We start from the raw sequence: 115343 nt of genomic DNA on the forward strand, positions 1-115343 counted from the left end.
CTTCCGCTACATATTGCGTCCGATGGCCTGATATACATAAATAAAGAAAGGACGGGGAAACCGATGAACGAAAAAGTGGCTTTTTTGCCGGCGTTTATTCAAAGCTATTTTATCGCGGTCGGCGTGCTGCTCGGCGGCGCCATGATCGGCGCGCTCGGCGCTTTTTTGAGCGGCGGCCAACCGCTGACCGCCATGTATCGGTTCGCCGGCGATTTGCGCATTTGGGCGGTGGTGGCCGCCATCGGCGGGACGTTTGATACGTTTTATGTCGTCGAACGGGGGCTGTTTCTTGGCGAAACGAAAGATATTGTGCGCCAATTTTTGCTCATTTTGTCTGCCATGGGCGGCGCGCAAACAGGGGTAGCCATCGTTACGTGGCTGACGCAGGAGCACATTTCGCCATGAGAATTCCTCCGTATTATCAATCCCCATCATGGCAACGCTTTTTTGCCGGCGTCGCGATCGGAGCGCTGATCAGTTGGTTCGTCTTTTTATACATTTTCGGCGTTCTGCAAGAAAAACAAGTGCGGCATGTCAATGAGCTGAACGAGCAAATCGCCGATCTGCAAAAAGAGATTCGCATCTGGCAGGAAGATTATATTCATTACAACAAAGAAATGAAAAAAAAGCTGACCGTCCAAGACATCACTGTTCATCTCGCCAACGCTGAGCAGTATAAATTTGATTCGTACACGACATTCCGCATCGAAGACAGCGTCAAAGAAGACTTGTCCCATTTAATTACAAAGGACATTGAAACAGTGTACAACAGCCGTGAATTGATCAAGCGGGCCGTCGAGAACAAAACGTTCTCAATCCATGAAAAACAATACCGGCTGCAACTTCACACCCTCACCATTTTCACCGTTTTAGCCGTTGAAGTAAAAGTAACGCCGCTCCCGTAATCCGCCACGCCTTCGCGCGCCGGCGGCAAAAGAAGCGGCCCGAAGCGGGCGGAGCCCTTTTCCCGGCGCCGCCGCACGCGCAACATCCCGGCGCCGGGTAACCGCAATTCTCAAGCACAATCCCTGCTCAGCGTCGCCACCGCAAGCGCGACGCCCCGCCGCCGGGTGACAGCACTCCAAACGGAATGCAGCGGCAGGCGCTAGAATAATAGCGTTGAGGCTACCGCTCAGCGCGGCAGATGGCCTTCACGTCCTCAATAACGCGATCCGCTTCTTCCCATGACGCGATGGACGCGCCGGCCGCAAGCGGGTGTCCGCCGCCGCCGTAGCGTTTGGCGACTGTGTTGATGATCGGTCCTTTCGAGCGGAAGCGGACGCGGATGTCCTTCTCCTCCTCAATAAAAAACACCCAAGCGATGATGCCGTCGATATTGCCGAGCAAGCTGACAAGCTGCGACGCCTCGAGCGGGGTGACCCCATATTCCTCAAGCAGCGCCCGCGGCATTTTGACGGCCGCCACTCCTTCTTCGATCGTAAAGTTCGACAGCACATAGCCGCTTAAGCGGGCAAGCGGCAAGCTCGTTCGATACAATCCGTCGTACAATTCCGCCAGCGAAAAACCGTACGAAATGAGCTCCCCGGCGTAGCGGAACGTTTTTTCGCTCGTGCGCGGAAACAAAAAGCGGCCCGTATCGCCGACAATGCCGGCGTAAATGAGGCGCGCCGCCTCAGCGGTCATCGTCAGCCCTTCGTCTTTCCCAGACAAATACAACTCATAAATCATCTCGCTTGTTGAACTGGCGGCGGTGTCGACCCACATGATGTCGCCATACGGCGTGTCGTTCGGATGATGATCGATTTTAATGAGCTTTCGCCCAAGCCGGTAGCGGCTGTCGCAAATCCGTTCCTCGTTGGCTGTGTCACAGACGATGACGAGCGCCTGCTCATAGACCGCATCGTCAATGACATCCATTTGGCGTAAAAAGGACAACGACGGGTCGTCTGTCCCCACGGCATACACCCGCTTGTTTGGAAACGACGCCCGCAGCAGCGCCGCCAACCCGCCTTGCGATCCGTACGCGTCCGGATCCGGGCGCACGTGGCGATGGATGATGATCGTGTCAAACTCGCGAATCGCATCAACAATTTGTTGCTGAACCGGTTTCATTCGTTTTTCCCCTTTTTCGTCACCTGTCATAGTCAACCGCTGGCCTTTTTCCCTGCTTCTATGTACAATGGAAAACGAAATGGACAACGGAGGGATCCACCATGCCAGCTTTGGTTATTTTCATTATATTTTCCTTTTCGTTTTACGTCTATTATAAAATCCGCTACGTCCGTTCGGAACGTCCGATCGAGCGCCGCTTTCTCTCGGCGAAAGCGAGCGTGGCGCTCGGGCTGTTCGTCGCCTTGTTCGGAATCAACCAATTGTTTTTGTATCAGACAACGGTGACGTATATCATCGCCACCATTTTTATCATCTTAGGCTTTGCCAGCGCTTGGGCCGGCTACCGCGCCTACCGCTACTACTTGCCCCAAGCGGTCGAGGAAGCGGAGGCGGCCAAACAAAAGTAAGGCCGTTTGGCGCTGACAACGGGCGGCACAAGGAAAAGGATGTCCCGGACAGAAAGCGGGCATCCTTTTCGTTTGCCTTGCCGTTCCCTTGCTGTTTGGGCTCGTTGCGATCAAAAACGGGGCATGGATTGCTGTTGGCTGCCTTGCCCGTTCATCGATCGATCAGCTGGCACATCATCATCGCCTTGCCGACAAGATCGCCTTCATTGTACACTTCGACATCCACTTTCCCAAACTTGCGCCCGAGCTCTAAAAGCTTCGCTCGCACGTCGACCGTGCTATCAATCTGCACCGGTTTGATGAAGTAGACGGTAAGATTTTCCATTACCAAATCGCCGCGCTTGTACGCCCGCAGCATGCGCGCCGCCGCTTCGGTGACGATCGTCGTAAACACGCCGTACGAGAGCGTGCCTAAATAGTTCGTCATCTGCGGCGTGATCGTGCAGCGGAACAGCGTTTCTTTGTCGCCGGACTCGCGAAACTGGGCGGTGATGAGGTCATCGATCGTCTCCCCAACTTGCGGCTGGCGCTGCGCCATTTGCAGCGCTTTTAACACATCTTGGCGGCTGATGATCCCTTGCAACCGATGGTGGTCGTCGACCACTGGAAGCAGCTCAATCCCTTCCCATACCATAATGTGAGACGCAAAGGCGACCGATGTTTTTCCACTGACAGTGATCGGCTGCTTCGTCATCACTTTTTCAATCGGCAGCTGTCGATCCATATCGAGCACATCTTTCGCCGTCACGATCCCCTGCACCTTCCAATCTTCATCGACGACCGGGAAACGGCTATGGCGTGTTTCTTTGTTTAATGCGTACCAGCGCTCAACCGGATCGTCGACGCGCAAGTACGCGGTTTTTTCCACTGGAATAATAATATCTTCAACGAGCACGATTTCTTTTTTAATGAGCTGATCGTAAATGGCGCGGTTGATCATCGTCGCGACCGTAAACGTGTCATAGCTCGTCGAAATGATCGGCAGCTGCCGCTCATCGGCGAGCTTTTTGACATGGTCGGCCGTGTCAAACCCGCCTGTGATGAGCACGGCGGCTCCGGCTTGCAGCGCCAGCTCGTGCGCCTTCGTCCGGTTGCCGACGATGAGCAGATCGCCCGCCCCGGTATAACGCATCATCGCTTCGAGCTGCATGGCGCCGATGACAAAGCGGTTGAGCGTCTTATGAAGCCCTTCACGTCCGCCAAGCACTTGCCCGTCAACGATGTTGACCACCTCAGCGTAAGTGAGCTTCTCGATGTTCTCCTTGCGCTTTTTCTCAATCCGGATCGTGCCGACACGTTCAATCGTGCTCACATACCCTTTGTTTTCGGCATCTTTGATCGCCCGGTACGCCGTTCCTTCGCTCACACCCATTTCTTTGGCGATCTGGCGCACGGAAATTTTCTCGCCAATCGGCAGCCGATGGATGTATTCCAAAATTTGTTCGTGTTTTGTCGCCAACGGTTCTTCACCCTTTGCCTGTTGTTACTTTCATTATAACGGCCGCAACGGCCGCGATTCAACGGGAGGAAACCCGGCGAACCGCACCGCGGTGGCGGAAGCTGGTCGTTTTGCGCCACAAAGTCGCCTCTTCGTCCATCGGTCCGACGGAAACGGGAAGATTCACAGGACAAAAAGAGAGGAAAGGCGAATTCCTTTCCTCTCTTCCACCCCTTTTCGCGCCACCGTCCCCATCAAACCGCTCCGCTCACCAGCGACGCGCTACAGCTCGATGCTTTCGCCCGGCTTCAGGGCGCGGCCAACCCCCGGCGGGAGGAGCGAAACGAACCGTTCCGGGTCTTGGGCGATCGGCGGGAACGTATTGTAATGAATCGGCACGACGAGCTTGGCTCCGAGCCACTCGGCGGCCACGGCCGCATCTTCCGGCCCCATCGTGAAGCTGTCCCCGATCGGCAGGAAGGCGACATCGATGGAATGGCGTTCGCCGATCAGTTTCATGTCGGAAAACAGCCCGGTGTCGCCGGCATGGTAAATCGTTTTGCCTTCGGCGGTGAACAAGCCTAAATAAATGATCTGCTTGTCATTCGTCACAAATCCGGAGCTGTGGAACGCCTGCGTCAACTTGACGGTGCCAAAGTCAAATTCGCGCGCCCCGCCGATGTTCATGCCAAACGTCTCAACGCCTTGCCAACTTAAATACGTCGCCAGCTCAAACGTCGCAACGACCAAGGCGTTGTTCCGCTTGGCGATCTCCACCGTGTCACCGACATGATCCCCATGTCCGTGCGTCAACAAAATGACATCCGCTTTGACGTCGGCCGCGTTCAAGTCGGTCGTCGCGTTGCCGGTGATGAACGGATCAATCAAAATCGTTTTTCCGTTCGTCTCAATGCGGACGACCGAATGGCCATGGTAGCTGACTTTCATCCCCACATCTCTCCTTTCCACTCCACATGGTTCGCCGCCGCCCGCTCATTTCCTTCTTTTCCTGCCTGCCCATTTACAAGCGGCCCGTTTCTTGGTACGCTCAAACTGAACGATCGCAAGAAAGAGAGGCAGGAAACGATGAACGAACGGCTACAAGCATTTTCCTCTTGGCTTCAACAACAACATAGTTCATTCGCCTTGATCACGTCAAGCGCCAACGTCTTTTATTTGAGCGGATTTTGGTGCGACCCGCACGAGCGGTTGCTGGCGCTTTTGGTGTTCCCCGACGGCGAACCGGCGCTCGTCTGCCCGCACATGGAAGTCCGACGCGCCCGCCGAAGCGCTTTGGAATGCACAGTGATCGGCTATGATGACAGCGCCGACCCGTGGAAAGAAATTGACCGCCACTTGCGACAACGCAACATTCAGGCAACTAGCATCGCCGTCGAAAAGCACCATTTGTCGCTCGCTCGCTTCGAACGGCTCGCGGCGTTGTTTCCAAACGCCCACTGGCACGACAGCGAGGAAAAGCTGCGCCAGCTCCGAATGATCAAAGACGAGCGGGAAATGAAAGCGTTGCGCCAGGCAGCGAAGTTGGCCGACAAGGCGATCGAAATCGGCGTATCGGCCATCCGCCCCGGCGTGACGGAGCTCGAACTTGTCGCCGTCATTGAATATGAACTGAAAAAGCTCGGCGTTGAACGGATGTCGTTCCCGACGACCGTGCTCACGGGCGCGAAAACGGCCGATCCGCACGGCACGCCGGGAACCGCAGCGGTCGCCCCGGGCGATTTCGTCTTGTTCGACTTAGGCGTCGTCGTCGACGGGTATTGCTCAGACATTACCCGCACCGTCGCCTGCCGGACGCTCGACGACGAACAACGGTTCATTTACGAAACCGTCCGGCGCGCCCAGCAGGCGGCGATCGATGCTTGCCGCCCGCAAATCGCCATGGGGGAGATCGACCGCGCCGCCCGCCGCGTCATCGAACAAGCCGGCTACGGTCCGTACTTCACTCACCGCGTCGGCCATGGTTTAGGGATTGACATTCACGAATACCCGTCGCTGCACAGCGCCAACCACGCGCCGCTCGCCGCCGGCATGGTGTTTACGATCGAGCCGGGCATTTACGTTCCGCCGGCCGGCGGCGTGCGCATCGAAGACGATGTCGCCGTCACCGCCAACGGGATCGAAGTGCTGACCTCCTTCAGCAAAGAACTGATCATCGTGTAGCCGGCACCGCTGCGGCTGCCAAGGAAAAAACAAGCTGTCCGCCGGTGGACTGTTGCTCCGCTCGGACAGCTTGTGTTTCTTTCCCATTCCCCCTGCGACAGCGCCAATCGCGTTTTTGAAGCAAACAAATCTGGAATCGCGTTCGCTTAGTTTCTTTTGGCTGCGCGCCAAGCAAACGAACGAGCCGCGTTTGACCGACCGTTTGGGCCAAGCGGACCCACGGCCCGCGGGGCTAGCAGCGTCAACCTCGCAGCAGCGAATGAACGTCCGTATACGGCATGTTGTGCGCCGCCGCCACCGCTTCATACACGATGTGCCCGTCAAGCGTGTTGATCCCTTTTACCAGCGCCGGATTGTCGAGGCAAGCGGCGCGGTAGCCTTTGTTGGCGATTTGCAAAGCGTAAGGAATCGTGACGTTCGTGAGCGCGAACGTCGACGTGCGCGGGACGGCGCCCGGCATGTTCGCCACCGCGTAATGAACGACGCCGTGCTTGACATAGGTCGGATCGTCGTGCGTCGTGACGCGGTCGGTCGTTTCAAAAATGCCGCCTTGGTCAATGGCGACATCGACCAACACCGAGCCTGGCGTCATCGAGCGCACCATTTCTTCTGTGACGAGCTTCGGCGCTTTCGCCCCTGGGATGAGAACAGCGCCGACGACCAAATCCGACTCGCGCACACATTCAGCGATATGGTACGGGTTGGACATGAGCGTCGTCACTTGATCGCCGAACAAATCGTCGAGCTCGCGCAGCCGCTCGGCGTTAATGTCCAAGATCGTCACGTCCGCGCCAAGGCCGACCGCGATTTTTGCCGCGTTCGTCCCCGCCGTTCCGCCGCCGATGATCGTCACTTTGCCGCGCCGTACTCCAGGCACTCCGCCAAGCAAAACGCCTTTCCCGCCGTGCGGCTTTTCGAGAAACTGGGCCCCGACTTGCACCGACATGCGGCCCGCCACCTCGCTCATCGGCGTCAACAGCGGCAGCGAGCCGTTGGCAAGCTGCACCGTCTCATAGGCGATGCCGACCACCTTTTGCTCGACGAGCGCTTTCGTCAGCGCTTCGGCCGCCGCCAAATGCAAGTACGTAAACAAAATGAGCCCCGGCCGGAAATAACGAAACTCTTCGGCAAGCGGCTCCTTCACCTTCAACACCATCTCCGCCGCCCAGGCGTCCTCGGCGTTTGGCACAATCACCGCCCCGGCTTTTTCATACTCGGAATCGGAAAATCCCGACCCTGTGCCGGCTTCTGTCTCCACATACACGTCATGCCCGGCTTTAACGAGCGTCATCACGCCAGCTGGAGTGATGGCGACGCGGTTTTCATTGTTTTTGATTTCTTTTGGAATGCCGATCTTCATCGTTTTTTCCTCCTTTTTCCTTCCCGCTTCTCCTTTTATTGTGCCCTGTTTCGCGCGAAAGCAAACGAAAAAGGAGGCGCTGTTCTCACCGGAAAAAATGGCGGTAAATGACGTTCGCCCCGCCGGTGATGTCAATGACGGCGCCGGTGATGAAATCAGAATCGTCCTCGCACAAAAAGGCGATGACGCGGGCGATGTCTTCGCCGGTGCCCGGGCGCCCAATAGGCGTTTCGGCATCGGGCTTGTTACGGGCAGCGGCGATCCCGGCTTCTTTCATCTCACCGACGATGTTGCCTGGACAGACCATATTGGCGGTGATGCCGTATTCCGCCTCTTCGAGAGCGATCGTTTTCGTCAGCGACACCAATCCAACTTTCGCCGCGCCGAACGCCGAGCGGTGCACCCACCCCGGCGCATCCGCCGCTCCTTGAAACCCATAGGTGATGATGCGGCCAAACCGCTGCTGGCGCATGATTGGAATCGTCCGTCTTACCAAGTGGAAGACCGCGCTCAAATTGCCTTCTATCATTTCATACCATTCGTCTTCTGTATAATCGGCCAATTTTTTTCGTTCGAAAATGTACGGTCCCGCGTTGTTAATCAAACAGTCAATGCGGCCGAACCGCTCCATGGCGGCGTCAACGAGCGCTGCCAAATCGTCTTTGTTTGTCACATCGCCGCGCACAAACTGGAGGCGGTCAGCGGCGCTGCGGTACTTCTCGGCCAGCGAGCGCACCGCCTGTTCATCGCTCCGGTAGTTCACCGTCACCGAATACCCTTTATCAAGGAGCAGCTCCGTCACTTTTCTCCCCAGCCCTTTCGCTCCGGCCGTAATCAAGGCGTGCCGCACCGTTTCTCCTCCTTTTCGCCATTCTCTTTCCTCCATTTTACTTTATAAACAGGAGCGAATACAAAAAAAGAGCCATAGCTCGCTAGCGCTATGGCTATTCACCGACCTCCCGGCGCGGATCGTAATACGATTCGTTATCGTCAATCATGCCGCTCTCATATGATTCCGTGATTTGTTCGGTGATCGTCCGCACTTCTTCCTCATCATACAGCCAATCGTTATTCCGCTTTTCCATGTCGTTTTCCTCCCTTGTTCATCAATCGTTCTATATGGCCTAGTTTATCGCCGGCATCGAGCGGGTATACGATTTATAGAAATAACATTTTTATCCAAAGGGAGGGAAGAACCGTGACGATGACGTATCGCACGATTGTCGTCGCCGTTGACGGCTCAAAAGAAGCGGAGTGGGCGTTAAAAAAAGCGATTCAAATCGCCAAGCGCAATGGGGCGAAGCTCATTTTGTCCCATGTGATCGATGTGCGAGATTTCAACGCCATGGGCGCTCCCGATTACACCCTCGCCGAGCGGTCAGAACAATACGCGGTCGAGCTGCTTGAACGATACAAACAAGAAGCCGTCGCCGCGGGGCTCAACGATGTCGAAACGGACATCGAGTTCGGTTCACCGAAGGTAAAAATCGCCAAGGACGTCGCCCCGAAACACAAAGCCGACCTCATCATTTGCGGAGCGACCGGGTTGAACGCGGTCGAGCGGTTCTTAATCGGCAGCGTGTCGGAAAACATCGTCCGTCATGCCAAATGCGATGTGCTGGTCGTCAGAACCCCGAAAGAGTGACGTTCGCTAGAAGGATGGAAAAAATGGTTGTTTCTCTTGAAATGGGGGCGTACGAAAGGCGATCTTGGTGCGGCAGAGCTTTTCGATTTGAGAAACGAGGTCGGGAAGCGGCCTGCTCCCTTAAATCACTAGCCTTCGAGAAGGGTGGGAAAAACAGCGGTTTCCTTTGATCGATGAATAAATGTGGGCAATGTGGGAACATTTTTCTATTTGAGAAACGATGCCGGGAAGCGGTATGCACGATGTAACAGGGGGTGTCCCGAACGGACCGGGACACCCTCTCTCATCGCTATGATAAACAACAGCCGCTTCCCTGCCACACGATAGGTTGTATCTTTCTTGAAGGGAGAGCACCTTTTCGGTCAGCCCCCTTGCCTCATCGCTATATAAGTACCCAGCTGTTTCTCTGTCACACGATAATTGTGTCTTTCTTAAGGGGAGAGTACCTTTTCGGTCAGCCTCCCAATCGTTCTTTCGCTTTTTCAAGCGCGGCAAGCACTTCCGCGAACCCGGTGCCGCCGGCGCTGTTGCGGCGGTTGACGGCCGTGCGCGGATTGAGGGCGTCATAAATGTCTTCCTCAAACAGCGGCGATGCTTCTTGATACACCTCAAGCGGCAAATCGGCCAAAAAGACGCCTTGTTCAATGCAGCGCAAGACGAGCTTGCCGACGACCTCATGCGCTTCACGGAACGGCACGCCTTTGGCGGCCAAGTAGTCGGCGAGCTCGGTCGCGTTCGAAAAGTCTTGTTTCGTCGCCCGCTCCATCACATCCGCGCGCACGTTCATCGTTTCAATCATGCCGGTGAAAATTTTCAGCGACCCGATGACCGTCTTCACCGTATCAAACATGCCTTCTTTATCCTCTTGCATATCTTTGTTGTAAGCAAGCGGCAGCCCTTTCATCACCGTCAACAAGGCCATTAAGTGGCCGTACACGCGGCCCGTTTTGCCGCGGATGAGCTCGGCCATGTCCGGGTTTTTCTTTTGCGGCATGATGCTGCTGCCGGTCGCGAACGCGTCATCAAGCTCAATGAATTGAAATTCCTGGCTTGACCAAAGGATAAGCTCCTCAGCGAGCCGCGACAAGTGCATCATAAGCATCGAGCTGTTGCTTAGAAATTCGATGATGAAATCGCGGTCGCTCACGGCGTCCAAGCTGTTTTCGTAACTATCGGCAAAGCCCAAAAGCTCGGCCGTCCGCTGCCGGTCGATCGGGAACGTCGTGCCGGCGAGCGCCCCGGCGCCAAGCGGCGACTTGTTGATGCGCTTTTGCGACTCGGAAAACCGCTCATGGTCGCGTTCCAACATCCAAACATACGCGAGCAGATGATGGGCGAACGAAATCGGCTGCGCCCGCTGCAAATGCGTATACCCCGGCATGATCGTTTCGACATGCTTCTCGGCTTGAGACACAAGCGCCCGCTGCAGCCCGCGGATGAGGCCGAGAATCTCTTCGACGCGCTTGCGCAAATATAGATGCATATCGGTCGCCACTTGGTCGTTCCGGCTCCGTCCGGTGTGCAGCTTGCCGCCGACCGGACCGATGTCGTCAATCAACATTTTTTCAATGTTTAAATGAATGTCTTCATACGCGACGGAAAACTCGAGCTCCCCCCGCTTCGCTTTTTCGAGCAGGCGCAAAAGCCCGCCTTTAATTTTTTCGACGTCGTCCGCCGGCAGAATGCCGCACTCGCCGAGCATCGTCACATGGGCGAGGCTGCCTTCAATATCTTCTTCGACGAGCTCTTGGTCGAACGGGATCGACGCACCAAACTCGTCGACCCATTCTTCCGCTGTTTTCGTAAACCGTCCACCCCAAAGCTTTTTCACGCCTCACGCCGCAGAGGAATGCGACTTCCTCCTTCCTATTCCCGATGGTTTATTGGCCGGTCGACACCGACGCTTTGTTTTGTTTGTTCACGATGCTGTTGACTTTGGTCGGCAAGCCGTACAGCGAAATGAAGCCGACCGCCGCTTGATGGTCAAATTCATCTTCCGACGTGTACGTCGCCAGTTTTTCATCATAGAGCGAGAACGGCGATTTGCGCCCTTCAACGATCGCATGGCCTTTAAACAGCTTCACGCGCACGACGCCGGTGACGTTTTTCTGCGTTTCTTTCAAAAACGCAACCAACGCGTCTTTGAGCGGCGAGAACCAAAGGCCGTTGTAAATGACTTCAGCGATTTTTTGCTCGATGAGCGGTTTGAAATGGGCAACTTCCCGCACAAGCGTCAAATCTTCCAGCTCTTTATGCGCTTTAATGAGCGTGATCGCCCCCGGGCATTCGTACACTTCGCGCGACTTAATGCCGACGAGGCGATTCTCAACATGGTCGATGCGGCCGACGCCGTGCTTGCCGGCGAGCGCATTCAGTTCCAAAATCAATTGGGCAAGCGGGTACGGTTTCCCGTTTAACGTCACCGGCACGCCTTGTTCAAAGCCGATCTCGATGACATCCGGCACATCCGGCGCGTCCTCAAGCGAAGCCGTCAGCTCGTACGCCTCTTCCGGCGGCGCGGCCCACGGATCTTCCAAAATGCCGCATTCGTTGCTGCGGCCCCATAAGTTTTGATCGATCGAAAACGGGCTGTCCAGATCAACCGGGATCGGAATGCCGTGTTTTTTCGCGTATTCGATTTCTTCCTCGCGCGACCAGCTCCATTCGCGCACGGGGGCGATGACGTCCAAATCCGGATTGAGCGCTTTGATCGACACTTCAAAGCGCACTTGGTCGTTCCCTTTCCCCGTGCAGCCGTGGGCGACCGCCACGGCGCCTTCCAGCTCGGCGATTTCAACGAGTTTTTTCGCGATGAGCGGACGCGACAGCGCCGAGACGAGCGGATATTTCCCTTCATACAGCGCATTCGCCTGCAAAGCGATGAGCGCATAGTCGTTCGCAAACTCGTCTTTGACATCGATGACGTACGATTTGATCGCGCCGACTTTGAGCGCTTTTTCTTTCACGAAATCAAGATCTTTTCCTTCCCCAAGGTCCAGGCAGCACGCGATCACATCATACCCGCGCTCCTGCAGCCATTTAATCGCTACCGATGTATCTAAACCGCCGGAATAGGCCAGCACCAATTTTGGATTTGCCATGGTCGTTCTCCTCTCCTGTCACATAAATATACTTAAATATAAATAAATATTCAAACCGGATACATTAATCACTTTATCAGCTTTCCGATGATTTTTCAATACTTATTCAACGAAAAGCATAAAAATTCCACTCCTAGTTCTGTCACATTTTAGTATAATGGAGAAAAGGGAGGGGATCAGATGAACCATCGATTTGTCGATGACGCGCGACTCGGCATCCGCGTGCCGCAGTTGGATAAACATTGGGACGACTACAGCGCCGAGGAACAGGAGGCGATTTTGCTCGAGTGGGAAGCGATCCGCGGCTTGATCCCCGACCGCATCGCGACGCTGGAGCGGGAAATCAATGAAAAGCAAGACGCGCTCGGCCGCGAAGCCGATTTTGCGCGGTCGTGCCAGCTCAACGCCGACATCGCCGAACTCGCTTCGATGGTCAACGATTTGTGGATTTGGTACCGCACCGTGCCATCCGTTTCATCGCTCACCGAGAAAAAACAGGGCAAAAACCCATGACACACCATCACGAATGAGTGCTAATGCCGTTCGATGTTCTTTTAGCGACGGCAGACAAGCTGCTTTTCACGATGCGAGCGGAACTGGAAGAGAAGGAAACAGATGTGGCGGATTCCGCTGCGATGACATTCCCTTGATGACTCCCTCTACGCCGCTCCGCGGCAAAATCCAACGCTTCATCCTTCGCAATCAAGAAAGGGAAAAGTCCATCAAGGCCTAACCGACCAAGAGGATGCCCCGGCAACGGAGCATCCTCTTGGCCGTTATGTCTCATCGTTTTCGATGCCCAAAATTTTCTTTACAGCGGAGCAATAGCTCCTCACTTCCTTTTCGTTGATCTCATAGAGGTGATAACCGTTTTCTTTTCGCTCTATGATCAGATTGGATTGTTTCAGGATGTTTAAATGTCGTGAAACAGTAGGAACGGTAATATTTAACTGATTGGCCATCTCTTGTGACCTTATTTTTTCTTCATTCGCAATCAATGACAATATTTTCACCCGAACAATTTCAGACAATGATTTCGCAATATCAGCAACATACTGCAGCTGTCTCTCATCGTATCGGATCTCCAGCCGCTGTTCGTTGAAAGAAATCTCTTTCCCGTCTAGATAATGCTTGATATCATAAACAATATGAAGTTCACCAAGTCCCCAAACGATAATAAATTTCGGTGACACAAAATAGGATGGATACAATTTGATCAACTTTGTTTCTTTTGTTGGAAACTGTTCCGGGATTGGATAATCGTACAATAATTTTCGAACTATTTTATCAATCCCAGACTGCCTGAGTTCCGCTCTCAATCGTTCATTCGCTTGATCCCAGAGAGGGGACAGGATCGATTCAATATGAGCGTAACATTGCTGATAAAAACGTTCCCAAAGAGAAGTTAACTCCTGCAAATATTGCTCATAGTTCTGTGCAAATTCCAACTGTTCATCATTCACAACCCCGCCCAACGACGTGATTTTTGAGCGAATGTCATCGAACGGAGAAGCCAATTGCGTCAGATACATCTCGATCTCTTTTTCAGACAAGTATCGACCAAATAAATAATACAAAAACTCATATCGAGACACGCGATCGATATACGCCATGAGTTGAGAAAAGGTATGAGGAACAGGCAAATCAACCAAAAATTCGGCGAGCTGTGCTCCGTACTCATACCGACCGTAAAACTTCTGCAGCAACGATGCATTTTCGCGAAAAAACTCCTCAAAACGAGCAACAGGAAAAGGAGGGGCACCATCCATTTTTCCCGATGAAATGTAGCACTTTCTTAAACACGCCATCATTTCAAATAAGGACGAGATCGAGAGTTCAACTTTACAACGATGGTTGACTTCCTCTATTGTGTATACAGCCATTCGACATCCCATGCCTTCTGTTTTTTATTCATGAACAATTTCACACTTCAACTGATCAACAAAATTGTCGCATAACCGTTGGCATTCTTCAACTGTTGATGAGCAAACAATAACATGGCCCGAGCGAGTATACGAGTCCACCGTTTTCCTTATCCGATCCCCGACTCGATAATAGATGGCCCAATCTTGAATATATTCTCGATTGACCTCTGTACCAAGAGAAAGTTGTCGCAACACCCCTTCTGGAAACATCAAAAACTTAACAAGGCTTGCCTTTTGATAAATCGGTTTTTCAACAGGTGGCATCTCGTTCATATAGGATAAAATACCTAGCTCATACTGGTTGAAACCAGAGGTTAATTGATGTAAATAAGGGATAAAATCACCTCCTGGTCTCGTGTGCATTTCAATTACCACGGGCCTGTCCTCTTCCACATCCCATTTCATCTCAATATGCCCCGGTCCATACTGAACATTCAACAAATGTAACGCTTTCATCACTACTTGTTCAATCCGCTCGACTTCCTGTTGTCCCAGTCTCGCTGGCACCATATGCCCAGTCTCAATAAAGTGAGGTTTCCCAGTCGTTTGTTTTTCGGTGATTCCTAAAATAAAGTGCGTTCCTCTCCAAGATACCGTCTCCACACTATATTCCGGACCGTCAATATAAGGCTCCAAAATCCACTCGTGAGAATGGTCTTGATTTCTCTTTAACCATTTTTCCCACTCCTGTTGATTGGAAATATAATCGACCGCTTTACTTCCAAATCCGTCAAGCGGTTTGATGATGGCTGGCCTTGAATACGGAAACTGTTTAGGAAGAGCAGATCCCTTACCACTTACAACGTCTAATCGCAATTCTGGATCTTTCGACAAAATCCGACGCATCCTTCCTTTATCCCTCGTATTTACCACCGTTTCAAGCGAATTGGTTGGTAATTTCATCCTTTCACTAATATAAGCAGCTGTCTCTAACCCTAATTCTGTAAAACTTACGACAAGCTCTACGGTCTGATAGAAACTCATGATTTTCTCTACAGCGTAAAACACCTCTGTTTTCTCCGCAATATCACGAACATAAAATACGGCCTCAGTCAGCTGCGCTATTTCCTTATCAATGCTTGAGTGCCGATCTGTCACAATAATAGGTTTGAGTCCACATTGAAACGCTGCTTCTGCTCCATAACGGCTTGCCCCTAAAATGATGATATATTTATCCATATACAATCCCCCATTCCGTTGTATTTGTCTCAACAAATAACAAATCCATTATCTCCAGTCCTTTCTCCCTACTTGATTTTTACTTGTGAAGAAAGACATGTTTCTATATAGCAGGCGAAACAAATAACCGCCCAAAATCACAATGCCTATTATGGCTAAGTAAAAAAAGGTTTGCTGTCCGACGTACTGATACAAATTCAAACCAACGAATCCACCGATCGATTCCCATACTCCCCAAAGTACACCGGATATTCCGAAGGCCCATGAAGAACTTAACATTCCCTTTTTTTCTATGAGCTGATGATCAATCATAGGAACCCAAATGATTTCAGCCATGCTGAACAAAACCACGCTAACAAAGATGATCCAAAAATGATGGGAAATCCACAACAAGAAATAAGAAGCAACGATGAGCACCAAGGCCAGCGCGTACCAATACTCCATTTTCCATTTTGGCTGTATTTTTGGATAGAAACCTTGAAAAACAATAATCGTCATCGCGTTCACGGTAAAAAACAACCCAATCGTTTTTCCTGAAAAATGTTGAGAAACGACAACAGGGAAAGTTGTAAATAGTTGTGTGTACAAAAACCAAAATAACCCTGAAAAAGCAATAAATCTTATAAAGATAAAGAAATGGGGGTCCGATCTGCTGTTTTTAACGAATTGTACGATATTGATTCCCTTCTCCGCATCCTCGCTGGTGATGCGGGGCAACAACAACGAAATCCCCCCAGCCAAAACATAACAAACGATTGCCGCCATGATCGTACTAGAAGAATTCCAATCCAATAACCACCCGCCTAGAAAAGGACCAATGGAAGCGCCAACGTTAACAGCGATGTTTAATAAGGCAAACGCTCGCAGTCTCTCATTTTCCTGTAATAAGGAAATATGTGTTTTCAAACTTACATTGTAAAGCGAAGTCGAGATGCCCAATACCAATGCGATCAAGAATAGCAATGGATAAGAATTAACGATTGTTAACATCGTTAACAACAGGGCGGCTCCCCAGAGTCCAATGATCAGACTGTTCTTAATCCCAAACTTGTCGACAATTCCCCCAACCAACATATTCCCTGCCTTCGATACAAATGTAAACGCCGCCATGATGAAACTGGTTTCAGTAATATCCAGGTCTTTCATTTTCACTAGCCATAATGAAAGCAGCGGAACATACACAAAAAAGCCAATGGAATTGAACACCCTGATGCCAAACGTTAAAATTCCCTCATTCACCTTAGGAAACATATGTACCCCTCTCTTACTTAATTTTATAATTGTGTAATTGCGCAATTGTGTAATTTCATGAAAAATAGTACTACCAATCGATTTTTTTGTCAACTGACGAAAATAAGATGTATGTGAGATTCACTCTATAAGGCCAGTGAAAGACAGATGTTATCTTTGATCGATGAGTAAACATTTGAAAAAAGGTCGATGTGAACAGGTGGTTCTATTTGGGAAATGATGCCTGAAAGCGGCAGGATGCATTACGTCACCGCCTCCTTAGGGTGCACAGGATCATAGGGAGGCTCACTCTTCATGTTGACTGGATAAGGAATACAATCCGAACATAGGGAGGGGACCATCTTACACTACGAAAATGGAAATGTCACATAGCGATATACATGAAAAAGGTGTCCCGTTGCTACGGAGACACCTTCATTTCCCTCACCGGTCTTTCCGAATCTCTCTTATAACATGCCCGAGTTCCGGCAAAATGAGTTTCGTCATCGCCAGGCGTACCGCTCCGGTGGAGCCGGGGGTGCAAAAGATGGCGGTGTCTATCGCCACGCCGGCGACGGCGCGCGACAGCATGGCGGCGGCGCCGATGTCTTCGGTGTAGCTGAGGAAGCGGAACAGCTCGCCAAAGCCGACGAGTTCTTTCTCCAGCAGCGCGCTCACCGTTTCGATCGTCACATCGCGCTTGGCGATGCCGGTGCCGCCGTTGGTGAGCACCGCGTCGACATCAAGGCGGCGGCAGCCGTCGAGCACCGCCGCGCGAATGGCCGCTTCCTCGTCTTTTACAATTTCATAGCCAACAACGTCATGACCGGCCTCAGTCAGCAGCTCGATCATCAGCCGGCCGCTCCGGTCGGTTTCCTCAGTTCGCGTGTCGCTGACGGTGATGACTTTGCAGCGGACGGTTTTCGGGGCTTCTCGTTTATGTTCGGTCGTGCTCATCCGTTCGCAATCCCCTTTCCTTTCTTTGCCTCTATCGTACACAACAGAGATACGATTGACAAACCATTTGTATTATAATAGACAGAATTGTTATAATATTATTAATAAAGAACGTTTTAATAAAAGGGGCACTCCACAACCATTTCTCTTATCGCCAAAATGATTGAACCCGTTTTTCTCTCCAGACACAGACCTATTCGACCAACAAGCCCGGTTTTGTCCGAAACGATGGATAGACAAGAAAGAGCGATTTCATCTTTCAAACCAAAAACAAGGCAAAACCTATCCGAAACCAGTTAAGGAGGGGAACCGAATGAACTTGCGCCTTTCAAACCGATTGGATGCCATTTTGAAAGAAGGGTGGAATACGCTCGAACATCACCGCGAGAACATTCTTTCAGCCTGGCTAGACAAATGCGAGGAACTGGAGGACAAGCAGCACGCCGCCGCCCACCCCTTGCGACTTGCCATTGAGGCGTTCTCTTCACAATGGGACCATCCGATAAGTGATATCGCCGAATGGCTAGCGACGTTTCGCCGCGAATGGGAAAAACGAAACGGGAAGCTGTCGCCCAACCAGTCGACCGTCATTTTATCGATGATGGAAAACGCGGCTCACGAAGTCATTCAGTCGGGGGACGTTATGGACTTTCGCGTTCATCAAGCCATTCAGTACGTTTTTTTGAAACTTCATGAGTCCGTTACCGCTCCTGATTGTGCGGAGTTCGATTTAGAGCAGTTTCTTGAGCAAACCGTTTCATCCAAGCAGCTGCCGATCACATGGATTGCCCAACTGGCCAGAACAGCCGACGGCGGCTTCATCGTCGCCAAATGGTATGGAAGCGTGGCTGATGCCCTTATCGACAACACGGTGTGCGGAGAGACGATTTTCGCCTTATGTGAACGCATTCTTTGCCACATGGATGTCAGCGAAACGCGATTGATCCCACTCCCATGGGGGGACGATCTTTTGCTTGTTTGTACCGAAGGGGAAGATCGGTTCGTCATTCCATTTCTGCTTCACGCTCTCGAACAGTTTCATGCTGCTCAAAAGGTTTCCATCCGTACGAAAGAGCAACAGCTTTGGAAAGACGCGGTGTTGTTGTTTGACCAATGGATCATGCGAGCCAAAACGCTGCATCAAGCCATTGAATACATTTCAACCGGGTTTGTCGCCTACTTGCCATTTGAACGATGTGCGCTGTTCGCCTATTCCAGCATTCATGAAAGCGGATTCGGACTGTACGGCTATCAGCTTGATAATCATGAAATCAAAAGCATTCATGAACACATTGATCATCTTCCTTTCATTAAACAATACATTCAACGACTACAGCTGCTCGGTCGCCAAATGACAAACGTACCACCGATTTACGTCCGCCATGCGGAACAAGGATTGCCGATGAAATACGTTCAGCAGTTTCAACTTGAGTCAATCGTCATTGCCCCGATGTATGCCCCCTCGGAAAATCGGCTCATCGGTGCTGCCATTTTGGATTGTGGTCCGAAGACCGCTTTTGAATTGTCCAATGGCCTCTACACAGCGGTAATGAAATTCGGCCAAAGCGCGGGGGAAATTTTAGCTAAATGCAGCGGCGGCCGCCCAGAGCTTGTGCAACCGACCCCGCACTTATCGCCGCGAGAAATCGAAGTATTGAAACTGGTCGCCGAAGGGGCGTCGACCTATGAAGCGGCGAAACGTCTTCATTTGAGCGAGTATACGGTGCGCGACTACGTGTCGGCGATTTTGCAAAAAATGAACGCCAAAAACCGGACGGAAGCCATCGTCAAGGCCATCCGCGACGGAATCATTTAAGGCAACGGCGGCACCTTAGACGCGTGACGAACTCCCTACGGCCCCGTTTCGATCCGTCTTCAAGACAGGGGCAATCCCCATCGTACATTCAAACGGATATGGCCTATATTGATGAAACAAGGTGTCCCGCTCCTTCCGGGACACCTTCTTCTTCTATGGAGTCACTTCACCATCTGTTTTCGGCGAAGAAAGCGGTACGTCGGAACGCCCAGCTGCGCGCTCCTCCCGGGTGGCCGGTTTCCGTTTCACCCATTCCTCAACCGCATTGAGTCGCTTCTCGAACTCGGTCACCGTTTGGCTCCAAGCGGCTAGGGCTTTTCTCTCTTTGTCGAGCTGCTGTTTCATGTCGTCGAGCGATGAGCGCAAAGCCGAAAGAATGTTCATCGCGTTCGATTGTTCCCCAAGCCGCAGTCGCTTTGCGACGTATGAAGCGGCTTTTTCCCATAACCCATCTTGTTCATTCCATTTTCCTACGTCTTCACTAAGAGCAGCGCTTTGCTGTTCGAGCATTTGTTTCCACTCTTGAAAGCGCATCACCACCGCTTCATATTGTCTTTGTTCTTCACTCCCGGCTCTCTGCTCTCCCGCCATAGCTTGTTCAAGCGATTGGAGGGAAGCGGAAACGGCGGTTTGTTTTTCTTCCATCGCCGTCCATTCGTCCGTCCTCGACTCAACCCGCTTCCTAAGCGTAGGGATATCCGTCTGCAGCGTCTTTACCATGTAGGCAGCGCTGTCGGTTCCTTGCTTTTGCTCATCAAGCTGCCAAACGAGCCGTTCGGCTTCTTGGGCGAGATCCGTTTGTTCGAGTGCGCTTCGCTCCGCTTGCATCATCGAGGCGCCGGAAAACGAGGCTGACAGCGACATATCAGGAAGGGCGAGGCGCGAAGCCGTCATTTTCGTCGCCACCAATGTGACGTCTTTCAAACATTGCTTAATCGGGAAGCCGTCGAAGCAAAGACCGCCAAACTTTAATTTCGTTACATCCAGTTTCATCCAATTGGCTTGCGCCGTTCCTTTCGACTGAATGGACAATCGAATCGTTCCTTGCGGCGTGTCGATGGCCCGTTCCATAGATAATCCGCTGATGTCGGTTTGGATGAAAGCAATGGGAAGTTTGCCGACGATCACTTTCGGCGACCCAAGAACAATGCCACCTAAGTCCAAGAGGCCCACCACTTTATCGGCATGAATGACAAATCCCTGTTCTTCACTCACAGCGAGCGAACGCGCCCCGCCAAGCGGTAGGCAGAGAAAAAGCGCCAAAGCGAGAAGCGCGGTTTTCCACCATTTGCTTGCCTTCATTTGCATCCCCCCTTTTATCCTGTCATTGTTGATGAGCGATTGGAAAGAGGGGAAACGGGAGGAGGATAGTCGCTGTCCATCTCCCCCGCTTGCCGTCCGTTCCATGCCACCACCAATGCACCGCCCACCAGACCGATGACACCTCCGATGATCAGGCCGCCGGCCGCACCGACAAACGACAGAATGGAAGCAAGGATGAGAAAACTGCCGAATACTACATGGCTTTGCGGCTTGATGATGCTTAAAATCGCCAAAACCACCATTACTAAGCCTGTGACCAATCCGGCCCACATCAGCCCACTTCCAGGAAGCAGAAGCATGGGGAATACACTGATGCCTACCATCAAGACAAACCCTGCCCCTATCATCGCCAACACCGATCCTAAAACAGGGCGACGGCGGTTGACAGCAAGCAAATACCCGACAGCACACGGCAATATCCAACCGAAGGCATAGGATAACAGAGGACCGACGAAGCGGGCGGCGGTGCGGACAGACAAAAAGCCGTAATGGACAAAGGAAGCGACGATGATAGCCACGATTCCACCGACCACGACTCCCCGTACCGGGCGGCGGACAGACGTCCATGCTTGCCGCCAAGTTTCAGCGTTTCTCTTTTTCCAAGCAACGCCAATGACAACCCCAAGCAGCACAAAGGCGAGAATGACCGTCGTCTGCACCACCATTGGAATGGAGCGCACCCATGTTTGCCACGGTACCGCCCGCTCGGCGGCAAAAAAGGCGTTCAACGCGCAAAATGTGGCTAGGGATCCTCCAAAAAACAACCACACGTAATGAAACCGTGTACGAATGTATCGTCCTTGCCTTTCTTGTTTCTCGATGATGTCTTGGGCAAAAAAAGCGGCAAGCACACTGCTAGCTATCCCTCCCGCCGCAGCGCCGACCGTTCCAAGCGACACCCATTGGCTCCCACCTACAAGCATCCCCGGCAACAAAGCGGCCGCTCCGTATTTCACGCGGACGATCGCCGTTGGGCGGTTCGAAAAAAACGGGATAAGCAAGGAGAGAGCGACTGCTAGCAGCAGTCCCCCCAACAGCGCTCCGTTTCCTCCACCGCCAACGACGATTCCGCCGATAAACGCGCCCGTCAGTGCTCCGATGGTCGTCATTTGCCCGATTTCAACTAGCTTCCTCATCATCCCATCTTGCCTCCTTTACCTCTTTTTCGTTCTTTTTGGCTCATCATTAGCCTAAAAGGCTGGCAATTGAAGAGTCCGATTACCTCGCGCCACCGCTTCTCGGGATCGTTTCTCAAGTAGAAAAAACTGGCTGCATTATCCTTTATGTTCAGGCGCCGATCAAGGCAACCAGCGGTTTTTCACCAACCTTTTCAGGAGCAAGCCGCTTCCCCCCTCGTTTCTCAAATAGAAAAGCTCTAAGGCATCGCCTTTCACACCCTTCCCATTTCTCGAGTGAAACAACCGGTTTTCACCAGTCTTCTACACGCGCCGCCGTTTGTTTCTTGACCAAGAACGATCGTTCTGTTTTACACCAACTGATCATCTATAAACGCGCCACCGTTCGTCGCTTGGCTCCCTCTTCCTCTCCCCTTTATTTGCCAAAAGCGATGAAGAGAAGAAAATTTTCCAGCATGAAAAAACCGGCGCACAGTCGTTAAGCATAAATGCGTGATCACACAGGAAACAAGATGACAACTCGAACTTCTTATTTATTTTGGGAGGAATAGGGGATGGACAACTCGCGTCCCAATGATGATCAGACCGAATTAAAAGTCGCCGATCCGGCTCCCATCTTTCATGTTAGCGATCACTTTCAGCTTCATGTTCGGGATGGTGATCGAACCTGCCGACATGTAATGCGTATTCAAGCTCGGTTTATCAAGCGTTAAGTTCGGCGCGCTTAAGTCGATGACGTTGAGCGGGTTGTCGGTTTTATGCTCTTGCGTCTCCAAACCGGCAAATGACGTGCTATCCGCTTGAATGCCAGTGACGCGCAGTTTCAAATTTTGTCCGCTTACATTGCCGCCGGTGACAACGACATCGATGCTTTTAATGCCGTAAGCGCCGAGAGCTGACTCGGTGTTAATGTTTTTCGCCAGCACCAAATTGGTGATATTCGCTGACGCCAAGTCAATGGCTGCTTGCCCCCAAGCCCCTCTTTGTTCCGTTTCACCGATGGAAGGATACAGTTTAAATCCGGTTCCTGTAATTTTATCGGCGCTGATCGTAAATCCCCCAACACCTGACAGCGGAAACGCGGCAAACGCCGTGCCTGACAAAAGCAACATAGCCACTAGAGCGATGACCGCGAGAAATCCCGCTCCGCCCGCAATCGCAAATCGTTTTGGATTGACCGCAAACAAGTTCCCCATTTTTCATGCCCCCCTCGTTTTCTCCCATGAAATGATCATTTTCCCCCTATTCCCCCCAAAATAAATACCTTGTTTCCTAACAAAACCAACTATGTTTGATCACAAAAGCCTTTCTCTCCCCCTGCTGTCGGTTCCCATTATTGAATGTGGCGTTCTCACGCCCGTTCCATTCCTTGCTCTCTTGTTGCTTTCTGGCTTCCTCCAAAAGGAAGCGGGCGAAAGCGATTTTTTCTTCTGCCAAGACGCGGGCGGGCGAAACCCGCCCGTCTGCTCGGAATTAAGCATATTCGCTCTCGATCTCGAATCGAAAAAAGCGCTTCTGATAAAGAGAAACCGCTCTTTTCCACGAGCCTTTTAAAATTCGGCCGCTGTTTTTTCTAGCTCCTCGACGCTGTCATACCGCTTCGTGCGGCTGATTTGTTTTTTGCGGATGTGAAACTGTTTGACCACATAGTTGGTTAGCATGTCATAGTCAATTTCCAGACTCCGTGCGCGGGCGAGGTGCTGCTGGCGTTTGCCAAGCTCGGTCAAATAGGCGACATATCCGGAGACGTGCGGCCATAATTCGTCCATATAGCGGATGAACAACTCATAATATCGTTCGTTTTCATTGACAAGCCGCTGGATCGTATAAATGCCGAACTGAATGTGCCGGCCTTCGTCCATGTTCAAATAATCGATGCCTTGGAGCAGCCCTGGGAACAGCCCGGCTTTTTTGTAAATTTGCCGGAACGTGTAATATCCCGATTCGGCCAGTGTTCCTTCGACAATCATGTTGTACACCGTGGCGGCGCGGATGATCGCTTCCGGCGAGTCGTCGCTATACAGGCGGTCCATCGCTTCCGGCAGCGCTTCGTAAAAGATGCGTTTGTAATGGTCGTTATGAAAGACGGACAAGTCCATCTGCCCGATGCCGACGGCTTGCTGCCAGCGGGAAAACATCTCGACATGCTTCGCTTCGTCGTGCATAAACGTCGTCAAAAACAGGACGTCCTCGAGCCGCCCTTGGCGCGCGAGGGCGTTTGTCATCGGCAAGATGTCGAGCGTCACCGCCTCTTCGCCGGCGGAAAACCCGGCGACAAGCGGCAAAGCCGATATTTTTTCTTCGCTCGTCAAGCTGGCAAAATCGGTTTGGTCTTGGCTGAAATCGATGTCGGCCGGATTCCATTTCCCGTTGCGCTTCGCTTTTTCATACAATTTGTACATCGGATGCTCCCAATCGATCGTGCCTTTCACCGTTTGAAACCCATCGTGGCGAGTCATCGCGTTTCTCCTCCTTTGAAGGTTGTTAATGTAAGGAAACAAGGCGCTCCCAACCGCGCTGTTCAAGCGAAAACATGTCGCGGCACCATCACGCGTTCTTTTCAGCTTCTCACAAACCGACCGGTTGTCACCGGTTTTTTCCGACGCTGGTGATGGCATCGCACCTCCCGTTTTCCGGCCTTGGTTTTCCCATCGAAACGCTTTGTCACATTTACACGCGTTTCCCCATCCATGGAAGGGAAACGGCTGTTTTTCGCCAGCCTTTTCCCTCTCTTAAAACAACGTCAGCGGCCGGTCGTTTACGTCGCAAATGACGGTTTTCGTCTCCAAATACGGTTCAAGCGCCTGCATCCCGAGCTCGCGGCCGAGGCCGCTCTGCTTATAGCCGCCAAACGGGGCGGTCGGCGACAGCACTTGATACGTGTTGATCCATACCGTTCCGCTTTTCACCCGGCGCGCCAAGCGGAGCGCCCGCTTGATATCGTTCGTCCAAACAGCGGCAGCGAGGCCGTAGATCGTATCGTTGGCAAGGCGAACCGCTTCTTCCTCATCGGCGAACGGAATCACGGCCGCCACCGGACCGAAAATTTCTTCACGGGCGATGCGCATCGACGGTTTGACATCGGCAAAAATCGTCGGCTCGATAAAGTAGCCGCCGAGCTCCGGCCGCGCGTTTCCTCCAGCGACCAGTTTCGCTCCCTCCTGCCGGCCAATGTCAATGTAGCGCAGCACTTTGTCGTACTGCTCGCGGCTGACGACCGGGCCAATGTCGGTGCGGGCGCTCATTCCGGGGCCCATTCGCAATGTGTTGGCCCGGTCGGCCAACAGCTGAACGAACGTTTCATACACCGACCGTTCGACTAAAATGCGGCTTCCCGCTTGGCATACTTGCCCGGAGTTGTAGAACACGCCAAACAGCGCGCTTTTGGCCGCCTGTTCAAGATCGGCATCGGCAAAGATGATGTTCGGCGACTTGCCGCCGAGCTCAAGCGTCACCCGCTTAATGTGGGGAGCGGCCGCCTGTAAGATGTGGCGCCCCGTTGCCGTCTCGCCGGTAAACGCGATTTTCGGCACGCGCGGATGGCGGACGAGCGCTTTGCCCGCTTCATCCCGCCCCGGCAGGACGTTGACAACGCCGTCCGGCACGCCGGCTTCTTGGCAAAGTTCGGCGAGTTTAAGCGCCGTCAGCGGCGTCTCCGGGGCCGGTTTTACCACCATCGTACAGCCCGCCGCCAGCGCCGGAGCGATTTTCCATGTCGGCATCAAAAGCGGGAAGTTCCATGGCGTAATCAGTCCCGCCACCCCGATCGGCTCCTTGACCGTCCACGCCATATAGTCAGGGGCGGTGCCGGCGACGGAAAACGGTAGCACCTCTCCTTGCGGCTTGACGACAAGCGAGGCGAAAAAGTCGAAACAGTCGGCGGCGAGCGGAATTTCGATAAACCGCGCCATGTTGATCGGCATGCCGTTTTCCCTTGTCATCAGCCAGGCCAGTTCATCGTGATGCTGGCGGATCAGTTCAGCGATGCGGCGCAAGATGCGTCCGCGCTCAAGCGGGGAAATGGCCAGCCAGCGCCGATCCGAAAACGCCTCTTCGGCGACGGTGACCGCCGCGTCGATATCGTCCTCGCCAGCGTCGGCGACGCGGGCCGTCACTTCGCCCGTCGCCGGGTCGATGACGTCAAACCGTTCGCCGCTGGCGGCCGGCCGCCATTCTCCATCAATCCATAAATCGGCTTCCGTCGTTTGCATCGAAATCATTGCCGTCTCCTCCTTTCCATCGCTTCATGTTCTCGATTGATCGGATTTTGAACCAAGCTATCGCAATAAATCGCTGCGGCCGATTTCTTGCAAATAGTCGCGGTACGCCGGATAGATGGCGTCAAGCTGCGGCAGCACTTTCAATGCGTTCACGAGCGGTCCTTGCACTTTGATTTGTTGGCGGGCAAGCGCCTGCTGCAAATCGAGCCGCCCGAGCCAAAATTTATGTCCGACATCGGCGCTCTGCTCAAAGATGAGCTCCGGCCGCAAGTCCGTCTCACCGCAGACGATTTTCAGTCTCCCGTTTTCATGCGTCCACGTAATTTTCGCTTCCGGTTTATGAAAAATATATTGGACATACGCGTCATAGCCGGGGGTTAACTCTGTCGAGGCGATCAATTCCTTCGACTCGTCCGTCTCGGCCACTTTTTCAAAAAAGCGGCCGAGAACGTCATACAGCTCCTGCTCACTTTGAAACACCGGCATCTCGTTTTCCCCTTTCCCAGTCGGTGATGATCGTCAAGACGATCGCCTTGTTCCTTCTAAATCGCGATGACCACCAAGACGATCCCTTGCTCTTTCTAAGCCACGGTCACCAGCAAGACGATTGCCTTGTTCCTTCTAAGCTGCGGTCACCGGCAAGATCCTCTCCTGTTCCTCCTAAGTTGGCGGTGATCGCCAAGACGATCTCTTTGTTCTTTCTAAGTCGGCGATATCGCCTCAAGACGTTCTCCCTATACCTTGCACATCGGTGATGGCGCCGAATGAGCGACCGCCTTCCGAAATCCGGCTTCCGGCCGCATTCCCAAGCTCAGCGGTCCAAGCTCGCCGTGAGAGGCATCGCCTCCTTGTTGGTGCGTGTTTATTCATCAAAGCGGATCAGGCCGCGGATGTTTTGTCCGCTCTTTAAGGCGGCGAAGCCGTCGTTGATTTGTTCGAGCGCATAGACGGCGCTGATGAGCGGTTCTAGCTTCAGCTTGCCCGCCGCGTACAAGTCGAGCAGCTTCGGATAGTCGACCGGGGGATTGCCTTGGCCGAGCCACACCCCTGTCAACGTCTTTGCCTGCGACGGCAAGGAGAAGGCGTTAATTTCCACCGTTTCATGCGGCGCGGCGATGCCGACGATGACCGTCATCCCCGCCTTTCTCGTCATGTTGTACGCGTCCGCCATCGTTTCCGGGCGGCCGATCGCTTCAAACGCGTAGTCGACGCCGAGGCCGTCCGTCAAGTCGAGAACCGCGCTGACGGCATCTTCGTCGCCGGCGTTGACCGTATGCGTCGCCCCGAACGTTTTCGTCATCGTCAATTTTTCCTCGACAATGTCGATGGCGATAATTTGTTTGGCCCCGGCGAGCGCCGCTCCTTGGATGATGTTGAAGCCGACGCCGCCGGCGCCGATGACGGCCACCGTGCTGCCGGGGCGCACCCGCGCGGCATGGATGACCGCCCCCACCCCGGTCATGACGCTGCAGCTGATCAAGGCCGCCAATTCAAACGGCACATCGCGGCGAATCGGAATCGCCGCCTGTTCCGGCACGATCGTGCGCTCGCTGAACGCCCCGGCGGTGAGAAATTGATAGACTGGCTTTCCGCCAAGGGAAAAACGCGTCGTCCCGTCCGGCAGCATGCCGGTCGCCGTCAGCCGGGCCGCCGCTTCGCATAAGTCGGGCCGGCCAAGGCGGCAATAAGGACAGCGGCCGCACGATGGCACCCAATTGAGCACAACGTGGTCGCCGGCTTGAACGCCCGTCACTCCCTCGCCCACCTCCTCAACGATGCCTGCCCCTTCATGGCCGAGCACCAGCGGCAAAGGAAGCGGCAGCTGGCCTTGCACGACATGCCAATCGCTATGGCAGAGGCCGGCCGCTTTCATTTTCACTTTTACTTCCCCAAACCGGGGGGCGGCTAAATCCAGCTCCTCGATCGCCAGCGGCTCCCCGTAATGGTGCAACACCGCCGCTTTCACCATCGTTGTTCTCCCCTTTCACCGCCTTATCGCTCCCGCCTGTCAGCGAAATCCGCGTTTGCTTCACGGGCGCCGCCTTGACCTCGCAGCGCCTCCAAGTAGGTGTTCCATTCCTCTTGCAAGGCGGTTTTTAGCTTGAACAGGCCAAGAACGAGCGAGCGGGTGGAATGGTCGTGCAAAAACACTTCGCGAAACGCGTCCGCGAATTCTTCCCGTTTTCCGGGGATGCCATGGTCTTTTCCATACAGCAAATGCCTCTCCAACAGGCGCCGAATTACCGGGCTTCCCGGTCCGCCACTTTGGCGGTAAAACGCTTCGATACGCTGGGACATCGTCCATTCCTGATGCTCGTCGCGCACATCGTTCCCTCCTTTAGCGACAATGTGGCACGATGCGCTCGTGCCCGGGACTAGCACTCTTCGTTGCGGATCGATTCGATCGCGGCCATTATCGGACGGCGTTCCTGCCCAGCGAACATGGCTAGCACTCTTCGTTGCGAGTCGATCCGATCGCAGCCATTATCGGATGGCGTTCCTATCCAGCGAACATGGCTAGCACTCTTCATCGCGGATCGATCCGATCGCGGCCATTATCGGATGGCGTTCCTATCCAGCGAACATGGCTAGCACTCTTCATCGCGGATCGATTCGATTGCCGTAGCGGAAGCTTTCCCTTTCAGAACCGCGCCGACCGCCTGATGCCGATTTTTTCAACAAGCTAGGTTAAAACCGCGGCCGTTGCTTGCGCGTGCGGAACAGCCGCCAACCAAGAAACACCACCAAGAGGAATGAAACAGCCAATCCGATGTTGGCGATCGTCGTTTTGTCCATCCCCCAAAACGTTCCGCCCGGGATGCTGGCGACAATCAATCCGGTGGCGACGATAATGGCAAACGCGAGGAGGGAAAGCGCCAGCCGGTTGGCAATTTGGTTGAGCGTATTGCGCGTCACCGGGTCGGTTTGCAGCTGCACGGTCAGGCGCCATTTATTTTCCGCCACCGTCTCGAGCACTTTGTTGAACCGGCGCGGCAAGGTGGCGACCAATTCGGCCGTTTCAGCGACGAAGCTGGCGTTGGCGCGGAAATTAAAACGCTTTCCGAGAATGCTTTTTAAAATCGGGATTTCATACGCCTCGATGACTTCGCCGTACGAGATTTCCGGACAAATCCAGCGCGCCGTCCCTTCGGTCGCGGAAAACCCTTTCGCCCAAAGCGCCAAGCCGTTTGGAACTTTGCAATAATTGCGAAGCCCGATCGCCGTCGCTTCAAGGACGAGGCGGCCGTAATTGTAGCGGCTGCTTCCCTGGTGGGCGGACACATAGTTTAACGTCAGCGTCCGCAGTTCATCTTTCAATTTGACGACATCGGTGTAGATGGTCGGCGACATGAGCTCCATAAACACTTCGGCGGCGTCTTCTGCTTGGTTGAGCTGGATGTGCAAAATGACGCGCATCAAAATTTGCGCCATCACGCTGTCCATCCGTCCGGTCATTCCCCAGTCGATGATGACCGCTTTTTTCGTCCGCTTGTCGATCATGATGTTGGAACCGTGGGCGTCGGCATGATAATGGCCATCGAGCATCGTCTGCACATAATGGTGAACGAGGTCGATCATGATGTTGACCCGCTCTTCAAAGGTGAGAAAATCAACGGGGAAATCTTTTATGAGCCAGCCGTCGATGTATTCCATGATTAAGACGCTTTTCGTCGCTTCGTACACGTGCGGAACCGTGACATGTTCGGCCCTCCTTTCGTATTTTTGCTTCATCTCTTGCATTTTTCGCGCTTCTTCCGTCATATCCAGCTCATCCATGGCGCTGCTGTAGTAATCTTGCACGAGCCCCCCAAGATCGAGGGCGGCCTGCAGTTCAGGGGGCAGCCGCTTCTGCAGGCGGGCGGCCATTTTTTTGATAACAGCGATGTCGGTTTGAAACAGCTTTTCGACCGTCGGGCGCACGACTTTGACCGCGACGACCGGCCCGTCTTTCAGCTTGGCTTTGTATACTTGGGCAAGCGACGCCGAACCGAGCGGCGTTTCTTCGATCCATTCAAACGTCTCAAGACCGTCCGGAAGCTCACGTTCGAGAATGTACTCGATTTTCGCAAACTCGATCGGCGGCACTCGGTCAAGCAATCGTTCGAGCTCGAGCGTGATCGGCTCCGGCAGCAAATCTTGCCTGGTGACGAGCACCTGCCCAAGCTTGATGAACGTTGGGCCGAGCTCCTCAAACGCTAGGCGGAGCCGGCGGCCGATTTGGCGCAACGAAGTACTATCTCCTTCTTTCCCTCGCAGTTTATGGGCGATGATGTCGCTAAACACTACGCCAAGTCCGTTTTTGACAAACGTTGTCATGATTTTTCGCCGTCGCCTTCCCGCCGTGATGGCGGCCAGCTCGGCTTCAATGGCGGCGCTGACCGCCGTAAAATCGCGCTTTTGTTTCGGTTTGGCTGTTTCGATCGATGCGTGCAAACCGCTCCCCTCCTCTCCGCTTTACAAGCGTTCAATCATGGTGGCGGTCGCCATGCCAAAGCCGATGCACATCACTTGCAAACCGTAAGTCCCGTTCATGTCTTCGAGTTCATGCAACAACGTCGTCAGCAGCCGCGCCCCGCTCGCGCCAAGCGGGTGTCCGAGGGCGATCGCTCCGCCGCGCGGATTCACTTTCGCCATATCCGGCTCAAGCTCCCGCTCCCATGCTTTGACGACCGAAGCGAACGCTTCATTGATTTCGATGACATCGATTTGGTCCAGGCGCAGCCCCGCTTTTTCGAGCACGCGGCGCGTGGCCGGGATGACGCCGGTAAGCATCAGAATCGGGTCTTCGCCGACGACCGCGCGGGCGATGATGCGGGCTCTCGGCCGCAACCCGAGCTGCCGGGCTTTTTCCGCCGACATGAGCAGCACGCCGGCCGCTCCGTCGCTCACTTGGCTTGAGTTGCCGGCCGTGATGACACCGCCTTTGGGCTGAAATGATGGCGTTAACGCTGCCAACTTTTCCCTCGATGTATCGCGGCGGATTCCTTCATCATGGGCAACTGTCATCGTTCCGTTTTCGCCCTGCACTTCAAGTGGGATGATTTCCCGCGCAAACATTCCACCATCGGTGGCTGCCGCCGCTTTTTGATGGCTGGTGAGCGCAAACGCGTCCAACTCGTCGCGCGACAACCCCCATTTTTTCGCGATCATCTCGGCGGAAATCCCTTGCGGCACGATGTTGTACCGACTTGTCAGCTGGCGGCTGAATCGCCCCATATCGCTTCCCATCGGAACGCGGGTCATGCTTTCTACGCCGGCAGCGATGACGATGTCCATGTCGCCGGCCAAAATCGCTTGCGCCGCGTTATGGATGGCCTGCTGACTCGAGCCGCACATCCGGTTTAACGAAAACGCCGGCACTTCGACCGGAAAGCCGGCAGCGAGCGCGGCTTGACGGGCGATGTTGCCGCCTTGCTCCCCGGTCATCGTCACGCAGCCGACAACGATATCTTCCACCAAGCCGGCGTCCAATCCGTTTCGTTCGACAAGCGCCCGCAGCACCGGAACAAGCAAGTCAACCGGATGGACGTTGGCGAACGCTCCTTTTTTCTTGCCGATCGCCGTGCGCACGGCATCGACAATGACCACTTCCCTCATGCCGCTCCTCCTGTTCTGTCTGAAAATCGGTCTGCTCGAAATCGTTTAGCGATTTGGCGAGTGCCTCTCACGCTCGGATCATCATCGATCCGCTCTCCCCTTAGCGAGCTGCTGTGGGCCGCCGAAGCCGCGCCGCTTCCGATCCGAGCCCACCTTCACTTGCTGGCCTTAGCCAACAACATTTCCCCCGCGGTGCCCGCTTCGGGTGTAGGCTCACAGTCCGATAGCCGGTTGGCCAAACGTTTCTGACGCGGTGAGAATGCGAGGCTGCGCCACAGCCCAAAGGTCAGCTGGCGCTCGGCCACCACCGCGCTTTTGGCTCAAAACGTAAACAGTTCTATGCCTCCCGATACGTTCAACCCGATGCCGGTAATATATTTCGCCTTATCGGAGCAAAGAAAGACGATGGCGTTGGCGACGTCTTCGGGCTCACCCGGGCGGCGGAACGCCGTGCGCTGGATCATCCGTTCGTTCATTTTCGGGTTGCCCATGCGGAACGCTTCCGTATTGATAATGCCCGGCACGATGGCGTTCACCGTAATGCCGTAGCGCGCTCCTTCCAGCGCCATGCTTTTCGTAAAGCTCAACACCGCTCCTTTCGTCGCCGAGTAGCTCGCCTGCCCGAAGCCACCGAGCGTGCCGGCGACGGACGACATGTTGATGATCCGCCCCCATCCTTGCTCTTTCATGTACGGCCACACGGCTTTCGTGCAGTTGTACGTGCCGGTCAAATTCACCCGCAAATCGCGCTCCCACAACGCATCGTTTTGCTTTTCGATTTGTGAAACGTGGTCAAGCGTGCCGGCGTTATTGACCAAAATGTCGATCGATCCGAACTCCTCTTTGACGCGGGCGAACACGTCCTTCACTTGCTCGCGGTCGGTGACGTCCATTTTGATCGCCATTGCCCGCCGCCCCATGGCGCGAATTTCTTCCGCTGTTTTTTCCGCGTACACGACGTTCGTGCTTTGCATCACTTGGGAGAGCGGTCCGTATTTTTGCGCTGTTTGCCTGCTTTCCTCATCCGATTCAAGCAAAATATCGGTGATGACGACATCAGCCCCCGCTTCCGCCAGCGCGAGCGCGTCCGCACGCCCGAGGCCGCGCGAAGCACCGGTGACGACCGCCACCTTTCCTTTCAACAATTCCGCCCACGATGACATCGCTGATCCCTCCGTTTATCGTAAAAATTGCGGTTGTTTCTTTTGGAAAAACGCCGCTAGCCCGATGGCCGGCTCCCCTGTTTGAAACGTGGCCGCAAAGGACGCCGCTTCAACAGCGAACCCATCCTCAGCGCACTCCTCGGCGGCATCGATCGCCCGCTTGGCTAGCCCCATCGCCCGCACCGCGCCTTCGGACAACTGTTCGGCAAACGATGCTACGTCTTCGTTCAGCCGTTCCGGAGCGGTCACGCGGTGAACGAGGCCGAGCGCGAGCGCTTCTTGCGGATCGAGCCGGCGGGCGAGAAAAATAAGCTCCGTCGCTTTCGCCCGTCCGACAAGGCGCGTCAGCCGCTGCGTCCCGCCTGCTCCTGGAATCAAGCCGAGGGAAACTTCCGTTAAGCCGATTTTGCCTCCGCCCATGATGCGGAAGTCGCAAGCGAGCGCCAATTCGCAGCCACCGCCGAGCGCATAGCCGTTGATGGCCGCGATCACCGGTTTCGGCATTTTGGCGAAGCGGTCGAAGCAGCGCTGCATGCGGGCGCTCTGTTCGGCGATGCCGGCCTTATTGCCGGCCAACTGGCTTCCCCGCCGAATCATGTCCTTTAAGTCGGCGCCGGCGAGAAACGTTTTCGGATGGGCCGACGCAATGACGATCACGCGCACCTTGCTGTCGGCTTCCAGCTCATCGGCCGCTTGTTCCAATTCGTTCATCAACGTTTCACTAATGGCGTTGGCCGGCGGATGGTCGATGATCAGCCAAGCGACTCCTTTGTCCCGCCGTTCGATGCGAATCGTTTCGTAAGGCAAGTCACACTCTCTCCTTTCGTTCGCTGCGATGCCCCCGCCAACGGCGCTGGCCGCTCCGATGACGACCGAATCGACCGGGAACCGATGCCGATCGGGCGGGGATATCCTTGGCGACTGCGAGTCAGAGCGCCCAAGCTCGTTCCGCCCGAAACGAGTTGGGCATAGGAGACGTTATACATGGACGCCGTATGGCGCATACAACCGTCGGGCGGTGACAAGGCGCTGAATTTGCTGTGTGCCTTCAAAAATATCAAACACTTTCACGTCGCGATACAGTTTCTCCACCAAATGCCCATCAAGACCGACCGGGCCGAGCAGCTCAAGGCACATCGCGCATACGCGCAGCGCCATTTTGCCAGCCACCGCTTTGCAAATCGCCGCTTCCATCGCGTTCGCTTCGCCGATGTCCGCTTTCCACGCCGCTTCCCACGTGAGCAGCCGCGCCGCATCGATCTCTTGTTCCGCCTCGGCGAGCAGCTCAGCCGCTTCATAGTACAGCCGCCCTTGCTTCGGATAATCGCGGCGAACGATCTCGAGCGTATATTCGTAAGCCGCACGGGCGATGCCGACCGCCATGGCGGCAACGATCGGTCTCGTGCTATCGAACGTTTTCATCGCCACTTGAAATCCGGATGGTTGATGGGCCGCGGCGCTGTACAACTCCTCTCCACCGAGCAAGTTTTCCGCCGGGACGAAGCAGTCTTCAAACACGAGCTCCGCTGTCTCGTTGGCGCGCAGCCCCATCTTATGAACGGTGCGGGTGGCTGTAAATCCCGGCGTCCCTTTTTCGACGACAAACGCCCGGTGTCCGGCGCGGCCGAGCTTCGGATCGACCGTGGCGAACACGACGACCCATGAAGCGCGAGCACCGTTGGTAATGAAAATTTTTTGCCCGTTCAACACATAGCCGCCGTCAACTTTTCTCGCTGTCGTCCGAATGCCGGACGCATCCGAACCGGCCTCCGGTTCGGTCAGCGCGTACGCCCCCCAGCGCGGTTCGTCTTTCGTAAATATCGATAAAAAGCGCTGCTTCTGTTCCGGAGTGCCGCTTGACTGGATCGGCGGCCCGCCAAGGCCGGGACCGGGAAGGGATAAGGCAATGGCCGGGCAGCCCCACGCGAGCTCCTCGGCGGCAATCACCGCCACGCGGTTGCCTTCGCGTTCTTTTTTGTCCGGTTTCTGCCCCGCCGCTGGCGCCGACCGTCCGCCGCCGAATGACGATGTGTTCAGCTGGATGCCCATTTTGTTCACTTTTTGCAGCCACTCCTCCGGGACCCGTCCGAGCCGGTCGGCCTCGAGGGCAAGCGGGCGCACTTCGTGTTGGGCGAACCAATGAACGAGCTCTTTGATTTGTTTTTGCTGCGGTGACAACGCAAATGAAATCACGGTGCAACCCTCTCTTTCTGTTCGTCCAGCAGCTGTTCGCCGCGGCGGATGAACCAGTCCGTTTCCCGGGCATACAGCAGCACTTGCGCTTGGGCGTCGCGCATCCATTTTTCGGCCGGATATTCTTGCACATAGCCGTGCCCGCCCAGCATTTGCACGGCTTGATCGGTGACGTAGCGCACCGACCGATGGGCGCGGGCGAGCGCCCGCCAAGCGAAGCCTTCCGCCGCCCTTCCTTGCTCGTCAACGCGGCAAGCGGCGGCCCAAGCGATGTTCCGGGCCCCGCGGCATTCAAACGCCATTTCCGCAACCGTAAACGATACGCCTTGGAATTTGGCGATTTCCTGTCCGAACGCCTTGCGGCCAGCCGTGTATTCGATAGTGTAATCGAGCGCCGCTTCCATCAACCCGACTTCCTTCGCCGCTTCAAGCACGCACTGGCGGGCGCGGGCGTGCCCAAGCAAGGCCGACGCCTCCTCTCCGCGGGCAAGCACGCGGTCGTTGCCCGCGAACACATCGGAAAAGCGAATGCGCCCAAGCCCCGCGGCCAGCAGCCCGAGGCGGAAATCGCCTTCGATTGTCTCCCATGTGCGCTCATCGAAAACGACAATGACCGGTTCCCCCTCGTTATCCTTGCCGGCTGCAACCACCCAATCGGCAAAAGCGGCGCGCCGGACTGGCGCGGATGTCCCGTTGAGCCGATAACCGTCGCGGCTGCGGCGGACCTCGATCGTTTCTTCACCGTCGATGAAGGCCACCGTCGGCCATATTCCCGTTTGACCCGCGTCCCGATACGGTCGCCAAACGGGATGCTCAGGCGTCTGACGCATGAGCGAGGCGGCTTCCCCGGGTCCGGGAAGCCCTTGAACAATCCCTAAATCCCCATAGCTGAGCACTTGCCAAATTTGCGCTTGGGATATGAGCGGAAGTTCCAGCCCACCCCAGCTTTCGGGAAGTTCAAGCCCTAAAAATCCCAACTCGTGAAGGCGTTTGGCGATGGATGCGCTTACAGAACGGCGCTGTTCACAGTCGCGGGCGCTCGGCCGCATCTCTTCAACGGCGATCGTTTTCGCCACTTCGCAAAACGCCCGCTCCTCTTCGGTCGGCCGAAATGAGATCATCGTTTCTCCCTCCTTTTATGCCAATCACAACGGGGCGCGTTCCGCTTATTCATTCCCGTCCACAGCGGCGGGAACGAACTCGTTCGCCCACTCGCGCAACGTTTTCTTGTCCGTTTTCCCGAGCAAATTTTTTGGCAAATAACCGACGATCTTCAAAAAGCGCGGGCTTTTGTATTTCGCCACTTTCTCTTGGCAAAAGCGAATGAGTTCCTCTTCCGTCACGCTCGCCCCGCGGCGGATGACGACGTAAGCGGCGACTTCTTCTCCCATCCTCGGCGACGGAACGCCGACAACGCCCGCTTCCAGCACATCAGGATGCGACATGAGCAGCTCTTCAAGATCGCGCGGATAAATGTTGAATCCGCCGCGGATGATGACATCTTTTTTCCGGTCGACGATAAACACGTACCCGTCTTCATCGATGCGCGCCATGTCCCCGGTATACAGCCAACCGTCGCGCAGCGCTCGACGCGTTTCTTCGTCTTTTCCATAGTAGCCGCAAAACACGTTCGGCCCAGAAACAATCAGCTCCCCCACCTCATTGGGCGGCAGAGGATTTCCTTGTTCATCGACAACGGCGACCTTCACCCCCGGCAGCGGCAGCCCGACCGATCCGGGCTTGATCGGTTTCGTCGGATCGGTTGCTGTAACGATGGGCGCCGCTTCTGACAGGCCGTAGCCTTCCAAAATCAAGCAGCCAAACTGGCGCTGAAACCGTTCGGCAAGCGCCGGCGGCAGCGAGGCGGAGCCGGACACGCAGGCCACTAGGCTGGAGGTGTCATACCGATCGGCCTCAGGAACATGACATAAGGCGTGAAACATGGCCGGCACCATCGCGGTGTGCGTGACCCGGTACATTTCGATGGCTGCAAGCACTTTTTTCGGCTCGAAATACGGCAGAAGAACGACACGGTCACCAAGCAGCAGCGCCACATTCATCATCGTAAAACCGAACGCATGAGAAATCGGCAACACCCCGAGGCCGACACGATCGCTCTTCATTTGCAGCAGCTTGGCCATTTCGGCCGCCGCTTCGGCATTGGCGTACAAGTTGCGGTGCGTCAGCACGACCCCCTTCGGCTGGCCGGTTGTTCCTGATGTATAAAGCAAGGCGGCCGCGTCGTTGTCCGTGATTTCCACCTCCGGCAGAGTGGCCGGGGCCTGCTTGATCCTCTCCCACAGCGAGTGAGGCGAGTTAGAAGGCTCGAGCGTCAACACGGACGGTGAGCGCAGCAAATCGCGCGCCGCTTCTCTCACTTTCCCGAGCAACATTTCCGCTGTCAGCACGACTTTCGGTTCGCAATCTTGAAAAATGTAATGGAGTTCCTGCGCCTGCAATAGCGGCAACACCGGCACAACGACTGCACCGGCCTTCACGACACCGCTGAAGGCGATCACGACTTCCGGGCTGTTCGGCATCGTCACGACAACGCGGTCGCCCGGCCTGACCCCTAGCTCGATCAACGTGTGAGCCAATTGGGACGAACGGGCGTCGCACTCGACGTTCGTGTACTCTTTTCCTTCAAATATCAACGCCGCGTAAGGACCGAACTGCTCGATGTTTTTTGTCCAAATCGTGCGCAAATCCATGCCCTCGTCTCCTTTTAGCCAAAATGGGCGGGCTGATGGAAAAGGGCAAGCCCGCCGTCTTTGTTTGCCTGTTGCTCCATGCTGTCACCGCTCTCGGAACATCCCGCTTTGCTCATTGGTTGGCGCTGTTGTAGGCAGCCAACACTTCCTGCAGCCGCAGCGCCAACCCCATATCCCCATCGATGAGAAGCCGCCCGCTCATGAACGCTTCCGTTCCGTTGAGCTCGCCGTCGACCATTTTTTTGAAATCGTCGCTATCCATGCTGAGCGTGCAATCGGGCGTCTCCTGTTCTCCTTCAACGACAAATCCGGCATCCGGGCGCAGGACGACTTGATACACCCCCGGATCGGCTCCGCTCAAATTGAATTGGTACACGGCGACAATCCCATCAGCGCGGGACGGGTCTTCCTTCAACTGCGAGTCGATCAGCTGAAAAATGTCTTTTACGGCTGTCATCTTCATATCCTCCCTAAAATTTTGAACTATCTGAAATTTATTTCCGCACTTTTACTATATCGCCTTTCCCACCGCCGTCCTATCCCGAACTTTGTCGGGACTTTCCCTTCTCGCCCTTGGCGTTTCCCGATGTTTTTACGTCTGCAGCGCCCGCAGAAGCGCTGGCTCATCGATGAGCTCCAAGTAGCGCCGGTAAAGCGGAAACGCTGGCGCGATGCGCGGCAGCAGCTGGAGCGCCTTCGCTTTCGATCCTTTGGCTCTCATTTTTCCCGTTATGAGAGCTAACGGGACGCTAATATTGCCACCCCAAAATTGATGGGCGACGTCCCCGGTTGTTACAATGGCGACGTCAGGCTGATCGAGCCCCCGTCCGAACAGCACTTCGTAATGTTCGCCGGGCGTTGGCCACCTCGCATCGATGCTGATGACCGCTTCCGGATCGGTCAAGTAAAAGACGAACGCGGCGCGGGAACGGCGGATTTGCTCGCCGATCCGGTTGATTTGCTCCAATTCGTTCCCTTGTTCATAATAGGCGGGATGATGGCCCCACCACCGCCGCAGCTCTTCGATCGTCCGCGGCCGCGATGGAATTTGCATGAACTCGCCGATCACCCGATACAAATGAGCATGATCACGAAACAAGGCCATATCTGTTCACCCCCTTTACACCGGGTATGCACCCTCATTTTGGCGCGAAATAACAACGCGGGCAATTCCGACGATTGCCGGGGGCCGAGAGTGAGACGCGAACGAAGAGGCGCCAAAACGCCATAAAAAACGGCCGCCCCGTCTGTTCGGGACAGCCGTTTTCGTTGACATGGCGGCGACCGTTTTTTCTCGTCAAAATGCCATCCGGTGATTTTCGGCAGCCTTTTAATGAATGGACAAATTCGCCAACCGCATCACATCGCGGGCGATCATCACCTCTTCGTTCGTCGGGATGACGAGCACTTTGACCGGCGAGTGCGGATAGCTGATGAACGCTTCCTTGCCGCGCACTTTGTTTAGGATCGGATCCCAGTACACTCCCATGAACTCGAGGCCGCGCAAGACTTTCGCCCGCACGACGTCGCTGTTTTCGCCGATGCCGGCGGTGAAGATGATGGCATCGACCCCGCACATGCGGGCCGCATACGAGCCGATGTATTTATGAATCCGGTTCGCGAACACTTCAAGCGCGAGTTCCGCGCGCTCATTGCCTTCGGCGGCCGCTTTTTCCAAGTCGCGCAAATCGCTCGAGATGCCGGATATACCGAGCATGCCGCTCTTTTTGTTCAGCACGTCAATCACTTCATCGGCGGTCATTCCCGTTTTTTCCATAATGTACGGGATGAGCGCCGGGTCGATGTTGCCGGAGCGCGTCCCCATCGCCACGCCGGCTAACGGGGTGAAGCCCATGGACGTGTCGATCGACTTGCCTCCCTCCACCGCCGCGATGCTCGCTCCGTTGCCTAAATGGCACGAGATGAGGCGCAGCTGTTCGATCGGTCGGCCGAGAAGCTCCGCCGCCCGCTGGGTGACGTATTTGTGCGACGTACCGTGGAAGCCGTATTTGCGAATGCCATATTTCGTGTAATACTCGTACGGCAAGCTGTATAAAAACGATTGTTCCGGCATCGTTTGGTGAAACGCCGTATCAAACACCGCCACCGCCGGCACGTCCGGCAGCACTTCCTGAAACGCCCGAATGCCGACGAGGTTGGCCGGATTATGAAGGGGAGCGAGCTCGGACACCTCTTCGATTTGCTGGATCACTTCATCGGTAATCAGCACCGAATCGCTGAACTTTTCGCCGCCGTGGACGACGCGGTGCCCGATGCCATCGATCTCGGCAAACGAACGGATGATGCCGTAGCGAATGAGTTTATCCAGCAGCATTTTCACCGCCGCGGCATGATCCGGGATCGCCGTCACTTCTTGATGCTTTTCGCCGTTTACGACGATGGTAAAAATCGCGTCGTCAAAACCGATCCGTTCGACCACCCCTTTGGTCAGCACCGTTTCCGCCGGCATCTCAAACAGCTGAAACTTCAACGAGGAACTTCCTGCATTAATGGCTAGCACTTTCGCCATAGACGTATCCCGCTCCTTTTTGACAAAAATCCGCTCGCGCTTGCCATTAGTGTGCGCGATGCGCGTCCGTTTCACTATGCCTTTTTCATTGTATGCACCCCGTTTCCCCGTTTCAAGCGCGGCTTTGGTTCGCAACCGGTTGCAAGAAAAAGTTTTTATGTTGCGAAAAATGAAAACGATGCTGATTGCAAAGGGAGGGGCAAGAGCAGCCTTGATCATCGAGAAGCCACTCCTCTAGAAGGCTGGTGAAAAACGGTTGTTTCTTTTGAGCAATGGGGGGATCGTTTGAAAGGTGATCCTGATGCGATGAGGCTTTTCTATTTGAAAAACAGGCTTGATAAGCGGCTTGCCCGCTTAAATCACCGGTCTCCTAGGCGTGAGCGCAAGAGGGAGGAAGAGGCAACTTCCCGTTTGGTGGAGAGGCTTGGCGGGCCGGTGATCAAAAAAGGTGTCCCACCACCATTGGGGACACCCTCTTGTCACTGTCCTTTTTCCGCAGTGATCCAAGCGTCGATTTTGGCCATCATCGCCTGCATCGCCGATTTGTTGGAAAATATAGGCAAATCAACAAGCAGCACGTGTTTGGGCTTTTTGACGTTCGGCCCTTTCTTTTGCAAAATCAACACGCTTTTGGCCGCCTGATCGTTTTTAAACATCGACAGCGGCAGCTGCAGGACGCCTTGGACGATGGCCGCCTCTTTTAAAAATTCGTTCAGCTGCCCCGCCTGCGGGCTTGAGAACAACGTATTCGGGATGAGGAAAAACAAGTAGCCCCCCTCTTTCGTATAGCGCAAGCTTTGCTCGATGAACAAATGGTGGGCGTACGACTTTCCTTCGGTTGCTTTTAAGGCGAAGCGGGCGGCATTGTCGTCATCCGGGTAATAGCCGACCGGCAGATCGCAGACGACAACATCGACCGGCTCGACAAACAGCGGCCTGAGACTGTCTTGGTTAAACAGTTGCACCGCATGCTTTTGCAAGTTCGCGTTGACATAGGCCAATTTGATGAGCAGGTCGTCGACATCGCTGCCGTAGCTGGCCGCCTGTTTGCCCCGCAGGCCGTTTAACACCGCCGTTAATAAATTCGCCGTGCCGACGGCCGGGTCGAGAATCGTCACCGCCAAATGCGAGCGCGTAAACTCGCGGACTAAATAGGCCAAAAACAAGCTGACCGCATCCGGGGTCATTTGATGATGCGGCTGGACATGCGTTCGCATCCCTTTTAGCACCGCGAGCTGGAACGCTTTGCGGATGTCTTCGTTTTGAAACCGTTCCAGCAGCAGTTCGCGATACTGCTTTTTCAACCGTTTCGCGTTCAGCTCGCTCACTTCGTCTTGCAACACGTCGCCATGAAACAAATTTTCCCCCGTCTCGGCAACAGCTTCCAAATACGTGCATTGCAATTCTTCTTGCAAAATCCGGGCCGTCTCGTCAACGACCGTGAACAACCGTTCAACTGGCGTCATCATCTATCCGTCCCCACCTTTCTACCAACGTCCCTTCTGTATATTGTACGCCCGTCCGCCTCACACCGCAAGAAAGGGGCCGATCGAAAACATGAAAAGGCCCCGAACGAGTCGGGGCCGCTATGGTCGGGCATCCTATGCGGGCGGATGTCCGCCGCTCATCGTTATTTCGCCGCTTTTGCCGCTTCTATCGCCGCTTCGTAGTTCGGATGGTTCGTCACTTCCGGCACGTATTCGACATACGTCACCGTGTCGTTGCTGTCGATGACAAACACGGCGCGGGCAAGCAGGCGCAGCTCCTTGATCAAGACGCCGTAGGCCTGTCCGAACGAGACATCGCGATGGTCGGACAACACTTGCACGTTCTCAATGCCGGCGGCGCCGCACCACCGTTTTTGCGCAAACGGCAAATCGACGCTGATCGTCAACACTTTCACATTGTCCAGCTTCGCCGCTTCCTCATTGAATCGGCGCGTCTGCGCGTCGCAAACCCCGGTATCGAGCGACGGAACGACGCTGATCAGCCGGACGTGCCCTTTCGTGTCGGCGAGCGTCACTTCCTGCAAGTTTTGATCAAGCACGGTGAAATCCGGCGCTTTGTCGCCGACTTTCACTTCGTTGCCGACAAGCGTCACCGGCTGCCCTTTAAACGTCACCTGAGCCATGGGTTCTCTCCCCCTTTAGAAAAAATATGTACTACTTCCATACTAAAGCGCAAAACGGAATTTTTCAACGATTTTGTCCGATACGGTTGCCAAACAAAAAACGCCGGACGCCAGCGGTCCGGCTAAATGTCAAAGTCGTTCGTCTGTTCGCGGGCGCCGCCGTCTTTCTTGTTTTTCTTCAGCATCGCCTGAATTTTTTCAAGCGCCTGCGGAGCGACATCGAGAATTTTTTCATATAAGTGCGTGCTTTCGTCCAGATGAAGCAGCTTCACCCCGGACGAGTTGACGACGAGAAACGCAATCGGCGTAATCGACACGCCCCCGCCGCTGCCGCCGCCAAACGGATGTCCGTTCCCTTGTGCCTGTCCGTTTCCGCCCGCTTGTGTTCCTTGCTGGCCATGTTGTTGGCCGTCAACCATAAACTCGCTGCCGCCCGCGGCAAAGCCAAACCCGACTTTCGACACGGTCAAAATCACGCTGCCGTCCGGCGTTTCGACCGGGTCGCCGATAATCGTGTTGACGTCGATCATTTGTTTTAAATTTTCCATCGCCGTCGTCATCAGCCCTTGAATCGGATGGTTCGTCATGCTCATTCCTCCTAGTAGCCTTCGTTTGCCTGCCGTGCGGTCGACCATTTCGCCGGCCGCCGCCCGCGCCAATGCTTAATCACTCGCCATCCTGCTACCATAGCATGCCCGATTCGAAAATGAATCATACATGCAAACGCCGTTTCTGACACGGCTTGGTCATACGCCGGCACAACGGCAACAACCGGGACGGTTTTCATGTTCATGTAGCGGCTCACCGCGCCGATGATCATGTATTTCAATGACCAGCCAAGCCCCACAAGCAAGCCGGTTGACGCCGCATCGCCCGTGCCGATTCTCGTTTTCCACTCCCATTGCGTCACCGTTACATGGCGATAAAATTGTTTCATAATCTCGTGCAAATCGACAACTTGCCGCAAAAACCGTTTTACTTGCCGGATGAAGCGGGCCACTTTCGCCGGGGTCAACTTCCCTTTTTTTTCCTCCTTGTCCCTCGTTCCGCCGACACCTTGCTTTTTGACAAACGCCACCTGCGGCGTTTTTCCGTCCCATTCCGGTTTGAGGAGCGGAATGCGGATCGTATAACGGAAAAGGCCAAACAGCGTGCGCACTACGATTTTGCATTCTTCATCATTCCGTACGTGGCGGAAAGCGATGGCCACCGACACTTTCATCGAGGCGAGCAGCAACAGAAAAAAACCAACGATGATGATCACTACCATTCCTGTTTTCAACGGTCCGCACTTCCTTTCTCCATACATTGTCACCATATGGCAAAAAAATAAACCTGCCGTTTCGGCAGGTCGATGATGATGGTGAAGTGACCGGCGCCCTTTGCCGGGGACTACTCGCGGATGACGATCGTATCGGCGAATTGATCGTGCATGCCTTTTTTCTTTTCGGAAAACGCCACGAACAGAAAACCGACAAACAACAGCGTTTTGGAAATAAACTTGCCGACGACTTCGCGGAACAGCACCGTCAGCCACGTGAGCCGCCCGCCCCGTTCGTCAACCACTTTTAAGCCGAACACCATTTTGCCAAGCGTTTGGCCGAACGCTTTCGTCATGAGCACAAAATACGCATAAAACAAAATCGCCGCCGCGATGGCCGCCGGCGCGAACAAGCCGTCCTGCTCCAGCGGCCAGTCAAACAAGCGAAAAAGCGGGCGAACGATCAGCCGGTTCAAGCTTGAGACGACAAGAAGGTCAAGGCCATACGCCCAAAAGCGAAGCCAAAATCCGCCATAGCAGCGGGGGCGCTCCGCGGGCAGACTCGTTGCCGCCGGAACCGACGCTTCCATCTCTGTCATCGGTTGTTCCCTCCTTTACTCGGCATACAAGTACATGAGCCGCGGAGATGACGGCCGCGACAGCAAGCGGGCAATTTCCAGCGTTCCGCTGTCTGGCTTGATGCGGGCTGAAGCAAGCCCAAAAAGCGAACTCCACGGCGTGTCGGTCGCGTATTTCACCACTTGCGCCCCCTTGAGGTGATGCTCTCTTTTGAGCGCCGCGATCACATCGTCGAAGTAACCAAACTCATCAATCAAATGAAGCGATTTTGCCTGGCGACCGTCGTAAATGCGGCCGTCGGCCAGCTTGCGCACCACATTTTCCGGCAGTTTTCTCCCATTGGCGACCACATCGACAAACGCCTCATAGGAGTTGTTGATGAGCCGCTGCAGTATGTCGCGTTCCGCTTCCGTCATCGAGCGCGCGGGGTTCATGAGGTCTTTGTACGGCCCGCTTTTGATCGTCACGAGCTCCACGCCGTACTTTTTCGCCAGCTTCTCATAATTGACGCTCTGCATAATCACCCCGATGGAGCCGGTGATCGTCTCCGGGCTGGCGAAAATTTTATCGCCGGCGGTCGCAATGTAATAGCCGCCGGAAGCGGCCATCGCCCCCATCGACACGTAAATCGGCTTGTTCGTTTTCTTTTTCAGCTTCAAGAGCTGATCATGAATTTCCGCGCTCTCCGCCACTCCGCCGCCCGGCGAATTGATGCGCAGCACAATCGCCTTGACATCCTCGTCCTCCTGCGCCTGTTCGATCATCCGCAAAAACGTTTGGTGATGGTAAAGCGGCGATGACAAAAATCCCTCGGCTTCACCCGCGTCTTCGATCACGCCGTTCACTTCCAAGACCGCAATTTTTTTCAGCGGATCGCCGTCTTGAACAACTTCTTCGCTAAACGGCGCCTCCATCATCGCCAGCCAGCTGTCCGACCAGCGCCCAGCCTCGTCGGATACTAGCGCGCCAATCACCTCGACGAGCACCGAGATAATGAGCAAGACGGCGGCAATCGCCAACGCCACCCATCGCTTTCGATTCATCTTCTTCCCCCCTATGTTGCTGGTTCCCTCTCCTGACAGAACAAGAGCCCCAGGACGCTTCCTGCGTCTGCATGAGCCTTCCCGCGTCCTTGTGGGGCCTTCGGGCTTCCGCCAGCCTCCTATATTTTTAGAATCATGGAAAACGTGGTACAATATTCATTGTACATGGAACAGCTAGATCATGCCAATAGGAGGGCGCTAAAAATGACGATGGAACGCAATCGGCTTTATTTTTTTTATAAGCGCGATGACGATCTCGTCGAACGGGTGAAGCCGCTGATCGAGCGAGCAGAGCGCGGGCCGTTCGTCGTGGTCGATGACTTTCGCGAGGCGAATATCATCGTCAGCATCGGCGACGATGGGGCATTTTTACAAGCGGTCCGACAAACCGGGTTCCGTCCCGACAGTCTGTATGTCGGTGTGTCCGTGCTGCCGACGCGCGGATTTTACTGCGATTTCCATATCAACGATATCGATCATATGGTGGAAGCGGCCAAAAATTGGCGACTTGAAGTGCGGCGCTATCCGATCATTGAAGTGACGATCGATGGCACGACCTCGTTCTTTTGTTTAAACGAATGCTCGATTCGCTCGCAAATCATAAAAACGATGGCGGTCGATGTCTTTATTGACGACCTTCATTTTGAAACGTTCCGCGGCGACGGCTTGATCGTCTCCACGCCGACCGGCAGCACCGGCTACAATAAATCGGTGCACGGGGCGGTCGTCGATCCGCTTTTGCCGTGCTTCCAAGTGAGCGAGCTCGCTTCCCTTAACAGCAACCGCTACCGAACGCTCGGCTCACCGTTCATTTTAAGCGGAGCGCGGAAGCTGACGCTAAAAATGTCGGAAGAAGCAAGCCATTTTCCGATCATCGGCCTCGACAACGAGGCACTCAGCATCCAGCATATCGAACGAATCGACATCCGCCTGAGCGATCGCGTCGTCAAAACGGTGCGGCTGAAAGACAATTCGTTCTGGGATAAGGTGAAACGCGTCTTTTTATAAACGGCGCGCAAGGCCGCCGTTCTTCGCGAGACGACAAGGTGTGCGGGAGTATTGGGTGCGTATGGATGGAAGAAGGGCTGACCCAAAAGGCGGGCTGCCTTCAAGATCGGCACAACCGATCGTGCGGCAGAAGCAGTCAGCACGTATAGATAGCAATGAAAGAGGGGATCCCGATCCTTTCGGGACACCCTCTTTCGTTTTATGAACGGCTCGCCCCCTCCCGAAACGGGTGGCCTTCAGGCGGGTTCACGTTAAGGAGGCGGGCTGTTTTGCGGCCTTTCATTGCCCTCGCGTTTCCATATCCCTGCGCTTACGACGACCGGCCGGCCAAGCGCGCTTCCCGCTCGCGCAGCTCGACGCGGCGAATTTTCCCGGACGCCGTTTTCGGCAAGTCATCGACGAACTCGATTTTGCGCGGGTATTTGTACGGAGCGGTCAATTGTTTGACATGCTCCTGCAATGCCGGAATGAGCGATGGATCGTTTTTGTCGACCCCGTCGCGGAGAACGACGAACGCTTTGACGACATGGCCGCGCACTTCATCCGGGCTGGCGACGACGGCGCATTCTTTCACCGCCGGATGCTTGACGAGCGCGTCTTCAACCTCAAACGGGCCGATCGTATAGCCGGAGCTGATGATGATGTCATCGCCGCGGCCTTCAAACCAGAAGTAGCCATCCTCGTCTTTGCGCGCTTTGTCGCCGGTGATGTAATAGTCGCCGCGGAACTGCATGGCCGTCCGCTCCGGGTCTTTGTAGTAATACTTAAACAGCGCCGGCGTGTCGACATGGACGGCGATATCCCCGACGACGCCCACAGGACACGGTTCGCCGTTTTCGTCAATGATCTCGACAAGATTGCCCGGCGTTGGTTTCCCCATTGATCCCGGTTTAATTTCCATCCCCTTCATGACGCCAACAAGCAGCGTGTTTTCCGTCTGCCCATAGCCGTCGCGCACGTGGACGCCAAAATGCTTGGCGAACGTATCGATTACTTCGCGATTGAGCGGCTCGCCGGCCGATACGGCGCTGTGCAGATGCGGCAAACGGTAGCGGCCGATATCCGGCACTTTCGCCATCAAGCGATACTCCGTCGGCGTGCAGCACAGCACATTGATGTTGTATTTTTCTAGTAGCTGCAAATATTTTTCCGGCTCAAAACGGCCGTAATAGACGAACCCGGTCGCTCCCGAGCCGAGCACCGATAAAAACGGGCTCCAAATCCATTTTTGCCACCCCGGCCCGGCCGTCGCCCAAACAAGGTCGCCTTCCTCAATGCAGAGCCAATTTTTGGCCGCTGTCCGCAAGTGAGCGTACGCCCAGCCATGGCAATGGACAACCCCTTTCGGATTGCCGGTCGTGCCAGAGGTGTAGGACAAAAACGCCATGTCATCGCGCGCGGTGTCCGCCGCCTCAAGCGTCTCGCTCTCGTTCGCCATGGCGGTTTCCAGCGGGATCCATCCGTCTTGTCCCTCGTTTCCGATGACGAACTTGGTGAGGCGGTCAATGCCTGCGATCGGCGCAAACTCGTCAAGATACGGTGCGTAGGCGACGACCGCTTTGGCCTCGCTATGGGTGAGTCGGTATTCCAGATCTTTCGTCCGCAGCATCTCCGAGCTCGGGATGACGACAAGTCCCGCTTTCAGCGCCCCTAAGTACACTTCATAGGCTTCAATGAGACGGGGCACCATGATGAGCACTTTGTCTCCTTTTTGCAGCCCACGCGATAAGAAAACGTTTCCAATTTGGTTGGCGCGCGCCATCAGGCGGCCGTATGTAATCTCTTTTGTCTCGCCTTGTTCGCTCTCCCATTTTAGCGCGATGCGGGTTGGATGAAAAGCCGCGTGCCGCTCGACTTCCGACGTCAAGTTGTAGCGCTCGGGGGCGATCAATTCTTCCCTCTTCATTCGTCCCTCTCCCCTTTCTCCGATTTCATTTCTATGGATGGCACTTTTTATTATACAAAATAGTCGGTCTATTTTGAATCATTTTTTGACAAAAGAAACGGCGGGGGAAGCTCCCCGCCGCCCAAGCCATGGTGATGAAATTAGAATTGGCGTGCACCGCCCAATTGTTGTTGCGCCATCGCGACGAGACGTTTCGTAATCTCGCCACCGACCGAACCGTTCGCGCGCGATGTCGTGTCAGCGCCTAAGTTGACGCCAAATTCTTGGGCGATTTCATATTTCATTTGCTCAAGCGCTTGCTGCGCGCCTGGAACAAGCAATTGATTCGTGTTGTTGCGTGCCATCTGTTTTCACCTCCTTGCACCTATAGAGTGTGTGAAAACAGATGGATGTATGCAACGTTGATTTTGGTAAATTTTGAGATTCAAAAGAGGTCGGCAAACTCGTCAGCTTGCCCGTCCTGTTCGTCGAGGACGATCGTTTCCGTGTCGTTGACCGCTTTTTCGAGCAGCGGCGCAAGATCGAGCTGGCTCTCGTAATGAAGCACTTTCTTTTTCTTCGGCTTTGTTTTTGGCGCCCGTGGCGTGAAAATGGTGCAGCAGTCCTCATAAGGAAGAATCGAGATGTCATGCGTGCCGATTTGCTTAGCCATTTCAATGATTTCCATTTTATCCATTGAAACGAGCGGCCGCAACACCGGCGTATTCGTGACGTCGTTAATGACATACATGCTTTCCAGCGTCTGGCTGGCGACTTGGCCAAGGCTTTCGCCCGTGACGATCGCCAACGCCCGATGGCGGCGGCGGAGCGCGTCTGTAATCTTCAGCATCGCCCTTCGGGTGGAGATCAGTGAATACTCATTCGGCATTCCTTGATAGATGGCTTGTTGCACTTCGGTGAACGGAACGATGTGAAGCTTGATTCTTCCCCCGTAAACGGTCAGCTGCTTCACTAAGTCGATGACTTTTTGCTTGGCCCGCTCGCTTGTAAACGGGGGGCTGAAAAAGTGAACAGCTTCGATCTCCAGCCCACGCTTCATCGCCAAATAGCCAGCGACCGGGCTGTCAATGCCGCCCGAGAGCATGAGCATCGCCTTGCCGCTCGTTCCGACCGGCAGGCCGCCAGCCCCGAAAATGTCGTGACAGGTCACATACGTGCCGTCCTGGCGCACTTCGATGCGTACATCGATATCCGGTTCGCGCACGTTGACCGTCAGCCCGTCCGTCTGCCGCAAAATATGGGCGCCCACCTCATGGTTGAGCTCTTCGCTCCGATAGGGAAACTGTTTGTTGACGCGGCGGGCGCTTACTTTAAACGTTTTCCCTTGATACGGAAGCTGCCGGATGGCGGCGAGCGCCGTTTCTTTCACGGCTTCAAGCTCGTTTTCGCACTTCATGGCTAAGCTGAATGAATGGATGCCAAATACCGTTTTCAGCTTGGCGATGATCGGTTCGTGCGGCTCACCGTTTAATAAGATGTACATTCGGTCGCGCATGTATTCAATGTCGATGCGCGGAAATGCCCGCAGCTTGCGGGCGATGTTTTGTCTAAGCCGCCGCACGAAAAGGTTGCGGTTTTTTCCTTTTGTCGTCATTTCCCCATAACGGATTAAAATGCGGTCATACTTCATCTCCATGTGATCCCGTTACCTCGCTTAACGTTTTGATCGCCTGTTGAATCGCCGCGACAGCCGGTTTGATCTCTTCACGTCTGTTGTCAAAAGACAAACTGATGCGGATGCCGCGCTCCGCCCGGCCTTCGCCAACGCCCATCGCCAGCAGCGTTTTGCTCGGCGCCCGTCTTTTCGAGGAGCAGGCGGATGTTGTGGAAACGTAAATCTCGCTTTTTTCGAGCTCATGAACGAACACTTCCGGCTTGATGCCGCTTGGCAGCGAAAAGTTGATAATATGGGGCGCCGAACCGCGCTCCGGCGTGTTGATCGAAAGGCCTGGAATCGCGGCGAGCGCCTGCAGCCATTCGGCTTTTAACTCCCGCAGCCGGCCGATGTCTCGTTCATATCGTTCCAAGGCCAGACGGAGCGCCTTCGCCATCGCCACGATGGCGGCGACGTTTTCCGTCCCGGACCGAAGCTGCCGCTCTTGCCCGCCGCCCGCGATCAGCGGCGTCAGACGGACGCCGTCGCGGACGTAAAGAAGGCCGGCGCCGCGCAACCCATGAAACTTATGAGCTGAGACCGTAAACAAATCGATGCCGCACCGTTTCACATCAAGAGGAACTTTGCCGATGCCTTGCACCCGATCGACATGAAACAGCGTTTTCGGGTGGCGGGCGAGCACGGCTCCAATTTCCTCAATCGGCTGCACCGCGCCGACTTCGTTGTTGACGTGCATGACCGACACGAGGATCGTGTCATCGCGCAGGGCGCGCGCGACTTGTTCGGCTGACACTCGTCCATCAGGTCCGACCGGCAAGTAGGTCACTTCAAACCCGAGCTCCTCAAGCTGCCGGCACGGCTCGGCAACGGACGGATGCTCGATTTCGGTCGTAATGATATGCCGGCCGCGCCGCCGGTATTGCCACGCCACCCCTTTAATGGCGAAGTTGTTCGCCTCCGTTCCGCCGGACGTAAACACGATTTCGCTCGGTTTGACATCAAGCATGGCGGCGATCTGTTCACGCGCCTGCCTAAGCAGCCGTTCTGCCTTCATGCCCAGCCCGTGAAGCGAAGACGGATTGGCGAAATAGTGAGAGGCGACCGTAGCGAACGCATCGACCACTTCCGGAAACGGCTTGGTCGTCGCGCTGTTATCCAGATAAATCATCATGTCCATCCTCCGCTCGTCATCGATCCATCTATCATCATATAAAAGCGGGGCGAAAACGGCAACGAAAAACATCCATACGCCGCCGGGGCGAGCGTTTTCCTGTCAAGCTCAAAACCGGACGGGCGCAAGCGGAACACATGGTCGCCGCCCGGATGCGCCAGCGCCCCGGGGTTCCTCAAAAGCAGGCAGACGCAAGCGGAAAACATGATCGGAACGAACATTCCGGCGAGCTCGGGATGAGAAGACGCCGTTCCGCGATCGCGTCATTTTGTCGTTCGTGCAGCCAAAGACCGGTTCGGGATGACGGCACGTTTCCCCCGCCGCTGACCGTTCCTGCCCTTCGTGCGGCGCCCTCTGTGGCCGAATCAACCGTTTCCCCCGCCGTTTGCCCCCGTTCGGAATCAAGCCCTTTGCCACAGCCTTCCAGAAGGCGGAAATGCCCATTTACATTATTCGCCAAAAACCCGATAAATATCGGTCGAAACCGACATTTATCGGGTTTTTCTTTACGATTCGCGGCCGCTGTCCTCCTGCCAGAGGCGCTGCACCCGGTCAAACGCCCCCGGTTCGACGTCCTCCACAGCCGCCACCGCTTGGCGCAGCGCTTCTTCGTACTCGTAATGCCGGAACAGCGATTCCGCTTCCTCCAATTTTTTCCGCACGGACGGATAGCGGCGGCGGTAACGATTGCCGTATTGAATCGTCCGCTCGGCGAGCGTCGCCTGCTCAATCATCCCGATCGTCCGTTCATACAGCTGCCCGACCGCCGTCTTCGCCTCTTCGATCGCCCGATCGACGGCCGCCATATCCAACGGCTTTTCATCGAGGCGGGCGGCGACGGTCTGCAAGCGCCGTTTGGCTTCGGCCAATTCCAGCGAGTACGGCTCAGGCAACCCGGGGAGCCGACTTTTTTGTACGAGACGGAGCGCCTCCGCCAGTTTTTTTCTCATGTCGTCAAGCTTTTCGCGCGCGACCAATTCATCTTTGCGCAGCGTTTGCAGCATCGTCCGGAACTGCTCGTGCTCTTCTTTCATCATGCTCATTTGCCCGACAAGCTGATCGAGCTCTTCTTTCAGGAGCGAATACGCCGTTTTCGCCTCGGCGGCCCGCCCTTCAAGAAGAAGGAACCGCTTTTGTAGCTGATGCAATTGTTTTTCGATGCTCCGGTATTTGTCAAGATCGCTTGGCGACAAGTGATAGCTTTGCTGGACGAACAGCGCTTCGGCCTCGGTTTCTTTCGCTTCGGCGACCAGCTCGGCAATCATGCCGCCGATGCGCGGCATCTCGGTTTGGACGTATTGATGAGCGAGCACTTCGTTTTCTAACGAGTCGTACAGCGCCTCAAGCTCCTCCTTCAGTTCGCTGACCGCTTCCTTCGCTTCCTCGACGCGCAGTTCGCCGATCATCGCTAGGCATTGATCGATTTTCTCCCTCTTTTCTTGCAGCGTGCGCTCCATCTGCAAATGGTCAAGAATGTACCCGCTTTGCTCCATCTCGCGATAGCCGTCAGCGAGCTCGGCCAGCTGAGCTGGAAGGGATGTTTGACATTCGCCAAGCAGCGCCGGGACGTCTTCCATCATGACGGAAAGGCGGCTGAGCTCTTCCTTCAAGGCAAGAACGACATCGCGCGCCGCCAAATAGTTGCCGGCTTCGGTCAACTCGGCAAACCGCTGAAATTGCCGCTCCGCCTCCGTCAAACGGGCGTCAAGCGGATCGGCCGCCGCCCCAAACGTATAACGGTAGGCGAGCAAGTTTTTTTTCGCCTCGCGATGGAGCGCGCGCAGCTCTTCGATTTCCACGCGGCTTTGCTCTTCGCTGCCAATCAGTTCGTTGACTTCATGGATGATCCCGTGCACCTCCCCCTCGAGGCGGCGCAAATCGTCCTCAATCTGTTCGAGCAGTCGGGCGGCCCGCCGGTAGCGGTATCGATCCAACAACTGCTCCGCATCAAACAGCTTTTCCTCCACATCGGGCAGCTTGACCGCCACGATGTCGTCCCATTGCTGGCGCCACCGTTCAAACAGCTGCTCCGTCTCCCCGGTCATGTTCAGCTGTTTGACTTTCGCCAGCTCGTCCGGCACCGGCCGGTTCATCAAGCTGATTTTCCATTCCTCCAGACGGTCGATTTCCCGGTACATTCGCTTCCGCTGCCACTGGTTATATATGATCGCCCCCGCGCTGAGGAGCAGAACAATCCAAGCTATTTCCATCCGTTGATGCCCCCTTGCATTCAACCTACTCACATCAGACAAACGAGCCGAAAACAGGAAGACTATATCTTTTTCAATGTTTTTATGATACCATGTTAACGACATTTTTTGACCAAAATTTTTATTTTTTTTACAGGAATCTTCAATTTTTTTGCGATGATGCGTGAAGAAGGAAAGGGGGAACCCGCCATGCGCGACGGACATATTCATACGCCGTTTTGCCCGCACGGAAGCAGCGACCCGCTGGAGCGGTACGTGGAGCAGGCGATTGTGCTCGGCTATACCGACATCTCATTTACGGAGCATGCCCCGCTGCCGGAGCGGTTTATCGATCCGACGCCGGAGCGGGACAGCGCGATGAACAGCCGGGAGCTGGAGCGCTATTTGGCCGCAGTCTCTGACATCAAGGCGCGCTATCGAAACGACATTACGATTCGCGTGGGGCTCGAGGTCGACTTCATCCCCGGTTTCGAAGAGGAGACCGCTCGAATGCTGGATGAAGTCGGTCCTCTGCTCGATGACAGCATTTTATCGGTCCATTTTTTGCCTTGCCGCGGACAGTATGTATGCATCGATTACAGCGCGGACATGTTCGCCCACATCATCCGCCTGTTCGGTTCGGTAGAGCGCGTCCATCGTGCGTACTACGAAACCGTGCGCCAATCGATCCGCGCCGAGCTCGGCCGCTATAAGCCGAAACGAATCGGGCACATGACGCTCGTCCGCAAATTCCAACGCCGCTTTCCATGCCCCGAGCCGATGACGGAATGGATGGTGGCGATTCTCGATGACATCGAGCGGTTCGGCGGCGAACTCGATGGCAACGGAGCCGGCTTGGCCAAACCGCTTTGTCTAGAACCGTATCCGCCCATCCAAATCATGGCCGAAGCGCAGCGGCGAGGCATCCCGATCGTCTACGGTTCGGACGCCCATTGCGCCGCCGACCTTCACCAAGGGCGAGACGCCATGGACCGCGAAGCGCTTTTCGTTGACAACGGCGGCGCCCCGTCATACAATGAGCCAAAATGAAAAAAGGAGGCAGCCTTATGTTTCATCGCATGGCTTACAACGGCACCCGTGAAGAAAACTATACGCTTGTGATCGAACAGTTGAAGGCGCTCATCGCCGGGGAGCCGAATCTCATCGCCAACTTGGCGAACGCCGCCGCCTTGCTCAACCAGTTTCTTGAGCAGATCAACTGGGTCGGGTTTTATTTGGCAGACGGCGACGAACTGGTGCTCGGACCGTTCCAAGGGCTTCCGGCGTGCGTGCGCATCCCGTTCGGCAAAGGGGTATGCGGCACGGCCGCGGCTGAGCGGCGGACGGTCGTCGTCCCCGACGTGCACCAATTCCCCGGCCATATCGCCTGCGACGCGGCGTCCCAGTCGGAAATCGTCGTGCCGCTCATCAAGGACGGCCGCGTCATCGGCGTCTTAGACATTGACAGCCCGATCAAAAACCGCTTTGATGACGTCGATCGCCGCTATTTGGAGCAGTTTGTCGCGGCGCTCGTCTCCGCTTGACGCCAAGCGGGCGAACGCGAGCGGCGGACACAAAGAAGGAATCCGCTCGGATTCCTTTTTTTACGCCTTATACAAGCGACGGCCGTCATAAACGAAAATGCAGTTTTTTCCCATCTCTTTCGCCCGGTAGAGGGCCTTGTCCGCCTGTTTGAACAGCTGTTTCGCATTGTCGCCAAAGCGCCGCCCCCACCAAGAAACGCCGCATGACACCGTCACCGCGGGAGCCGTATGTTGCCTTACTTTTTCCGTGATGCGGCGAGCCGCAGCCACAGCATCGGCGAGATGGACATTCGGCAAATACACCGCCAACTCCTCGCCGCCCCAGCGCGCAGCCACATCGCTTTCACGAACGCTAGCCCGAACCGTCTCAGCCACGCGGATCAACACCTCATCACCGATTTGATGGCCGTACAAGTCATTGATTTGCTTAAAATTGTCGATATCAATCAGCAAAAAAGCCCCCGAACCGTCCGTTTCCATCGACTTTTGAATCGTCTCGTCCAAATAACGGCGTGTATACAGCTTCGTCAAATAATCGGTGACGACGAGCTTTTCCAGTTCCTCGCGCAAAATGGCGTTCATAAACGCCAATGTCGAATGCTGCACGAGCGACTCGAGCAGCTTGAACATCTCAAACGTAAATCGGTACGGCTCGCGGGCCAACGCGATGCAAACGCCTTTCGTTTCCTTGTTTTGCTGCATGGGCGCGGCCATGATCGAGCGGAACGGCGTAAGGGAAGACGCCCATGCATCACCGGCAAACAAAATATCTTGTCCATCCCGGCGCCGCTCTTCCACCCATTTGACGTACATCGCCGACCGCTCTTCATAAAAAAACGGCGTGCTTCCCGGCAACAGCTCCCGCCGGCCGTCCGCGAACAAGAAAAAACCGACTTCATCGGCGCCAAACGACTGGCGAATTTGCGACACCATGTACTCAATGCCTTCGTGCAGGCGCATGCGGGCGTTCAGCTGGCGCATCGTGTCGTTAATGAGCTGCAAGTCGGCCACGAGCCGACGCGACTGCTCGTACAATTTGGCGTTCTCGAGCGCGCTGCCCGCCGTTCCGGCAAGCAAGGAAATAAAACGAACCTCCCGCTGCGGAAACGGGGCCGCATACGGCGCGATAATTTGGATGACCCCATACACGGCCTGAACTCCTTTGATCGGCGCATACAACACGGAACGGCGCGGCGTTTCCAGCTCGTCGCACTGCACTTGGCCGGTCAAAAACGCCCGCAACGCCGCAGTTTGTCCTTCGCCTTCATCCAAAGCGAGCACTTTGATCGGCAAATGATCGCGCAGGTGGTTGTCGTGCGACAAGAGAAGATAGTATGTAAACGATGGGTAGACGTTTTGCAGCGTGCGGATAATTTCCTCGAGCACGTCATCAATGCGCATGGAGGAATGGATTTTCGCCGCAAACCGATGCAGCTGCCCGTACCGCTTTTCTTCGCCCTCCCCTTGAAGCATGGCGGCGAGTTTGCCGAACAAATCAGCAAAATCGGCCCGCACCGCCTGGAGCAGCGGTTGGTCGATGGCGCGGTCTTTGCGGTATGTCAGCTCGAGCAACACCGGCGTTCCGTCCGGAAGCGAAAAAAAGAGCCTAGCTTTCTCATGCGAGCCGCCATCGAGCAAAGCGATTTCCTGCCCTCCGTCAGCTGCCACCACCCCCGCTCCCATCGCCCCGCCGGCGGACGCTTCCGGATAAAACGCCGCCCGCTCCGGATCGAACAAATAAAAAACGGCTTGCTCGAGCCCCATCTCCTCTTTCAACAGCGCGAGCAGCTCGTCGGCCGCCGCCAGAAACGGTTCGTCGTCAGGAAACGCCAAAAACCAGTGGAAAAATTTTTGTTTAAATGATTCATATCGCTTCATCTCTTCCATGCTCATCATCTTTTCCACCTAAATTGGCATTGTCAATAGATATAAGCGAATTTTTTCTAAAAATTGCATCTTTTATTATATCATAGAAACCGGAAAAAGGGAAAACAAAATGTTGACTTTGTGTGCAAAAAATCATATAATAGCCTTTGTGTAAAATATAGCAGCCTTTGTGCTCACCTTTATGGACCATTTTGTTCCTCGGCTTCCCGTCGAGGTGCATCGCGTAACTCTTAGCTGCGAGAGCGAGGATGCATGAAAACAAAATGGCCATAATTGTTGGCGCACATCTGCTTTTATTTTACGGGAATAAAAGCATAAGGAGGAGCAGTGCATGGCTCGTTATACCGGACCAACATGGAAAATTTCCCGCCGCCTTGGCATCTCGTTGAGCGGCACGGGGAAAGAATTGCAAAAACGCCCGTATCCGCCAGGTCAACACGGCCCTGGCCAACGGCGGAAATTGTCGGAATATGGCTTGCAGCTGCAAGAAAAGCAAAAGCTGCGCCATATGTACGGCGTGAACGAGCGCCAGTTCCGCAAAACGTTCGATGAAGCGGGCAAAATGCCGGGCAAACACGGCGAAAACTTCATGATTTTGCTCGAGTCGCGTTTGGACAACCTCGTCTATCGCTTAGGGTTGGCCCGCACGCGCCGCCAAGCTCGCCAGCTCGTGACGCATGGCCACATCTTGGTTGACGGCAGCCGCGTCAACATCCCGTCGTACCGCGTCAAACCGGGGCAAACGATCGCCGTCCGCGAAAAATCGCGCAACTTGCAAGTGATTAAAGAAGCGATCGAAGCGAGCAATTACATTCCGGATTACTTGACGTTCAATCCGGAAAAAATGGAAGGCACGTATACCCGCCTGCCGGAGCGCTCCGAACTGCCGGCGGAAATCAACGAAGCGCTCATCGTTGAGTTCTACTCGCGTTAAGGCGCAAAAAAGATCCGAAATGCATCAGCATTTCGGATCTTTTTGTTTACGCGTAGCGAATCAAATAATACTTTTTCTTTCCGCGGCGGATGACGGTAAAGCGCCCTTCCAAGCGATGCGCGGCGGTCAGGACGGCGCCCACGTCTTGGATGCGCTCCCCGTTCACATAAATGGCGCCGTTTTGGACGTCTTCGCGCGCTTGCCGTTTCGACGGCGAAATACCGGCGGCGACAAGCAGCTCGACGAGCGGAACGTCGCCTCCTTCATGAACGAATGACGGCACATCTTTGAAGCCTTGTTCAATTTCCGCCGCCGTTAACTTCGCAATATCGCCGCTAAAGAGCGCCTCGGAAATGCGAACGGCTTGCTTGAACGCCTCTTCGCCGTGCACGAGTTTTGTCACTTCCTCAGCCAGCGCTTTTTGTGCCGCCCGCTTCTCTGGCGCCTCGCGCAGCTCGTGCTCAAGCGCCTCGATTTCCTCTTTTGACAGGAACGTAAAGTACTTCAAGTAACGGATCACATCGCGGTCGTCGGTGTTGATCCAAAACTGGTAAAACTCGTACGGCGACGTTTTCTCGGGATCGAGCCAGATCGTGCCGCTTTCCGTTTTGCCAAATTTCGTCCCGTCCGCCTTTGTCACAAGCGGAATCGTCAAGCCGAACGCCTTCGCTTCGCTGTTCGTTTTGCGAATGAGTTCCAGCCCGGCCGTAATGTTGCCCCACTGGTCGCTCCCGCCGATTTGCAGGCGGCAGCCTTCCGTCTCGTACAACTTCAGAAAGTCATACGCCTGCAGCATCATGTAGCTGAACTCGGTGAACGAAATGCCGGTTTCAATGCGCGACTGCACCGATTCTTTGGCGAGCATGTAATTGACGCTGAAATGCTTGCCGACATCGCGCAAAAACGAGATCACATCCAGCGGCCCGATCCAGTCGTAATTGTTTTTCATTTTCGCCGGGTTGTTTACAGCCGTAAAGTCCAACAACCGTTCCAACTGCCCTTTGATGCGGGCGCTCCACGCTTCGACCGTCTCTTTGGCATTGAGCGTGCGCTCGCTTTTTTTCCCGCTCGGATCGCCGATCAATCCAGTGGCCCCGCCGACTAGCGCAATCGGTTGATGGCCCGCCTGTTGGAAACGGCGCAGCGTCAAAATGGCGGCCAAGTTGCCGATGTGCAAGCTGTCGGCCGTCGGGTCAAACCCGCAATAAAGCGTCACTTTTTCCTCGTTCAGCAGCGCTCGGAGCCCGTCTTCATCCGTCGTTTGGTTGACGAGCCCGCGCCATTGCAATTCTGCAAGCAAATCCATGTCCTTCACCTCTCTATGGAATGTTCTACATAAAGAAAACACCCGCCCTGTATGAAGGGGCGAGTGTTCATCGCGGTACCACCCTACTTAGAAAGCCATAGGCTTTCTCGCTCATTTCGGTAACGGCGCATGCCGGCCAATGGCTACTAGGCCGCCAGCGGCGTGGTCCTCCGCGCCAGCTCCGTCGCAAAACGGAGCCGATGCCTCGTTTGACCCGACCGCAAAAAACGAAACCGTTCGCCATCGCTGCTCAGGGAGGTAATTCACGCCTGCCTTTGGGCTGGCTCGCACCGCCCGCCAGCTCTCTGCACCAGGGAGACAGCCGCTACTTGTTCCCGTCATGGCTTTGTCATGATGAAGCTATACTCTCTTTTACCATATGTGGCGCTCCATGTCAACCGGGTGCACGCAACGCCCCGACCAAAATTTGCGTCCTTTTTCGTCTTCAGCAGCGAAAAAACGGCAAAATTCCACAACAGCCGCCATCGGTATGGTATACTTATAGAAACACCGATTGGCCAAGATAGGGGGGCCGTCATGAAACACCAGCCGTTTCCACTTTCTTTGGAAAAAACGTGGCATTATTTTTCACGTACTTACCGCCTCGTTTGGAACACCGTCTTCGCGTTGCTCGTCGCCCTGCTTTGTCTCGCCTGCTTTGCTGTCGGCGCGGGCGCGGGCTATTTCGCGTTTTTGGTCAAAGATATGGACGCCCCTTCACGCGAGAGCATGTACAGCGCAATTTCCAGTTACGAGGAAACGAGCCATATGTATTTTGCCAATGGGGTCTATTTAGGGCGCTTCCGGTCCGACCTCGACCGCGAGGCGGTGCCGCTGTCTAATGTCTCCCCGTATGTTGTGCAAGCCATCATCGCTACCGAAGATGAACATTTTTACGAGCATCACGGGGTCGTTCCGAAAGCGGTCATCCGCGCCATGTTCCAGGAGCTGACCAACTCGCCGATCAAAAGCGGCGGCAGCACGCTTACGCAGCAGCTCGTCAAAAACCAGCTCCTCACCAACGAAGTATCGTTTGAGCGCAAAGCGAAAGAAATGCTCTTGGCGCTGCGATTGGAAACGTTTTTTTCCAAACAACAAATTTTAGAGGCGTATTTGAACGTCGTGCCGTTCGGCCGCAGTTCCTCGGGACGGAACATCGCCGGCATTCAAGCCGCCGCGCAAGGAGTGTTTGGCGTTAACGCCAAAGACCTCAACCTCGCCCAAGCCGCCTTTTTGGCCGGCTTGCCGCAAAATCCGTTCGTCTATACGCCGTTTGCGCCAGACGGCAGCGTCAAACCGGACATTTCGGCCGGACTGCGGCGGATGAAAACCGTGCTCTACCGGATGAAACGCGCCGGCTACATTTCCGAGAAGCAGTACAACGAGGCGCTGGCATACGACGTCGCCAAGCATTTCGCCGCTCCGAAGCCCTCGCCGTTCGAGCAGTATCCGTTTTTGACCATGGAAATTGAGCGGCGAGCCAAAGACATTTTAGCGGAGGTGCTCGCTAAGCGCGACGGCCACCAACCGGCCAAACTGAAGCGCAACCCTTCTCTGTTCCAGCGCTACGTCGGTGAAGCCGAGAAAGCGCTGCGCCAAGGCGGATACCGAATTTACACGACGATCGACAAGGACCTGTATGAGCAAATGCAGCGCATCGCCGCCCGCTATCCATACTATGGCAACGACAACGTCTATTACGCGAAAGACAAACAAACAGGCAAAACGATCGCCCATCGCCAGCCTGTGGAAGTCGGGGCGATGCTCATCGAAAACAAAACCGGCAAAATCCTCAGCTTTGTCGGCGGGCGCGACTATAAGCGCGAACAGCTGAACCATGCCACCCAAGCGCACCGATCCAACGGCTCAACGATGAAGCCGCTCTTGGTGTACGCACCGGCGATGGAAATGGGCATCGTCCAGCCCGCTACCATCATCCCTGACCTTCCGCTGTCCATCGGCTCGTACAAGCCGAAAAACGCGGATGGGAAAACGCACGGGCTCGTCACGGCGCGCTATGCCTTGCAGCAATCGTTCAACATCCCAGCCGTTCGCGCCTACATGCGAATTCAGCATCGCGACCCGGTCGACTATTTGCACAAAATGGGGATCACCAGCGTTGCCAAGCAAGAGGAAAGCCATCCGGCCTTAGCGATCGGCGGAACAAACGTCGGCGTCACCGTCGAAGAAAACGTCAACGCCTACGCAACGTTCGCCAACTACGGCACGTTTGTCGATGCCTATATGATTGAAAAAATCGTTGACAAGAACGGAACCGTCGTCTATCAACATCAAAGCAAGCCCGTTTCCGTCTTTTCCCCGCAAACATCGTACTTGATGATCGACATGATGCGCGATGTGCTCCATGGCGGAACGGCGTCTTCACTGCCCGGCTATTTAGCGTTTTCCGCCGACTGGGCCGGCAAGACCGGCACGTCGCAAGCCAACCGCGATTCGTGGTTTGTCGCCGTCAACCCGAACGTTACCTTTGGCGTTTGGATCGGCTACGACCGGCCGGCGCCGCTGGAAACGTATTATAAAGGACTTTCCTATGGGAAACGTACCCAACTGTTGTGGGCGCAGTTCATGAACGCCGCCTATCGGGTTCATCCGAAGCTCATCGCTCCGCGGGAGCGGTTTGCCATGCCCGGAGGCATCGTCCGGCGCGCCTACTGCGCCGCCACCGGCCTCAGCCCGTCGGAGGCGTGCCAAAAAGCCGGGCTTGTCCGCTACGATTTGTACAATACGCGCTTTGCGCCCAAAGAAGGGAGCGGCGCCGATTTGACGGAAAGCCGGCTCGTGGTCATTGACGGACGCCGCTACTTAGCGTTGGCGACGACGCCAGAGGAGTTTGTCACCCACGGAGTCATCGTCCAGTCCGAGCTGCTCGCCGCTTGGGGAGTGGCGGAGGACGACTGGGACGGAATGGATTTCACCGCTGCGGTGCTCAAAGAAAACGGCCATCCGCCCGCCCCTCCGTCCGCGCGTCTTGATGGCCACACCCTTGTCTGGACGCCCCACCGCGAACGCGATGTCATCGGGTATCGCGTCTACCGAGTGGACGATGGCGGAGCGCGGCGCGTAGTGGCGGTGGTGAAAGCCGGGGAGCCGACGGCGTTTTCCGCGCTCGAACCCGGGGCATCGTACGATGTCACGGCAGTGGACATCGCCGGCCAAGAATCGGCGCCATCCAATCTCGTTTCGCGGCCGGCGGCTGAACGACCCGCACCTCCGGCCGCCGAGGACGGGGCGGAGAACGACACTCCTCCCCATTCGGAAGCGGCCGAGGAAGGGACGGATGCCGACTGATCCCTTCGTTGTAAAGCTGTATCCACGATTACATCACCAGCTTCCTAAAAGGAGCACAACAGCCAACAGAAACAGCCGATTCGTATCTAGTAAATAAAGAGGGTGTCCCGACCCCGTTGGGACACCCTCCCTCATTTTTTGTTCGACCCTACTCGCCCCGTTTGTTTCACTCGGTGTGGCCCCGTTCGAATTGCAACGGTGCGCTTCAGCTCGCCCTTATTCTTTGCTTTATCCTTTTCTTGAGCCCGCTCTAGGAGGCTGGTGATTTAAGGGAGCAAGTCGCTTATCAAGCCTGTTTCTCAAATAGAAAAGCTTTGTCGCATCGGAATCGTCTTTCAAACGCTCCCCCATTGCCGAAAAGAAACAACCGCTTTTCACCAGCCGTCTAGCAAATGTTCAGTCTTCCATCGTCGACAAGTCGCCGGTCGGCAAGTTGAGCTCCCACGCTTTTAAGACGCGGCGCATAATTTTCCCGCTCCGCGTTTTCGGCAGTTTGTCGCGGAACTCGATCTCGCGCGGCGCCGCATGGGCAGCGAGCCCTTGTTTCACAAATTGGCGAATGTCCTCTTTCAGCTCCTCAGACGGCTCGTACCCTTCACGAAGCGCGATAAACGCCTTGATGATTTCGCCGCGCACCGGGTCTGGCTTGCCGATGACGCCGGCTTCGGCCACCGCCGGATGCTCAACGAGCTTGCTTTCGACTTCAAACGGCCCCACGCGCTCACCCGACGTGTTGATGACATCATCGACGCGCCCTTGGAACCAGAAGTAGCCGTCTTCATCCATGTAGGCCGAATCGCCGGAGACGTACCAGTCGCCGATGAAATATGATTCATATTTTTGCGGATTGTTCCAGATCGTTTTCATCATCGACGGCCAACCTTTTTTGATGGCCAAGTTGCCCATCCGATACGGCGGCAGGACGTTGCCTTGGTCATCGATGATCGCCGCCTCAACGCCCGGAATCGGTTTCCCCATCGATCCCGGCTTGATGGCCATGCACGGATAGTTACAGATCAAGTGCGCCCCTGTTTCCGTCATCCACCACGTGTCATGGATGCGGCGGCCAAACACTTTCATCCCCCAGCGAATCACTTCCGGGTTGAGCGGCTCGCCGACGCTCAAAATGTGGCGGAGCGAGCTTAAATCGTATTTTTTCACGATCTCATCGCCGGCGCCCATCAGCATGCGGAACGCCGTCGGCGCGCTGTACCAAACGGTGACGCCGAAATCTTGAATCGTTTGATACCAAGCGTCCGGGCTGAACCGGCCACCGACGACGACGCTGGACGCTCCGCACAGCCATGGGCCGAAAATGCCGTACGACGTCCCGGTCACCCAGCCCGGGTCGGCCGTGCACCAATAAATGTCGTCCTCTTTTAAGTCGAGCACCCATTTCGCCGTTTGATAGTGTTGGATCATCGCGTTATGGACGTGCAAAACACCTTTCGGCTTGCCGGTTGAACCGGAGGTGTAATGCAAAATCAAGCCGTCTTGGCGGTCGACCCATTCGATGTCAAAGTGCTTGCTCGCTTCCTTCATCCGCGTTTTCAAATCGATGTACGGCCCTTCCTCGACAATGCCGTCGCCAACCAAAAAGACGTATTTCAACTCGGGCAGGTCACCGACCGGCACGCGCGGCAGCAGCTCCGGCGTCGTCACGATCGCTTTCGCCCCGCTGTCTTCGAGACGGTCGCGCACCGCGCCTTCCATGAACGCCTCAAACAGCGGTCCGACGATAGCGCCGGTTTTGATGATGCCAAGAACGGCAAAATACAGCTCCGGAGAACGCGGCATAAAAACAAACACGCGATCGCCTTTTTGAATGTCAGCCGTCTGTTTCAACACGTTCGCTACTTGGTTGGACAGCTCCTTCATTTCTTTGAACGTATATTTTTCATTCCGAACCGCATCGCGGTAGTAAAGCGCCACTTTATTCTTGCGGAACGATTCGGCATGGCGGTCGATCGCCTCGTACGCCATGTTGACTCGTCCCGTTTCATACCAAGAAAATGCTTTCTCAGCTTCCGACCATTGAAAATGGGGATATGTGTCCTCATAGCTTTTCAAGTTGTAATCCCCTTGTACGGCTGGCAACAGTTCCGTCTTCATTCTCCGATCCCCCCTATGTAAGTGATTACATTTCTATTATAGTGGATCGTTCACAGTTTCTCAATTTTTAAAATATTCCTCGTCCTCGCTTTTTGAATTTTTTTTGAATCGCCTGTTATGATAGCGTTTTCATCCTTGTTTTCATGTATAATGGAAGCAGAACAATCGATTCAGGTGGTGACCGAATGGAGCATCGAAAAACGTATAATGCCAAAGAGCTGAAAACACCAAAAGGAACGCTGCTCATCGAAGGGCCAGTGACGCCGGAAGCGTTGGCCCGCTATGCGTTTCACCATGATTTGACGTCCTTTCGCCAACCCGAGAAACAGCACCGCGCGCTCATCGACATCGCCCATCTTCCCGAGGGGCGCATCATTATCGCCCGCCGCGGCGAAACGATCGTCGGCTATGTGACGTTTTTGTATCCCGACCCGCTCGAGCGGTGGTCGGAAGGGAACATGGAAAATTTGCTTGAACTGGGCGCCATTGAAGTCATCCCCGAGTTTCGCGGGTTTGGCGTCGGCAAAAATTTGCTGATCGTCTCGATGATGGACGATGCCATGGAAGACTACATCATCATTACAACCGAATATTATTGGCATTGGGATCTAAAAGGCACTGGGCTGAACGTGTGGGAATACCGAAAAGTGATGGAGAAAATGATGAACGCCGGCGGACTTGTCTGGTATGCGACCGACGACCCGGAAATTTGCTCGCATCCGGCGAACTGCTTGATGGTCCGCATCGGCAAACGGGTCGACGCCGAATCAATCCAACGGTTCGACCGGCTTCGGTTTATGAACCGCTACATGTACTAACATATCGGATACCTAAAAAGCCGGTGAAAAACCGCTGTCACACGCCGATCGGCGGCGTTTTCATTCAGAAGAGAAAGCGGATTCTGCAAGGTTTTTCTAATTGAGAAATGAGCGGAATCAGTCGTTTTTGCACTAAATCACCAGCCTCATAAAGGGAGAGGGAAACGATGCTTGTTGAGCAAATCATGAAATCGCCGGTCGTTACGCTCCGCGCCGCGAACACGATCGCTGAGGCGCTGCAGCTGCTTCGAACGCACCGCATCCGCCATTTGCCGGTCGTCGATGACGAAGGGCGCTTGATCGGGCTTGTCACCAGCCGCGATTTGCGCAGCGCCAGCCCGCCGATTGACGATCTTCATAAACAGCTCGATGACCTGCAAAAACCGGTCGGCTCCATCATGAACACCGACGTCATCGTCGGCCATCCGCTCGACTTTGTCGAGGAAGTGGCCGCGCTCTTTTACGAACACCGCATCGGCTGCCTGCCGATCGTCAACAACGGAAAACTCGTCGGCATCATTACGCAGACGGATTTGTTGCGCACGTTCGTGGAACTGACCGGCGTGCATCAGCCGGGATCGCAAATCGAAATTAAAGTCCCGAACGAAGCCGGAATGCTCAGCAAAGCGGCGGCCATCATCAGCGAGCGCCATGTCAACATCGCCAGCGTCCTGTTGTACCCGGACCCGGACCCGAACGACAAAATTTTAGTCTTCCGCGTGCAGACGATGAACCCGCTGCCGTTGATCCGCGACTTGCAAAACGCCGGCTATCACGTGCTATGGCCGAACTTGCCGGGGGTTACGTCATGAGCCAAAACTGCGCCTTTGTCTACAGCGAGGATTTTCTTCAGTACAAATTTCATGACGACCACCCGTTCAACCAGCTGCGGGTCAAACTGACGCATGATTTGCTGCGCACGCTCGGCGCTTTGGATGATCGACATATCATCGCCCCGCGCATGGCGACAGACGATGAACTTGCGCTCATTCATGACCGTTCGTACATTGCGGCGGTCAAAGCAGCTGGGCGCGGCGAACTGCCGGAGACGGTGGCGCTCAACTACGGCCTCGGCACAGAAGATACGCCGGTGTTTCCAAACATGCATGAAGCGAGCGCTCTGTTGGTCGGCAGCACCCTCACCGCCGTCGACGCCGTGCTGTCCGGGCGGGTGGAGCACGCGCTCAACCTTGGCGGCGGCTTGCATCACGGGTTTCGCGGCAAGGCGTCCGGCTTTTGCGTCTACAATGACAGCGCGGTCGCCATTCAATATATCCGGGAAAAATACGGGCTGCGCGTGTTGTACGTCGACACCGACGCCCATCACGGGGACGGGGTGCAATGGGCGTTTTACGATGATCCGAACGTCTGCACGTTCTCGATTCATGAAACGGGCCGCTACTTGTTTCCAGGGACGGGAAATGTCAACGAACGAGGCCATGGGGCGGGGTATGGCTATTCGTTCAACATCCCGGTCGACGCGTTTACGGAAGATGAATCATGGCTGGCCGCCTACACGACCGCCCTCCGGGAAATCGCCGATTTTTTCCGTCCCGACGTCATCGTGACGCAAAACGGAGTCGATGCCCATTACTATGACCCGCTCACCCATTTGTCGGTGACGATGAAAACGTATCGGGTCATTCCAAGACTTGCGCATCAAATCGCTCATGAATATTGCGGCGGACGCTGGATCGCCGTCGGCGGCGGGGGCTATGACATCTGGCGCGTCGTGCCGCGGGCATGGGCCCTCCTTTGGCTGGAGATGACCGATCAAGCCGATGTGTTCGGCCCATTGCCGGCCGCTTGGCGCGAACGATGGCAACCGCTTTCACCCGTCGCGTTGCCGCTCGAGTGGGATGACCCGGATGATTTGTACCCGCCCATTCCGCGCCGAGCGGAAATTAACGAGAAAAACGCCCATACGGTGGAAAAGGCGTTGTCGTTCATCCGCCGTTCCCATTCGAACCAGCTGTAGCCGTATGTTAGGCGGCAAAGCGGACGCGGCGATGTCCTGAACGCGGCCGCGGCCGACAGCCCCAACGCCGGACGCCTGCAGCAGCTGGCGGTCCGCCCCGCTCGCCGGGCGAACGGCGCCTCCTCCTTTCCTGCGCGGCTTCGCGCCGGCGCTTGGGATGAAGACTTCTGAGGCTGGTTGAAAGCCAACGGCCTTCACGATCGGCAAACATCCCGCTTGGCAAAAGAGCGGAACGAATCTTTTTTGCCCCCGCGAACGAAAACGGCTGATTCCGAACGCGTCTAGGCGTGGAATCAGCCGTTTTGTCATTTCGTCGACTCGCGTACCTCGAGTCGGTGCGGCAACACAACGATATGGTTGTCAACCGGCTCTTTGTTCATATACTTCGTCAACAGCCGCATCGCCACCGCCCCGATGTCATACATCGGCTGGACGACGGTCGTCAGCCGCGGCCGCACCATCGTCGCCAATCGCGTGTTATCAAAGCCGACGACTTCCAAGTCATCCGGCACGCGCACCCGATGGTCTTGGGCGCTGTGAATGATGCCAAGCGCCATTTCATCAGTGCCTGCAAACACCGCCGTCGGCCGTTCGGCAAGCTCGGCGATTTTTTCATACGCCTCCAAGCCCGAGTCGTACGAGTTGTCGCCCTCGATGACGAGCTCTTCATCATACGACACCCCGCGCTCCTCAAGCGCCCGGCGATACCCGGCCAACTTCCGCTGGTTGATCGGGTCGTCGGTCGGCCCTGTCACATAGGCCACGCGGCGGTTCCCTTTTTCCAACAAATACGTCACCGCTTCAAACGCCGCCTGCTCATAGTCGATGTTGACCGACGGAATCTCCTCCGGCCCCATCGTCGCCGCCAGCACAATCGGCACGGACGACTTTTGAAATTCGGCGGCGTGCTCCTCGGTGATCGTCCCGCCCATAAACAAAAGGCCGTCCACTTGCTTGGCGAGCATCGTATTGAGCAAATGCAGCTCCTTTTCCTTGTTTTGATCGGAGTTGCTCAAAATGATGTTGTATTTGTACATCGTGGCGATGTCCTCAATGCCGCGGGCCAGCTCGGCGAAGAAGATGCTCGAAATATCCGGGATGATCACCCCGACCGTCGTCGTTTTTTTGCTAGCGAGGCCGCGCGCCACAGCGTTCGGGCGATAGCCAAGCCGCTCGATCGCTTCAAGCACTTTTTTCCTTGTCGATGGTTTGACGTTCGGGTTTCCGTTGACGACGCGCGAAACGGTCGCCATCGAAACGTTCGCCTCACGGGCCACATCGTAAATCGTTACGGTCATTCCGTTCACTCCTTTTTACTCGATCCGATACCCGGTGAATTCCGAATGTATGTACACCTATCATACGATACATTATCGCCAACTCGCAACGAAATCGCAACCATTTTGCCGGTTTGTTCACAAACCGTTCACGAACAGCGCCGCTTGACAACAACGGGCGGAAACAGCGGATTGGTTCACAAACGACCGTTCACAGGTAGCTTTCCCCAAACAATCGCCGGGCATGAGAAAAGCCGCCCATCAAATGGACGGCTTTTTTCGGCGGACCCTGTCCGGCGCAAGCCGGGGGAGCGGCGTTACGCTTGAACAAACTGGCGCTGGAAGGCGCGCACTTCCCGCATAAACTCATCAAACTGGGCAAGGTCCATTTGCTGGGCGGAATCGGACAAGGCGACAGCCGGATCGGGATGCACTTCGGCCATAACGCCGTCGGCGCCGATCGCCAAGGCGGCTTTGGCGCACGGGAGAAGCAGATCGCGCCGCCCGGTCGAATGGGTGACATCGACGAACACCGGCAAGTGCGTTTCTTTCTTCAAGATCGGCACCGCCGAGATGTCGAGCGTATTGCGCGTCGCCCGCTCGTACGTGCGGATGCCGCGCTCGCACAAAATGATCTGCCCGTTTCCTTGCGACATGATGTACTCGGCGGCATTGATAAACTCTTCGATCGTCGCCGCCAAGCCGCGCTTGAGCAAAATCGGCTTGTTTACTTGACCAGCTGCCTTGAGCAGCTCGAAGTTTTGCATGTTGCGCGCGCCGATTTGGATGACATCGATATAATCCAAGGCGGTTTCAATATCCGCCGGTGTGACGATTTCACTGATGACCGCCAAATCAAATTCATCGGCGATCCGTTTTAAAATTTTCAGCCCTTCCACGCCGAGCCCTTGAAAGTCGTACGGCGAGGTGCGCGGTTTGTAGGCGCCGCCGCGCAGCAATTTAATGCCGTGCTTCTTCACCGCGGCAGCGACAGCGGCGACCTGCTCATAGCTTTCGACCGCGCACGGCCCCATGACAAAATACTGGCTGCCGTCGCCGATTCGCTCCCCTTTGATCTCGACGATCGTGTTTTCCGGATGTTTTTTGCGCGAGACAAGGAGCGCTTTCCGATGGTCGTCCTCCTGCAGTTCGAGCGCCGCTTTGAAAATCTCCTTGAAAATGTGCTGCAGCGTCGACGTTTCAAACGGCCCGTCGTTATGCTCGGAGATGAGGTCGAGCATCTTCCGCTCGCGCACCGGGTCATAGCGGTGCGTTCCTTGCGCCTCTTTGATTTTGCCGATTTCCTGAACGAGCCGCCCCCGTTCATTGATCAGCTTCAGCAGCTGCAAGTTGATCTCGTCCACGCGCGCCCGCAACTCGTCTAATCTGTCATTGCTCATGCTTCCCTCATCCTTTCCCAATATCGTGCATCATTGCGCCGCCCAGCGGCACCCCCGTCATGGCGAACGGAGTTTTATAATTAGTGTTTATTATAATCGATAGCCGCATCGTTGTCACGAAAAAAATGCTTTTTTAATTAAACGCTTTTAAGCATTAAAGTAAAAAACAAAAAAACGAGGGTAGACGAGCTTGGCGAGACAAGCGCCGGACAGCCGGCGATTGTGAAGGAACTTGCTTTGTGCGTCAAACAACGAGCGGCCGGCCACCGCCAGCCTCGTTCATCCCGTGCTGGCGACAATAGCCGTCCGCTCGTCTGAAGAAATCAGCTTCCCGCCGCCGTTTCTAGCGTCGCGTACGTGATGTTCCCATGCGAGGCGTGCCAAACGACGCGGCCGTTTTCAAACAGCAACGCTTGCGGCGACTCGTGCTTCACCCCGGTCGTCTCGGCAATATGGTTGGAAAGCGGGCGCGCCTCTTGGACGTACAAGCAATATACGGGCAGCTCTGGATGGTCGGCCGCAAACGTTTCGCATTCGCGGAACGCCGCCCGACTGATCGGGCAGGTCAGGCTGTGCTTGACGAACAAAAAGCGGCCCGTTTCACTCTTGAGGCGTTCAAACTGTTCGATCGTCTCCAGCTTCTCCATGCCCATAGCTCTCCCCTTCTTTCGGCGGCTTCACGTTTTTCTCGGCATCATCCAAGGCCGTTTCCGCTTCTTTCAGAAGGCGTTGGAGCGTGTCGCGGTCAATGTTTCCTGACGCCGCCACGTCTTTTATGTTTTCGGCGATCTTCGCCACGTTGTCAACGGCATTTCCCGCCTGCGCCGCCACCTCATCCGCCGCTTGTTCCACCTTCTTGGCGGCTCGATCTGCGACCTGTTTGGCGCGCGGCGCCGTTTCGCTGATCGTTTTTTCCACCGTGGTCATCATTTCTTTTGCCGTATGTTTCATTTGAGTGGCCGTTTCTTTGAGTCTTTGTTTGGCGTTGGCGGCTGCTTCCTTTGTGGCCGCACCGACATTCGACACCATTTCGTTCGCTTTAATCGGGATGTATTCTGCCACTTCTTTCGTTTTTTCTTTCGCCGTTGTCAAAAAGTCGGTCGCCGTATCTTTGACCGGCTTCCATGCTTCTTGATCGCCCCATTCGGCGAGCCATTTCCGCCCTTTTTCGCTCGTCAAAAACAACGCCGCCGCCGCGCCGGCCAAACCGCCAACCAGTGCGCCAAGCAAAAAGTTATTGTCTTTGCCCATTGATTTCAACCTCCTTGCCTGATTGTTTTCTTCTCCATTTTGCCCATCGTTTGCGGAAAACATTTGCCTTTTGCAGCGTTTCCCACCATTTCATTTTCGATGAATCGGCCGCGCGCAAAAGCGTGGCCGCCGTCTGGCGCAGGGCGCGATTGGCCAATTTCAGCGCCTCCCCGGTTTCCCCAACGGCTTCCACCACCCCGGAAAGGGCGTGGACGTTTTTTTGCACATCATGGGCAACCCCGTTGGCCGTCTGCAAAAGCTGGCGCATTTCCCCCGCCACCGCTTGCACTTGCTCATCCGTATGGCCGATCATTTCCGTTAAGCGCCGGAGCGTCTCCTGCAACACCGTCAGCGTTTTCGCTATGTAAACGGCCAAAAGCGCAAAGGCGAGCGCCACGACAGCGAGGCTTGCATACAACATCCACTCCACTCCATTTCCTCCCCTCTTCTGTCTTTTTACCCTAATGGGTTCGACTTGAAACAGAAGCGGGCCTTCCCCTCCTTGGCCCGCTTGCTTGACGGTCGTCAGGCGGAAAGAACGACCCGCTCATACGCCTGCTGGAATTTTTGAATGTCACCGGCGCCCATAAACACCAGCACCGCGTCTTGATGTCGCTTGAGCACGGCGACATTTTCTTCCGCGAGCAGATGTGAACGGGGAATTTCCGCCTGCAAATCGCGGATCGTCAACTTGCCTTCATGTTCGCGCGCCGAGCCGAAAATGTCGCACAAATACACGTGATCGGCTTGCCGCAAACTTTCGGCGAACTCGCGCAAAAACGTTTGCGTCCTTGTATACGTATGCGGCTGGAAAATGGCGACGACTTCACGCCCCGGGTATTTTTGCCTAGCCGCTTCTAACGTCGCCGTAATCTCGCGCGGATGGTGGGCATAATCATCGATGAGCACTTGGCGCCCGACCGTCTTTTCGCTGAACCGGCGCTTCACTCCTTGGAACGTTTGCAGCCCTTTGGCGATCACCTCGGCCTCCACTCCCTCATAGTGGCAAAGGGCGACGACGGCAAGCGCATTGAGCACATTGTGAGTGCCGAAGCGCGGAATGGCAAACGAAGCAAAAAACGTGTTGCGCACAAACACGTCAAACGCCATCCCGTCCGACGTTTTCACGATGTTGCGCGCTTGAAAGTCGTTTTCTTCGCCAAGCCCGTAAAACAACATCGGCACTTTCGCTTGAATGTTCGGCAAATACGGATCGTCTCCACAGGCGACGATCGCTTTTTTCACCTGATTCGCCATTTCCTGAAACGCCGAAAACACATCGTCAATATTGGCGAAATAATCAGGATGGTCGAAATCAATATTCGTCATGATTGCATAGTCTGGAAAATAGGATAGGAAATGCCGGCGATATTCGCACGCTTCAAAGATGAAGTATTGGCTGCCAGGCTCCCCTTTTCCCGTTCCGTCCCCGATTAAATACGACGTTGGATGCGCTCCTTGCATCACATGAGCGAGCAACCCCGTTGTTGTCGTCTTTCCGTGCGAACCGGTCACCGCAACGCTTGTAAACTGGCTGGCCAACTCGCCCAAAAAGCGATGGTAACGGATGACAGGAACGCCGAGCTCGCGGGCCGCCTCAATCTCCTCATGCGTATCCGGAAACGCGTTGCCGGCAATGACGATGCAGCCCGGGCGAATATTGTCTTTCGAAAAAGGTAAAATCGGAATGCCCCGCTCCTCAAGCGCCCGCTGCGTAAAAAACCATTTTTCCACGTCCGATCCTTGCACGGTATGGCCAAGGCCGTGAAGCACTTGGGCAAGCGCGCTCATCCCCGTGCCTTTAATGCCAACAAAATGGTAAACGGTCATCGCTAAGCCCTCCAACCATCGTCTCTCTGTAAGACAGTATATGATCGCACACTCGTTTTGCCATTTCTTTCATCCGGCTGTGCCGGTCGTTTCATTTTCCCATTATAGCATGATGCCGGCCAAAACACTACCTTGATCGGTCCGCGCTTAGCCGCCTTGCCCGCGCCGGCGCTCCCATTCTTCCTCGCTCATCAACACCTCGCGCGGTTTGCTGCCGCGCGCTTCAGAGATCAGCCCTTGCTCTTCCATCATCTCGATCAATCGGGCGGCGCGGTTGTAGCCGATGCGGAAGTGACGCTGCAAACTCGACGTCGATGCCCCGCCTTGCGCGATGACAAACCGGCACGCTTCGTCGAACAAATCGTCATCTTCTTCGCCAAACGTCGCCGCTTGGCGAAAATCGTCCGGGCTGAACAGGTAGGAAGGGCTTTGCTGCGCCTTTACATGCGCGGTCACCCGCTCGATTTCTTCATCGGAAATAAAACAGCCTTGCAGCCGAATCGGTTTGGCCGATCCATTTTCCAAAAACAGCATATCACCGCGCCCTAGCAGCCGCTCGGCCCCATTCGCATCCAAAATGGTGCGCGAATCCACTTGGGAAGAGACGGAAAACGCCAAGCGCGTCGGGATGTTCGCTTTGATCAACCCAGTAATGACATCGACCGATGGCCGTTGGGTGGCGATCAGCAAATGAATGCCGCACGCGCGCGCCTTTTGCGCCAACCGGCAAATCGATTCCTCGACATCGGCCGGAGCGGCCATCATCAAATCGGCGAGCTCGTCAATGACGATGACGATATACGGCAGCGGTGGCTCACCGTCGCCGGCTTCGCGAAGATGGCGGTTGTACTTTTCGATGTCGCGCACGCCGGCATGGACAAACCGTTCATATCGCCGCTCCATCTCGCCGACCGCCCATTTGAGCGCTCCGGCTGCCGCCTTCGCCTCGGTGATCACCGGGCTGAGCAAATGGGGCAAACCGTTGTACGGAGCGAGCTCGACCATTTTCGGATCGATCAACAGCCATTTGACTTCATGAGGGGCGGCTTTATACAACATGCTGATCAGCATGGCGTTCATGCAGACGCTTTTGCCCGAGCCGGTCGCTCCGGCAATCAATCCGTGCGGCATTTTTTGAATATCCGTGACAACCGGCGCGCCGCTGATGTCGAGTCCAAGCGCGACGGTCAACGGTGAATGGCGATCGCGGAAGGCGCTGCTTTCTAGGATTTCTCGCAGACGCACCGGACGGCTCGCAGGGTTGGGCACTTCGATGCCGATCGTCCGCTTGCCGGGAATCGGCGCTTCGATCCGGATGTCTTCCGCCGCCAAGCTGAGCTTGATGTCATCGAGCAAACTGGTGATTTTGCTCACTTTCACCCCTAAATCGGGCTGCACTTCAAATTGGGTGACGGTCGGCCCTTGGGTCGCTCCGACGACGTTGGCGCCAATATGGAAGCTTTCAAACGTCCGGGCGAGACGGGCGCACTGTTCCGCCAGCCATTGCTCATCGCGGACGTCCAGTTCCGCCGGAGGGTCAAGAAGTGCAAGCGGCGGCCGGCGATAGCGGTTCGGGCTGGAAGCGGTCTTCTCAGCCAGCTTGCGCCGGTCCTGCTGCAACATGATGACATTATACGGGATGCGGATCCGCTCCACTTTGGAAGAAACGGCCGCCGGCTCGCCACCCTGATCGTTCTCCTGCGATGGTGCCGCCGTTTCTTCCGGCTCCGCTTGCGGCAGCCGCCCGTCTTCTTCGCCGTCCGCTTTCCCTTCGGCAGTCGGCGACTTGGTCGGCTCAGCGCCGCATAAGCGCTGGCTGTCCCCCTGTTCCGCCGCCGTTTGCGCCGACGTATGCGCCGCCTCCTCCGCTCCGTTGGCCGCCGGCGGCTCAGTCACCGGCGCCGCTTCCGCTCGATCGATACCGATGTCGCTGTTCCCGATTTGATGACGGTGAAAGGAGGGGACCAATGACGCTCGACCGCAACCGGTATCGCTGTTCCCTTGGTGCGCCGCCGGCTTCTGGCAGCCCGCCGCTCGCTCGGCAAGCGGCCCGCTGTCATCGCCAGCGAACGCACTGCCGCCGCTGTCATCGAGCCGTTCTTCCGTCGGAGCCCGATCCGCGTTCGGAACGGCTTCTTCGACTGCCGACTCCCCCAACTCCGCAGCGCGCCATCGCGTTCCGGTGTCGCTAGACGGTTTGGCGCTCCCATCGTTCATCTCGTTCGGCGGCTGGCGACGCGAGCCGGCGCTTTTGTCCGCTTCGGTTTCCTCCGCCGCGGTCGACGGCCCACCCGGCCGAACGTTTCCGCGTTCCAGCGCTGTCCGCAGCCTAGCGCTTTCCCGTTCCGGCGCCAAGGAGACCGCGTTCCGCTTCTCCGCCGCTTCCTGTTGTTCGCGTTTCTGCTTATGATAGCCAAAAACGGGAGAAGGCACATCGGACGGTCGGAACGGCCGCTTTTCCCCTTCTCTTCTCATCGCACCGCCCGCTCGCTTATGGTTGGCATTGTTCCGGACTTCTTCTCCTTCGGGCCGCTGCGGCGCCTCCCGCCTTTCGGAAGACGGATCATCCGGAATGAGCGGGAAACGAAAACGGCCTTGCGGATATCGATCGCCACCGCTTGCCTCGCCCTCGTCAAACGTTCCCGCCGACGGAAGGCGACGAATGGGCGCCCCGCTCTCTTCCCTCTCTTCCTCGCCTGTCCAAAAACGAAGCCATCGTTTCCACCAATTCATCGATTCATTCCACGCTTTCTTCCTAGGGGCCGAACGCCGGTCCGGTGACCCGTTCCGAGCCGCTTGCCCCGCTTGGTTGCTGCTGGGAAAAGACGGGAAAAAACGCCACCGGAACTTCCAGTGACGTTCGTTCACCGCCTGCTAAAAACGAAACGGTTGACCGACTTCGTACTCGTCGGAAAGCACCAAAATGCCTTTTTCCTGCGGAGCGTTCGGCAATCCGAGCTCACGCGCCGAGCAAATCATGCCCGATGACCGGACGCCGCGCAGCTCGCTTTCTTGAATGACGAGACCGCTTGGCATGACCGCGCCGATTTTCGCGACGACGACTTTTTGCCCTTCGGCGACGTTCGGCGCCCCGCAGACGATTTGCAGCACCTCATCGCCGACATCGACTTGGCAGACGCTCAACTTGTCAGCGTTCGGATGCTTCGCTTTTTCCTTCACATACCCGACGACAAATTTCGGCGACAAGTCCGCGTCAATCTGGTCATCACAGCCGTTTTTCGCCAAAATATCATTGATGATGCCGACGAGTTCCTCGTTCACTTCCAGCGGGCCGTTTCCTGAAAACGGATAGTAGGAAGAAGCGGAAAAAATGTTATAGCCGACCGGCTCGCCGGTGCGCTCAGAAACGATGCGGACGACGTCTCCTTGTTTTGTAAACGCCCGCTCCTCGTCAGCCGTCGGCTTTAGCGATACGAGCAGCACATCGCCGATCCCTTCGCGGTTGTAGAACACGTTCATCGCTTGACTCCTCCTTATTTACGTTCTCCGTTTTTTTCCTAAAATGAAAATCGGTTCGAGTTTGCCGTTTTCGTATAAAAACGACAGCGCCGTGACCGGCACGCGGCCGCCGGCAAAAAAGCTCATCGTCATTTGCGCGAGCACATCGTAGCCGATCTCATTGCGCAAATCGGCAAGAATGAGCACGTCTTGATGCGGAACGGCCAACGCCATCGTTCCTTCGATGCGCTTGTGCATTTCGGCCAAAAACGCATCGTTGAGAATTCGGCTCGCGTCATAGCCGTCGTTCGTGTTGACAAAATAAAACACGTTGCCGGCGACGCGGTCTTCTTTGACCGGCGTCGGCAGCGAGCGAACGTTAAAACGAGCGATCTCTTTCACCCGGTCGCGGCTCCATCGCTCGCTCTCGATCATTCGTTCGTCAATCAAGCGGTACGTTTTCCCTCGATCAAGCGCGTAGTAAATGCGCGTTTCCGCCGTATGATCATCATAAAGGAGCGGAACGCCTTCTTTCGTTTCCGTCGGAAACGACGTCGAGCGAATGACGGGATAAATGTTCCGTTCGTTTCCGGAAAGCGTTGCCGCTTCCTCCATCGTTTTCAGCGTTTCTTCCACGTAATAAATGATTTCGCGCACCGCTTCGTCTTTTTGTTCGTGCCACTTGGCGATCACGCCGGGAAGCGAGATCGTCACCCCTTTTTTCGTGCGGCGGTCTTCGATGCGCATCGTGTCTTGTTTGGCATCAAAGTGGAACGTCCAGTGCGGATAAGTTGCGAGACGTTCCTTGATCATTTCATACATTTGCCGGCTGTTCATCCGTCTGCCTCCTTGTTTTATGGCGGCGCCAGCGATTCTCCTTTATCATACCGTGAACGGACCGTTTTGACAAAAAAATTCGTATTGGCCAGCCAACAGCGCGACGATATGGGAAAACATCGCCGCGCGGTCGATGCGTCCGCTCGTAAATACGCCGACCGCCCCTTCCTTTGTGCGGATATTCCGCCGCCCTGTATACTCCTCCATCAGTTCACCGAGCTCGCGCCCCGCCTCAAGCCCGGCGCCGAGCTCCGGCGGCAAGGCGAGACGCGCACCGCTGGCTGCGACCGTCACGCCGTTTCGGTCAACGAGCGCTCCCCAGTTGCAAAGCCACCATTGCCCGTCGATGTTCATCACACCGCCCTCAAGCCCGATGCCGATGTCCGCCTCTATCGCTTCCAGCGCCCGCGTGGCGCGCTCGATCGCGCCACGCCGCGTTTCCTCGTCCGAAAGCGGCTGCCGGGAGACGCCTGAGGGCACCTCAAGCGGAATGATGCGATCGTCCGTCTCCCCGAACACCGCGCGGACGGCAGCGATTTTCGCTTCGTTCTTCGTTCCGACCGCAATTGCCTTCATTACTCATCCTCCTAGCATGGAAAAGGAGAAGCCGACGCTTCTCCCTCCTGATCTGTTTTGCCTCTTTGCCGTCATTCGTTTTTGTTTAGCTGTTGGCGCGGATCGCTTCAACGGTTGCCCGGTCGCACCGTTTGACAAGCTCAACGATGAGCGCTTTCGCCGCCGCATAATCATCGACGTGAATGATCGCGGCATGCGTATGAATATAACGGGCGCAAATGCCGATCACCGCCGACGGCACCCCGCGGTTGGCGATATGAACCCGTCCGGCGTCCGTCCCTCCGCCTGGGGAAATGAAAAACTGATACGGAACGCCAATCGTTTCCGCCGTATCGAGCACGAACTCGCGCATGCCGCGGTGCGTCACCATCGTCCGATCGTACAAACGGACGAGCGCTCCTTTGCCGATCTGGCCAAACGCCTGTTTGTCGCCGGACATGTCGTTTGCCGGGCTTGCCTCAAGGGCAAAAAAGATGTCCGGATCGATCATCGTTGCTGCCGTCTGCGCCCCGCGCAGCCCGACTTCCTCTTGCACCGTGGCGCCGGCATACAACACGTTCGGCACCGATTCCTCTTTCAGCTCTTTTAACAGCTCGATGGCGAGCCCGCAGCCGAACCGGTTGTCCCACGCTTTCGCCATCACCGTTTTCCCGTTTGCCAGCACCGTGAACGGGCTGACCGGCACGATCGGCTGCCCCGGACGAATGCCGATCCGCTCGGCGTCCTCACGGCTTTCCGCGCCGATGTCGATGAGCATCTGTTTGATTTCCATCGGTTTATTCCGCTGCTCGTCATCGAGCAAATGCGGCGGAATCGAGCCGATGACGCCGACGACCGGCCCGTCGTTCGTGATAATTTGCACGCGCTGGGCGAGCAGCACTTGATTCCACCAGCCGCCGAGCGTTTGAAAGCGAATCATACCATTGTCGGTAATCGCCGTGACCATAAATCCGACCTCGTCCATATGGCCGGCGACCATCACCGTCGGGCCCGTCTCGTCGCCGCGCTTGACACCGAAAATGCTGCCGAGGCGATCTTGAATGATTTCATCCGCGTATTTGGCGAGCTCATTGCGCATAAACTGCCGTACCGCGTGTTCATGGCCCGGCGCTCCCGGCAGTTCGGTCAGCGTTTGAAACAGTTGCCGTGTGTCTTCGTTCATCACCGTTCCCCTTTCTTTTTCCCTTCCGCTTTGCTTACATCGTTCGCCAACATCGGCTATACTAAACGATAGCAAAGCAAAAGGAGGAATGTGCACATGGCTTGGAAAAAATGGCTCGTTGGCGCCGCCGTCGGTGCCGCGACCCTGTACATGGCGCGCGCTTCCGGCCGCCCTGCGCTTCTTTCACCCGAACGCGCGCTGAAGCTGGCAAAACAAGCGCTCGGCGGGCCGCATCCGATTCGCGGCTCCTGGATTCAAACCCATCCCGAGCGCTATGAAAAAAACGGGTGGACGTACACCGTCTACCGCGGCGGCGTTTGCCGCGATGACGGAGAGGACGAATTTTGGGTGAACGCGTACACCGGCGCCATCGTTGACACGCGGCCGTTATAGCGACGGCCGGTTGCGCTTCACCTGTTCCACGATCGCGCCGTCCTCCCCCCATTTGACCGCCCGGTAATAGGCATCGTGGTAAAACGTAAACCACGCGTTCCGCTCGATGCCGTACGGAAGCCAGCGCTGTTTGGCGAAAATCGAATCCATCGGGTAATCGTCATACGCCATCACCCAAAGGACGTTTTGATGGGCGTGCGTGCCGAGCAAATCGCCGAGATGGATCGCCATTTCCCCCTCCGATTCGATCAAGATGATCGCATGGCCGGCGCTATGCCCGCCGGTATGTATGAGGCGAATGCCGGAGACGACTTCCGTTTCTTTCGTAAACGGCACGACTTGGTCGGCGATCGGTTCCCAATTTTCTTTCCAATACGTGTTGCGCGAGCGAATGTTGGGCTGGCGCATCTCTTCCCACTCGACCTCCGAAGTAATGATGGCCGCGCGCGGAAACGCCGGTACGAGCCGGCCGTCTTCCCAAACCGTCAGCCCGCACGCATGATCGAAATGAAGGTGGGTCATGAGAACAACATCAATGTCATTGCGCGTCAACCCAAGGGCGGCGAGCGATTCGTCGAGCGCCGATTCCTCGGTGACGCCGAAATTGCGCTTTTGCTTCTCAGTCAGCTTGCCGTTGCCGATGCCGGACTCAATGAGCAACCGCTTGCCGCCGGCCTCGACCAAAATCGGGTCGGTGCGCAGCTCAATTTGATTGTTGGCATTGGGCGGATATTTTTTCGACCAAAGCGGCTTCGGCACAACGCCGAACATCGCCCCGCCGTCAAGATGCGTAACTCCTCCGTTCAGCCAAGTCAATGTCACTTGTCCGACTGTCAATTGCTCCATGCTCCTCTCCCCCCTGTTCTTAGTGTACCATTTTCTTCAACGGGTGGAAATCAAAAAGAGAGGGATGCAAAAAGAGCTCCCTCTCTCGTCTATATGTGCTTGCTGGTTGTTATGTCGTAACATACTCCCACCGCCTACGCGGACGGTTAAAAGGCCAGTGATTGAAGGGAGCCGGCCTTCCTTTTTGAGATGGACCCGGAATTCATCTCCTCTTTTCACTTTGTTTTGAAGTCGGAGACTTCTTCCGTTAGGTAAGTGAAAAGCAGGCTGAATCGGCGGTCTTACCCAAGAAGCGCGAGGCCGCTTCTTCCATTAGGTTAAAAGCAGGCGGTCACCCATCCGTCCTCTCTGGCCGCTGCGCTGCTCCGCTTCTTCCATTAGGTTAAAAGCAGTCCCCTTTTTCGGCCAGCGCCGATCATGGCCGCCTAGGCGGGCGCACCGCCTCACAGCGATAAATACGGTTCCCTTTCAAGGAAAACTTTTCCTCGTACTCCGTCATGACGTTGCCGACGACATCGCTCCGATGCAAATCGAGCTGAACGGCGGCAAGCACAAATCCGTATTGGGACAAGCTGACAAGCGAGTATTCAAAAAACGACTGATTGTCCGTTTTCAAATGGATGTCTCCGTCTTCTGCCAAAACGCGCTCATAGAGCGACAAAAAACCTCGATGCGTCAGACGCCGCTTTTCGTGCCGCTTTTTCGGCCACGGATCGGAAAAGTTCAAATAAATGCGGGCGACTTCTCCTTCGGCGAAAAAGGCGGTGAGGTCTTTGGCGTTCGCATTGAGCAGCTTGACGTTCGGAAGCCCGCTTTCGATCAGCTTGTCAAGCGCGGACACGAGCACGCTCGGGTACAGCTCAATGCCGATAAAATTCATATCGGGGTGAAGACGGGCCATTTCGGTGAGAAACTTCCCTTTCCCCGTGCCGATCTCCACATGAATCGGCCCGTCGTTGCCAAACAGCTCGCGCCAGCGCCCGCGCTGGGCTTCCGGATCAGGGATGACATGTTGCGGATAAGCGGCGATTTTGTCTTTCGCCCATGGTTTGTTGCGCAAACGCATATGGACACCTCTACTCATGTTCGATTTGTTGCCTTGAAGGAGTGGCAGTCAAAGAAGCAAACAGCCCAAAAGACTCGTGATTTCATCCTAGATCGTTCGCGCCTTCATTCATTTCTGGTTCGGACAACGCCTAGGTGAAAAGGTGTGTCATCGCCCGTCCCATCGGGTTAGATCGTTGCGCTCGCTTTCATCCCCCATCGAAAGAAGTGGGTTTTCTCGCTCGCTCTCTTATAAACGGGGCACCGCCAGGGCATGCTACAACTGTACCCATTTTGTGAAAGGACGGTGACCGACATGCCGCTCGACCACACCCACCAATTGACCATCCTCCGCGACATTTTGTCGGAACATCAACTCGATTGCTGCGGAACGGTGGCCGAATGCGAGCAAATCGAACGGCTTGTCAAGTCGCTGCTTGCGAACAACGAAGTGAGCGCAAATGTCAAGGACATTCTGCCGAACATTTATGCCTACGGACAAGGCGGGAAATTCACCGCCGATCTGAACGCCCACATTAGCGCCCACCAACGCGAGCTGGCTGACTGGGTGGACCAACTGTCGTAACCCGGCTCTGCTCGGCCGCTAATCGACCGGCTTGAGACGGATCGTTTTTTTGCCCAGCGGAGCTAGGCGGCGATCTTGTTTCAGCCCCGCGTTTCTTCGTTCCCTCGTGCCAGCGCCCTCCCGGCGGGCGACCGCGTGGCCAAGACCTAGAAGGCTGGTGAAAAACAACCGATTCGCTCGATTGGTGATAAATCCCAAGGGATTAAATGGTAGCGTTGTTTGAGAAACAGTGTTGGAAAGCGGTATTGCCCCTAAGTCACCAGCCTTCTAGACAACGGGCCCGTACGTTTCCTAGGTTCCGGGCCCAGCCGCGCTCGCCGGGCGCCAAAGGGGCGAGGGAGCCGCCTTTCGCTTACGGCTCGCTCCGTCGATCCGGGCCATCTCGGACAATCCTCGCCACGGACGACGTCTTTCGCTTATGGCTCCGCTTCGTCGCCAGCCAGCACCCGTTTCACTAAATGAAGCGACTGCTCCCGCTCTTTGTCGCGGTCTTTTCCCTTCGGCCAAAACAGCGAATGAAGCGCGTGAGCAAGCGTGTACCATTTGATTCGAAGGGCGAGCCCCTCGCTCCACGCCAACCCATAACGGTCAAGCCATGCGTTCCACCTAGCGCGCGGAATATATAAATAAAGCAACATGCCGATGTCGATCGCCGGATCGCCGATGACCGCGCCGTCCCAATCGATCAAATACAACGTGCCGTCATCAGCCAACAGCCAATTGTTATGGTTGATGTCGCAATGGCAAACGGCACGCTGATCGTCAGGCAGCGACAAAACGCGCTGTTCGAGCCAGTCCAGCGCTTTTCGAACCAAAGGCTCCTCGCTCGGCTGGCGCCGCTGCTGCCGTTCCAGCGCAGCCAGCAGGCCGCTCGGGGGCAGCGGAGACTTGCCAAGCCGCATGAGCATGGCCGCCAGTTCCTTGGACGTATGAATTTTTCGGAGCAGCGCCGCCACTTGGTCGCTCCCCATCTCGCACGGCTTGAGCTCCCGGCCGTTTAGCCATTGTTGAGCCGTAAACACATCGCCGTTTTCCAACCGTTTTGTCCAGACGAGCTTCGGAACGATCCCTTCCGCCGACAAAACGGCAAGAAACGGCGAAGAGTTCCGCTTCAAAAACAGCTTTTTCCCTTCATACTCGGCAAAATACGCATCCCCTGTGGCGCCGCCAGCCGGAGTGATCTCCCACTCCTTACCTAATAACTGTTCCAAAGCTTGTTCACCTGCGACTTAAAAAATAGAAAAACGTGTCCGTTTGCTTCTTGCGCACAAATAAAAAGGACGGCCATGCCGCGTCCTTCTTCCGTTCATTTTACTTGTATTATACTGAAATACCGCCCCGGCATGCAAACATTTTTCGTGCCCGCCTCCATGCCGAAAACTGCCAACTTCCGAGCGAACCACCGGTGCCTCAAATACGTCGGGCGCGCTTTCATCGCTCACGGCCCGCCTTCCTCGCTATCCGCCCAGGCAAGCCGCTCATCGTAAAAACTGGCGCAATGGCGAAGCAACGCAGCCGCTGCCTTCAGCTGCCCATGGCGAAGCGGAAGCGGAGAACGGCGCAGCCGGGAAAACCATTCATCATAATTTCGCTTATCAATATAGTGAACGAATGGAAACAAACCGCCGCTGTCGATATAGCCATACCGGTTGAGGAGCACCGGGTGAAGCGGCCAATCGATCCCTTCTTTTTCAAAAATATCGGCCACGACCCGAACCGTTCGTCGCAGCGACGCCACCGGACTGACCCGCTTCCGCTCAACCGCTCCAGCCCGCTCGACCCAAAAGCGCCCGGTCGAGGCGATGATGATGTTGTCACGCGCTCCTTCAGCGAAGACGAGGCACCAAGCGGCCGTCGGCGTCACCACCACCGTGTCCAATTCCACCGCCGCCCGCCCAACGATGGCGACCGGTCGATAAAAACATAAATGCGTGTCTGGAAACCGCTGCAACAAATATTTCAGCGTTTCATCGCTGTATAGCGACTCATCGAAAGACGAAGCATGCCCGACCGTTGAACTCGCCCAACGAAGTTGCAGTGCGAACATCTCCTCAAGAAACTGCCGCTTCAATTCATCCAATGTCGCCGCCCCCGGCGACGCTGCCGGCGGCTCGTCCGCGGCCTCATCAACGCGGCGCCGCCGAAACAGCCGCTCCCACCATGACGGCTGATCAAGCCAATCTTCTTCCATTTCTGTCGCACCGTCCGTCCTCGCTCCACCGTCGCGCTCCGCCTCCCATCGCGCCTTCGCCCGCTCCCACTGCCGCCTTTTTAAGCGGATGAATTCCGGCACATAATGATAAATGTCCGTTTCATAGCGAGAAATGCAATCCCGCAGCTTGATGAGCTGTGCCATGGCCGCCTTCCTCCTACCGCTTGCTGGCCGTCGGCGTCCCAAGCAGCGGGAACGCGGCCATCGCTTCATACTTCGGCGTCCGCTCCATATTCGTCCGATACAGTACGATTTCCGGCACAGAAAACGTCGCCGAAGCGGGCGCCAATGAGCGAAGACAGTCCGGCGCAAACGGCTCTTCCCCTTGCCAGCGGCGGGCGATCGTAATATGCGGGGCAAACGGGCGCCGATCGAGGGAAAAGCCAAGGCGGACGCACGCTTCGTACACATCGCGCTGCAGCGCGCGCAGCGGCTCGCTTTCGATGACGCCTTGCCAAAAAACGCGCGGCGCCTTCCGCTCCCCAAACGTCCCTAACCTAGCGAGCTGAAGAGAAAACGAGGCATGGTGGGCGGCCGCTGCCGCTAACACCTCAGAAAGCGGCGCCATCTGATCCGGCGGCACATCGCCCAAAAAAGCGAGAGTAATATGGTAGTCTTTTTCGTGCACCCATGTTCGGAACGGCAGCGATGGCGCCGCCTGATCCGCAAAGCGAGCTATGGCTTGCTTTGCCTCATCCGTCAATGGAACCGCGATAAAGTAATGAGTCCGTTTCAATCTGTTCACCTGCCCATTTGATCCTCTCGTTTTCTAAGTGCCAAAAGCACCGCGGCGCCAGCGAGCGTACAGACACCAAAAAACGAATAGACGGCGCCCATCCCCCAGCGCTCGAGCAAATAACCGCCCACCAGCGTGCAAAACCACGCGCCCAAGCCGTTGCTGACTGCCGAGTACAGCGCCACAGCCGTCGCCTGCACGGGCTCTGGTGCCAAGCGGCGCGCCCACTGGAGCGCGGTTGGAATCGCCAGTCCAACCGAACACCCTTGAACCACTGCCGTCATATACACAAGCCAAAGGGGGGGATCGGCGACATACAGCCACCAGCGGGCAGCCGACACGAACGCCGCAAACAGCAACAGACGGGCCATGCCGAAGCGGAGAATGAGGCGGTCGGCCGCTTTCATAAACGGCGCCTCGCTGCCAGCCGCGAGCAAAAAAGCAACCCCGATGCCGGTGAGCGTTCCCCCGAGCTCATGAATGAGCAGCCCGAAATATGAGTTGTTGGCCAAAATCGGGCCGAACAGCAAAAAGACGGCCACCAACAACAAACGAAACGGGCGAATCGATAGCAACCCGCCGATGGCGCGCCCCGTCAGCCGCCCCGTCGGCGCCGCCTGCGAGCGCGGCAGCCGGGCAGCCAACGCGGCCGCCGCCAACAGCATCGCCGAAAATGCGTAAAAGATGGCGGCGAATCCGAAACGCTCGGACAACCAACCGGACAAAAGAACCGCCGCAGCGAATCCGAGCGACCCCCAAAGCCGAATCGCACCGTAGTTTCCCCCTCGCGTCCGCACATGCTCAAGAGCAATGCTATCGGAAAGCGGCACGATGGCGCTTTGCGCCGCTGAAAGAAGAACGGTCAGCACCACAAACGCCCGATACCCATCGGCGAACGAATACAACCATCCGAACAGCGCCGCCAGCCCAAGCGCCATCATCAGCAACCCGACCGGCTTGCGCGTATAGTCGGCAGCCATCCCCCACAGCGGCTGCGCCGCCATCGTCACAATCGGAGGGAGCGACATGATCCAGCCGATCGCCGTCCCCGCCAAGCGCGCCTCTTCCTGCAAATAGAGGGACAACAGCGGAAACAACGCGCCAAACGCGAAAAAAATCAAGAAATAAAAGAGCGGGAACATCGATTTTCGCTCCGCCGCATGCTTCAGAGCTTTTCGATCGGGGAAACAATGCTCAAGAACATCATGTGCCATTTCGTCACCGCCCTTTTTAGTGAAAAGCCAAGAAAACACGTTTTTCACAAACGTTTGCCGCCCTCGTGTCGCGAGGGCCGAGCCGAGATGGCTATCGCGCCAATTCATAAATCGCTTGCGCATAAATGGCGGTCGCTTTGATTACATCGTCTATGTCGATGTATTCATCTTTTTGATGGGCGACATCGGGCCGACCGGGAAACAACGCGCCAAACGCTACGCCGGCATTGAGCGCGCGGGCATACGTGCCCCCGCCGATGGCCAATAGGCGAGCCGGCTCGCCGGTCTGCTCCTCATAGACGCGCTGCAGCGTGCGAATCCACTCTTGATCGGGCTCAACGTAATGCGGCTTCGTATCGGAAAACCGGCCAAGCGTCCAGCCGGATCGAGCCGCTTCGTCGGAAAGCGTGCGCCGGATCGATTCGCCATCCGCCGTCACCGGATAGCGAATATTCAGCCCCACCATTCCGCCGCGCTCGCGGTCATACGACAGCAAACCAACGTTCACGGTCAACTCGCCGCTCGCCTCATCGCGATAGGCAAGGCCGAGCCGCCGGCCGCGCGTATCGCCGGCAAAGGTTGCTGCAACAAACTCGACAAACGGGCGGCTGCGGCCATCAAGCGGAAGAAGCGCCAAAAACTCCATCAACGCCACACCGGCGTTTGTTCCTTTCTCCGGCTCCGCTCCATGGGCCGACACTCCTTCAAGCGCCAGCGTCACCGTTTCGTCCGCCCGGCTCGCCGTGCCGTTTAGCCCGCGCGCCCGGCAAAACGCTTCATACCGGCGGATCCATTCGTCCGCCCCCTTCCCCCCTTTCATGACGGCCTCGGCCGCATCAGGCACCATATTATAGCGGCGGCCGGCTTGAAACGAGACAAGCGTCGCCCCTTCCCCCTCTTTCTCGCCGTCCGGCCGGTAGATCAAATCGGCGTCAATGATTCCTTTTTCCGCATGGATAATCGGAAAATCGGCATCAGGCACAAACCCGACGTCCGGCATTTCTTCATGCTCGAAATAATGGCGGACGCACCGCCATTCGCTCTCTTCGTCGCCCCCGATGATAAGGCGCACCCGCTTGTTCAACGGCAACCCGAGCTCTTTGACGATTTTCATCGCGTAAAACGCCGCCACCGTCGGGCCTTTGTCATCGATCGCCCCCCGCCCGTAAAGGCGACCGTTTTTGACCTCGGCGGCAAACGGGTCAACGGTCCAGCCGTCACCCGCCGGCACAACATCGATATGACCGAGCACGCCAATGAGCGCCTCCCCGTTCCCCATCTCCAAATGCCCGGCGAATCCATCGACATTTTTCACGCGAAATCCTTCTTCGCGACCGCGGCGGAGCAAATAGTCAAGCGCTTCAGCCACCTTCAGGCCAAACGGCGCGCCCGGGCCCGCGCTGCGGTCATCGCGAACACTCGGGATGCGGACGAGAGCTTGCAGCTCGCGAACTAGCTCATCCTTCCGCTTCCGCGCCTCTTCGAACCAATCGATGTTTACCGTCATTCCCTTCTCCCTCCAGTCCTATGAGGCCGGTGATTTAAGGGAGCAAGCCGCTGTTCAAGCCTGTTTCTCAAATAGAAAATCCTTGTCGCATCCGAATCGTCTTTCAAACGCTCCCCATTGCTCAAAAGAAACAACCGTTTTTCACCAGCCCTCTATAAGGTTGGTGAAAAATCGCTGCTTGTCTTGATCGATAATGGAACGCGCAAACATAGAGGCTGATGCAACAAGCTTTTTCGACTTGAAAAACAGTTCCGGCAAGCGGTTGCGCGAGTCAATCACCGGCCTCTGATGAGCCATTTAAACACGATCTGCCGGCCAAGAGCGCAGCCAGCCCGCCTCGTTTTTCCGTCGACAACTGCGGAAAAAACCGGCCAAGCCGGATCGCTTCCCCGCCTTCGGGCCCGAACGATCTTCCAGCCGTCTCCGGTCCGGCATCATCGTGGTTTTCCATCTGTTGTCAACGTACCATATCAAAAAAAAGAAGTCAAAATGTTTCGTTTGTCACCATTTGTTTTCGATTCGGCAACAAAAAGTTTAAATTTTTCGTGAATACGGGCAAACGGGTAGCATTTTTCCAGCCGTTTCGTGTACAATGGTAACAAACAGAGAAAGACATCTCTCATCTGCCAGCTGTCGGTTGTGCCATGCGAATGATGCTAAGATAGGGAGTGGTCTTTTGAAACCTTCCACACACCGGATGCTTACCCGGATCAAATCCGTGTATATGTACATTAGTGAAAAAGGAACGGTGACGACCCAGGAACTGGTTGAGGAGTTCGGCACCACCCCAAGAACGATTCAGCGCGACTTAAACGTGCTTATGTACAATGATCTCGTTCGCAGCCCGAGCAAGGGCAAATGGACGACCACCAACAAAAAAGTGCGCATTTCCTCTTGATCTGTTGGTGCCAAAAAGGCTGGCAAACGCGCCGCTTCTGGCCCGAACAGAGCGGAAATGGCGAGGAAAAACGGACGGCCCAAGCGCCTTCTCGCCTGCACTCCTTGTCCGCCTGACTGCCGGCCTGCGGGATGAGGCAAGATGAGAGAAGCAAGTCCTGACGAATGAACATTCATTCCTTTTCCATAAAAAAGGAACCCCCTTGCTAGGTTCCTTTTTTTTCGTCGCTGTTCGGCCGGTATTGCTTCAGCTGCTCGATCTCTTCCTCCGTCAATTCGCGATATTCCCCGACCGCCAAATCCGGATCAAGGAAAAGCGGCCCCATCCGCACTCGCTTCAAATAGACGACGCGCTTGCCGACCGCTCGAAACATCCGCTTCACTTGATGAAACTTCCCTTCTGTGATCGTCAGCTCGACGTCCGAACGAAGGCCCGATCTCAACACGACGAGCTCGGCCGGCTTCGTTTCATAGCCGTCATCGAGCACGACACCGCGCCGAAACGCCTTCACGTCGTCTTCCGTCACCTCACCGTCGATGATCGCCACATACGTCTTCGGCACGTGCTTTTTTGGCGACAGCAGCTGATGAGCGAGCGCGCCGTCATTGGTGAGCAGCAGAAGCCCTTCCGTGTCTTTGTCAAGCCGTCCGACCGGAAACGGGGCAAACCGCCGATCCTCGTCCTCTAACAAATCAATGACCGTCTCCTCGACGGGGTCTTCCGTCGCCGAGACGACACCAGGCGGTTTGTTCATCAGCAAATAAATATACGGTTTATACTCGACCGGTTCTCCCCACACCGTCACGGTCTGCTCCTCCGGTCGCACTTTTGTTTTCGCATCGTGGACCGGTGCTCCGTCCACTTTCACGGCACCGGATTTCAGCAACTTCTTTACTTCCTTCCTCGTCCCGTATCCCATATGGGCGAGCAGTTTATCAATGCGCAAATCCACAGGAACTCCCTCCAAAAAAACGGATTCTCTGGGCGTTCATCTAGTCCGCTTTCGCCTTGTTTCCATACACTATGAGGGAAACATACAGAAAGGGGTTTTGCTCATGAACGAATATTACCACGTTCCGGTGTTTGACAGCTATCGGCAACAACCGCCAGCCGGCCAATTTTGGCCCGGGTATCCCGGTGGGCCGTTTGCCGGTTGGGCGCGCCGCATCGAACGGCTCGAGCGGGCCGTCGAACGGCTCGACCGGCGGCTCGACCGAGTGGAAAGCCGCCTCGACCGCATCGAGCGCCGGCTCGGCCTCTCGTAAAAAGCATTGGAAACACGAAGGCGGGATGGTCTACCGCCTTCTTTTTTCAACGGAATCAGCCGTTTTTTCCCAATTTTCTAGGAGGCTGGTGATGTAGTGATACTACTGATTCCATCCATTTCTCAATGAGAGAAACTTTGCACAATCAGCTTTCTTTTTTGAATGAAAACGCCGCCGATTGGTGTTCGACAACCGTTTTTCCTCAGCTTTCTAGGAAGCGGCGTCGCTCGTTTTTCGGCGCCAAAACGCCCACCGCTCAAAACGGCGGCCAAACAAAGCCGCAAACAAGCCAGAACGAATGCTGAGAAACAAATAGACGGAAGCGCCTACCGTCATTCCGACAACGGCAAGAACGACCGACTCCCCTTTGCCGGCTCGATAGTCAAGCCATTGCCCGGCCAACGCCTCGGCGGCCGCCACAGCGAGCGACATCACCGCTGTCAATATGACCATAAAAGTAGCTCGTCGGAGAACAAAACGGTAGCGGTAACGAGCATACCGATGAATCACCCATAAATTGAACGCCACCGAAACCAAATAGCCAGCTGTCGTCGCGACAACGGCGCCAACCGTCCCCCACTTCATAATCAACAGCGTATTCAGCGCCCCTTTCACCAACAGTCCGGCCGCTAAGCTGACAACGGTAAACCGCTGTTGATTGATGCCCTGCATAATGGCGGCCGTGACGGAAAACAAAGCAAACAGCACCGCTGTTGGCGCATACCAGTGCAGCACTTGCTCCCCGAGCGGGTCGTAGCTGTAAAACGAACTGTACATCGGGCCGGCGAGCACGGCCATGCCGATCACCGCCGGCAACGTCAAAAACAAAAGCACTTGAAACGTCTGGTTCAAATATTGCCGCATCGCCTTCCGGTTTTGCTCGACGTGCGCTTTCGTAATCGCCGGGATGAGCGCCGAGCTGAACGATGTCGCCAACGTCACCGGAATGATGACAAGCTTTTGCGCCCACATGTTCAGCACGGAATACGCATGTTCCGATACGTGCCCGCGCCCGGCTGCCGCCATGGCGTGATTGAACGTAAATTGATCGATCAACTGATAAAGCGACATCGCCAAGCCGACGAGCACAAATGGGATGGAAGAAAAAAGCAGCTCGCGATACATCGCGCGCAGCGGCACATGCACTTGATCGCGACTCTGTTCCAAAAGCGATCGCAAATGCTCGCGCCGCTTCCACCAATACACAAGCAGCACCACCAGCCCTCCGATCGCCCCGACAAACGCGGCAAACGTCGCCGCGCTTACAGCGGTCACGATCGAGCCGTCCCACCAACGCAAAATGACATAACAAGCCCCAAGCAAAAACGCGATGCGCAACACTTGCTCGATGACTTGCGACAGCGCCGTCGGCCCCATCGATTCATGCCCTTGAAAAAAACCGCGGATCAAGCTCATCACCGGGACGATCACAAGGGCAAAACTGACCGCGCGGATGACGGCCGTGACATCGGCAACCGAATTGACGTTCGTTTTCGCGTCAATGACATATGGCGCCAAAACCGGAGCCAACGCGTACAACACAAGCCACGAAACAACCCCGCTCGCGAGCATGAGCGCAAGGCCGGAGCGGAACAGCGTATAGCCGACCCGGTACTCCTCGAGCGCGTTATATTTGGAGACGAATTTCGAAACAGCGACCGGTATGCCGGCCGTTGCCAAGCTTAAAAAAATTTGGTACGGCACATAGCCGTAGCCGTACAGCGCCCCGCCGCGCTCGCCGACGAGGTGGTAAAACGGAATGACGTAAAACAAGCCAAGCAGGCGGGAAATCATCACGCCAGCGGTCAAAATAAACGTGCCGCGCAGCAGCTTCGATGTTGACATACAATCCCTTCCCTAACGGTGGACGTTGAAAATCACAACATTTGTATTTTATCATAGTTGTCAATGGAACGAAAAACATTGTCTCCTGTGGACAAACGAAAGGATGGAATCAACATGGGGCATGACGTCATCGTTATCGGCGGCGGTCCATCCGGGCTGATGGCGGCCATCGCGGCCGGCGAATGCGGGGCGGACGTGCTGCTGCTGGAAAAAGGGACGAAACTCGGTCGCAAGCTGGCCATCTCCGGCGGCGGCCGCTGCAATGTGACGAATCGGCTGCCGATCGATGAAATCATCCGCCACATCCCCGGCAACGGCCGCTTTTTGTACAGCGCCTTTTCCGTCTTTAACAACGAAGACATCATCCGCTTTTTCGAACGGCTCGGCGTGCCGCTGAAAGAAGAAGACCACGGCCGCATGTTCCCAAAAAGCGACAGCGCTCAATCGGTCGTCGAGGCGCTCATCGCCGAACTTCACCGGCTCGGCGTCCGCATCCAGCTCGAAACGCCGGTAGGCGATATCCTGTACAAGGGGGGAAAAACGATCGGCGTCAAACTGAAAAGCGGGGAAACGATCGGCGCTACCGCCGTCGTGGTCGCCGCCGGAGGCAAATCGGTGCCGCAAACCGGCTCAACAGGCGATGGCTATCCTTGGGCGGAAAAAGCCGGTCATACGGTAACGGAGCTGTTTCCGACCGAAGTCCCGATCGTATCGAACGAACCGTTCATCCAAGCGCGGACGCTCCAAGGCCTGTCGCTGCGCGATGTGGCGCTTGGCGTCTTAAAACCGAACGGCAAACCGATCGTGACCCATCGGATGGACATGCTGTTCACCCATTTCGGCATCTCCGGCCCCGCCGCTCTCCGCTGCAGCCAGTTTGTCGTCAAAGCGCTGAAAAAGGCGGCGGACGGCGCCGTCGCCATGAGCATCGATGCGCTGCCGGACGTCACGCGAGAAGAACTGTTTCAACACCTAGCCCAATTATGCAAAGAAGAGCCGAAAAAAGCGGTGAAAACCATCGCCAAAACGGTGCTGCCGGAGCGGTACGCCGTCTTTTTGCTGGAACGAAGCGGCATCGACCCGCAAGCGGCCGCCGGCACGGTCAGCCATGAAGCATTGCGGGCGTTCGTCCGCTGCTGCAAACAGTTTACGTTTCACGTCCACGGCACGCTGCCCATCGAAAAAGCGTTCGTCACTGGCGGCGGCGTATCGGTGAAAGAAATCGAACCACAAACGATGGCGTCCAAACGCATGGCCGGGCTTTATTTTTGCGGCGAAATTTTGGACATCCACGGCTACACCGGCGGCTACAACATCACCGCCGCCCTAGTGACCGGCCGGCTCGCCGGCATGAACGCCGCCCGCTATGCGTTAGAGGCGAAAACCAGCCGAAGCGAATCACCGGTGCAGACAGCCGATTGAAAGTGTTGAGATAGACGTAATCGTTATCATAAGTGGCGCCATGTCGGTAGTAAACAGCCGATTGGTAGTGTCAAGATAGACGGATTTTCGACGAATGATGGGAATCACAGCTGATTGACAACAGCCAAACGAGGCGCAGCCGCTTTCCCGCCGATGGAGCGGACAACGGCCGGCAAAAAGCGGGCCGCCAAGCCCCTTACAAAAACTCGGCGTGTGTTTATGGCCGCTTTGCCGCACGACCGGCAAAATCCGTCAAACTTCTTACAAAAAACTCGGCGTTCCGGCCCCACCTGCAACCGGGGCGGCCCGGCCCATTACGTCCGGTAAATGACCATGGCGGAAAAGCAATAAATTTGCTCGCCTTCTGACTCCATGGCTGCCACGCTGTATTTGACGTCAATCAGCTGCCCATCTTTTAAGCGAGCTAAAAAATCGTTGACTGCCGCTTCCAAATCTTTTTCGTGTTCTTTATCAAAAACTTTGACTTTGTACATCCTATCCCTCCCGTTTTTTGCTTTGCACGCGCCAAGCTAGGCGGGCTTACGAAACATTTCTCCTTACAGCGGCATAGTCCTGCACGACAAACGATCGGAAATAGAAAGGGGGGTCCCGCAGAATGGGAACCCCCTCTTTCACTAGACCGCTGCTTTCCGTGAAAATGCCGAACTGGCGCGAGATTTTCATCCCCGGGCGGAGGGCAGATCGTGCTGCCCATGGATCTTTTCTGAGACTTGTCTTTCATACACAGAGATCGTCCTTGACGGAGAGCCGCGACGCTCCGCACTTTTCCAAGACTCGTCGTTAATACACCCCAACCGCATTGAACGCCTGTTTCACCGAGCTGACTTCTTGGCTCGCTGAACCGTACAGATCGGCGGCCGCTTGGATGCAGGCGGCGCGCAGCTGGCTGAAGTTTGACGTCGGCGTCAAATAATAGACGAGCGCACGGTAGAAGATTTTCCCCATTTTGTCGCGGCCGATGCCGGTGACGCTGACTCCGTAGTGCGTGCCGCCTTGGCTAAGCAAATAGGCGGCTTTGTTAATGATACCGCTGTTCGTATGGACGCCGCCGTTATCTTGTGTGCCGGTATAGCGTTTGGAATAATGATCCGGGTCCCCGTATTTCGCCGGGTCGGACATAGACCGGAGCGCATCGCCGGCAATGCCCGGCGTATAAATGTCTTCGCCGATTTCCCAATCCGGATTGCGGTTTGCGTAAAATTCAACCAGCGTCCCGAAAATATCGGAAATCGCTTCATTGATGGCGCCGGATTCATTTTGGTACACAAGACCAGCTGTGTAATCGGTCACGGCGTGGGTCAGCTCATGGGCGACGACGTCAATGCCGCCGGAAAACGGCAAAAACGTTTGCCCGTCGCCGTCGCCATATACCATTTGCGATCCGTTCCAAAACGCGTTGTTGTAGCGGCTCCCATAGTGAACGGTCGAGCGGATGGCGGCGTTGTTGCCGTCATAGCTGAGCCGGCCATGCACGTTTTTATAATAGTCATAGACCACTCCGGCGTAATAATGTGCATCCACTGCAGGAGCGTCATAGCTAGCAAAAAACTGGTTGTCGCTATCGGCCCACAAGCTGCCGGGCAGTGTCGTCCGGTTGCGCCCGTCATACGTGAAAATGCCGTTGCCGCGCGTATTGTCTTGCAAATAGTAATAGCCGTAGGAAGAAGAATACGTCGTGTTGATCGATTTTTGATCTCCCAACACCCCGCGCCCGGTGCCGACCGTTGACGTGCCTGCCACTGTCTGCCCGCCGCCCGGCTTCGCCTCGTCCAGCTCGTTCCATTTATTCAACACCGCACCGTCGGCGGCATCAATGAGGTAGACCCAATTGCCGGGAGACGGGTCCAAAAAGCGAACGTTCACTTCATAGGCGAGATGAGCAGTATCGCTAGTTGGATAAATCACAAGCCGCGTCGGGTTCCCTTGCTCTTTGACCGGTGATGCCCCGATGGCAGCGGCGACATCCCGTTCGACAATCGCTTCCGCTTCCTGCGATGAAATGGTCTTTCCGCGCTTCCAGTGTTTCTCCACATCCGGAATGAGCGTACCGGAGAGAGCTGTCAACGCACCGTCTTTGACATGGGCCACCAAGACGGCACCAAACACCGGAATGCCACGATGCCGCTGTTCAAACCGCATGACCGTATGGCCGAGATCATCCGTCTGCTTGCTGAGCAGAACCAGCCGCTCCGCCGCCCGGCCGCCGAGGCGGAACGTTCCCGCCTGTTCATCGATATAGCGGTATACTAATGTTTGTGGATCAACAGCGTTGTCCTTCGCCAACGTTCCAGACATAAAGGACGGCGTTTCCCATTCACTCCACACTACGGAGTCGCTTTTCGGCGCCGCGCCTGCCGGTGTAGCGATTAGGCCGAGCGCCAATCCAACCATCCCGAGCATCGCCCGCTTTTTCATTTCCCCTCTTCCCCTTTCGTTTCGATAATTGACTACGTCATTCATTTTAATCAAATTCGTCTATTTTGAGTATTGGGAAAATAAAGACCTGAGAGCGGGATTCATCGCGTCCTCCCCCTTCCTCCGTTTCCTTTGCTGCGCCATGGGTCCTATGTCTGAAGAAAGGCGTCCGGAGCGGTTGCGATGAAACCGGGTCCGCACCGTTGCTTGTTCCCACCTTTCTCCATGCCCGGTTTTCCTCGTTGTGATGAAACCGAGTCCACACCGTCGGCAGCGAATGGCCCGCTTCCGTCAAAACCCGTTCATAAGCTGGGCCTGACCCAAAAAGTTGTCTGCCTTCAAGATCGTCACAACCGATCGCGCGGCAGAAGCCGTCAGCACGTATAGATAGCAACGAAAGAGGGGAGCCCGATCTTTTTGGAACATCCTGCCTACGTCGAATCGAACATTACCCTTGCCGCGCTGCCGCCGGCTGTTCCCAACGGGCGAAATCGTTCGGAGCCACGGCAAAAAAATCGGCCGCCCCTATTCTCCCGATCCCCCCGGGAACTTAGGACAGCCTTTTTTCACCGCTCCTTTGCGCCCGTCCGCACTAGGAACGGAACGCTCTCTTTTTTCGCTCCGTGCTTCTAGAACAGCCCGCTGCTCATCACACAGTCAAAAACAAGCATCCGCTTAGCGGGCGATCACAGTCGGCGGTGGATGCTCGTCTTTCGCCGCTTCCTTGACCCCGATTCCATGGCCAAAGCCCGCAGCGAGGCCGAGGGCGGCCAAAGCGATGATCAGAACGATCCGCTTTTTCACGCCTTTCACCTCCTTTCACGTGCCTGTTCGTCTTCGCAACAGTTCGCAGCTCAATCGGTAATAGTGGGCTGCCTGTTTGTATTGGCGGGCGCGGGCGTAGTAATCGGCCAAATAGCCGGCGTATTGGGCGGCGTCTTCATACTCTTTTCGTTTTTGAAAATACGGAATCGCTTCGTGTTTCAACAGCCGCTCGAACTCTTCCCCTTCCCCGGCGAGCAACAGCCGGTAGACGGAAAAATGCAAATAGTATTCGTAGTGTTCGGTCATGCCGTTTTCCGTCTGCTCAAGCAGCTGCCATCCTTCTTCCGCGGTCGACAGCGCCTTGCGATAGTTTTGCGCCGCATAATGCTCGCGCAAAAGCGCCAAAAACGTAATCAGCCGGTCGGCCAGCGGAGCGTCCGACTTGTACACGAGGCTATGCTCGTAATGCTGCACCGCCTCACGGTATTGTTTTTTCATCGCCTTCAAATGGCCGAGGTTATGCTCGACGATGCCGATCAGCAGCCGATCGTTGGCGAGCTGCGCCGCCTTCTGCGCCAACAGGCAGCAGTCGATCGCCTGATCGATTTCCCCGCAGCGCCGGTAGCAAATCGCTAGCAACACATGGCATTCGGCCCCCCGCCGCAGTTCATACTCCGCTTGGCTGAGGGAAAGCGCTCGCTCCGTGTAGCGGATGCATTGGAACACTTTCCACAGCCGGCTGTATGTGAGCGCTAACAAATACGACAAATCCGCTTCTTCCCAATTCGGCTTCCTTTGTGTCCCCAATAATGCTTCTGCTTTTTGATAGAAGTGCAAAGCATCGTCATATTTTTCTTGGCAATAAGAAAGCAGGCCGAAAAATTTCCAATAATAGTAGCGCATCGGTTCATCGAGCGCCTCGTACCATTCGCGCACGCTCCGCGCCGCCGCTTCCGCTCCTTTCAAGTCGCGCAGCAGCAGCAAATATCGAATGCGCATCAAATGAAAATAGATCATCGCCTCGGCATCTCCGGATTCGCTGCACTGTTGCCGGACGGCGGCGTATTGCTCCCTTGCCGCGGCCACGTTTTTGTCCGTCATCGCCTTATACCACGCCATGACCGATTCAAACCATCCGGGTGCTGTGCCGCTTTGGCCGCGGTGAATGCCGAGCCGGCGAAACAGCAATTCAATGACATCTTCTCCCGGCATCGCTTGATTGTTTTCGATTTTCGATAAATACGAAACCGAGATAATTCCTTCCGCTGCCTCCTCTTGGGTCATTCCTTTCATCAACCGAGCAAGCTTCAAGCGGTCGCCTAGTTTCAAACAGCATCGACCCCTTCGGTCTTTTTTACTGAACATTATATCTTTTCTTTCTTCTCCCTTCTATCACCCTTTAGCACTATAAGGAAAAATTTGTTCTTCAGCACAGCGGTGATGAAATAAAGAAGACCGCCTCCATTCGGCGGTTGCCATGCCAAATAAAAGGTTCATCACCAAAACGTGTACTTGCCAGACGGTGCACTTCTCTGAAGGTGTATGCAAAAAATGTTTTGTTTCCTAATTATTTTGCGGATACAACGTTTGGTGAGGAGCCTAAAAATGATCCTTCGGTTGAAAATCGGCCAAAATGAAAACCCAAAGAATGCTGATTTTCCAACATTCTTTGGGTTTTCTTTTTTAGGGGACTGGTGATTTAAGGGGGTAAACCGTTTATCCAACCCTTTTCGCAAATAGAAAAGCCCTGTCGCATCAGGAGCGCCGTTCAAACGTTCTCCCATTGCCGAAGAGAAACAACCGTTTTTCACCAGCCATTTAGGAGGGCGGTGATGAAAGGGATGGGTTGCTTCACCGCCTTGTTTCTCAAATGGAGAACCCTTGTGGCATCGGTTTCTCGTTTCACGTCATCCGCCGTGGGCTAGGGGCGATTGCTGTTTTTTACCAGCCATTTGGATTTCGGGATGTAATATCGCTTTTCCGACAGCCCCGTTGTTCCCTTCGCGAGCCGCGATGCCGAACTGCGTTTCCGCCGAGCGGAAAACAGTGCCATTACTGCTTCGGCGCCGTTTCTCCTTCCCACTCGAGCATGCCGCCGGTCATGTTGCGGACGCGGTAGCCGAGCTCCTGCAAGTAGCGGCAGACGTTTTCGCTCCGCCGTCCGGAGCGGCAGACGAAAATATATTCTTCATCGCGGTCGAATTCCGCAAGCCGGTCAGGGATGTCACCCATTTTGATATGCTTCGCCCCAGGAATCATACCGAGGGCGACTTCCTCGTCTTCACGCACATCGACAATGTTCAGCTTTTCGCCGCGCTCAAGTTTTTCCTTCACTTCGGCCGGCGTAATTTCCTTGATTTCTTCCATAGCCGATCAGCCCCTTTCTCTCGCGTTTTCGACAAAAGGCAGCGGGGAAGGCGTCGATTCCTCCCCGCTTGCGCTAGCTAGGCGGAAACTAGTTTCAGATGATCGTTCCTTCCCGCCGCGTGCGCCGCCCCAAACCGGGCGGCCGCTTTTCCATCAATTAGCGACGATATTGACGAGCTTGCCGGGGACGGCGATCACTTTGCGCACCGTTTTGCCGGCAAGCTGCTCTTTGATTTTTTCATCGGCGAGCGCCCGCTCCTCGAGCGCTTCTTTCGATAAGTCCACCGGCACGTTGAGCTTGGCTCGCACTTTGCCGTTGATTTGGATGACAATTTCGACGACGTCTTCGACCAGCTTCGCTTCATCATACGTCGGCCATGGTTCATAGGCGATCGTGTCCGTGTGGCCGAGCTTTTGCCACAGTTCTTCGCCGATGTGCGGGCAAACCGGCGACAAAAGCTTGACGAACCCTTCCATGTATGCTTTTTTCATTTGCTCGGCCTTATACGCTTCATTGATGAAGACCATCAGCTGCGAAATGGCGGTGTTGAAGCGCAAGGCTTCGTAGTCTTCCGTCACTTTTTTCACCGTTTGATGATAGACGCGCTCAAGCTGGTCGTTCGCCGGTTCGTCGACGATGTTCGGGTTCAGTTCCCCACTCTCAGTGACAAACAGCCGCCAGACGCGGTCAAGGAAGCGACGCGCCCCGTCGAGCCCTTTCGTCGACCAGGCGATCGATGCTTCAAGCGGCCCCATAAACATTTCGTACAGCCGAAGCGTGTCGGCCCCATGGCTGTCAACGATGTCATCCGGGTTGACGACGTTGCCTTTTGATTTGCTCATTTTTTCGTTGTTTTCGCCTAAAATCATCCCTTGGTTAAACAGCTTTTGGAACGGCTCTTTCGTTGGCACGATGCCAAGGTCATAGAGAAACTTATGCCAGAAGCGGGCGTAAAGCAAATGCAAGACGGCGTGCTCCGCCCCGCCGATGTAAACGTCGACCGGCAGCCATTGTTTCAGTTTTTCCGGATCGGCGAGCTGCTTATCGTTGTGCGGGTCGATGTAGCGCAAATAATACCAGCAGCTTCCCGCCCATTGCGGCATCGTGTTCGTTTCGCGCCGCCCTTTTTTGCCCGTTTTCGGGTCGACGACGTTGACCCATTCGTCGATGTTGGCGAGCGGCGACTCACCCGTTCCCGACGGACGGATTTCATCCGTTTTCGGCAAGACGAGCGGCAGTTCCTCTTCCGGCACGGTCGTCATCGTTCCGTCTTCCCAATGGATGATCGGAATCGGCTCACCCCAGTAGCGCTGGCGGCTGAACAGCCAGTCGCGCAGCCGGTACGACACTTTTTTCCGCCCTTTGCCGTGTTCCTCAAGCCACGCGATCATTTTTTCGCTCGCTTCCTGCTTGTTCAAGCCGTTCAAAAACTCGGAGTGGATGTGCTCCCCGTCGCCGGTGTACGGCCCGTTTTCAATATCGCCGCCAGCGACGACTTCTTTGATCGGCAAATCGAACGTTTTCGCAAACTCGTAGTCGCGCTCATCGTGCGCCGGCACGGCCATGATCGCCCCTGTGCCGTAGCCCATCAACACGTAGTCGGCGATCCAAATCGGAAGCCGAGCGCCGGTCACTGGATGGATGGCGTACGCGCCGGTGAACACGCCTGTCTTTTCTTTCGCCAAATCGGTGCGCTCGAGATCGCTTTTGCTTTGCACTTCTTTCAAGTAAGCGGCAACGGCCGGTTTTTGCTCCGGCGTGGTGATTTTCTCGACAAGCGGATGCTCGGGCGCCAAGACGGTGTACGTTACGCCAAACAGCGTATCTGGCCGCGTTGTAAACACCGTGAACGTCTCGTCATGGCCGTCGACGGCGAACTCGATTTCCGCTCCTTCCGAACGGCCGATCCAGTTGCGCTGCATCTCCTTGATGCTTTCCGGCCAGTCGAGCTCTTCCAAATCTTCGAGCAGCCGGTCGGCATATGCGGTAATTTTCAACATCCATTGCCGCATCGGCTTGCGGATGACCGGATGCCCGCCGCGCTCGCTCCGGCCGTTGATCACTTCCTCGTTCGCCAGCACCGTGCCGAGCGCCGGGCACCAGTTGACCGGCACCTCATCCATATACGCAAGCCCTTTTTCGTACAGCTTTAAGAAAATCCATTGCGTCCATTTGTAATAGTTCGGGTCGGTCGTGTTAATTTCGCGATCCCAGTCGTATGAAAAGCCGAGCGACTTGATTTGCCGGCGGAAGTTGTCGATGTTTTTTTGCGTAAACTCGGCCGGGTCGTTTCCAGTATCGAGCGCATACTGCTCGGCCGGCAGCCCGAACGCGTCCCAGCCCATCGGATGAAGGACATTATACCCTTGCATCCGCTTCATGCGCGCCAAAATGTCGGTCGCCGTATACCCTTCCGGATGGCCGACGTGCAAGCCGGCGCCGGACGGATACGGGAACATGTCGAGCACGTAAAACTTCGGTTTGTCGTCCTCATCGGGCGTGCGGAACGTTTTGTTTTTCTCCCAATAGTCCTGCCATTTTTTTTCGATTTCGCGGTGGTTGAAGCTCATCGCAGCACTCCTCCTATCAAGATTTTGCTTCTACTTGCATCATGGACGAAAGTATGTACAAAAAAACCTCTCATCCCCATGCAAAGGGACGAGAGGCGCGCTTCCCGCGGTACCACCCTTTTTGGCGCGCCCATGGCGCACCCGCTTTGCTCCTTAACGCAGATTCACGGCCGACGTTAGTAGGCAGCGCCGTTCGCGCCGGCAACTCCGAGGCGAGTTCACAGGCTGGCTTCGGTTGACTCGCACCGACCGTCAACTCTCTGCTGTCCGCCAAGCCCGCTACTGCTCCTCTTCACCGCTGTTCGCTTCATTGACGTTTTCGTTACATACGAAATGACAAATTTAATTATTATTTTAAAAAATTTGTCGAGCGATTGCAAGCCGAAACTTATGGGACTGGTGATGAAATCGTGCATCCCGCTTCCTGGCATCGTTTCTCAACTAGAAAAACCTTGCATCATCGAGCAAAGGAAATCGCTGTTTTTCATCAGCCTTCTATACGGTTGCCGCCGTTTTTTCTTCAGTCTCCCGCGCCGACTTCGGCAGCCAGCGGTCGTACAACAACGCGGCTGCCGCTGCCAACAGGGCGAACCCGACAAGCAATCCGATGGTGACAATCAGCAAAAACGCCGCATAAAGCAGCGAATTGGCTAAAAACACGAACGAGAACGAATACGAAGCGACGAGCCCGCCGAGCGCCGAACCGATGGCAACGCCGACGTTTTGCGCCACATACAAGGCATTGAACGCCCGCCGTCCCCCTTCCGGCCAAAGCGCGCCGGCATACGCCGAGGCCACGGGAAACACGATGCCGCTGCCGATGCCGATAAGCGCCAAAAACACCGCGTAATGCGGCCAACCGTGCCAGACGCTCAAGCCGGCCGAAGCCGCCATCGTCACACAAGCGCCGATCAAGAGAGCGCGAAACCCGCCAATCCGGTCAAACAAAACGCCGCCGATGAGGCTGCCGATGACGCTCCCCCCGGAGTTGAGCATCAGCACCGCTCCCGCCACCGCCAGCGGCTGGTCAAGCTGTTCATGCAAATAAATCGTATTGAGCGGCCATAAAAAAGACCCGCCTGTCACGTTGAGCGCCATGCCAACGAGCAGCCACCAAAGCGCGCGGGGCATCAATCATCATCCTTTTCATCCGTTTTCTTTTGACTTCCGAAATAATTGTAGGAGAAAACCGGAAAAAAAGCAATCCAAAAAAAGCGCAAAGGCATCAGCTCGGCATTTTCACAGAAAACCGACGGGCCATGCCTCCGCTTTGGGATGAATATCACCGCTTGCTGCACGTTTACGAAAAAAGGCGGCTTGATGGCCGCCCGCGGTCCGGAATGACTCACCCGTTGCGCTGCTTGGAACGGATTGGCTGTCCGCCCGTTTGTTCGTACTGCTTTTTGGCCAATTTGACCGGGTCGAACTCTTGACCGAGCTCGAGATCGTTATTGTTTCGGCCGTTGCGCGTTTTTTGTTCCGGATTGGTTTGCTTGAGGCGTCGCTTCATATCGTGTCCCTCCTCGTTGCTGTTTCCCCGTCGTTTTCGGTTTTCTCTTGGCGGGTCGTCCATTTGCCGCTCGTCTCAGCGGTCAAGCAAAATCATTTCGTTTTGCAGCTGCTCAAGCTGGAGCCGCATCCGGTGCAGCTGTTCGCGCTGCTGGGCGTTGCAGCTGCGGGCGAGGTGCGCCAAATCGAGCACCGTTTGCTCGAGCATTTGCTGGGCGTTTGTATATTCTGTGAGGTTGTAATGCTCTTGCTTTTGCGCTTCGGTATATTGTTCTTTCGCAAAGCGAATGACATCTTCACAGCGCTGCAAAAACTCTTCCACCGATTGTCGTGTCGCCATGCGTTCACCCCTTTTCATCATCTTCCCTCATGTTTACTATGCGCCGCCTGCGGCCGTCGTATCACGCCAATGATTGGCAGGCGACCGATCACCGCGATGGTGTGACCGGCAATCGGCCGCCCTAGTCGTGCTGAAACGCCTCGCGGTCGTTGAGGTTCTCTCGATCGCCACCGGCGAAGGACGGCGACGGGATTCGAGCATCGGCAGTCGCTTTTCCCCGCAGTTTTTGCTACAATGCCGACATCGGGCCTTCATCTCGCTTGATCCGCGCTAAGCGGTTCGCCGCTCCGAGACGGCGGACGGCCGAGCCGGACGGACAGCCGTCTGCCATCCGCCCGAGCGTCAACGATCCATCGATCATAAGGAGGACCAACCGATGGCATTGATGAACATTTTGCCGTTTGCCCGTTTTTTGCTCAACCAAGCGATTCAAGAGGGCGACATCGCCATTGACGCAACGGTCGGCAACGGCCATGATACCGTCTATCTCGCGCAACGCGTCGGCGACAGCGGCCATGTTTTTGGCTTTGACATCCAACGCGAAGCCATCGCCGCGGCGGCCGCCCGCCTCGCCGAACACGGGCTGCGCGAGCGGGTGACACTGTTAGAGCGAAGCCATAGCGAGCTGCTTGTCGCGCTTCCCGCTGATGTGCACGGGCGGATCGCCGGCGCCGTGTTCAACCTCGGCTATTTGCCCGGCGGCAACAAACAAATCGTCACTCAACCGGAATCGACGATCGCTGCGGTCCGCCAGCTGCTTTCCGTCATGAGGCCGGGCGGCGTGATCGTCCTTGTCGTCTACCATGGTCATCCCGAAGGAAAGCGCGAACGGGACGCGCTTCTTGATTACGTCCGCTCTCTTGATCAACGGCGCGTCCACGCCTTGAAATACGAATTCATCAATCGGCAAAACGATCCGCCGTTTTTGCTGGCGCTGGAAAAGCGGGAAGAGGAAAACGGGCAACCAGCCGGCGAGCGCTAAACCGCGCTGCTCTGCCCTCTTCTCGTTCCCTTTCATCCCACCGACGCAGCAAGCGGAAACGAAGCGTGAGCCTCCGAAGCGAAAAAACGGGGAGCCGGGCTCAGACGAACAAAGCTCCCTTGTCCAAACCAGCACCTCGACACAAAAACGGCCGCCCTTATGAAAAGGACAGCCGTTTTTGTGTACCTTGCCAAAAACGATAGGCCTTGCCGTTCCAGTAAAAAAACTGCGATGCCGCCCCGCCGGCACGGACAAGCCGGCGCGCCAGCCGGCGCAAACCGCGCTGCTTTTTCACCTTGTCATCCGATAAATAAAGCCCAAGCAGCCCGCGGTGAATGAGGCGGTGAAATTCACCGTGCGGCAGCCCGCTCACTTGGCGATCGGCTTCTTCGATGAAATGGCAAAGCCGCTCGAGCATCACCGTTTCATTCGGGTAGTAAAAACAAAAATTCAAATCGCCGCCTTCGCGGTCCTCTTCTTGGTCGATCAAATAATCAAGCAAGATGTGCAACCCTTGAATGTACGGAAAATAGCCGTCGCGCACGCGCCGTGCCATCTCCGGCGGCAACGATTCGCCGAACGCATAGGCGACAAGGCAGAAAATGCCGAGCGTCGAGCCAGAGCAGGCGGAAAATTCGTACCACTCCATCGGCGGCAACGAATCTTTATGCTGGGTAAACCATTGCACAAGCCGCGGCACGCGCTCACGGGCGTCGACATGTTTATGCACTTGCAAGTCGCAATAATACCCAGCCAATTCATGCAAAAACGGAGCGATCGTTTCATAGTGGCGAACCGTTCCGAGCACTTCTTGGCACGTGCGCACAAGCGCCGGCAAGTAGCCGCCGTCTTCCTGTTCGCGGCGATGGCGGTAATAGTTCGACGGCTCGGCCCCAAGCGTCAAGGCGTCCGGCATCGATTCATGCAAGGCGCGAAAATCGACCGGATCGAGCGAAGTGCTGCGATCACACAAATTATCCAAATAGTCGCTGATGGTCTGATAGGCGACGATAAAACGGACGCACGGCTCGATGTGTTCCCCGGCCAAAAGCGCCAAAATCGCTCCGCCTTCGCAATGAAACGTTTTCGCCGCGATGCTGGCGAGCGCTTGCCGCCGCAGTTCCGGATCGGGGATTTGCTCGGCTCGGCGCCGCCAGCAGGCCAGTTCGCGGTGGACAAGCGGAAACACGTCACGGTACACCATTTTCAGCAATGCAATCGGATGGGTCGGGATCTTCAATCGGGCTCACCTCGGGCGCAAAAACAATGCTTTGTCTATTAGTATTGCCAGCCCCACCGCCTTCGCAAACCGCCGCAGTGCGCGTTCATCGGCGAGCGGGGACACATAGACTACATCATTCACATCGACAAGCGCGTGCAAAACAGCGGGATACCGTTGTACAATACTTGATGAACAAGATTGCCATAGAAAGGAACGAACGACGATGATTTATCCGTACAAAGGCAAAACGCCAATCATTGCTCCATCCGCCTTCATCGCCGACTATGTGACGATCACCGGCGATGTCACGATCGGCGAGGAGACGAGCGTCTGGTTTCACACCGTCATCCGCGGCGACGTGGCGCCGACGATCATCGGCAACCGGGTCAATATCCAAGATAACTCAATTTTGCATCAAAGTCCAAACAATCCGCTCATCATTGAAGACGGCGTGACCGTCGGCCATCAAGTCATTTTGCACAGCGCCATCGTTCGCAAAAACGCCTTGATCGGCATGGGATCGATCATCCTCGATGGCGCCGAAATCGGCGAAAGCGCGTTTATCGGTGCCGGCAGCTTGGTGCCCCCCGGCAAAACCATCCCGCCGAACGTGCTCGCCCTCGGACGGCCGGCGAAAGTGGTGCGCGAGCTGACCGAGGACGATTTCCGTGAAATGGAACGCATTCGCCGCGAATATGTCGAAAAAGGACAATATTACAAGGCGCTCCAGCAGCAACGGACCAACCGGCCGTAACGGGCCGGCTTCTTGCTCGGTCGCCAAGCCGCGCGACGGGACGCACCCGAACCGCCAGAAGAACAAAGTCCGGATGCGCCATCAAGGCCAGCCGCGCCTTCTTGGCGAAACCACGCTTCTTTTTCGAAGCAAGCGAGCCATGAAAACGAACAAGAGGGCGGCCAGCTATCGCCTGCAGGCCACCCTCTTGTTTCTTTATTGCTTGCTCGCCAACGCCAGCGCTTGCTCTTTCAACAAGGCAGCTTTGTCGGTGCGCTCCCACGGCAAGTCGATGTCCGTGCGCCCGAAATGGCCGTAAGCGGCCGTTTGTTTGTAAATCGGACGGCGCAAGTCAAGCATTTTAATGATGCCGGCCGGACGAAGGTCGAAGTTGTTGCGCACGACTTCAATTAAAATGTCTTCAGACACCTTGCCGGTGCCGAACGTATCGATCGAAATCGAGACCGGGCGGGCGACGCCGATCGCGTAGGCGAGCTGCACTTCGCACTTATCGGCGAGCTCGGCCGCGACAATGTTTTTCGCGACATAGCGGGCCGCATACGCCGCCGAGCGGTCGACTTTCGTCGGGTCTTTGCCCGAGAACGCGCCGCCGCCATGACGGGCGTAGCCACCGTACGTGTCAACGATGATTTTCCGTCCTGTCAGCCCGGCATCCCCTTGCGGACCGCCGATGACGAATCGGCCGGTCGGGTTAATGAAGTAGTTCGTGTTCTCATCCAACAGCTCCGTCGGAACCACCGGCTTGATGACATGTTCTTTAATGTCACGTTCAATTTGGTCTTGAGTAATGTCCGGATGATGTTGCGCAGAAACGACGATCGTGTCGACGCGCACCGGTTTGCCGTTTTCATCGTATTCGATCGTCACCTGCGTTTTGCCATCGGGACGCAAATACGGCAACACGTCCGTTTTGCGCACTTCCGCCAAGCGGCGCGCCAAACGGTGGGCGAGCGAAATCGGCAGCGGCATCAGCTCTTCCGTTTCATTGCAGGCAAACCCAAACATAAGCCCTTGGTCGCCGGCGCCGATCGCTTCAATTTCCTCATCCGTCATCTGACCTTCGCGCGCCTCAAGCGCCCGATCCACTCCCATCGCGATGTCCGGCGACTGTTCGTCAATCGACGTCAGCACGGCGCACGTGTCGGCGTCAAATCCGTATTTCGCGCGCGTATAGCCGATTTCGCGAACCGTATCGCGGACGATGCGCGGAATATCGACGTACGTCGACGTCGTAATTTCCCCGCTCACGAGCACCAGCCCGGTCGTGACGCTTGTTTCACAAGCAACGCGGGCGTTCGGGTCTTTTTCCAAAATGGCATCCAAAATCGCATCGGAAATTTGGTCGCAAATTTTGTCCGGGTGTCCTTCGGTTACAGACTCTGAAGTAAACAAGCGGCGTTTGGCTGACATTCGGCTCATTTCCTCCTCTTGACGTAATGTGGCGATACGGAACTCGTTTCCCTTGGCAATATAAAAAAACCTTTCCTGTCACGGTGAGGAAAGGTCATTGCAATCGGATTGCTTCCTTTCACTCTTATCGTTCAAGGACTGCGCCTTGCCACAGGTTAGCACCATTTCACACATGTACAGTTGTGACGGTTGCTGGGCTTCATCGGGCCTGTCCCTCCGCCGGCTCGGGATAAGAGTATCCGTTCAATGACTTATCATATCGCAACAAACGAACGGAAGTCAACCATACAAAACATTTTTTTATTGTTCAAAAAATGAGGAAAAATAAGTCCGAAAAACCTTCACAATTAGTATGGACTATTAATAAAAATGTGTTATACTATTTTCAAAAGTGATTCCAATAAAGAAGGCAGGTTTTGAACATGGGGATTGCCAATATGACGAATAAACTCGATCTCTTGCTGCAAAAACCGTACGTCCACCACCAACTGTCCGTCGCGGAACTCGTTGAAAAAGTGCTGCAGCGAAAGGAAGGCCGGCTGACGCATACCGGCGCCGTCGCCGTCACGACCGGCAAGTACACGGGGCGGTCGCCGAAAGACAAATACATCGTCGAAGAGCCGTCAACGAAACAAACGGTCGACTGGGGAACGGTCAACCAGCCGATGGCGCCGGAAACGTTTGAAAAACTGTACGACAAAGTGCTCGATTATTTGTTAAAACAAGAGGAACTGTTCGTCTTTAAAGGCTTTGCCGGCGCCGATCCGAAATCCCGGCTGCCGATTCAAGTCGTCAATGAATTCGCCTGGCACAACTTGTTCGTCCATCAGCTGTTCATCCGGCCAAGCGCCGAAGAGCTCGCCGCGCATGAACCGCAATTTACCGTCATTTGCGCGCCGAATTTTAAGGCGGACCCAGCTGTGGACGGCACGCGCTCGGAAGCGTTCATCATCATCTCGTTTGAACGCCGCGTCGTCCTAATCGGCGGGACGGAGTACGCCGGCGAAATGAAAAAATCGATCTTTTCGGTGATGAACTATTTGCTGCCGGAACAAGGCATCCTGCCGATGCACTGCTCGGCCAACGTCGGCCAGGAAGGCGACGTCGCCCTCTTCTTCGGCTTGTCAGGAACCGGGAAAACGACGCTCTCCACCGATCCGAACCGCCGCTTGATCGGCGATGACGAACACGGCTGGTCGAGCCGCGGCATTTTCAATATCGAAGGCGGCTGCTATGCGAAATGCATCAACTTATCGCGCGAGAAAGAGCCGCAGATTTTTGACGCCATCGGCTTTGGCGCCGTGCTCGAAAACGTCATTCTCAACGACGCGACGCGGGTGCCAGATTACGATGACGGCACGCTGACAGAAAACACGCGCGCCGCCTACCCGCTTCAAGCGATCAAAAACATCGTCGACCCGAGCGTCGCCGGCCACCCGTCCACGATCGTGTTCTTGACGGCCGATGCGTTCGGCGTTCTACCGCCGATCAGCAAACTGACGCGCGAACAGGCGATGTACCATTTCTTAAGCGGCTACACAAGCAAACTCGCCGGCACAGAACGCGGCGTCACCGAACCGGAAGCGACGTTCTCGACGTGCTTTGGCGCGCCGTTTTTGCCGCGCCCGGCCGTTGAATACGCGGAAATGCTCGGGCAAAAAATCGCTGAGCACAACGTCCGCGTCTTTTTGGTCAACACCGGCTGGACAGGAGGGCCGTACGGCGTCGGCAGCCGCATGAAGCTCGCCTACACCCGCGCGATGGTGCAAGCCGCCGTCGAAGGAGAGCTTGACAACGTCGAAACCGTGCACGACCCGATCTTCGGCCTCGCCATCCCGGCGCACGTCCCCGGCGTGCCGGACGACGTCTTGCGCCCGCAAAACACATGGGCTGACAAACAAGCATACGAACGACAGGCGAAAGAGCTGGCGGAAAAATTCCGCGCCAACTTCCGAAAGTTCGCTCATATCGACCCAACGATCGAAAAGCTCGGCGGACCGCTCGTATAACGAACCCCCAGCCGGACAGGAAGCCGTTCCCTGTCCGGCTGTTTTTTATTTCTTTCCTTTGCTTTGGACTCCGACACTGAATCCTTAAGCATTTCTGTACGTCGATCCGTTTCATTCGCCTCAAACAACCTCAAAACAACCGGACTCGATCAAACGCAATGGGCTTCTGTGTTTTCATTTGTCGCAATGGCCATTAGTTCTGTAAGGAATACGTAATGTCATCAAAAGATGGATGATTAATGAACTTGCGCATGATTTCTAAAGTTTTTACTCCCTGTTCCCCCAAGAATTGTGTTCTTGCCTCTATTTCTTCAACTGTTTTCCGCAAATCATCCATATACTTATCAGAATTTTTAGAATCATTAAACAAGTGATAAAGATGCATAATTCCTATAGAAACTCCAGCAGCATGATATGCTCTGTCTAAAGGCCTTTTGATTTTCAAGATGGTTGATGTAACTAGAGCTTCTTCTTTTGCACATTCATTAGCATTAGGAAACATACAGTTAATCATATCATCCAAGAAGATACTTTGGTGGATAAACTCATGATAAATGGCCTCTGCATATTCAATGATTGACCAATCAGATTGAGGGTTTAACCATACTAATCCCATAACATTGGACACTGATCCTCCACCAAACAAATCTTTTTTTAAAATCAAAAAGGTACCAATAAGTGTATTAATTAAATCATACAAATCATTATGCAATACTTTGATCAACTTTAATGCTTTTTCAATTCTATCAGTAATTACTTCTTGCTCTTGTTGTGAATAAATGTGTTTATCGTTTTCCAAATCCTCTTTGTCAATCATACCCAAACTAAGTAATTTATTTTGCAATGTTTTATCAAAATATGTAACATGTATTTTTTCGTTTGAGTATGGAACAGGAACATCTTGAATATCCGTGGTGCTAGTTGAACATTAACGCCTCACGTGATGACACAGCGCAAGAGGGACAAGATCTCCACAACAGCATAGGCATGATGTTGTCCGTGCCTCGCTAGTTGGTGACGGATCTATTAGAAAAACTCTATTTAACGGAAAAACGGAGCAACCGACAACAACAGTTATATCGAGAGCGTTCAGGGAACATCTCCCTAGTGAATAAGTTTCCAATGACATACTGATACCCTGCTCGTTCCGAAGTAAAACAAAACAACTTTCCAAGAATATGAATGGCGATTATGACCCATTTCCTTGCTTTAACAAATGACGATTTCAGCGCTACAAATACATTTAGAGCCGCCAGACAGTTGCGCTGATACCAAGAACAAGATCGCCGTATATTGCTTTTGAATTTCCGCTTGATCCGTTGTAAAATGAAGACGCTCTTGTATGGGATTTCTCCTTTCTAATGTTAGGTGAGCACTTTCATTTTAAAAGGAGATTTTCATACAAGGACTATTTTTATGCTCGTCTGATTTTATCTAGCACCACGGGTAACTAAACATCATGCAATACATATCTTTTTATATATATTCAGAATTTAACTTCTTCTTATAATTGATAACGCGGTAAAAATAGAGTGTAAATTAAAAATTTCCAATAATGATTTATAATTGTACATGTAACAGATAGCAATGAAATCTATACCAACGCGGCTGCTCTACCCCGTTAATCTTTAATTGATCAAATACCCATTCAACGCATTATGGAGATCAAACAGACACTTTTCAAATCCAGTTTTCAAGAAGACAGCAATCACATAACCATAGGCACCTTTTGTTTCTCCACTATTCCAGCGGTTAATCGAGAAAACAAAAAGAATTCTCACTTGTTCAACCGTTCTTTATACCTTTAAACTAGTAATACCGAGTTGAAATGACCCATTTTGTTTGGGGATCATACTACAAGAATGTTTCAAAGGGCCGTACCATCCACCATGATCACTTTCAGAGATTAAACACATACATCGTTTAAGAGATGATGATGAACGTCAGAAAATTCTTGCTTTTGAAAGCATCGGCTGGTCCTTGAAAAGGTGGACAGATGAGAGACTCATAAATACATCAAAAATAGCAAAAACAGCGGAAGATGTTCATCAACTGCTACAAAGAATCGATCGTAAAGCACGTTTTCCAAAATAAACATTTAATCAATTGCCTTTTTAGACACCTGTGGTCTTCCCGCCACATAAGGTATTTCCAGAAAAAAGTTGATCGATGCATCGAAATAAAGCCTCTAAAAGAGGATCGATTTCATCGGTGTATTCGATCAAAGAATTGGAACTCTTGATAGTGTCACCCCTTTGAAGTTTTTTAGTAACTGTATATGATTCCCAATAAGAGTGGATTTTTTGTGTCCCTTTATTCATCCGTTATGCGTTTTGCAACCCGTTCCTTGATTTAAAATAATCTCGTTTTAGAATAGAGTATATAGCCATATCCCTAAATTTACCTTTAATATACCAATGTTCTCTCATAACCCCTTCAAATTGCATCCCTAACTTTTGTAAAACTCTTAAAGATTGAACATTTTCAATCATAGCAAATGCCTCAATTCTGTTTAATTCCATCTTGTCAAAACCAAATTCAATGATTTTATTAGCCGCTTCAACTGCTAATCCCTTCCCCCAATACTTATACGATAAAACAAAACCTATCTCAGCTTTATGATGATTGGGTAACCATTTAACTATATCAATTGTCCCGATCATTTTATTGTCTGCTTTTGAAACGATTCCCCACGGAGCTAAACTACCTTCTTTATAAGACTTAATTACAAATTCTAAAAATTGAATTGAATCTTCAATGGTATGATGAGGTCTCCAAGGTAAATATTTGCAGTTTTCCGGATTTGACGCATAATCAAATAAATCATATGCATCATCTAACGTTAATTTTCTTAATATTAAACGTTCAGTAGTAAGTGTAGGCAAATCCCCAAATACATCTTTAATCTTCAAATTCCTCAACCCTTTCTATACCTATATTTTAATATTCCTTCTGTGTCTTAAAACACTTAATTCAAAAAAGTGTTTATCCACCAGACTCTCGGCATACTCGCATTATATACTGGCTTGAACGTTAATACAAAACCGTGGAAATTCTTTATTACAGCTTATATACCTTAACTATATAGGTGCACATTAAAACATTAACGTTCATATAAGTGATTTCCGCTCTAGTTATACTGCTCCTAAACATCCCAAAAGGAGCGGGAATAACATGAAACGATTGAAAATCACTAATGATCTCGATGGACGTCACGAACACTTCGTTAAGAAGAGCGAAAAATCAAAAATATTCCCCTATGTTAACGCGTCATGGCCGTTCACCTCGTCATGGAAGGTTATCTGAACAAAGAGATCGCTTCCATGCTCAATCTGTGCTGCCAAAGTGAGGCGTTTTATGTATCCCTATTCAACGAAGGCGGGATCGATCTACTGCTCGATCGGAAACATCTGCCGGGCCGGGAACCGTTTCTAACGGCGGAACAGCAACAGGAACTGAAACAAATCATTTTGATCCACACACCAGCCGAACTCGGTTGGGACATTTCTTCTTCTTGGAATATGTGGATCATTCAGTCTTATACTCGAGAGCGCTACGTGGTCACCATGTCCCAAGAAGGGATTCGTAAACTTTTATTTACATCGAATGGGACTCTCTTGGAATTGGCTCACCTATACATCGGCGAAAGGCGATACCGAACCACGATAAGCGTTTGAGAAACAAATGGAACTTATAAAAAACTGATTGATCCCAACACTGTTATTTTATATGTCGATGAGGCCCACGTCCGGCCCTATCAAGTCTTGCGGGCCACTTGGTCAGAAGCTGGCCGGCAAAAACAGGTGCCCACTTATGGCATCATGCCTACGTTTCTCTATTGGGTGTGGTGAATATCCTTAATGGAGACACCGTTCTTCACCGAGCGACAACTAGGAATGCCACGACGTTTTTGGATTTTTTAAAGACTCTGGAGAGCCGTTTATCCAGACAAGCTGATCGTGCCGGTGCTCGACAATGCACGCATCCACCATACTAGAATGGCCAAAGATTTCTTGCCACAAGAGGGAGATTTAGTTTCACTTTATCTTGTTGCCTCCGTACTCCCCATAGCTGAATCCCATCGAACGCGTGTGTAAATAGCTCAAAGACGCGGTCATTGCGAATATGTTTCACAATGACCAAATGTATATTGGTGACGTCATTGCTCGGTTTATGGGTTACATTGATCAACACCCCAAAGACGTGTTTCGACGTTGAAGGGTATGCAGCATGATGCAAAGGTTAACTTTTCAAGGTACATTTATATAACCCGTGGTGCTAGATAAAATCGAGTAAGCATAAAAATAGCCCTTGCCTGCGGATCTCCTGTAGAATGAAAGTGCGACCAAACATTCGAAAGGAGAATCCCCATGCAAGAGCACTTTCATTTTACAACAGACAAGGCGAAAATTCAAAAACAATATGCAGCCATGTTCTTTTTTGTTTCTGCCCAGCTGTCACACATTCAATGCTATCTTCAACGCCGCAATCGTCATTTGGCGAAACAAGAAGACGCAGTGATCATTGCCATTCATCTGTTAGGAAAGTTGCTTGGCTTCTCTTCCGAACGTGCATGGCATCGCTTTGTTACTGGGAACTTGTTCACGGATGGACGTTTTCTCGAACGTTCTCGATACAATCGCCGTTGCCGATCGCTGCGCTTTGCGATCAAATGGATTCGTCATGAACTGGCGAAACGTGGGCAACACCATGCCTATGCGGTCGTAGATAGCATGCCAATCGAGTGGTGCCATGCCGCAAGAATGTACCGTGTCAAACGATTTCAAGGCATCGCTGACATTGGATTTTGTGCATCGAAAAAGCAGTGGTACTATGGGTTTACGTTTCATCTTCAAGTGACAGATCAAGGGCTACCTATGGGATACGTGGTAACCGAGGCGTCCTGTCACGATCGAACTGCAGCTGAAACCGTCATGACTCAAATTCCTCACCCCTATAACTTGGGTGACAAAGGATTCATCAGTAGTGAATGGCAAAAAAAGTTGTATGAGGCGTACCAAATCGCTTTTTGGACTCCATCTCGCAAAAACCAGAAACACCGCCCATCTGAGTCATGGGAGACATGGCTCAAACAAAAACGGAAAGTCATTGAAACGGTATTCTCCGTCCTTGTTGACCAATATCGTATGACAGACATTCGTGCGAATTCGATTGCGGGATTTGAAGTAGCACTCGATGGCATCTTGTTGGTGTATTCGCTTGTAACACTCGGGCTAGTTGAGCGCTAGCGCTCAACTAGCACCACGGGTTTTTTAAATAATGTTCAACATAACGTTTAATATTTTCGACATGCTTTTTATTCATGGAATAACACCTCCTTCTATTTGTATTCATTGCCATTTAAAAAAAAAAATGTATAATTACAACAATCAAAAAAATAAAATTATTCTATACCTGTGGTGCTAATTGAGCGCTGATGCTCAACCAGCACCATAGAAATAAAAATGGACTCTAAACAGAATAAGGGGGAGGCTTCCATTGCTTCAGTATATCCATTCGCCTTTAGGAAATTGTTGAAAATCCATCCGCTTTCTTTCGCCTCCTCGCTTAGGGGCGCGACAAAAAGCTCGTTTTATCAAAAACTGAAGAGCTGGCTTTTGGTTCGTGTTTACGATTCCATTACCAATCGTTTCGATGATCAAAGAGAGGATTGAGGTCATGAAAAAGAAACCATTTCATTTCCTTTGGATCGGACAATCTTTCGCGAATTTCGGAGATGTGTTCTACATTGTTTCCGTTGTCTCTTGCCTATATCATTTGACATCGAAAGCCATGGCTGCCGCCTTAGTCCCTTTTTTCGTTACATTGTCGTTATTTATTAGTGGAATCGTCGCACCGATATTTTTCGAAAAATATAAACTAAAAACGTTATTGTCCTACGGACAACTGTGTAAAACATTTCTGCTGCTTTTTCTCTCGCTGTTTTTGCAATGGGGTGCGGAACATCACATTGCGATCGTTTACGTTTTTGTATCATTGATCGCTTTTTTAGACGGGATCAATAATCCGATTAAAAACTCCCTCGTTCCTTTTATAGTTTCCAAGGAGGAAATCTTGAAAGCCAACAGTTTTTTAAACACGTTAGACCAATTCATCAAACTTAGCGCATGGCCGATCGGGAGTTTGATTGTCAGTGCGGGATCGCCGTTCCTTTTAATCCATATCACCTTATTGTTCTATATCGTTTCAAGCATTCTCATGTTTCTGTTGCCTATACAAG

General features: G+C 54.7%; 105 protein-coding genes, 1 pseudogene, 1 riboswitch and 2 other annotated features (1 of these 109 running past the window's edge). Of the genes and pseudogenes, 26 read left to right on the top strand and 80 right to left on the bottom strand.

Annotated elements, in window-relative coordinates; all coding sequences use genetic code 11:
• Nucleotides 1-63 precede the first annotated feature (63 nt).
• Nucleotides 64-405, top strand: coding sequence for a YtrH family sporulation protein (locus ACTVIM_RS13325; protein ID WP_033019500.1), 342 nt, complete (start codon nt 64-66; stop codon nt 403-405).
• Entirely contained in the window at nt 402-905 is a 504-nt protein-coding gene (ytrI, locus tag ACTVIM_RS13330; RefSeq protein WP_033019501.1) for a sporulation membrane protein YtrI, read from the top strand. Before ACTVIM_RS13325 ends, ytrI begins: the two co-directional genes overlap by 4 nt.
• A 220-nt stretch (nt 906-1125) precedes the next feature.
• On the opposite strand, the gene ACTVIM_RS13335 is transcribed toward ytrI, so the two are convergent.
• Nucleotides 1126-2073, bottom strand: a complete 948-nt coding sequence (locus ACTVIM_RS13335; protein ID WP_445612865.1) for a DHH family phosphoesterase — start codon at nt 2071-2073, stop codon at nt 1126-1128.
• A 101-nt stretch (nt 2074-2174) separates the two neighbouring features.
• Here ACTVIM_RS13335 and ACTVIM_RS13340 point away from each other — a divergent pair, with 101 nt between their 5' ends.
• Nucleotides 2175-2480: a YtpI family protein gene (locus ACTVIM_RS13340; RefSeq protein ID WP_445612866.1), complete on the top strand. Its 306-nt coding sequence runs from the start codon at nt 2175-2177 to the stop codon at nt 2478-2480.
• 151 nt (nt 2481-2631) lie between these two features.
• Here ACTVIM_RS13340 and ACTVIM_RS13345 read toward each other — a convergent pair whose 3' ends face one another.
• Together ACTVIM_RS13345 and ACTVIM_RS13350 are read right to left on the bottom strand one after the other, a co-directional pair.
• Complete coding sequence (locus ACTVIM_RS13345; protein WP_033019504.1) at nt 2632-3939, bottom strand: CBS domain-containing protein; 1308 nt, start codon at nt 3937-3939, stop codon at nt 2632-2634.
• A gap of 261 nt (nt 3940-4200) precedes the next feature.
• On the bottom strand, nt 4201-4866 hold the full coding sequence (locus ACTVIM_RS13350; protein ID WP_445612867.1) for a metal-dependent hydrolase: 666 nt from the start codon (nt 4864-4866) through the stop codon (nt 4201-4203).
• A 138-nt stretch (nt 4867-5004) separates the two neighbouring features.
• On the opposite strand from ACTVIM_RS13350, the gene ACTVIM_RS13355 reads away from it, so the two are divergent.
• Entirely contained in the window at nt 5005-6099 is a 1095-nt protein-coding gene (locus tag ACTVIM_RS13355; RefSeq protein ID WP_445612868.1) for a M24 family metallopeptidase, read from the top strand.
• A 241-nt stretch (nt 6100-6340) separates the two neighbouring features.
• Here the strand turns inward: ACTVIM_RS13355 and ald are convergent, their stop codons facing one another.
• The 3 genes from ald to ACTVIM_RS13370 all read right to left on the bottom strand — a co-directional run bounded on the left by ald (nt 6341) and on the right by ACTVIM_RS13370 (nt 8544).
• Complete coding sequence (gene ald / locus ACTVIM_RS13360) at nt 6341-7459, bottom strand: alanine dehydrogenase (protein WP_445612869.1); 1119 nt, start codon at nt 7457-7459, stop codon at nt 6341-6343.
• Between the two features lie 85 nt (nt 7460-7544).
• Nucleotides 7545-8309 carry an SDR family oxidoreductase gene (locus ACTVIM_RS13365; RefSeq protein ID WP_445612870.1) on the bottom strand — a complete coding sequence of 255 codons (765 nt, stop codon included), beginning with the start codon at nt 8307-8309 and terminating at the stop codon, nt 7545-7547.
• Between the two features lie 94 nt (nt 8310-8403).
• Nucleotides 8404-8544 carry a hypothetical protein gene (locus tag ACTVIM_RS13370; protein WP_165570922.1) on the bottom strand — a complete coding sequence of 47 codons (141 nt, stop codon included), beginning with the start codon at nt 8542-8544 and terminating at the stop codon, nt 8404-8406.
• Between the two features lie 113 nt (nt 8545-8657).
• Here ACTVIM_RS13370 and ACTVIM_RS13375 point away from each other — a divergent pair, with 113 nt between their 5' ends.
• Nucleotides 8658-9104: a universal stress protein gene (locus ACTVIM_RS13375; protein WP_445612871.1), complete on the top strand. Its 447-nt coding sequence runs from the start codon at nt 8658-8660 to the stop codon at nt 9102-9104.
• Nucleotides 9105-9558: 454 nt separating this feature from the next.
• On the opposite strand, the gene argH is transcribed toward ACTVIM_RS13375, so the two are convergent.
• Together argH and ACTVIM_RS13385 are read right to left on the bottom strand one after the other, a co-directional pair.
• Nucleotides 9559-10935, bottom strand: a complete 1377-nt coding sequence (gene argH, locus ACTVIM_RS13380; RefSeq protein WP_445612872.1) for an argininosuccinate lyase — start codon at nt 10933-10935, stop codon at nt 9559-9561.
• 49 nt (nt 10936-10984) lie between these two features.
• Nucleotides 10985-12205, bottom strand: a complete 1221-nt coding sequence (locus ACTVIM_RS13385; protein WP_445612873.1) for an argininosuccinate synthase — start codon at nt 12203-12205, stop codon at nt 10985-10987.
• 180 nt (nt 12206-12385) lie between these two features.
• Between ACTVIM_RS13385 and ACTVIM_RS13390 the strand changes: the two genes are divergently transcribed.
• Nucleotides 12386-12718 (top strand): hypothetical protein, encoded by a 333-nt coding sequence (locus ACTVIM_RS13390; protein ID WP_445612874.1) that lies wholly within the window; start codon nt 12386-12388, stop codon nt 12716-12718.
• Between the two features lie 263 nt (nt 12719-12981).
• On the opposite strand, the gene ACTVIM_RS13395 is transcribed toward ACTVIM_RS13390, so the two are convergent.
• From ACTVIM_RS13395 to ACTVIM_RS13410, 4 genes are all read right to left on the bottom strand, one after another.
• Nucleotides 12982-14088, bottom strand: coding sequence for an ArsR/SmtB family transcription factor (locus tag ACTVIM_RS13395; RefSeq protein ID WP_445612875.1), 1107 nt, complete (start codon nt 14086-14088; stop codon nt 12982-12984).
• Between the two features lie 24 nt (nt 14089-14112).
• Nucleotides 14113-15309, bottom strand: coding sequence for an ATP-grasp domain-containing protein (locus ACTVIM_RS13400; protein WP_445612876.1), 1197 nt, complete (start codon nt 15307-15309; stop codon nt 14113-14115).
• A gap of 48 nt (nt 15310-15357) precedes the next feature.
• Complete coding sequence (locus tag ACTVIM_RS13405; RefSeq protein WP_445612877.1) at nt 15358-16560, bottom strand: MFS transporter; 1203 nt, start codon at nt 16558-16560, stop codon at nt 15358-15360.
• Nucleotides 16561-16983: 423 nt separating this feature from the next.
• Nucleotides 16984-17496 (bottom strand): MogA/MoaB family molybdenum cofactor biosynthesis protein, encoded by a 513-nt coding sequence (locus tag ACTVIM_RS13410; protein WP_445612878.1) that lies wholly within the window; start codon nt 17494-17496, stop codon nt 16984-16986.
• Between the two features lie 313 nt (nt 17497-17809).
• Here ACTVIM_RS13410 and ACTVIM_RS13415 point away from each other — a divergent pair, with 313 nt between their 5' ends.
• The gene (locus ACTVIM_RS13415) at nt 17810-19312 is read left to right on the top strand and encodes a response regulator transcription factor (RefSeq protein WP_445612879.1); all 1503 of its coding nucleotides are present in this window, start codon (nt 17810-17812) and stop codon (nt 19310-19312) included.
• 153 nt (nt 19313-19465) lie between these two features.
• Here the strand turns inward: ACTVIM_RS13415 and ACTVIM_RS13420 are convergent, their stop codons facing one another.
• From ACTVIM_RS13420 to sppA, 24 genes are all read right to left on the bottom strand, one after another.
• The gene (locus ACTVIM_RS13420; protein ID WP_033023472.1) at nt 19466-20614 is read right to left on the bottom strand and encodes a hypothetical protein; all 1149 of its coding nucleotides are present in this window, start codon (nt 20612-20614) and stop codon (nt 19466-19468) included.
• 14 nt (nt 20615-20628) lie between these two features.
• A complete protein-coding gene (locus tag ACTVIM_RS13425; protein WP_231559853.1) occupies nt 20629-21774 on the bottom strand; it encodes a DUF6114 domain-containing protein in 1146 nt (381 codons plus the stop codon).
• 587 nt (nt 21775-22361) lie between these two features.
• Complete coding sequence (locus ACTVIM_RS13430) at nt 22362-22967, bottom strand: DUF6230 family protein (protein WP_445612880.1); 606 nt, start codon at nt 22965-22967, stop codon at nt 22362-22364.
• Between the two features lie 354 nt (nt 22968-23321).
• Nucleotides 23322-24230 carry a R2-like ligand-binding oxidase gene (locus tag ACTVIM_RS13435; protein ID WP_033023469.1) on the bottom strand — a complete coding sequence of 303 codons (909 nt, stop codon included), beginning with the start codon at nt 24228-24230 and terminating at the stop codon, nt 23322-23324.
• A 273-nt stretch (nt 24231-24503) separates the two neighbouring features.
• Nucleotides 24504-25991, bottom strand: a complete 1488-nt coding sequence (locus ACTVIM_RS13440) for an aldehyde dehydrogenase family protein (protein WP_445612881.1) — start codon at nt 25989-25991, stop codon at nt 24504-24506.
• A gap of 57 nt (nt 25992-26048) precedes the next feature.
• Nucleotides 26049-26477 (bottom strand): hypothetical protein, encoded by a 429-nt coding sequence (locus tag ACTVIM_RS13445; RefSeq protein ID WP_033023467.1) that lies wholly within the window; start codon nt 26475-26477, stop codon nt 26049-26051.
• A gap of 376 nt (nt 26478-26853) precedes the next feature.
• Nucleotides 26854-27960, bottom strand: coding sequence for a Zn-dependent alcohol dehydrogenase (locus ACTVIM_RS13450; RefSeq protein WP_445612882.1), 1107 nt, complete (start codon nt 27958-27960; stop codon nt 26854-26856).
• Between the two features lie 23 nt (nt 27961-27983).
• Nucleotides 27984-28316, bottom strand: a complete 333-nt coding sequence (locus ACTVIM_RS13455) for a hypothetical protein (RefSeq protein ID WP_033844336.1) — start codon at nt 28314-28316, stop codon at nt 27984-27986.
• A gap of 363 nt (nt 28317-28679) precedes the next feature.
• On the bottom strand, nt 28680-30425 hold the full coding sequence (locus tag ACTVIM_RS13460; RefSeq protein ID WP_445612883.1) for an ABC1 kinase family protein: 1746 nt from the start codon (nt 30423-30425) through the stop codon (nt 28680-28682).
• Nucleotides 30426-30446: 21 nt separating this feature from the next.
• On the bottom strand, nt 30447-31589 hold the full coding sequence (locus ACTVIM_RS13465; protein WP_033023463.1) for a thiolase family protein: 1143 nt from the start codon (nt 31587-31589) through the stop codon (nt 30447-30449).
• A 320-nt stretch (nt 31590-31909) separates the two neighbouring features.
• The gene (locus tag ACTVIM_RS13470) at nt 31910-32752 is read right to left on the bottom strand and encodes an SDR family NAD(P)-dependent oxidoreductase (protein ID WP_033023461.1); all 843 of its coding nucleotides are present in this window, start codon (nt 32750-32752) and stop codon (nt 31910-31912) included.
• A 15-nt stretch (nt 32753-32767) separates the two neighbouring features.
• Nucleotides 32768-33559 (bottom strand): enoyl-CoA hydratase/isomerase family protein, encoded by a 792-nt coding sequence (locus tag ACTVIM_RS13475; protein WP_445612884.1) that lies wholly within the window; start codon nt 33557-33559, stop codon nt 32768-32770.
• A 171-nt stretch (nt 33560-33730) separates the two neighbouring features.
• Complete coding sequence (locus ACTVIM_RS13480; RefSeq protein ID WP_445612885.1) at nt 33731-34945, bottom strand: acyl-CoA dehydrogenase family protein; 1215 nt, start codon at nt 34943-34945, stop codon at nt 33731-33733.
• On the bottom strand, nt 34942-36066 hold the full coding sequence (locus tag ACTVIM_RS13485; RefSeq protein WP_445612886.1) for an acyl-CoA dehydrogenase family protein: 1125 nt from the start codon (nt 36064-36066) through the stop codon (nt 34942-34944). The genes ACTVIM_RS13480 and ACTVIM_RS13485 overlap by 4 nt, the downstream gene beginning before the upstream one ends.
• 45 nt (nt 36067-36111) lie before the next feature.
• Nucleotides 36112-37656 (bottom strand): long-chain-fatty-acid--CoA ligase, encoded by a 1545-nt coding sequence (locus ACTVIM_RS13490; RefSeq protein WP_445612887.1) that lies wholly within the window; start codon nt 37654-37656, stop codon nt 36112-36114.
• A gap of 112 nt (nt 37657-37768) precedes the next feature.
• Nucleotides 37769-38113: an SCP2 sterol-binding domain-containing protein gene (locus tag ACTVIM_RS13495; RefSeq protein ID WP_445612888.1), complete on the bottom strand. Its 345-nt coding sequence runs from the start codon at nt 38111-38113 to the stop codon at nt 37769-37771.
• A 135-nt stretch (nt 38114-38248) separates the two neighbouring features.
• Entirely contained in the window at nt 38249-38761 is a 513-nt protein-coding gene (locus ACTVIM_RS13500; protein ID WP_445612889.1) for a hypothetical protein, read from the bottom strand.
• A gap of 225 nt (nt 38762-38986) precedes the next feature.
• A complete protein-coding gene (locus ACTVIM_RS13505; protein ID WP_445612890.1) occupies nt 38987-40186 on the bottom strand; it encodes an acetate kinase in 1200 nt (399 codons plus the stop codon).
• A 479-nt stretch (nt 40187-40665) separates the two neighbouring features.
• Entirely contained in the window at nt 40666-41655 is a 990-nt protein-coding gene (locus ACTVIM_RS13510; RefSeq protein WP_445612891.1) for a class I SAM-dependent methyltransferase, read from the bottom strand.
• Between the two features lie 161 nt (nt 41656-41816).
• Nucleotides 41817-42317 carry a thiol peroxidase gene (gene tpx / locus ACTVIM_RS13515; RefSeq protein ID WP_445612892.1) on the bottom strand — a complete coding sequence of 167 codons (501 nt, stop codon included), beginning with the start codon at nt 42315-42317 and terminating at the stop codon, nt 41817-41819.
• Between the two features lie 122 nt (nt 42318-42439).
• Nucleotides 42440-42904: a GerW family sporulation protein gene (ytfJ, locus tag ACTVIM_RS13520; RefSeq protein ID WP_033023443.1), complete on the bottom strand. Its 465-nt coding sequence runs from the start codon at nt 42902-42904 to the stop codon at nt 42440-42442.
• Between the two features lie 11 nt (nt 42905-42915).
• The gene (locus ACTVIM_RS13525) at nt 42916-43599 is read right to left on the bottom strand and encodes a DUF2953 domain-containing protein (RefSeq protein ID WP_445612893.1); all 684 of its coding nucleotides are present in this window, start codon (nt 43597-43599) and stop codon (nt 42916-42918) included.
• Between the two features lie 110 nt (nt 43600-43709).
• Nucleotides 43710-44177: an RDD family protein gene (locus ACTVIM_RS13530; protein WP_445612894.1), complete on the bottom strand. Its 468-nt coding sequence runs from the start codon at nt 44175-44177 to the stop codon at nt 43710-43712.
• A 15-nt stretch (nt 44178-44192) separates the two neighbouring features.
• Complete coding sequence (gene sppA / locus ACTVIM_RS13535; RefSeq protein ID WP_445612895.1) at nt 44193-45200, bottom strand: signal peptide peptidase SppA; 1008 nt, start codon at nt 45198-45200, stop codon at nt 44193-44195.
• 204 nt (nt 45201-45404) lie between these two features.
• Between sppA and ACTVIM_RS13540 the strand changes: the two genes are divergently transcribed.
• Nucleotides 45405-46208, top strand: coding sequence for an NAD kinase (locus tag ACTVIM_RS13540; RefSeq protein WP_144975920.1), 804 nt, complete (start codon nt 45405-45407; stop codon nt 46206-46208).
• A 310-nt stretch (nt 46209-46518) separates the two neighbouring features.
• Here the strand turns inward: ACTVIM_RS13540 and mbcS are convergent, their stop codons facing one another.
• The 5 genes from mbcS to ezrA all read right to left on the bottom strand — a co-directional run bounded on the left by mbcS (nt 46519) and on the right by ezrA (nt 53110).
• Nucleotides 46519-48114, bottom strand: coding sequence for an acyl-CoA synthetase MbcS (mbcS, locus tag ACTVIM_RS13545; protein ID WP_445612896.1), 1596 nt, complete (start codon nt 48112-48114; stop codon nt 46519-46521).
• Nucleotides 48115-48254: 140 nt separating this feature from the next.
• Nucleotides 48255-48458 carry an alpha/beta-type small acid-soluble spore protein gene (locus ACTVIM_RS13550; RefSeq protein ID WP_025949520.1) on the bottom strand — a complete coding sequence of 68 codons (204 nt, stop codon included), beginning with the start codon at nt 48456-48458 and terminating at the stop codon, nt 48255-48257.
• 80 nt (nt 48459-48538) lie between these two features.
• The gene (gene thiI, locus ACTVIM_RS13555; protein ID WP_445614366.1) at nt 48539-49744 is read right to left on the bottom strand and encodes a tRNA uracil 4-sulfurtransferase ThiI; all 1206 of its coding nucleotides are present in this window, start codon (nt 49742-49744) and stop codon (nt 48539-48541) included.
• Entirely contained in the window at nt 49734-50897 is a 1164-nt protein-coding gene (locus ACTVIM_RS13560) for a cysteine desulfurase family protein (RefSeq protein WP_445612897.1), read from the bottom strand. The genes thiI and ACTVIM_RS13560 overlap by 11 nt, the downstream gene beginning before the upstream one ends.
• Nucleotides 50898-51406: 509 nt before the next feature.
• Complete coding sequence (gene ezrA, locus ACTVIM_RS13565; protein ID WP_445612898.1) at nt 51407-53110, bottom strand: septation ring formation regulator EzrA; 1704 nt, start codon at nt 53108-53110, stop codon at nt 51407-51409.
• A 189-nt stretch (nt 53111-53299) separates the two neighbouring features.
• Between ezrA and hisJ the strand changes: the two genes are divergently transcribed.
• Nucleotides 53300-54139 carry a histidinol-phosphatase HisJ gene (hisJ, locus tag ACTVIM_RS13570; RefSeq protein ID WP_445612899.1) on the top strand — a complete coding sequence of 280 codons (840 nt, stop codon included), beginning with the start codon at nt 53300-53302 and terminating at the stop codon, nt 54137-54139.
• Between the two features lie 17 nt (nt 54140-54156).
• A complete protein-coding gene (locus tag ACTVIM_RS13575) occupies nt 54157-54633 on the top strand; it encodes a GAF domain-containing protein (RefSeq protein ID WP_445612900.1) in 477 nt (158 codons plus the stop codon).
• Nucleotides 54634-54693: 60 nt separating this feature from the next.
• Here the strand turns inward: ACTVIM_RS13575 and ACTVIM_RS13580 are convergent, their stop codons facing one another.
• Together ACTVIM_RS13580 and ACTVIM_RS13585 are read right to left on the bottom strand one after the other, a co-directional pair.
• Complete coding sequence (locus ACTVIM_RS13580; protein WP_445612901.1) at nt 54694-56526, bottom strand: diguanylate cyclase; 1833 nt, start codon at nt 56524-56526, stop codon at nt 54694-54696.
• A complete protein-coding gene (locus tag ACTVIM_RS13585; RefSeq protein WP_445612902.1) occupies nt 56498-56710 on the bottom strand; it encodes a hypothetical protein in 213 nt (70 codons plus the stop codon). The genes ACTVIM_RS13580 and ACTVIM_RS13585 overlap by 29 nt, the downstream gene beginning before the upstream one ends.
• Nucleotides 56711-56851: 141 nt before the next feature.
• On the opposite strand from ACTVIM_RS13585, the gene rpsD reads away from it, so the two are divergent.
• The gene (rpsD, locus tag ACTVIM_RS13590) at nt 56852-57454 is read left to right on the top strand and encodes a 30S ribosomal protein S4 (protein ID WP_033844357.1); all 603 of its coding nucleotides are present in this window, start codon (nt 56852-56854) and stop codon (nt 57452-57454) included.
• Nucleotides 57455-57500: 46 nt separating this feature from the next.
• Here rpsD and tyrS read toward each other — a convergent pair whose 3' ends face one another.
• Nucleotides 57501-58760 carry a tyrosine--tRNA ligase gene (gene tyrS, locus ACTVIM_RS13595; RefSeq protein ID WP_445612903.1) on the bottom strand — a complete coding sequence of 420 codons (1260 nt, stop codon included), beginning with the start codon at nt 58758-58760 and terminating at the stop codon, nt 57501-57503.
• Nucleotides 58761-58812: 52 nt separating this feature from the next.
• Nucleotides 58813-59111: a binding site (T-box leader), on the bottom strand.
• A gap of 186 nt (nt 59112-59297) precedes the next feature.
• Here tyrS and ACTVIM_RS13600 point away from each other — a divergent pair.
• Entirely contained in the window at nt 59298-62069 is a 2772-nt protein-coding gene (locus tag ACTVIM_RS13600) for a transglycosylase domain-containing protein (RefSeq protein WP_445612904.1), read from the top strand.
• Nucleotides 62070-62465: 396 nt separating this feature from the next.
• On the opposite strand, the gene acsA is transcribed toward ACTVIM_RS13600, so the two are convergent.
• Nucleotides 62466-64181, bottom strand: a complete 1716-nt coding sequence (acsA, locus tag ACTVIM_RS13605; RefSeq protein WP_445612905.1) for an acetate--CoA ligase — start codon at nt 64179-64181, stop codon at nt 62466-62468.
• Nucleotides 64182-64366: 185 nt separating this feature from the next.
• Here acsA and ACTVIM_RS13610 point away from each other — a divergent pair, with 185 nt between their 5' ends.
• The 3 genes from ACTVIM_RS13610 to ACTVIM_RS13620 all read left to right on the top strand — a co-directional run bounded on the left by ACTVIM_RS13610 (nt 64367) and on the right by ACTVIM_RS13620 (nt 66977).
• Nucleotides 64367-64999 (top strand): GNAT family N-acetyltransferase, encoded by a 633-nt coding sequence (locus ACTVIM_RS13610; protein WP_033021955.1) that lies wholly within the window; start codon nt 64367-64369, stop codon nt 64997-64999.
• A gap of 167 nt (nt 65000-65166) precedes the next feature.
• On the top strand, nt 65167-65811 hold the full coding sequence (locus ACTVIM_RS13615) for an acetoin utilization AcuB family protein (protein WP_144975940.1): 645 nt from the start codon (nt 65167-65169) through the stop codon (nt 65809-65811).
• The gene (locus tag ACTVIM_RS13620; protein WP_033021959.1) at nt 65808-66977 is read left to right on the top strand and encodes an acetoin utilization protein AcuC; all 1170 of its coding nucleotides are present in this window, start codon (nt 65808-65810) and stop codon (nt 66975-66977) included. The genes ACTVIM_RS13615 and ACTVIM_RS13620 overlap by 4 nt, the downstream gene beginning before the upstream one ends.
• A gap of 305 nt (nt 66978-67282) precedes the next feature.
• Here the strand turns inward: ACTVIM_RS13620 and ccpA are convergent, their stop codons facing one another.
• From ccpA to ACTVIM_RS13675, 11 genes are all read right to left on the bottom strand, one after another.
• On the bottom strand, nt 67283-68275 hold the full coding sequence (ccpA, locus tag ACTVIM_RS13625) for a catabolite control protein A (protein WP_033021960.1): 993 nt from the start codon (nt 68273-68275) through the stop codon (nt 67283-67285).
• Nucleotides 68276-68571: 296 nt separating this feature from the next.
• Nucleotides 68572-69654, bottom strand: coding sequence for a bifunctional 3-deoxy-7-phosphoheptulonate synthase/chorismate mutase (locus tag ACTVIM_RS13630; protein WP_033021961.1), 1083 nt, complete (start codon nt 69652-69654; stop codon nt 68572-68574).
• 323 nt (nt 69655-69977) lie between these two features.
• Nucleotides 69978-70307, bottom strand: a complete 330-nt coding sequence (ytxJ, locus tag ACTVIM_RS13635; protein ID WP_144975944.1) for a bacillithiol system redox-active protein YtxJ — start codon at nt 70305-70307, stop codon at nt 69978-69980.
• Nucleotides 70270-70905, bottom strand: a complete 636-nt coding sequence (locus ACTVIM_RS13640) for a hypothetical protein (RefSeq protein ID WP_445612906.1) — start codon at nt 70903-70905, stop codon at nt 70270-70272. Before ACTVIM_RS13640 ends, ytxJ begins: the two co-directional genes overlap by 38 nt.
• Nucleotides 70889-71326: a DUF948 domain-containing protein gene (locus ACTVIM_RS13645; RefSeq protein ID WP_231559903.1), complete on the bottom strand. Its 438-nt coding sequence runs from the start codon at nt 71324-71326 to the stop codon at nt 70889-70891. The genes ACTVIM_RS13640 and ACTVIM_RS13645 overlap by 17 nt, the downstream gene beginning before the upstream one ends.
• Before the next feature lie 104 nt (nt 71327-71430).
• Nucleotides 71431-72735: a UDP-N-acetylmuramate--L-alanine ligase gene (murC, locus tag ACTVIM_RS13650; RefSeq protein WP_445612907.1), complete on the bottom strand. Its 1305-nt coding sequence runs from the start codon at nt 72733-72735 to the stop codon at nt 71431-71433.
• Between the two features lie 147 nt (nt 72736-72882).
• Nucleotides 72883-75468 (bottom strand): DNA translocase FtsK, encoded by a 2586-nt coding sequence (locus tag ACTVIM_RS13655; RefSeq protein ID WP_445612908.1) that lies wholly within the window; start codon nt 75466-75468, stop codon nt 72883-72885.
• A gap of 141 nt (nt 75469-75609) precedes the next feature.
• A complete protein-coding gene (ytpR, locus tag ACTVIM_RS13660; RefSeq protein WP_445612909.1) occupies nt 75610-76215 on the bottom strand; it encodes a YtpR family tRNA-binding protein in 606 nt (201 codons plus the stop codon).
• 18 nt (nt 76216-76233) lie between these two features.
• Nucleotides 76234-77031: a DUF1444 domain-containing protein gene (locus ACTVIM_RS13665; RefSeq protein WP_445612910.1), complete on the bottom strand. Its 798-nt coding sequence runs from the start codon at nt 77029-77031 to the stop codon at nt 76234-76236.
• Between the two features lie 45 nt (nt 77032-77076).
• Nucleotides 77077-77607 carry a DUF84 family protein gene (locus ACTVIM_RS13670; protein WP_445612911.1) on the bottom strand — a complete coding sequence of 177 codons (531 nt, stop codon included), beginning with the start codon at nt 77605-77607 and terminating at the stop codon, nt 77077-77079.
• 85 nt (nt 77608-77692) lie between these two features.
• Entirely contained in the window at nt 77693-78769 is a 1077-nt protein-coding gene (locus ACTVIM_RS13675) for a M42 family metallopeptidase (protein ID WP_445612912.1), read from the bottom strand.
• A 96-nt stretch (nt 78770-78865) separates the two neighbouring features.
• On the opposite strand from ACTVIM_RS13675, the gene ACTVIM_RS13680 reads away from it, so the two are divergent.
• Nucleotides 78866-79162 (top strand): PepSY domain-containing protein, encoded by a 297-nt coding sequence (locus ACTVIM_RS13680; RefSeq protein ID WP_445612913.1) that lies wholly within the window; start codon nt 78866-78868, stop codon nt 79160-79162.
• Here the strand turns inward: ACTVIM_RS13680 and ACTVIM_RS13685 are convergent.
• Together ACTVIM_RS13685 and trmB are read right to left on the bottom strand one after the other, a co-directional pair.
• Complete coding sequence (locus tag ACTVIM_RS13685) at nt 79157-80008, bottom strand: YtnP family quorum-quenching lactonase (protein WP_445612914.1); 852 nt, start codon at nt 80006-80008, stop codon at nt 79157-79159. The genes ACTVIM_RS13680 and ACTVIM_RS13685 overlap by 6 nt on opposite strands.
• A 415-nt stretch (nt 80009-80423) precedes the next feature.
• Nucleotides 80424-81074, bottom strand: coding sequence for a tRNA (guanosine(46)-N7)-methyltransferase TrmB (trmB, locus tag ACTVIM_RS13690; RefSeq protein WP_445612915.1), 651 nt, complete (start codon nt 81072-81074; stop codon nt 80424-80426).
• A 294-nt stretch (nt 81075-81368) separates the two neighbouring features.
• Between trmB and ACTVIM_RS13695 the strand changes: the two genes are divergently transcribed.
• Entirely contained in the window at nt 81369-81638 is a 270-nt protein-coding gene (locus ACTVIM_RS13695; RefSeq protein ID WP_033844364.1) for a YtzH-like family protein, read from the top strand.
• Between the two features lie 416 nt (nt 81639-82054).
• Here ACTVIM_RS13695 and ACTVIM_RS13700 read toward each other — a convergent pair whose 3' ends face one another.
• From ACTVIM_RS13700 to pepV, 5 genes are all read right to left on the bottom strand, one after another.
• The gene (locus ACTVIM_RS13700; RefSeq protein ID WP_445612916.1) at nt 82055-82849 is read right to left on the bottom strand and encodes a phosphotransferase; all 795 of its coding nucleotides are present in this window, start codon (nt 82847-82849) and stop codon (nt 82055-82057) included.
• 227 nt (nt 82850-83076) lie between these two features.
• The gene (locus ACTVIM_RS13705) at nt 83077-83994 is read right to left on the bottom strand and encodes an NERD domain-containing protein (RefSeq protein ID WP_445612917.1); all 918 of its coding nucleotides are present in this window, start codon (nt 83992-83994) and stop codon (nt 83077-83079) included.
• A 13-nt stretch (nt 83995-84007) separates the two neighbouring features.
• On the bottom strand, nt 84008-84586 hold the full coding sequence (gene thpR, locus ACTVIM_RS13710; RefSeq protein ID WP_445612918.1) for an RNA 2',3'-cyclic phosphodiesterase: 579 nt from the start codon (nt 84584-84586) through the stop codon (nt 84008-84010).
• 5 nt (nt 84587-84591) lie between these two features.
• A complete protein-coding gene (locus tag ACTVIM_RS13715) occupies nt 84592-85800 on the bottom strand; it encodes an MFS transporter (protein WP_445612919.1) in 1209 nt (402 codons plus the stop codon).
• A gap of 91 nt (nt 85801-85891) precedes the next feature.
• A complete protein-coding gene (gene pepV, locus ACTVIM_RS13720) occupies nt 85892-87307 on the bottom strand; it encodes a dipeptidase PepV (protein ID WP_445612920.1) in 1416 nt (471 codons plus the stop codon).
• Nucleotides 87308-87983: 676 nt separating this feature from the next.
• Here pepV and ACTVIM_RS13725 point away from each other — a divergent pair.
• Complete coding sequence (locus tag ACTVIM_RS13725) at nt 87984-88205, top strand: DeoR family transcriptional regulator (protein WP_033020155.1); 222 nt, start codon at nt 87984-87986, stop codon at nt 88203-88205.
• Nucleotides 88206-88410: 205 nt separating this feature from the next.
• Here the strand turns inward: ACTVIM_RS13725 and ACTVIM_RS13730 are convergent, their stop codons facing one another.
• Complete coding sequence (locus ACTVIM_RS13730; RefSeq protein ID WP_445612921.1) at nt 88411-89157, bottom strand: pseudouridine synthase; 747 nt, start codon at nt 89155-89157, stop codon at nt 88411-88413.
• 103 nt (nt 89158-89260) lie between these two features.
• On the opposite strand from ACTVIM_RS13730, the gene ACTVIM_RS13735 reads away from it, so the two are divergent.
• A complete protein-coding gene (locus ACTVIM_RS13735) occupies nt 89261-89470 on the top strand; it encodes a hypothetical protein (protein ID WP_033020157.1) in 210 nt (69 codons plus the stop codon).
• Nucleotides 89471-89680: 210 nt separating this feature from the next.
• Here ACTVIM_RS13735 and ACTVIM_RS13740 read toward each other — a convergent pair whose 3' ends face one another.
• Entirely contained in the window at nt 89681-91315 is a 1635-nt protein-coding gene (locus ACTVIM_RS13740) for a putative polysaccharide biosynthesis protein (protein WP_445612922.1), read from the bottom strand.
• A 114-nt stretch (nt 91316-91429) separates the two neighbouring features.
• Between ACTVIM_RS13740 and ACTVIM_RS13745 the strand changes: the two genes are divergently transcribed.
• A complete protein-coding gene (locus ACTVIM_RS13745; protein ID WP_445612923.1) occupies nt 91430-92737 on the top strand; it encodes an NAD(P)/FAD-dependent oxidoreductase in 1308 nt (435 codons plus the stop codon).
• Between the two features lie 314 nt (nt 92738-93051).
• On the opposite strand, the gene ACTVIM_RS13750 is transcribed toward ACTVIM_RS13745, so the two are convergent.
• The 10 genes from ACTVIM_RS13750 to ACTVIM_RS13795 all read right to left on the bottom strand — a co-directional run bounded on the left by ACTVIM_RS13750 (nt 93052) and on the right by ACTVIM_RS13795 (nt 103086).
• A complete protein-coding gene (locus ACTVIM_RS13750; RefSeq protein ID WP_008880941.1) occupies nt 93052-93231 on the bottom strand; it encodes a sporulation protein Cse60 in 180 nt (59 codons plus the stop codon).
• A gap of 307 nt (nt 93232-93538) precedes the next feature.
• Complete coding sequence (locus ACTVIM_RS13755) at nt 93539-95173, bottom strand: M4 family metallopeptidase (protein WP_445612924.1); 1635 nt, start codon at nt 95171-95173, stop codon at nt 93539-93541.
• 675 nt (nt 95174-95848) lie between these two features.
• Nucleotides 95849-95977 (bottom strand): hypothetical protein, encoded by a 129-nt coding sequence (locus ACTVIM_RS13760; protein WP_255358709.1) that lies wholly within the window; start codon nt 95975-95977, stop codon nt 95849-95851.
• 15 nt (nt 95978-95992) lie between these two features.
• Entirely contained in the window at nt 95993-97267 is a 1275-nt protein-coding gene (locus ACTVIM_RS13765) for a helix-turn-helix domain-containing protein (protein WP_445612925.1), read from the bottom strand.
• Between the two features lie 723 nt (nt 97268-97990).
• Nucleotides 97991-98305 (bottom strand): rhodanese-like domain-containing protein, encoded by a 315-nt coding sequence (locus ACTVIM_RS13770; RefSeq protein ID WP_033020165.1) that lies wholly within the window; start codon nt 98303-98305, stop codon nt 97991-97993.
• A 153-nt stretch (nt 98306-98458) separates the two neighbouring features.
• Nucleotides 98459-100876 carry a leucine--tRNA ligase gene (leuS, locus tag ACTVIM_RS13775; protein ID WP_445612926.1) on the bottom strand — a complete coding sequence of 806 codons (2418 nt, stop codon included), beginning with the start codon at nt 100874-100876 and terminating at the stop codon, nt 98459-98461.
• Between the two features lie 81 nt (nt 100877-100957).
• Nucleotides 100958-101181, bottom strand: a binding site (T-box leader).
• A 190-nt stretch (nt 101182-101371) separates the two neighbouring features.
• Nucleotides 101372-102007 carry an MFS transporter gene (locus ACTVIM_RS13780; RefSeq protein ID WP_445612927.1) on the bottom strand — a complete coding sequence of 212 codons (636 nt, stop codon included), beginning with the start codon at nt 102005-102007 and terminating at the stop codon, nt 101372-101374.
• A 214-nt stretch (nt 102008-102221) separates the two neighbouring features.
• Complete coding sequence (locus ACTVIM_RS13785) at nt 102222-102386, bottom strand: hypothetical protein (RefSeq protein ID WP_033020385.1); 165 nt, start codon at nt 102384-102386, stop codon at nt 102222-102224.
• A gap of 75 nt (nt 102387-102461) precedes the next feature.
• Nucleotides 102462-102725, bottom strand: a complete 264-nt coding sequence (locus tag ACTVIM_RS13790; protein ID WP_033020386.1) for a YtzC family protein — start codon at nt 102723-102725, stop codon at nt 102462-102464.
• Between the two features lie 229 nt (nt 102726-102954).
• On the bottom strand, nt 102955-103086 hold the full coding sequence (locus tag ACTVIM_RS13795) for a hypothetical protein (protein ID WP_268746089.1): 132 nt from the start codon (nt 103084-103086) through the stop codon (nt 102955-102957).
• A gap of 15 nt (nt 103087-103101) precedes the next feature.
• On the opposite strand from ACTVIM_RS13795, the gene ACTVIM_RS13800 reads away from it, so the two are divergent.
• A complete protein-coding gene (locus ACTVIM_RS13800; RefSeq protein ID WP_445612928.1) occupies nt 103102-103707 on the top strand; it encodes a class I SAM-dependent methyltransferase in 606 nt (201 codons plus the stop codon).
• A 157-nt stretch (nt 103708-103864) separates the two neighbouring features.
• On the opposite strand, the gene ACTVIM_RS13805 is transcribed toward ACTVIM_RS13800, so the two are convergent.
• Nucleotides 103865-104947: a tetraprenyl-beta-curcumene synthase family protein gene (locus ACTVIM_RS13805; RefSeq protein ID WP_033020389.1), complete on the bottom strand. Its 1083-nt coding sequence runs from the start codon at nt 104945-104947 to the stop codon at nt 103865-103867.
• A gap of 205 nt (nt 104948-105152) precedes the next feature.
• On the opposite strand from ACTVIM_RS13805, the gene ACTVIM_RS13810 reads away from it, so the two are divergent.
• Complete coding sequence (locus tag ACTVIM_RS13810) at nt 105153-105683, top strand: gamma carbonic anhydrase (protein WP_033020391.1); 531 nt, start codon at nt 105153-105155, stop codon at nt 105681-105683.
• Between the two features lie 195 nt (nt 105684-105878).
• Here ACTVIM_RS13810 and metK read toward each other — a convergent pair whose 3' ends face one another.
• A complete protein-coding gene (gene metK, locus ACTVIM_RS13815; protein ID WP_445612929.1) occupies nt 105879-107093 on the bottom strand; it encodes a methionine adenosyltransferase in 1215 nt (404 codons plus the stop codon).
• Nucleotides 107094-107214: 121 nt separating this feature from the next.
• Nucleotides 107215-107329: riboswitch (SAM riboswitch) on the bottom strand.
• A 186-nt stretch (nt 107330-107515) separates the two neighbouring features.
• Between metK and pckA the strand changes: the two genes are divergently transcribed.
• Complete coding sequence (pckA, locus tag ACTVIM_RS13820; protein WP_445612930.1) at nt 107516-109102, top strand: phosphoenolpyruvate carboxykinase (ATP); 1587 nt, start codon at nt 107516-107518, stop codon at nt 109100-109102.
• Nucleotides 109103-109295: 193 nt separating this feature from the next.
• Here the strand turns inward: pckA and ACTVIM_RS13825 are convergent, their stop codons facing one another.
• The 3 genes and pseudogenes from ACTVIM_RS13825 to ACTVIM_RS13835 all read right to left on the bottom strand — a co-directional run bounded on the left by ACTVIM_RS13825 (nt 109296) and on the right by ACTVIM_RS13835 (nt 112014).
• Nucleotides 109296-109901, bottom strand: a complete 606-nt coding sequence (locus ACTVIM_RS13825; RefSeq protein ID WP_445612931.1) for an aKG-HExxH-type peptide beta-hydroxylase — start codon at nt 109899-109901, stop codon at nt 109296-109298.
• Nucleotides 109902-110036: 135 nt separating this feature from the next.
• Nucleotides 110037-110446 (bottom strand): annotated as a pseudogene (locus ACTVIM_RS13830) (IS982 family transposase); the annotation flags it as partial.
• A gap of 980 nt (nt 110447-111426) precedes the next feature.
• Nucleotides 111427-112014 (bottom strand): GNAT family N-acetyltransferase, encoded by a 588-nt coding sequence (locus ACTVIM_RS13835; protein ID WP_015375298.1) that lies wholly within the window; start codon nt 112012-112014, stop codon nt 111427-111429.
• A 360-nt stretch (nt 112015-112374) separates the two neighbouring features.
• On the opposite strand from ACTVIM_RS13835, the gene ACTVIM_RS13840 reads away from it, so the two are divergent.
• From ACTVIM_RS13840 to ACTVIM_RS13850, 3 genes are all read left to right on the top strand, one after another.
• Entirely contained in the window at nt 112375-112779 is a 405-nt protein-coding gene (locus ACTVIM_RS13840; RefSeq protein ID WP_425323609.1) for a hypothetical protein, read from the top strand.
• A gap of 693 nt (nt 112780-113472) precedes the next feature.
• Nucleotides 113473-114351 (top strand): IS982 family transposase, encoded by an 879-nt coding sequence (locus tag ACTVIM_RS13845; RefSeq protein WP_445612932.1) that lies wholly within the window; start codon nt 113473-113475, stop codon nt 114349-114351.
• 430 nt (nt 114352-114781) lie between these two features.
• On the top strand, nt 114782-115343 hold the 5' end (the start) of the coding sequence (locus ACTVIM_RS13850) for an MFS transporter (RefSeq protein ID WP_033018136.1). The gene runs 686 nt beyond the window's last position; 562 of the gene's 1248 nt are visible here — the first part of the coding sequence; its start codon is at nt 114782-114784; its stop codon lies off the right edge, out of view.

The organism is Geobacillus sp. YF-1, assembly GCF_052692335.1.

Coding starts and splice junctions, on each gene's coding strand:
- ACTVIM_RS13750 (WP_008880941.1), bottom strand. CDS start 93,231: ATGTACAAAGTCAAAGTTTTTGATAAAGAACACGAAAAAGATTTGGAA.
- ACTVIM_RS13655 (WP_445612908.1), bottom strand. CDS start 75,468: ATGAATTGGTGGAAACGATGGCTTCGTTTTTGGACAGGCGAGGAAGAG.
- ACTVIM_RS13675 (WP_445612912.1), bottom strand. CDS start 78,769: ATGAACGAAGACACACGGCAACTGTTTCAAACGCTGACCGAACTGCCG.
- pckA (WP_445612930.1), top strand. CDS start 107,516: ATGGGGATTGCCAATATGACGAATAAACTCGATCTCTTGCTGCAAAAA.
- ACTVIM_RS13705 (WP_445612917.1), bottom strand. CDS start 83,994: ATGGCACAGCTCATCAAGCTGCGGGATTGCATTTCTCGCTATGAAACG.
- ACTVIM_RS13740 (WP_445612922.1), bottom strand. CDS start 91,315: ATGTCAACATCGAAGCTGCTGCGCGGCACGTTTATTTTGACCGCTGGC.
- ACTVIM_RS13495 (WP_445612888.1), bottom strand. CDS start 38,113: ATGACAGCCGTAAAAGACATTTTTCAGCTGATCGACTCGCAGTTGAAG.
- ACTVIM_RS13485 (WP_445612886.1), bottom strand. CDS start 36,066: ATGATCTCATTTCGGCCGACCGAAGAGGAGCGGGCGTTTTGCGAAGTG.
- acsA (WP_445612905.1), bottom strand. CDS start 64,181: ATGAAGACGGAACTGTTGCCAGCCGTACAAGGGGATTACAACTTGAAA.
- trmB (WP_445612915.1), bottom strand. CDS start 81,074: ATGCGTTTGCGCAACAAACCATGGGCGAAAGACAAAATCGCCGCTTAT.
- ACTVIM_RS13685 (WP_445612914.1), bottom strand. CDS start 80,008: ATGGAGCAATTGACAGTCGGACAAGTGACATTGACTTGGCTGAACGGA.
- ACTVIM_RS13430 (WP_445612880.1), bottom strand. CDS start 22,967: ATGGGGAACTTGTTTGCGGTCAATCCAAAACGATTTGCGATTGCGGGC.
- ACTVIM_RS13510 (WP_445612891.1), bottom strand. CDS start 41,655: ATGATGACGCCAGTTGAACGGTTGTTCACGGTCGTTGACGAGACGGCC.
- ACTVIM_RS13390 (WP_445612874.1), top strand. CDS start 12,386: ATGAACCATCGATTTGTCGATGACGCGCGACTCGGCATCCGCGTGCCG.
- ytrI (WP_033019501.1), top strand. CDS start 402: ATGAGAATTCCTCCGTATTATCAATCCCCATCATGGCAACGCTTTTTT.
- ACTVIM_RS13790 (WP_033020386.1), bottom strand. CDS start 102,725: ATGGCGACACGACAATCGGTGGAAGAGTTTTTGCAGCGCTGTGAAGAT.
- ACTVIM_RS13585 (WP_445612902.1), bottom strand. CDS start 56,710: ATGGTCCATAAAGGTGAGCACAAAGGCTGCTATATTTTACACAAAGGC.
- ACTVIM_RS13840 (WP_425323609.1), top strand. CDS start 112,375: ATGGCCGTTCACCTCGTCATGGAAGGTTATCTGAACAAAGAGATCGCT.
- ACTVIM_RS13530 (WP_445612894.1), bottom strand. CDS start 44,177: ATGACAGAGATGGAAGCGTCGGTTCCGGCGGCAACGAGTCTGCCCGCG.
- ytfJ (WP_033023443.1), bottom strand. CDS start 42,904: ATGACGAACCATCCGATTCAAGGGCTGATGACGACGGCGATGGAAAAT.
- pepV (WP_445612920.1), bottom strand. CDS start 87,307: ATGACGGTAAACATCGATTGGTTCGAAGAGGCGCGGAAGCGGAAGGAT.
- ACTVIM_RS13435 (WP_033023469.1), bottom strand. CDS start 24,230: ATGACTCGCCACGATGGGTTTCAAACGGTGAAAGGCACGATCGATTGG.
- ACTVIM_RS13845 (WP_445612932.1), top strand. CDS start 113,473: ATGCAAGAGCACTTTCATTTTACAACAGACAAGGCGAAAATTCAAAAA.
- ACTVIM_RS13560 (WP_445612897.1), bottom strand. CDS start 50,897: ATGATTTATCTGGATAACAGCGCGACGACCAAGCCGTTTCCGGAAGTG.
- ACTVIM_RS13325 (WP_033019500.1), top strand. CDS start 64: ATGAACGAAAAAGTGGCTTTTTTGCCGGCGTTTATTCAAAGCTATTTT.
- ACTVIM_RS13715 (WP_445612919.1), bottom strand. CDS start 85,800: ATGGCACATGATGTTCTTGAGCATTGTTTCCCCGATCGAAAAGCTCTG.
- rpsD (WP_033844357.1), top strand. CDS start 56,852: ATGGCTCGTTATACCGGACCAACATGGAAAATTTCCCGCCGCCTTGGC.
- ACTVIM_RS13385 (WP_445612873.1), bottom strand. CDS start 12,205: ATGGCAAATCCAAAATTGGTGCTGGCCTATTCCGGCGGTTTAGATACA.
- ytpR (WP_445612909.1), bottom strand. CDS start 76,215: ATGAACGTGTTCTACAACCGCGAAGGGATCGGCGATGTGCTGCTCGTA.
- ACTVIM_RS13810 (WP_033020391.1), top strand. CDS start 105,153: ATGATTTATCCGTACAAAGGCAAAACGCCAATCATTGCTCCATCCGCC.
- ACTVIM_RS13340 (WP_445612866.1), top strand. CDS start 2,175: ATGCCAGCTTTGGTTATTTTCATTATATTTTCCTTTTCGTTTTACGTC.
- murC (WP_445612907.1), bottom strand. CDS start 72,735: ATGACCGTTTACCATTTTGTTGGCATTAAAGGCACGGGGATGAGCGCG.
- ACTVIM_RS13670 (WP_445612911.1), bottom strand. CDS start 77,607: ATGAAGGCAATTGCGGTCGGAACGAAGAACGAAGCGAAAATCGCTGCC.
- ACTVIM_RS13645 (WP_231559903.1), bottom strand. CDS start 71,326: ATGTTGTATGCAAGCCTCGCTGTCGTGGCGCTCGCCTTTGCGCTTTTG.
- ACTVIM_RS13550 (WP_025949520.1), bottom strand. CDS start 48,458: ATGGCACGCAACAACACGAATCAATTGCTTGTTCCAGGCGCGCAGCAA.
- ACTVIM_RS13620 (WP_033021959.1), top strand. CDS start 65,808: ATGAGCCAAAACTGCGCCTTTGTCTACAGCGAGGATTTTCTTCAGTAC.
- ACTVIM_RS13610 (WP_033021955.1), top strand. CDS start 64,367: ATGGAGCATCGAAAAACGTATAATGCCAAAGAGCTGAAAACACCAAAA.
- ACTVIM_RS13630 (WP_033021961.1), bottom strand. CDS start 69,654: ATGAGCAATGACAGATTAGACGAGTTGCGGGCGCGCGTGGACGAGATC.
- mbcS (WP_445612896.1), bottom strand. CDS start 48,114: ATGAAGAGGGAAGAATTGATCGCCCCCGAGCGCTACAACTTGACGTCG.
- tpx (WP_445612892.1), bottom strand. CDS start 42,317: ATGGCTCAGGTGACGTTTAAAGGGCAGCCGGTGACGCTTGTCGGCAAC.
- ACTVIM_RS13505 (WP_445612890.1), bottom strand. CDS start 40,186: ATGGCGAAAGTGCTAGCCATTAATGCAGGAAGTTCCTCGTTGAAGTTT.
- ACTVIM_RS13695 (WP_033844364.1), top strand. CDS start 81,369: ATGCCGCTCGACCACACCCACCAATTGACCATCCTCCGCGACATTTTG.
- ACTVIM_RS13425 (WP_231559853.1), bottom strand. CDS start 21,774: ATGATGAGGAAGCTAGTTGAAATCGGGCAAATGACGACCATCGGAGCA.
- ACTVIM_RS13540 (WP_144975920.1), top strand. CDS start 45,405: ATGACGATGGAACGCAATCGGCTTTATTTTTTTTATAAGCGCGATGAC.
- sppA (WP_445612895.1), bottom strand. CDS start 45,200: ATGAATCGAAAGCGATGGGTGGCGTTGGCGATTGCCGCCGTCTTGCTC.
- ACTVIM_RS13335 (WP_445612865.1), bottom strand. CDS start 2,073: ATGAAACCGGTTCAGCAACAAATTGTTGATGCGATTCGCGAGTTTGAC.
- ACTVIM_RS13795 (WP_268746089.1), bottom strand. CDS start 103,086: ATGATCGATGGATCGTTGACGCTCGGGCGGATGGCAGACGGCTGTCCG.
- ACTVIM_RS13450 (WP_445612882.1), bottom strand. CDS start 27,960: ATGGTGAAAGCGGCGGTGTTGCACCATTACGGGGAGCCGCTGGCGATC.
- ACTVIM_RS13770 (WP_033020165.1), bottom strand. CDS start 98,305: ATGGAAGAAATCAAGGAAATTACGCCGGCCGAAGTGAAGGAAAAACTT.
- ACTVIM_RS13370 (WP_165570922.1), bottom strand. CDS start 8,544: ATGGAAAAGCGGAATAACGATTGGCTGTATGATGAGGAAGAAGTGCGG.
- ACTVIM_RS13600 (WP_445612904.1), top strand. CDS start 59,298: ATGAAACACCAGCCGTTTCCACTTTCTTTGGAAAAAACGTGGCATTAT.
- ACTVIM_RS13490 (WP_445612887.1), bottom strand. CDS start 37,656: ATGGATTTGCGCACGATTTGGACAAAAAACATCGAGCAGTTCGGTCCT.
- metK (WP_445612929.1), bottom strand. CDS start 107,093: ATGTCAGCCAAACGCCGCTTGTTTACTTCAGAGTCTGTAACCGAAGGA.
- ACTVIM_RS13465 (WP_033023463.1), bottom strand. CDS start 31,589: ATGAGGGAAGTGGTCATTGTCGATGCCGTGCGCACGGCGATCGGCAAG.
- ACTVIM_RS13755 (WP_445612924.1), bottom strand. CDS start 95,173: ATGAAAAAGCGGGCGATGCTCGGGATGGTTGGATTGGCGCTCGGCCTA.
- ACTVIM_RS13500 (WP_445612889.1), bottom strand. CDS start 38,761: ATGGCCTTGTTTCGTGATCATGCTCATTTGTATCGGGTGATCGGCGAG.
- ACTVIM_RS13800 (WP_445612928.1), top strand. CDS start 103,102: ATGGCATTGATGAACATTTTGCCGTTTGCCCGTTTTTTGCTCAACCAA.
- ACTVIM_RS13420 (WP_033023472.1), bottom strand. CDS start 20,614: ATGAAGGCAAGCAAATGGTGGAAAACCGCGCTTCTCGCTTTGGCGCTT.
- ACTVIM_RS13410 (WP_445612878.1), bottom strand. CDS start 17,496: ATGAGCACGACCGAACATAAACGAGAAGCCCCGAAAACCGTCCGCTGC.
- ACTVIM_RS13780 (WP_445612927.1), bottom strand. CDS start 102,007: ATGCCCCGCGCGCTTTGGTGGCTGCTCGTTGGCATGGCGCTCAACGTG.
- ytxJ (WP_144975944.1), bottom strand. CDS start 70,307: ATGGGCATGGAGAAGCTGGAGACGATCGAACAGTTTGAACGCCTCAAG.
- ACTVIM_RS13575 (WP_445612900.1), top strand. CDS start 54,157: ATGTTTCATCGCATGGCTTACAACGGCACCCGTGAAGAAAACTATACG.
- ACTVIM_RS13405 (WP_445612877.1), bottom strand. CDS start 16,560: ATGTTTCCTAAGGTGAATGAGGGAATTTTAACGTTTGGCATCAGGGTG.
- leuS (WP_445612926.1), bottom strand. CDS start 100,876: ATGAGCTTCAACCACCGCGAAATCGAAAAAAAATGGCAGGACTATTGG.
- ACTVIM_RS13350 (WP_445612867.1), bottom strand. CDS start 4,866: ATGAAAGTCAGCTACCATGGCCATTCGGTCGTCCGCATTGAGACGAAC.
- thiI (WP_445614366.1), bottom strand. CDS start 49,744: ATGAAGTATGACCGCATTTTAATCCGTTATGGGGAAATGACGACAAAA.
- ACTVIM_RS13735 (WP_033020157.1), top strand. CDS start 89,261: ATGAACGAATATTACCACGTTCCGGTGTTTGACAGCTATCGGCAACAA.
- hisJ (WP_445612899.1), top strand. CDS start 53,300: ATGCGCGACGGACATATTCATACGCCGTTTTGCCCGCACGGAAGCAGC.
- ACTVIM_RS13745 (WP_445612923.1), top strand. CDS start 91,430: ATGGGGCATGACGTCATCGTTATCGGCGGCGGTCCATCCGGGCTGATG.
- ACTVIM_RS13355 (WP_445612868.1), top strand. CDS start 5,005: ATGAACGAACGGCTACAAGCATTTTCCTCTTGGCTTCAACAACAACAT.
- ACTVIM_RS13680 (WP_445612913.1), top strand. CDS start 78,866: ATGGCTTGGAAAAAATGGCTCGTTGGCGCCGCCGTCGGTGCCGCGACC.
- ACTVIM_RS13440 (WP_445612881.1), bottom strand. CDS start 25,991: ATGATTTCGATGCAAACGACGGAAGCCGATTTATGGATTGATGGAGAA.
- ACTVIM_RS13415 (WP_445612879.1), top strand. CDS start 17,810: ATGAACTTGCGCCTTTCAAACCGATTGGATGCCATTTTGAAAGAAGGG.
- ald (WP_445612869.1), bottom strand. CDS start 7,459: ATGAAGATCGGCATTCCAAAAGAAATCAAAAACAATGAAAACCGCGTC.
- tyrS (WP_445612903.1), bottom strand. CDS start 58,760: ATGGATTTGCTTGCAGAATTGCAATGGCGCGGGCTCGTCAACCAAACG.
- ccpA (WP_033021960.1), bottom strand. CDS start 68,275: ATGACCGTAACGATTTACGATGTGGCCCGTGAGGCGAACGTTTCGATG.
- ACTVIM_RS13400 (WP_445612876.1), bottom strand. CDS start 15,309: ATGGATAAATATATCATCATTTTAGGGGCAAGCCGTTATGGAGCAGAA.
- ACTVIM_RS13615 (WP_144975940.1), top strand. CDS start 65,167: ATGCTTGTTGAGCAAATCATGAAATCGCCGGTCGTTACGCTCCGCGCC.
- ezrA (WP_445612898.1), bottom strand. CDS start 53,110: ATGGAAATAGCTTGGATTGTTCTGCTCCTCAGCGCGGGGGCGATCATA.
- ACTVIM_RS13445 (WP_033023467.1), bottom strand. CDS start 26,477: ATGCCGGTGTTTCAAAGTGAGCAGGAGCTGTATGACGTTCTCGGCCGC.
- ACTVIM_RS13640 (WP_445612906.1), bottom strand. CDS start 70,905: ATGGGCAAAGACAATAACTTTTTGCTTGGCGCACTGGTTGGCGGTTTG.
- ACTVIM_RS13580 (WP_445612901.1), bottom strand. CDS start 56,526: ATGAGCATGGAAGAGATGAAGCGATATGAATCATTTAAACAAAAATTT.
- ACTVIM_RS13785 (WP_033020385.1), bottom strand. CDS start 102,386: ATGAAGCGACGCCTCAAGCAAACCAATCCGGAACAAAAAACGCGCAAC.
- ACTVIM_RS13665 (WP_445612910.1), bottom strand. CDS start 77,031: ATGAACAGCCGGCAAATGTATGAAATGATCAAGGAACGTCTCGCAACT.
- ACTVIM_RS13395 (WP_445612875.1), bottom strand. CDS start 14,088: ATGGCTGTATACACAATAGAGGAAGTCAACCATCGTTGTAAAGTTGAA.
- ACTVIM_RS13470 (WP_033023461.1), bottom strand. CDS start 32,752: ATGTCATCGTGGGCGGAATTGTTGAAAGGAAAGGTGGCGGTCGTCACC.